This window comes from Pedobacter fastidiosus, from assembly GCF_014306625.1.
Lineage (GTDB): Bacteria > Bacteroidota > Bacteroidia > Sphingobacteriales > Sphingobacteriaceae > Pedobacter > Pedobacter fastidiosus.
The window spans coordinates 1-102,975 of the sequence record NZ_JACRYL010000008.1; the positions used below are offsets into that span (position 1 = coordinate 1).

90 protein-coding genes and 4 tRNA genes are annotated in these 102,975 nt (G+C 34.9%); 34 read left to right on the forward strand and 60 right to left on the reverse strand.

Translation table 11 applies throughout. The features are described from left to right. Positions 1 to 401 precede the first annotated feature (401 nt). The 6 genes from H7U22_RS10055 (at position 402) to H7U22_RS10080 (ending at position 2,259) form a co-directional block, all read left to right on the forward strand. Positions 402 to 477, forward strand: a tRNA-Gly gene (locus H7U22_RS10055). A 52-nt stretch (positions 478 to 529) separates the two neighbouring features. Next, positions 530 to 614, forward strand: a tRNA-Leu gene (locus tag H7U22_RS10060). A 74-nt stretch (positions 615 to 688) separates the two neighbouring features. Beyond that, positions 689 to 940 (forward strand): GIY-YIG nuclease family protein, encoded by a 252-nt coding sequence (locus tag H7U22_RS10065; protein ID WP_187071234.1) that lies wholly within the window; start codon positions 689 to 691, stop codon positions 938 to 940. A 142-nt stretch (positions 941 to 1,082) separates the two neighbouring features. Continuing rightward, a complete protein-coding gene (locus tag H7U22_RS10070; RefSeq protein ID WP_187071235.1) occupies positions 1,083 to 1,334 on the forward strand; it encodes a GIY-YIG nuclease family protein in 252 nt (83 codons plus the stop codon). Between the two features lie 270 nt (positions 1,335 to 1,604). Then, positions 1,605 to 1,994: a c-type cytochrome gene (locus H7U22_RS10075; protein WP_187071236.1), complete on the forward strand. Its 390-nt coding sequence runs from the start codon at positions 1,605 to 1,607 to the stop codon at positions 1,992 to 1,994. Between the two features lie 194 nt (positions 1,995 to 2,188). Next, positions 2,189 to 2,259, forward strand: a tRNA-Cys gene (locus H7U22_RS10080). 7 nt (positions 2,260 to 2,266) lie between these two features. Here H7U22_RS10080 and H7U22_RS10085 read toward each other — a convergent pair. The 3 genes from H7U22_RS10085 to H7U22_RS10095 all read right to left on the reverse strand — a co-directional run bounded on the left by H7U22_RS10085 (position 2,267) and on the right by H7U22_RS10095 (position 6,256). Next, positions 2,267 to 4,810 carry a glycoside hydrolase family 38 C-terminal domain-containing protein gene (locus H7U22_RS10085; protein WP_187071237.1) on the reverse strand — a complete coding sequence of 848 codons (2,544 nt, stop codon included), beginning with the start codon at positions 4,808 to 4,810 and terminating at the stop codon, positions 2,267 to 2,269. Between the two features lie 135 nt (positions 4,811 to 4,945). Beyond that, positions 4,946 to 5,140, reverse strand: coding sequence for a Sec-independent protein translocase subunit TatA/TatB (locus tag H7U22_RS10090; protein WP_187071238.1), 195 nt, complete (start codon positions 5,138 to 5,140; stop codon positions 4,946 to 4,948). A gap of 111 nt (positions 5,141 to 5,251) precedes the next feature. Next, positions 5,252 to 6,256 (reverse strand): LLM class flavin-dependent oxidoreductase, encoded by a 1,005-nt coding sequence (locus H7U22_RS10095; protein ID WP_187071239.1) that lies wholly within the window; start codon positions 6,254 to 6,256, stop codon positions 5,252 to 5,254. A gap of 260 nt (positions 6,257 to 6,516) precedes the next feature. On the opposite strand from H7U22_RS10095, the gene H7U22_RS10100 reads away from it, so the two are divergent. Next, complete coding sequence (locus tag H7U22_RS10100; RefSeq protein WP_187071240.1) at positions 6,517 to 7,035, forward strand: protease; 519 nt, start codon at positions 6,517 to 6,519, stop codon at positions 7,033 to 7,035. A 267-nt stretch (positions 7,036 to 7,302) separates the two neighbouring features. Here the strand turns inward: H7U22_RS10100 and H7U22_RS10105 are convergent, their stop codons facing one another. Further along, positions 7,303 to 9,324: a M3 family metallopeptidase gene (locus H7U22_RS10105; RefSeq protein WP_187071241.1), complete on the reverse strand. Its 2,022-nt coding sequence runs from the start codon at positions 9,322 to 9,324 to the stop codon at positions 7,303 to 7,305. Positions 9,325 to 9,536: 212 nt separating this feature from the next. On the opposite strand from H7U22_RS10105, the gene H7U22_RS10110 reads away from it, so the two are divergent. After that, a complete protein-coding gene (locus H7U22_RS10110) occupies positions 9,537 to 9,698 on the forward strand; it encodes a hypothetical protein (RefSeq protein ID WP_187071242.1) in 162 nt (53 codons plus the stop codon). Between the two features lie 565 nt (positions 9,699 to 10,263). On the opposite strand, the gene H7U22_RS10115 is transcribed toward H7U22_RS10110, so the two are convergent. Further along, the gene (locus tag H7U22_RS10115; protein ID WP_187071243.1) at positions 10,264 to 10,683 is read right to left on the reverse strand and encodes an SRPBCC family protein; all 420 of its coding nucleotides are present in this window, start codon (positions 10,681 to 10,683) and stop codon (positions 10,264 to 10,266) included. Positions 10,684 to 11,019: 336 nt separating this feature from the next. Between H7U22_RS10115 and H7U22_RS10120 the strand changes: the two genes are divergently transcribed. The 4 genes from H7U22_RS10120 to H7U22_RS10135 are packed head-to-tail and all read left to right on the forward strand — an operon-like array spanning position 11,020 to position 17,789. Further along, the gene (locus tag H7U22_RS10120; protein WP_187071244.1) at positions 11,020 to 12,411 is read left to right on the forward strand and encodes a TolC family protein; all 1,392 of its coding nucleotides are present in this window, start codon (positions 11,020 to 11,022) and stop codon (positions 12,409 to 12,411) included. A gap of 13 nt (positions 12,412 to 12,424) precedes the next feature. Beyond that, positions 12,425 to 15,709: an efflux RND transporter permease subunit gene (locus tag H7U22_RS10125; RefSeq protein ID WP_187071245.1), complete on the forward strand. Its 3,285-nt coding sequence runs from the start codon at positions 12,425 to 12,427 to the stop codon at positions 15,707 to 15,709. A 13-nt stretch (positions 15,710 to 15,722) separates the two neighbouring features. Beyond that, the gene (locus H7U22_RS10130; RefSeq protein ID WP_187071246.1) at positions 15,723 to 16,823 is read left to right on the forward strand and encodes an efflux RND transporter periplasmic adaptor subunit; all 1,101 of its coding nucleotides are present in this window, start codon (positions 15,723 to 15,725) and stop codon (positions 16,821 to 16,823) included. Positions 16,824 to 16,850: 27 nt separating this feature from the next. After that, complete coding sequence (locus H7U22_RS10135; protein ID WP_187071247.1) at positions 16,851 to 17,789, forward strand: helix-turn-helix domain-containing protein; 939 nt, start codon at positions 16,851 to 16,853, stop codon at positions 17,787 to 17,789. On the opposite strand, the gene H7U22_RS10140 is transcribed toward H7U22_RS10135, so the two are convergent. Then, entirely contained in the window at positions 17,786 to 18,379 is a 594-nt protein-coding gene (locus tag H7U22_RS10140; RefSeq protein ID WP_187071248.1) for a 2OG-Fe(II) oxygenase, read from the reverse strand. The two genes, H7U22_RS10135 and H7U22_RS10140, sit on opposite strands and share 4 nt — an antisense overlap. A gap of 132 nt (positions 18,380 to 18,511) precedes the next feature. On the opposite strand from H7U22_RS10140, the gene H7U22_RS10145 reads away from it, so the two are divergent. The 3 genes from H7U22_RS10145 to H7U22_RS10155 all read left to right on the forward strand — a co-directional run bounded on the left by H7U22_RS10145 (position 18,512) and on the right by H7U22_RS10155 (position 21,196). Beyond that, positions 18,512 to 19,258, forward strand: a complete 747-nt coding sequence (locus H7U22_RS10145; protein WP_187071249.1) for a TlpA family protein disulfide reductase — start codon at positions 18,512 to 18,514, stop codon at positions 19,256 to 19,258. A gap of 9 nt (positions 19,259 to 19,267) precedes the next feature. Then, positions 19,268 to 20,269 carry a phosphotransferase enzyme family protein gene (locus tag H7U22_RS10150; protein ID WP_187071250.1) on the forward strand — a complete coding sequence of 334 codons (1,002 nt, stop codon included), beginning with the start codon at positions 19,268 to 19,270 and terminating at the stop codon, positions 20,267 to 20,269. Between the two features lie 63 nt (positions 20,270 to 20,332). Further along, positions 20,333 to 21,196 (forward strand): dienelactone hydrolase family protein, encoded by an 864-nt coding sequence (locus tag H7U22_RS10155; RefSeq protein WP_187071251.1) that lies wholly within the window; start codon positions 20,333 to 20,335, stop codon positions 21,194 to 21,196. Positions 21,197 to 21,351: 155 nt separating this feature from the next. Here the strand turns inward: H7U22_RS10155 and H7U22_RS10160 are convergent, their stop codons facing one another. The 7 genes from H7U22_RS10160 to H7U22_RS10190 all read right to left on the reverse strand — a co-directional run bounded on the left by H7U22_RS10160 (position 21,352) and on the right by H7U22_RS10190 (position 27,077). Then, positions 21,352 to 22,314 carry a hypothetical protein gene (locus tag H7U22_RS10160; protein WP_187071252.1) on the reverse strand — a complete coding sequence of 321 codons (963 nt, stop codon included), beginning with the start codon at positions 22,312 to 22,314 and terminating at the stop codon, positions 21,352 to 21,354. 8 nt (positions 22,315 to 22,322) lie between these two features. Beyond that, complete coding sequence (locus H7U22_RS10165; RefSeq protein ID WP_187071253.1) at positions 22,323 to 23,420, reverse strand: toxic anion resistance protein; 1,098 nt, start codon at positions 23,418 to 23,420, stop codon at positions 22,323 to 22,325. A 24-nt stretch (positions 23,421 to 23,444) separates the two neighbouring features. Next, positions 23,445 to 24,059, reverse strand: a complete 615-nt coding sequence (locus H7U22_RS10170) for a TerD family protein (protein WP_187071254.1) — start codon at positions 24,057 to 24,059, stop codon at positions 23,445 to 23,447. A 4-nt stretch (positions 24,060 to 24,063) separates the two neighbouring features. Then, complete coding sequence (locus H7U22_RS10175; protein WP_187071255.1) at positions 24,064 to 24,618, reverse strand: TerD family protein; 555 nt, start codon at positions 24,616 to 24,618, stop codon at positions 24,064 to 24,066. Position 24,619: 1 nt separating this feature from the next. Then, a complete protein-coding gene (locus H7U22_RS10180) occupies positions 24,620 to 25,456 on the reverse strand; it encodes a phosphoribosyltransferase family protein (RefSeq protein WP_187071256.1) in 837 nt (278 codons plus the stop codon). Then, positions 25,453 to 26,151: an HAD family hydrolase gene (locus tag H7U22_RS10185; RefSeq protein WP_187071257.1), complete on the reverse strand. Its 699-nt coding sequence runs from the start codon at positions 26,149 to 26,151 to the stop codon at positions 25,453 to 25,455. The genes H7U22_RS10180 and H7U22_RS10185 overlap by 4 nt, the downstream gene beginning before the upstream one ends. Before the next feature lie 110 nt (positions 26,152 to 26,261). Further along, positions 26,262 to 27,077: a TerC family protein gene (locus H7U22_RS10190; RefSeq protein WP_187071258.1), complete on the reverse strand. Its 816-nt coding sequence runs from the start codon at positions 27,075 to 27,077 to the stop codon at positions 26,262 to 26,264. A gap of 316 nt (positions 27,078 to 27,393) precedes the next feature. On the opposite strand from H7U22_RS10190, the gene H7U22_RS10195 reads away from it, so the two are divergent. Next, on the forward strand, positions 27,394 to 28,992 hold the full coding sequence (locus H7U22_RS10195) for a hypothetical protein (RefSeq protein WP_187071259.1): 1,599 nt from the start codon (positions 27,394 to 27,396) through the stop codon (positions 28,990 to 28,992). 347 nt (positions 28,993 to 29,339) lie between these two features. Here H7U22_RS10195 and H7U22_RS10200 read toward each other — a convergent pair whose 3' ends face one another. The 6 genes from H7U22_RS10200 to H7U22_RS10225 form a co-directional block, all read right to left on the reverse strand. Further along, positions 29,340 to 30,356 carry a WD40/YVTN/BNR-like repeat-containing protein gene (locus tag H7U22_RS10200; RefSeq protein WP_187071260.1) on the reverse strand — a complete coding sequence of 339 codons (1,017 nt, stop codon included), beginning with the start codon at positions 30,354 to 30,356 and terminating at the stop codon, positions 29,340 to 29,342. A 9-nt stretch (positions 30,357 to 30,365) separates the two neighbouring features. Next, a complete protein-coding gene (locus H7U22_RS10205; protein ID WP_187071261.1) occupies positions 30,366 to 30,797 on the reverse strand; it encodes a DUF2147 domain-containing protein in 432 nt (143 codons plus the stop codon). A 95-nt stretch (positions 30,798 to 30,892) separates the two neighbouring features. Next, positions 30,893 to 31,273, reverse strand: a complete 381-nt coding sequence (locus H7U22_RS10210) for a DoxX family membrane protein (RefSeq protein WP_187071262.1) — start codon at positions 31,271 to 31,273, stop codon at positions 30,893 to 30,895. Between the two features lie 70 nt (positions 31,274 to 31,343). Further along, on the reverse strand, positions 31,344 to 31,766 hold the full coding sequence (locus H7U22_RS10215; RefSeq protein ID WP_187071263.1) for a VOC family protein: 423 nt from the start codon (positions 31,764 to 31,766) through the stop codon (positions 31,344 to 31,346). A 47-nt stretch (positions 31,767 to 31,813) separates the two neighbouring features. Next, positions 31,814 to 32,188 carry a DUF1801 domain-containing protein gene (locus H7U22_RS10220; protein ID WP_187071264.1) on the reverse strand — a complete coding sequence of 125 codons (375 nt, stop codon included), beginning with the start codon at positions 32,186 to 32,188 and terminating at the stop codon, positions 31,814 to 31,816. A gap of 47 nt (positions 32,189 to 32,235) precedes the next feature. After that, a complete protein-coding gene (locus H7U22_RS10225) occupies positions 32,236 to 32,730 on the reverse strand; it encodes a DinB family protein (RefSeq protein WP_187071265.1) in 495 nt (164 codons plus the stop codon). A 130-nt stretch (positions 32,731 to 32,860) separates the two neighbouring features. On the opposite strand from H7U22_RS10225, the gene H7U22_RS10230 reads away from it, so the two are divergent. Continuing rightward, complete coding sequence (locus tag H7U22_RS10230; RefSeq protein WP_187071266.1) at positions 32,861 to 33,823, forward strand: GlxA family transcriptional regulator; 963 nt, start codon at positions 32,861 to 32,863, stop codon at positions 33,821 to 33,823. Between the two features lie 417 nt (positions 33,824 to 34,240). On the opposite strand, the gene H7U22_RS10235 is transcribed toward H7U22_RS10230, so the two are convergent. Next, complete coding sequence (locus H7U22_RS10235; RefSeq protein WP_187071267.1) at positions 34,241 to 36,454, reverse strand: alpha-galactosidase; 2,214 nt, start codon at positions 36,452 to 36,454, stop codon at positions 34,241 to 34,243. 325 nt (positions 36,455 to 36,779) lie between these two features. Between H7U22_RS10235 and H7U22_RS10240 the strand changes: the two genes are divergently transcribed. Beyond that, complete coding sequence (locus H7U22_RS10240) at positions 36,780 to 37,334, forward strand: DNA-3-methyladenine glycosylase I (protein WP_187071268.1); 555 nt, start codon at positions 36,780 to 36,782, stop codon at positions 37,332 to 37,334. A 579-nt stretch (positions 37,335 to 37,913) separates the two neighbouring features. On the opposite strand, the gene H7U22_RS10245 is transcribed toward H7U22_RS10240, so the two are convergent. From H7U22_RS10245 to H7U22_RS10335, 19 genes are all read right to left on the reverse strand, one after another. Further along, positions 37,914 to 39,029, reverse strand: coding sequence for a hypothetical protein (locus tag H7U22_RS10245; RefSeq protein ID WP_187071269.1), 1,116 nt, complete (start codon positions 39,027 to 39,029; stop codon positions 37,914 to 37,916). Positions 39,030 to 39,035: 6 nt separating this feature from the next. Beyond that, positions 39,036 to 39,668: an ABC transporter ATP-binding protein gene (locus H7U22_RS10250; RefSeq protein ID WP_187071270.1), complete on the reverse strand. Its 633-nt coding sequence runs from the start codon at positions 39,666 to 39,668 to the stop codon at positions 39,036 to 39,038. Positions 39,669 to 39,807: 139 nt separating this feature from the next. After that, complete coding sequence (locus tag H7U22_RS10255; protein WP_187071271.1) at positions 39,808 to 40,794, reverse strand: 2-hydroxyacid dehydrogenase; 987 nt, start codon at positions 40,792 to 40,794, stop codon at positions 39,808 to 39,810. Between the two features lie 117 nt (positions 40,795 to 40,911). After that, the gene (locus H7U22_RS10260; RefSeq protein WP_187071272.1) at positions 40,912 to 44,100 is read right to left on the reverse strand and encodes a glycoside hydrolase family 2 TIM barrel-domain containing protein; all 3,189 of its coding nucleotides are present in this window, start codon (positions 44,098 to 44,100) and stop codon (positions 40,912 to 40,914) included. Positions 44,101 to 44,830: 730 nt separating this feature from the next. Further along, positions 44,831 to 46,156 (reverse strand): paraquat-inducible protein A, encoded by a 1,326-nt coding sequence (locus H7U22_RS10265; RefSeq protein WP_222621834.1) that lies wholly within the window; start codon positions 46,154 to 46,156, stop codon positions 44,831 to 44,833. A gap of 45 nt (positions 46,157 to 46,201) precedes the next feature. After that, positions 46,202 to 47,527 (reverse strand): paraquat-inducible protein A, encoded by a 1,326-nt coding sequence (locus tag H7U22_RS10270; protein ID WP_187071273.1) that lies wholly within the window; start codon positions 47,525 to 47,527, stop codon positions 46,202 to 46,204. A gap of 193 nt (positions 47,528 to 47,720) precedes the next feature. Then, the gene (locus H7U22_RS10275; protein WP_187071274.1) at positions 47,721 to 48,257 is read right to left on the reverse strand and encodes a DUF3347 domain-containing protein; all 537 of its coding nucleotides are present in this window, start codon (positions 48,255 to 48,257) and stop codon (positions 47,721 to 47,723) included. 2 nt (positions 48,258 to 48,259) lie between these two features. Continuing rightward, positions 48,260 to 50,707, reverse strand: coding sequence for a zinc-dependent metalloprotease (locus H7U22_RS10280; RefSeq protein WP_187071275.1), 2,448 nt, complete (start codon positions 50,705 to 50,707; stop codon positions 48,260 to 48,262). A gap of 1 nt (position 50,708) precedes the next feature. After that, the gene (locus H7U22_RS10285; RefSeq protein ID WP_187071276.1) at positions 50,709 to 52,139 is read right to left on the reverse strand and encodes a RagB/SusD family nutrient uptake outer membrane protein; all 1,431 of its coding nucleotides are present in this window, start codon (positions 52,137 to 52,139) and stop codon (positions 50,709 to 50,711) included. A 4-nt stretch (positions 52,140 to 52,143) separates the two neighbouring features. Further along, positions 52,144 to 55,755: a SusC/RagA family TonB-linked outer membrane protein gene (locus H7U22_RS10290; protein ID WP_187071277.1), complete on the reverse strand. Its 3,612-nt coding sequence runs from the start codon at positions 55,753 to 55,755 to the stop codon at positions 52,144 to 52,146. A gap of 45 nt (positions 55,756 to 55,800) precedes the next feature. Continuing rightward, complete coding sequence (locus H7U22_RS10295) at positions 55,801 to 56,946, reverse strand: FecR family protein (RefSeq protein ID WP_187071278.1); 1,146 nt, start codon at positions 56,944 to 56,946, stop codon at positions 55,801 to 55,803. 67 nt (positions 56,947 to 57,013) lie between these two features. Then, the gene (locus H7U22_RS10300; protein ID WP_187071279.1) at positions 57,014 to 57,616 is read right to left on the reverse strand and encodes an RNA polymerase sigma factor; all 603 of its coding nucleotides are present in this window, start codon (positions 57,614 to 57,616) and stop codon (positions 57,014 to 57,016) included. Between the two features lie 306 nt (positions 57,617 to 57,922). After that, positions 57,923 to 58,417, reverse strand: a complete 495-nt coding sequence (locus H7U22_RS10305) for a hypothetical protein (RefSeq protein ID WP_187071280.1) — start codon at positions 58,415 to 58,417, stop codon at positions 57,923 to 57,925. Positions 58,418 to 58,485: 68 nt separating this feature from the next. Beyond that, on the reverse strand, positions 58,486 to 60,051 hold the full coding sequence (locus H7U22_RS10310; RefSeq protein ID WP_248284717.1) for a GxGYxYP domain-containing protein: 1,566 nt from the start codon (positions 60,049 to 60,051) through the stop codon (positions 58,486 to 58,488). Positions 60,052 to 60,120: 69 nt separating this feature from the next. Next, positions 60,121 to 60,204: transfer RNA gene (locus tag H7U22_RS10315), tRNA-Leu, on the reverse strand. 56 nt (positions 60,205 to 60,260) lie between these two features. After that, complete coding sequence (locus tag H7U22_RS10320; protein ID WP_187071281.1) at positions 60,261 to 61,025, reverse strand: MBL fold metallo-hydrolase; 765 nt, start codon at positions 61,023 to 61,025, stop codon at positions 60,261 to 60,263. Positions 61,026 to 61,075: 50 nt separating this feature from the next. After that, entirely contained in the window at positions 61,076 to 61,348 is a 273-nt protein-coding gene (locus H7U22_RS10325; protein WP_187071282.1) for a hypothetical protein, read from the reverse strand. A gap of 355 nt (positions 61,349 to 61,703) precedes the next feature. After that, the gene (locus tag H7U22_RS10330) at positions 61,704 to 62,354 is read right to left on the reverse strand and encodes a LolA family protein (RefSeq protein ID WP_187071283.1); all 651 of its coding nucleotides are present in this window, start codon (positions 62,352 to 62,354) and stop codon (positions 61,704 to 61,706) included. Between the two features lie 60 nt (positions 62,355 to 62,414). Next, positions 62,415 to 65,009 (reverse strand): FtsK/SpoIIIE family DNA translocase, encoded by a 2,595-nt coding sequence (locus H7U22_RS10335; RefSeq protein ID WP_187071284.1) that lies wholly within the window; start codon positions 65,007 to 65,009, stop codon positions 62,415 to 62,417. A gap of 500 nt (positions 65,010 to 65,509) precedes the next feature. Here H7U22_RS10335 and H7U22_RS10340 point away from each other — a divergent pair, with 500 nt between their 5' ends. Continuing rightward, positions 65,510 to 66,163, forward strand: coding sequence for an ankyrin repeat domain-containing protein (locus H7U22_RS10340; protein WP_187071285.1), 654 nt, complete (start codon positions 65,510 to 65,512; stop codon positions 66,161 to 66,163). A gap of 150 nt (positions 66,164 to 66,313) precedes the next feature. Here the strand turns inward: H7U22_RS10340 and H7U22_RS23060 are convergent, their stop codons facing one another. The 6 genes from H7U22_RS23060 to pyrF all read right to left on the reverse strand — a co-directional run bounded on the left by H7U22_RS23060 (position 66,314) and on the right by pyrF (position 70,894). Continuing rightward, positions 66,314 to 66,532 (reverse strand): PspC domain-containing protein, encoded by a 219-nt coding sequence (locus H7U22_RS23060; protein WP_248284718.1) that lies wholly within the window; start codon positions 66,530 to 66,532, stop codon positions 66,314 to 66,316. 137 nt (positions 66,533 to 66,669) lie between these two features. Continuing rightward, positions 66,670 to 66,885 (reverse strand): hypothetical protein, encoded by a 216-nt coding sequence (locus H7U22_RS10345; protein ID WP_187071286.1) that lies wholly within the window; start codon positions 66,883 to 66,885, stop codon positions 66,670 to 66,672. 51 nt (positions 66,886 to 66,936) lie between these two features. After that, positions 66,937 to 68,220, reverse strand: a complete 1,284-nt coding sequence (locus H7U22_RS10350; protein WP_187071287.1) for a DUF2851 family protein — start codon at positions 68,218 to 68,220, stop codon at positions 66,937 to 66,939. Positions 68,221 to 68,582: 362 nt separating this feature from the next. Next, on the reverse strand, positions 68,583 to 69,485 hold the full coding sequence (locus H7U22_RS10355) for a DMT family transporter (protein ID WP_187071288.1): 903 nt from the start codon (positions 69,483 to 69,485) through the stop codon (positions 68,583 to 68,585). 98 nt (positions 69,486 to 69,583) lie between these two features. Next, a complete protein-coding gene (locus tag H7U22_RS10360) occupies positions 69,584 to 69,955 on the reverse strand; it encodes a GxxExxY protein (RefSeq protein ID WP_187071289.1) in 372 nt (123 codons plus the stop codon). A 108-nt stretch (positions 69,956 to 70,063) separates the two neighbouring features. Continuing rightward, entirely contained in the window at positions 70,064 to 70,894 is an 831-nt protein-coding gene (gene pyrF, locus H7U22_RS10365) for an orotidine-5'-phosphate decarboxylase (protein WP_187071290.1), read from the reverse strand. 422 nt (positions 70,895 to 71,316) lie between these two features. Here pyrF and rho point away from each other — a divergent pair, with 422 nt between their 5' ends. Together rho and pssA are read left to right on the forward strand one after the other, a co-directional pair. Next, on the forward strand, positions 71,317 to 73,035 hold the full coding sequence (gene rho / locus H7U22_RS10370; protein ID WP_187071291.1) for a transcription termination factor Rho: 1,719 nt from the start codon (positions 71,317 to 71,319) through the stop codon (positions 73,033 to 73,035). A 79-nt stretch (positions 73,036 to 73,114) separates the two neighbouring features. Next, positions 73,115 to 73,804 carry a CDP-diacylglycerol--serine O-phosphatidyltransferase gene (pssA, locus tag H7U22_RS10375; protein WP_187071292.1) on the forward strand — a complete coding sequence of 230 codons (690 nt, stop codon included), beginning with the start codon at positions 73,115 to 73,117 and terminating at the stop codon, positions 73,802 to 73,804. A gap of 7 nt (positions 73,805 to 73,811) precedes the next feature. On the opposite strand, the gene H7U22_RS10380 is transcribed toward pssA, so the two are convergent. Together H7U22_RS10380 and folK are read right to left on the reverse strand one after the other, a co-directional pair. Further along, positions 73,812 to 74,189 (reverse strand): Hpt domain-containing protein, encoded by a 378-nt coding sequence (locus H7U22_RS10380; protein WP_187071293.1) that lies wholly within the window; start codon positions 74,187 to 74,189, stop codon positions 73,812 to 73,814. 17 nt (positions 74,190 to 74,206) lie between these two features. Then, entirely contained in the window at positions 74,207 to 74,701 is a 495-nt protein-coding gene (gene folK, locus H7U22_RS10385) for a 2-amino-4-hydroxy-6-hydroxymethyldihydropteridine diphosphokinase (protein ID WP_187071294.1), read from the reverse strand. Positions 74,702 to 74,753: 52 nt separating this feature from the next. Here folK and sppA point away from each other — a divergent pair, with 52 nt between their 5' ends. Continuing rightward, the gene (gene sppA / locus H7U22_RS10390; protein ID WP_187071295.1) at positions 74,754 to 76,520 is read left to right on the forward strand and encodes a signal peptide peptidase SppA; all 1,767 of its coding nucleotides are present in this window, start codon (positions 74,754 to 74,756) and stop codon (positions 76,518 to 76,520) included. A 66-nt stretch (positions 76,521 to 76,586) separates the two neighbouring features. Here sppA and H7U22_RS10395 read toward each other — a convergent pair whose 3' ends face one another. Then, positions 76,587 to 77,216: a hypothetical protein gene (locus H7U22_RS10395; RefSeq protein WP_187071296.1), complete on the reverse strand. Its 630-nt coding sequence runs from the start codon at positions 77,214 to 77,216 to the stop codon at positions 76,587 to 76,589. 88 nt (positions 77,217 to 77,304) lie between these two features. Between H7U22_RS10395 and H7U22_RS10400 the strand changes: the two genes are divergently transcribed. From H7U22_RS10400 to murA, 6 genes are all read left to right on the forward strand, one after another. Then, on the forward strand, positions 77,305 to 78,981 hold the full coding sequence (locus tag H7U22_RS10400; RefSeq protein WP_187071297.1) for a helix-hairpin-helix domain-containing protein: 1,677 nt from the start codon (positions 77,305 to 77,307) through the stop codon (positions 78,979 to 78,981). Positions 78,982 to 79,160: 179 nt separating this feature from the next. Further along, the gene (locus H7U22_RS10405; RefSeq protein ID WP_187071298.1) at positions 79,161 to 79,763 is read left to right on the forward strand and encodes a DUF4254 domain-containing protein; all 603 of its coding nucleotides are present in this window, start codon (positions 79,161 to 79,163) and stop codon (positions 79,761 to 79,763) included. Between the two features lie 110 nt (positions 79,764 to 79,873). Continuing rightward, on the forward strand, positions 79,874 to 80,902 hold the full coding sequence (locus H7U22_RS10410; RefSeq protein ID WP_187071299.1) for a glycosyltransferase family 9 protein: 1,029 nt from the start codon (positions 79,874 to 79,876) through the stop codon (positions 80,900 to 80,902). Further along, positions 80,895 to 81,392, forward strand: a complete 498-nt coding sequence (locus H7U22_RS10415) for a SixA phosphatase family protein (protein ID WP_187071300.1) — start codon at positions 80,895 to 80,897, stop codon at positions 81,390 to 81,392. Before H7U22_RS10410 ends, H7U22_RS10415 begins: the two co-directional genes overlap by 8 nt. 632 nt (positions 81,393 to 82,024) lie before the next feature. Continuing rightward, the gene (locus H7U22_RS10420; protein ID WP_187071301.1) at positions 82,025 to 82,717 is read left to right on the forward strand and encodes a DUF4290 domain-containing protein; all 693 of its coding nucleotides are present in this window, start codon (positions 82,025 to 82,027) and stop codon (positions 82,715 to 82,717) included. Between the two features lie 93 nt (positions 82,718 to 82,810). Then, on the forward strand, positions 82,811 to 84,136 hold the full coding sequence (gene murA / locus H7U22_RS10425) for a UDP-N-acetylglucosamine 1-carboxyvinyltransferase (RefSeq protein WP_187071302.1): 1,326 nt from the start codon (positions 82,811 to 82,813) through the stop codon (positions 84,134 to 84,136). A 164-nt stretch (positions 84,137 to 84,300) separates the two neighbouring features. Here the strand turns inward: murA and H7U22_RS10430 are convergent, their stop codons facing one another. Both H7U22_RS10430 and H7U22_RS10435 read right to left on the reverse strand, forming a co-directional pair. Next, complete coding sequence (locus tag H7U22_RS10430) at positions 84,301 to 86,136, reverse strand: UbiD family decarboxylase (RefSeq protein WP_187071303.1); 1,836 nt, start codon at positions 86,134 to 86,136, stop codon at positions 84,301 to 84,303. A gap of 103 nt (positions 86,137 to 86,239) precedes the next feature. Continuing rightward, positions 86,240 to 86,719: a Dps family protein gene (locus H7U22_RS10435; protein ID WP_187071304.1), complete on the reverse strand. Its 480-nt coding sequence runs from the start codon at positions 86,717 to 86,719 to the stop codon at positions 86,240 to 86,242. Positions 86,720 to 87,001: 282 nt separating this feature from the next. Here H7U22_RS10435 and H7U22_RS10440 point away from each other — a divergent pair, with 282 nt between their 5' ends. Together H7U22_RS10440 and H7U22_RS10445 are read left to right on the forward strand one after the other, a co-directional pair. Next, positions 87,002 to 88,519 (forward strand): LysM peptidoglycan-binding domain-containing protein, encoded by a 1,518-nt coding sequence (locus tag H7U22_RS10440; RefSeq protein ID WP_187071305.1) that lies wholly within the window; start codon positions 87,002 to 87,004, stop codon positions 88,517 to 88,519. A 2-nt stretch (positions 88,520 to 88,521) separates the two neighbouring features. After that, positions 88,522 to 89,166 (forward strand): uridine kinase family protein, encoded by a 645-nt coding sequence (locus H7U22_RS10445; protein ID WP_187071441.1) that lies wholly within the window; start codon positions 88,522 to 88,524, stop codon positions 89,164 to 89,166. 164 nt (positions 89,167 to 89,330) lie between these two features. Here H7U22_RS10445 and H7U22_RS10450 read toward each other — a convergent pair whose 3' ends face one another. The 6 genes from H7U22_RS10450 to H7U22_RS10475 all read right to left on the reverse strand — a co-directional run bounded on the left by H7U22_RS10450 (position 89,331) and on the right by H7U22_RS10475 (position 95,783). Next, complete coding sequence (locus tag H7U22_RS10450; RefSeq protein WP_187071306.1) at positions 89,331 to 89,993, reverse strand: CoA transferase subunit B; 663 nt, start codon at positions 89,991 to 89,993, stop codon at positions 89,331 to 89,333. Positions 89,994 to 90,027: 34 nt separating this feature from the next. Beyond that, complete coding sequence (locus tag H7U22_RS10455) at positions 90,028 to 90,729, reverse strand: CoA transferase subunit A (RefSeq protein WP_187071307.1); 702 nt, start codon at positions 90,727 to 90,729, stop codon at positions 90,028 to 90,030. Between the two features lie 300 nt (positions 90,730 to 91,029). After that, positions 91,030 to 92,121, reverse strand: coding sequence for a PQQ-dependent sugar dehydrogenase (locus H7U22_RS10460; protein ID WP_187071308.1), 1,092 nt, complete (start codon positions 92,119 to 92,121; stop codon positions 91,030 to 91,032). Between the two features lie 196 nt (positions 92,122 to 92,317). Further along, positions 92,318 to 92,530: a hypothetical protein gene (locus H7U22_RS10465; protein WP_187071309.1), complete on the reverse strand. Its 213-nt coding sequence runs from the start codon at positions 92,528 to 92,530 to the stop codon at positions 92,318 to 92,320. 237 nt (positions 92,531 to 92,767) lie between these two features. Next, complete coding sequence (locus H7U22_RS10470) at positions 92,768 to 95,146, reverse strand: endonuclease MutS2 (RefSeq protein WP_187071310.1); 2,379 nt, start codon at positions 95,144 to 95,146, stop codon at positions 92,768 to 92,770. A gap of 1 nt (position 95,147) precedes the next feature. Then, positions 95,148 to 95,783: a DUF4296 domain-containing protein gene (locus H7U22_RS10475; RefSeq protein WP_187071311.1), complete on the reverse strand. Its 636-nt coding sequence runs from the start codon at positions 95,781 to 95,783 to the stop codon at positions 95,148 to 95,150. A gap of 71 nt (positions 95,784 to 95,854) precedes the next feature. Between H7U22_RS10475 and H7U22_RS10480 the strand changes: the two genes are divergently transcribed. From H7U22_RS10480 to H7U22_RS10495, 4 genes are all read left to right on the forward strand, one after another. Continuing rightward, complete coding sequence (locus tag H7U22_RS10480) at positions 95,855 to 96,553, forward strand: YggS family pyridoxal phosphate-dependent enzyme (protein WP_187071312.1); 699 nt, start codon at positions 95,855 to 95,857, stop codon at positions 96,551 to 96,553. Between the two features lie 7 nt (positions 96,554 to 96,560). Further along, entirely contained in the window at positions 96,561 to 97,028 is a 468-nt protein-coding gene (locus H7U22_RS10485) for a GNAT family N-acetyltransferase (protein WP_187071313.1), read from the forward strand. 2 nt (positions 97,029 to 97,030) lie between these two features. Beyond that, positions 97,031 to 98,299 (forward strand): aspartate kinase, encoded by a 1,269-nt coding sequence (locus tag H7U22_RS10490; protein WP_187071314.1) that lies wholly within the window; start codon positions 97,031 to 97,033, stop codon positions 98,297 to 98,299. Between the two features lie 275 nt (positions 98,300 to 98,574). Beyond that, the gene (locus tag H7U22_RS10495) at positions 98,575 to 99,759 is read left to right on the forward strand and encodes a THUMP-like domain-containing protein (protein WP_187071315.1); all 1,185 of its coding nucleotides are present in this window, start codon (positions 98,575 to 98,577) and stop codon (positions 99,757 to 99,759) included. A 63-nt stretch (positions 99,760 to 99,822) separates the two neighbouring features. Here H7U22_RS10495 and H7U22_RS10500 read toward each other — a convergent pair whose 3' ends face one another. The 4 genes from H7U22_RS10500 to H7U22_RS10515 all read right to left on the reverse strand — a co-directional run bounded on the left by H7U22_RS10500 (position 99,823) and on the right by H7U22_RS10515 (position 102,693). Continuing rightward, positions 99,823 to 100,020 carry a cold-shock protein gene (locus tag H7U22_RS10500; RefSeq protein ID WP_187071316.1) on the reverse strand — a complete coding sequence of 66 codons (198 nt, stop codon included), beginning with the start codon at positions 100,018 to 100,020 and terminating at the stop codon, positions 99,823 to 99,825. A gap of 209 nt (positions 100,021 to 100,229) precedes the next feature. Further along, complete coding sequence (locus H7U22_RS10505) at positions 100,230 to 100,865, reverse strand: peroxiredoxin (protein WP_187071317.1); 636 nt, start codon at positions 100,863 to 100,865, stop codon at positions 100,230 to 100,232. 155 nt (positions 100,866 to 101,020) lie between these two features. After that, positions 101,021 to 102,118, reverse strand: a complete 1,098-nt coding sequence (locus tag H7U22_RS10510) for a S1 family peptidase (protein ID WP_187071318.1) — start codon at positions 102,116 to 102,118, stop codon at positions 101,021 to 101,023. Positions 102,119 to 102,126: 8 nt separating this feature from the next. Continuing rightward, entirely contained in the window at positions 102,127 to 102,693 is a 567-nt protein-coding gene (locus H7U22_RS10515; RefSeq protein WP_187071319.1) for an RNA polymerase sigma factor, read from the reverse strand. Positions 102,694 to 102,975 lie beyond the last annotated feature (282 nt).

The window sequence follows — 102,975 nt, forward strand, 5'->3', positions numbered from 1 at the left end:
AACCTTATCAAATTAACTCGGCTAAGGGGAACTTTTTAGATTGGCGAAGAGGGGTCAATTTGAAGCGGTTTATCCAAGCTGAAATTAAATTTACGAATTAGTGTTCACAAACTTCCCAAACTATAGGACAAAAAGATTTTTAGAACACCATAATTTTACTCTTGTTTTGAATCATCTGTCTCTTGTTGCAACTTTTACTCAAAAATCCTTTCTAATACCTCCATGAAGTCAGACAGGTGTTCTAAAAATTCAACATTCTATGTAATTCAAAAAAATCGAAATGAAACCTTTCAGAAATAAAAGGTTTTTTGTTTATAATTTTTATTTAATTATTTTTGATTTAGAAAGTTAAATTTCTATATTTGCAACCCCAAAGGAATACAGCGAATGTAGACCTTTTTGCGAAAGTAGCTCAGTTGGTAGAGCACGACCTTGCCAAGGTCGGGGTCGCGAGTTCGAATCTCGTCTTTCGCTCCATAAATGCCTTCCTACCAGGAGGCATTTATTTTAAGAGCTTTAACTGCTCGATGCTCAGATGGTGGAACTGGTAGACACGCAGGACTTAAAATCCTGTGCCCTTAACAGGCGTGCGGGTTCGATTCCCGCTCTGAGTACTTCAAAAAAAAATCGAATAGAAACCTTTCAGAAATGAAAGGTTTTTTTGTTTGGAGCTTTTAATTGTCGTCGTATGTTTTTAGTCTATATCCTTCAATCCAGTAAAAATGGAAGATTTTATATCGGTCATACTGAAGATTTAATAAAAAGAATTCTGAGGCACAACAGCGGACAGGTTGTAGCCACCAAAAACAAGGGACCGTGGGAGGTTGTCTATAAAGAGATCTACTCAATAAGAAGCGAAGCAGTAAGAAGAGAATTGGAAATCAAATCCAAAAAGAGCAGGAAATATATCGAGACGCTGATTAACACACAGAAGTACTAGACACGTCCCGACCATAAAGTCGGGATGCCCTTAAAAGGCGTGCGGGTTCGATTCCCGCTCTGAGTACTTCAAAGAAAAATCGAAATGAAGACCTTTCAGAAATGAAAGGTTTTTTTGTTTGTGGCCTTTTAATTGTTCTCGAATGTTTTTAGTCTATATCCTACAATCCAGCAAAAGTGGAAGATTTTATATTGGTCATACTGAAGATTTAATAAAAAGAATTCTGAGGCACAACCATGGGCAGGTTGTAGCCACCAAAAATAAGGGGCCATGGGAGGTTGTCTATAAAGAAAGCTACTCAACAAGAAGCGAAGCAGTAAGAAGAGAATTGGAAATCAAATCCAAAAAGAGCAGGAAATATATCGAGGCACTGATTAACACACAGAACTACTAGACACGTCCCGACCATAAAGTCGGGATGCCCTTAACAGGCGTGCGGGTTCGATTCCCGCTCTGAGTACTTCAAAAAAATCGAATAGAAACCTTTCAGAAATGAAAGGTTTTTTTGTTTAAGAGAGAAAATAAATTCCGTCTATACCCTTCAATCCAGCAAAAGTTTGAGATTATTATCAACTATACCGAAAATTAAAATTTTTGCTGCAAGGAGATATTGAGAAGAAAATAGATCTCTTTTCTTATATTCGTTTATAACAACCAACGAAACATGTACTACAAAAAAACCATTGCAATTGCGTTAATCTCTGGATTGGCATTTTCGCTCAGCGCTTTTATGCCCCCACCAGAACAAAAAGCAAAAAACTTAAAAGTTCTACCTAAAAATATCAGTCATGAGGAGTTGGATAAAGTGATGGATAATTTTAAAATGGCGCTTGGGGTTCGATGTGGATTTTGTCATGTTCCAATGAAAGATAATCCTAAAAAAATGGATTTTGCAAGTGATGAAAAACCAGAAAAGGAAAGAGCAAGAGAAATGATGAGGATGACGGCGAAAATAAATAAAAAATATTTTCATAATGAAATGAAAGATGGTAAGCCATTTATGGCTGTTGCTTGCGTAACCTGCCATAACGGAAAATCGGAGCCTGCCAAGTAATTAATGGATAGAGAATTTTTCAAATTAAATAATCTCCTCCAATTCTTCAATTTATTATATCTCATTCCTATAAATCACATTAACGAATAGACCTAACAGGATAAACTACTTAAACTATAGATTTTATAGATTTAATTTGTATATTTGATTATTCTTTCCAAATAGCATTATATTATGCATTGAAATGAATGAATAGTCATGTGGCCGAGTGGTTAGGTAAAGGTCTGCAAAACCTACAACGGCGGTTCGATCCCGTCCATGACGTCGAAAATTTAGAAGTATAATTTAATTGTTCTAAACCCAAATTTAGGAATGGACAATAGAATTACTTTCTTGCCATTACGCTGACTAATTAAAGTTAAATCAGCTTTTTTCTTATGATTTAGTTCTACTAATTCAGCTTTATTTATCGGAACATTTAAATTTAAGGCAATCTTTCCTAGATCATCATTCGCATTGAAAATTCTAATCAACATAGTTTTCTTTTCTGTGGTGACAGATGATATTTCGTACCCAGTTCTGCTCAATTGAAATAAAGTTTCTTCAGTTTTTGATTTTGATGAAACTTGGAATACTTGTAAAGGCTCATTCCAATTTATGCTTTGAGTCCAAGTATTTGCCCCAGCCCAATTATTTCGATGCGGTATAAGTGCATAATTATACTTGGAAGCCCCTTCTATTTTATAATTTATCCCCCATAATCCCATTCCAGAATATTGCAAAGTTAAACCCAAAACACCTTTTTCATCATGAGTATAGCTTGTTGTGTGATCGTTTAATAAAGTTATCCCATATTTACCACTATTATCCACAACATCTACCCAATTCACAATTAAATTATTTTTTATGCTGTCCCAAGTATTAAAAAAAGTATTGCTTAATCCACTTTTCATTACATCAAAAGCAGAATTTTTAAAAACTTTTTGATTGCTTACAGCCAAAGGAAAAACCGCCAAAAACTTCAAGCTATCATTATAAAATGCTTTCTTATAATCATCAGCTTTCCATCCTTTTTCTTGCGCATAACCTTGCCCAATTCCTGGATTACCTACCCAATTCACATCAGTTTTAACATCTATAACCGCACTATTTTGCGTGAGTGTAATAAACTGCACAAAATTATGAATGGAGATTTTACCTTCTATTTTTAGTTTTACCTCAATGGGGCCATTTTCTATAATGGTAATCTTCGCAGGATTGTCTGCACTTGAAACATACATATTCTTTTTGTAAAAGAAACCTCGCATCTCATTAAAATAACGTTTGCCTTTTAAAGCAACGAAATCTTTTTGATCGATTTTTTTTGCGATAAGTTGTTCTATAATACCACCTTTAGATGCATTAAAAATAATTTTATACTGATTTGTATTTATTACACATTTATCATCAATTAACGTCGCCATTGATGAATAAGGCTGGTGGACCTTGATTTTTGCTTCTTTAATTTTGAACGTAGAAAACCCCATCGCAGGTGTACTAGCTAGAAAAAGTATTTTTCTCTCGGACGTATCGGTTTTGAATATAATTTGTGATTTTATGAATTCCCCACTCGAATTAAAAACCTGTGGATTTTCTAAATTATTTGGAAAGTTAATTCGAATTACCTCATTTCTTGGGTAAGCTTGGGTGTTATAAACTCTAAAATTTAACCCATTATCAGATTTTTGATCTATTGATTTCAATACTATGCTATCGCAAATCTGATTTGAATTCTTTGCCCAGTAACTTACTTGCTGAGCCCAATTCCAATTCTTTTCCTTATTAACGATGTTATATGGCACAATCCACGAATCGTGATGCTGTGCAAGCAATAAATTTTCCCAAGCCGAATCGAATTTCCCTACATTAAAAGTTGATGCATTTGAAATAGAATTTATTGCGTCAATTTTCTCAGACATAATAATTTTATTCTCTGCCCTCCTAGTTTCTTGCGCAAGTTTTTGCAAAATCTGAGCGCCCCAAACTAAGCTCACCTGAAGATCTTCTTGATTCAATTTCCAAGTTTTTATACTTTTCTTATCTGCAATGTTTTGGAAATAATTTCGCCAAGTTGTGTAGCTAAAGTTTTTTGGCTCACCAAGCCATGGGCCATTTTTCCAACCTGCATCTTGCAAGCACATCCCTATTGGGTTTAAAATTCCATATTTAAAAGCGCTTTCCTTATAGGCTTTAGAATTGTTCCAAGCCGTAGTTTGCCAAGTAGATTTTGGCTGTAAATCTTCTGTTGCATAACGAGGAACTGTTAATAAAGTAGAGCCATCAGAACCTATCCAGTTTATTAGTTCGCCTCCAAAAGCTCGAGTATATCCCCCCCAACAAGTATTTGGATTTTTTAACGATGCATAAGAATAACCAAATGAAGTTAATATTTGAGGTAGTGCGCTGGTAAAGCAAGGCTCTTCCGAACTGTAGGTATGAAATTCTGCTGTTGGAAAATGAGATTTAATTTTCTTAATCCCATATTCAAATTGCCTAATTACCGATTCTCCTTGAAGATTAAAAAGATAACTCTGTCCATAAGAGGGGTTAACGAATTCTACCTTCCCTGAAACGGATTGATTTTCAACTATTTGTTTAAAGTGAAGATAGTTTTGTGAATCGTTTTCCTGAACAAAATCCCAAGTAACAGGTTCTATTTCTAAATTAATTTTCCATAACGGGTTCTGATCTAATTTTTCTACTATAAAACCAGTGTATTGGTTGGGGTAATGTCCCCAAATCCCGCCATGATATCCATCAATAAAAAAGCTTCTTTGCGCCACAGATGGATGGAAAAGAAACAATGAAAGAATAGATAGTAAAAAACTTCGATTCATTAGGACAAATTTGGAAGGGATATTTAGCTTCTATCCTACTAATTAAGCAAAAATATCTGGTGATCAGAATTTCTACTCCAAACAAAAAGCCTCTGATTAAAATCAGAGGCTTAGAAATAAGGATATATTTTATTATTATATTTTTGCTTCTTTTTGTACAACTACGTGTTCATCAGTACCTTCTTGACCGTTTTTAAATTCTTTAATCCCTTTACCTAAACCTTTCATTAATTCAGGAATTTTCTTTCCGCCAAATAATAACAGAATTGCTACACCTACGATAATCAATTCCGGTCCGCCAAGAATGGCTGCTGTTGTTGCATTTAACATTGTTTTTTAGTTTAGAGGGTTTTAAAAAATGAGTCCCTTAATGGTGGGAACATACATAATATACGTGGAACTTGCCCTTATGGTTCTCGTTTCGGAAAATAAAATTAAAGTCTAAGCAAATATTGTCGAAAACAGTTTATTGGAATAAAGTTTTGCTTTAAAATCAAAAATATGAGAGGTAGCCATTACTTCGTTTACGCCATAAAAATCAACAAAACCACTAAGTTTTTCTTTAATTGTTTCAGGATCCCCAATGAAAGAATAGGCCAGCATTTGCTCCACTGCTTCTTTCTCATAAACACTCCAAACATCGTCAATATTATCTACAGGTGGTTTTAACAAACTTCTTTTTCCTGTTATTACGCCTAAAAACATTTGCTTAACAGAGCTCGATAATCTTTCGGCCTCTTGATCGGTATCTGCAACAACTACATTTACACAAGCAATTACATAAGGTTCCTTTAAATATTGGGAAGGTTTAAAATTAGCTTTATAAAGCGCTATTGCTTGTTCAAAATAGGCTGGTGCAAAGTGACTTGCAAATGCATAAGGCAAACCCTTTTCGGCTGCAAGTTTTGCGCTATCGGTACTCGAACCTAAAATCCATATTGGAATATCTAGTCCTTCTCCGGGAATAGCACGAACATTACTGTTGCTGTTTTCTTTTGAAAATAACCTTTGAAGCCTCTCCACATCTTTAGGGAAATTATGTGCAGCGTTAAAATTCTCTCCTCTTATCGCCATAGCAGTAACCTGATCGGTTCCAGGTGCCCTGCCTAATCCTAAATCTATTCGGTTTGGATAAAGAGATGCCAGTGTTCCAAACTGTTCTGCAACGATAAGTGGCGAATGGTTTGGAAGCATAATTCCGCCAGAACCTACACGAATGGTTTTGGTTCCGTTTGCAATATAACCGATTAAAACTGCGGTTGCAGAACTGGCTACACTCGCCATATTATGATGTTCTGCAAACCAATAGCGAGTGTAACCCAATTCTTCTGATTGCCGAGCGAGTTCAAGACTCTTTGGAAATGTATCTGCAGGAGTTTCTCCATCTAATACGGTTGCAAGATCAAGAATTGAGTATGGTATATTTTTTAAAACGTCTTCGTTCATATTATTACAGGGAATTAAACAAATAAGAAGCACAAAAATATTGGTAATTATGGCAAACTTTCAATTTCCGAATACTTATGACGGTAAGTATACATTTGGCTTAATCCTATAAATTTTTCCTTAGTTTAAAATTTACAAAATCGATTTATTAAGATAGAATGATGTTTTATCAAACAATATCGTCGTTCCTTTGCTTATATAAAAATAACCGTTTTTAAAAAAACTGATGTTAACTTCTCAATTAAAACAAATACTTACAAATGAAAAACATTAAATTAATTGTACCCGCTTTACTTTTATTATTCTCGGCCTGTAGTCAGGCAACCAGAAGTACGGGAAGTGATCTAAATGCTGGAGCAAAAACAGACTCAACAATGGCAAGTGATTCTCTTGTAGCAAAAATTGCTATAAATGGCAAAGTTATACAAGGCGATCCATTGGTAATGAGGTTTGTTGTTTACAACAATACCCAAGCTCTTAAAAGTTTCTGTATTTGGCACACACCATTTGAGCCATTAATGAGTAAATATTTAGACATTACTGATGAAAAAGGTGAACAAGTGGCTTATAAAGGCCCCATGGCTAAAAGAATTATGCCTCCACCTGCTGATAGTTACTCAAAAGTGGAACCTGGAGATAGTTTAGTTGGGAATGCAGATTTGCTTAAGGCGTATGATTTAAAAAAAGGATCAAGCTATAAAGTCGTTTACAATGGTGGCAATATGAGCGGTTTGGTATCGAAAGATACAGTGACTTTTGTTTACGAGGACATTCATTAGTTTTATTCTTATAAATATAAATGGATTATGCTTTGACAACTCTTTTAAAACGTTAGTAAAGTTGTCAAAGCAAAAATTCATCGATCAATGGCTATCGCCTAGAATTTGAGAAAAATCCATCCATCTTAAACCTGGTTGAAGCGGTATCCCCCGATTTTTCTATCGGGGATTTAGCGAAAAATAGGGCTACAATCGGCAAAGGATTACAGAACCATAAATTTCCAAATTATAAATTTGAAGTAAATAAAAAATCAAGGCTGCTATTTATTATAATAAGCCTCTTTTTCTAAGCATTGGCTTGATATCTGGATTGTGTCCTCTAAAATTAAAAAACATTTTACCCAAATCTTCCGTATTTCCTTTTGATAAAATTAAATCACGGAAACGTTGCCCATTTGCTCTAGATAAGCCACCATTTTCTTGAAACCAAGAGAATGCATCATTTTCGAGCATGGAAGTCCAGCTGTAAGCATAGTAACCCGCCGCATAACCATTGCTCCAAATATGCAAGAAATAGCTCGATCTATAACGAGGCGGAACATAAGATAAATTAAGATTTGTTTTCTTTAAAGCCTCAGTTTCGAATTTATCAACGTCTTGCAAAGGTGCTCCTGCAGGAATGGTATGCCATTGCATATCTAAATCTGCAGCTGCTAAAGCCTCAGTAAAAATATAACCCTGATTGAATGCACTTGCTTTTTTAATTTTATCTAACAGTGTCTGTGGCATTGGAGCACCCGTTTGATAATGAACTGCGTAGTTTTTTAATACTTTTGGATCAGATGCCCAATGCTCGTTAAATTGCGATGGAAATTCTACGTAATCGCGAGCCACGTTAGTACCCGAAAGACTCGGATATTGCTGATTTGCGAACAATCCGTGTAAGCCATGTCCAAATTCATGGAACATTGTAGTTACATCATCAAAACTGATTAATGCTGGCTTTCCAGCTTCTGGTTTGGCAAAATTACATACATTATAAATTACCGGTTTAGTGCCAAATAATTTAGATTGAGGCACAAGATTGTCCATCCAAGCGCCACCGTCTTTATTATCTCGCTTGTAATAATCGCAATAGAATAAACCCAACTGACTTCCATCTTTATCCAAAACATCAAAAACACGAACATCTTCCTGATAAACAGGCAAATCTTTACGCTCCTTAAAACTGATTCCATAAAGTTGGTTGGCCGCATAAAACACACCATTTTCTAAAACTTTATTCAATTCGAAATAAGGCTTAACTTCATTCTCATCCAAATCATATTTCGCCTTGCGAACCTGTTCTGCATAAAAATCCCAGTCCCACGGCTCAACTTTAAAGCCACCCTTTTGCTGATCGATTACAGCTTGAATATCCGCAGCTTCACCTTTTGCTTTCGCTGTTGCTGCAGGAATAACTTTGCTAAAAAATTCTTCGACTGCTTCTGGTGTTTTTGCCATTTGATTTTTGAGTTTCCACGATGCGTAGTTTTTAAAACCTAATAACTGTGCTTGAGAAGCTCGGATTTGGGCAATTCTTGAAATATTTTTTCGGGTATCATTTGCATCACCCTTCTCTGCACGATTCCAAGAATCATTAAATAACTTTTCGCGTTTAGATCGATCCGTCATCGATTGCAATTCTGGCTGTTGGGTGGTGTTTTTTAAGCCCTTGCCTGCAGCTTGTAATTGAGCAGTGAATTTTGCACTTAAAGATGATTCTTCTTTATTCAATTCTTTAAGCTTCTCTTTATCCGTTTCGGATAATTTGGCACCGGCCAGTTCAAATTTTTGATAATAATATTCCAATAAACGAAGTGATTCTGCATCTAATTTAAGTTTATCTTTTTGCTGAAAAACAGCTTCTACACGTTTAAATAACTTAGTATTTAAGTAAATCGCATCTGTATTGGCTGTTAATTTAGGGGCCTCTTCTTCTTTAACTTTTTGTAAATCTGGATTGGTATTTGCACCAGTAAGCAAAGTAAAAACCATATTTACACGCCCTAACAATTGCCCGCTTTTCTCAATCCCTAAAATTGTATTTTTAAATGTTGGGGCCTCCGCTTGGTTGGCTACTTTATTAATCTCAACCATTTGTTGCTTCATGCCTTCTTCTAATGCCGGCTTGAAATCTCCACTTTTTATTTTATCGAATGCAGGAGCTTGAAAGGCGAGTTCGCTCGCCTTAAAAAAAGGATTTGAAGAAGAGAATGTATCACTGCTTTCATCAGCAGTTTTTTTGTTGTTACAAGACCCCATAATAACCAATAAAGCCAGCATGGGCAAATAAGATATTTTTTTCATGAATTATATAAAGTTAAGCTTACGTTAAAAGTAAGAAATAAAGAGGAAAATTTCTTGCTGGCAACCAATTTAGAATGTAATGTGTATTATGCTTATTGTCAATTCATTATTATTAATGATCAAATAAAATTCGAGAAAATCAGTTAATTTAACCCAAGTAAAACATTTACAGCTTTTATCCGTTCTATAAATGTAACCAAGTAGAAATCATCATGAATGTAAACTATTATAAATCGCAACCAGCTCTCATAAAATTTGGTCATGATCATAAAGATTCTGATGAAAATTCGGTAACCATACAGAAACTTGTCGATAACGATAAATACTATGTAGTACTGGTAAATGGAAGAAGCATTTCAATTATAAAAAAGTAAAATTCTCGCAAATTATATTAACAAAGCCATTCATATTAAATATGAGTGGCTTTGTTGTTTGTTATCTCTTCATTAACGTATTTTTTTAATTTACAGGATATTCATTTGGAAAGCAAAACCTCCCCCTTGCCCCCTCCAGAGGGGGATACAAAGTGCAATAGCGATGTGGATAAAAAAGGAAACCCATTTTACTATATGCGATTCGCAGGTAGTGCGCCCATCTCCCCCGCTGGCGGGGGAATTAAAGGGGGTGGTATTTTTAGCCTCCTTACCAAGAGATAAAAGATCCTAGCAGATTGTCAAAATAACTTCATCAGCGTAAATCCTTTTTATCTGCGGGAGAATTATTTCGAAAACAAACCTCCCATTGCCAACCCCAGAGGGGGATACAAAGTGCCGATAGCGATGTGGATAAAAAAGGAAACCCATTTTACTATATGCGATTCGCAGGTAGTGCGCCCATCTCCCCCGGTGGCGGGGGAATTAAAGGGGGTGGTATTTTTAGCCTCCTGACCAAGAGATAAAAAATGCCGATTTTTCCGGCAAATCCCCCCAATCATATTATTTAATTTTCTTCAGCAAGTTTCTTGAAATTATTTAGAATGGCCTGCCAGCCAATTTGTTGCATCTCAACGGGATTGGTTTCCTCAGCATCGAAAGTTTCGGTAACCAGCGTTTTATCTCCATCTGCTTCGAAAACAATTTTTACTCTTCTATCATCGGCTAAAGTATACTCAATTAACTTATTTTCTTCAACTGCAGTATAAGTTCCGCCGAAATCAAAGCTCATTTTACCATCTTTAGCGGCCATTGTTGTCGAAAATTTACCACCTATATGCAAATCATTTTCTGCTTTTGGCGCATGCCAATCTGCAGATGCAAAAGCCCAATTTTTAATGTGTTCTGGATTGTTCCAAAATTCCCAAACCTTTTCAACGGTTGCATTAATACTTGCGCTAACTGTTATTGGTGTTCTATTCTCCATTTTTTATTCATTTAAATTGTTGCTATAAAGATAAGAGAACTTACAACATCCCGAATGGGGTAATCACGACAAATTAAGGTGGAATATTGTGCTACAAATGAATTGATAACAATTTGCCAATTTGCATTTTTAATTATTGGAGGAGGTTTGAGTTAAGCGATCTAATTTTCGGCTAGTTACAAATCAATTTTAGAATGCTAACTTCATTTACTGATTAGAATTCAAATTATTTTAACGTAACAATTCGAATATTATTTGATTCGCATAATTTTTGATTTGAAAGGAATACTTGGATATTGCAACCATAATATAAATTTGCGGTGTAATTTATACACTATGCCCCGAACACCCAAATCTTATCTTGCTATTTGTCTATTTTTTATCGGTTTTTTATCTGCAAATGCCCAAACCCTAACGCTTAAGCAGGCTGTAAATACAGCATTAAGTAATTATGGAACCATAAAAGCAAAGAATAATTATGCCAATGCTTCTAAGGCAATAATTCAACAGACCAAAAGAGAGTACCTTCCAAACTTTAATCTTAGTGCACAACAAGATTATGGAACCATTAATGGCCAAAATGGCCCACAATATGGTTTAGGTGGATTAGGAACTGCATCTTCTGGGCCTGCTTTGGATAAGCAAAATTGGAATGCAGCATTTGGTGCACTGTATTTGGCTAATGTTAACTGGGACTTTTTTACTTTCGGGAGAATTAAACAGCGCATAAAAATTGCCGATGCAGCTTACAAAAGAGATCAAAATGATTTAGAGCAAGAAAAATTCCAGCAAGAAATTAGAGTTTCTGCAGCTTATTTAAATTTGTTGGCAGCACAGCGATTAACTAAATCTCAGCAAAAGAATCTTAATAGAGCAATCACCTTTAAAAATACTGCAGTTATTAGAGCTAAAAACGGCCTAATTGCCGGTGTAGATTCGTCCTTCGCCAAAGCAGAAGTTTCAAGTGCGAAAATTGCCTTAACCAAGGCGAAGGATTTAGAGCAAGAACAAGCAAATAGATTAGGTGTATTGATGGGTTTAACTGCCACGGATTACGAGTTAGATACAGCCTCCATCAGTAGAATTCCAACTGATTTAATAAGTGATACGACTATCAAATCAACCCATCCTTTATTAAAATATTATCAAAATAGAATTGATGTTAGTAACGAGCAAACGAGTTATTTTAAACGGCTTTACTTTCCAACTTTCTCCTTGTTTGGCGTTATGCAAGGTCGTGGCTCTGGTTTCAGCACCGGTTATGCGCTAGATCAAACAGCATATTCTACAAGTTATACAGATGGAATAAACCCAACAAGAGGAAACTATTTGATTGGAATAGGAATGACTTGGAACTTAACCACAATTCTTCGAAATCATCCTCAGGTTCGTGCTCAACAATATATAAGCGAAGGTTTAAAAGATGAGTATGAACTAGTAGATCAGCAACTTAAAGCGCAGTTAGCGCTAGCAGATGCAAAACTTAAAAATGCGCTTGATAATTACAATGAAGCGCCAATTCAGGTTAAAGCCGCATCTGATGCTTACCTACAAAAAAGCACCTTATACAAAAACGGCCTAACTACACTTGTTGATCTTACCCAAACACTTTTCACACTAAACCGAGCCGAAACAGATAGAGATATTGCCTACACAAATGTTTGGCAAGCACTCCTTTTAAAATCTGCTGCTTTAGGAAATTACGACATATTTATCAACGAATTTTAATCTTGCTATATAAATGAACTTAATACGTTTCGCACTCCGAAAACCCATTTCTATCTTAGTTTTAGTTGCAGGATTATTCTTTTTTGGGATTGGCGCCATCAATCAAATCAAAGTGGATATTTTACCACAGATGAATCTCCCGGTGATTTATATAGCGCACCCTTTTGGTGGCTACACACCTAATCAAATGGAGGCTTATTTTGGAAAGCAATACGTTAACATCTTGCTTTTTGCAAATGGGATTAAAAGCATTGAAACCAAGAATACTCAAGGTTTGATGCTGATGAAATTAACGTATTACGAAGGCACAAATATGGCACAAGCGGCCGCAGAATTGAGTGCGCTATCTAATCGGGCACAGGCAATTTTCCCACCGGGTTCTCAGCCTCCCTTTGTAATTCGATTTGATGCTTCTTCCCTCCCAGTTGGCCAATTGGTACTGAGCAGCTCCATTAGAAATAATAATGAATTACAAGACTTAGCCAATACCTATGTGCGCCCAGGGTTTTCTTCAATTCCTGGTTTATTATCTCCAGCTCCATTTGGTGGAAGTCCGAGAACGATAGAAATTAATGTAAACCCCTCCCTACTTCGTTCGCATAATTTAACGGTCGATCAGGTTGTAGAAGCCATTAGATTAAATAATCAAACGGCTCCATCAGGAAACATTAGAATTGGAGATAAAAACTACATAACCCCAACAAATTACACCATTAAAAAAGTTAAGGATTTCGAGAATATTCCTTTATTTAAAGGTGGCGTTCAAAATTTACAGCTTCGCGATGTTGCAACAATTAAAGATGGGGCAGATTTAGTTGCTGGTTATGCCTTAATTAATGGCAAACGATCGGTGTATTTAAGTATTGCGAAATCTGGAGATGCTTCTACTTGGGATGTGGTTAAAAATTTAAAGAAAAATCTGCCCACCATTCAAAATTCCTTGCCCGAAGATGTTAAACTTTCTTATGAGTTTGATCAATCCGTTTATGTAATTAATGCAGTAAAAAGTCTGGTCAGCGAGGGTGCAATCGGCGCTATTTTAACAGGCTTAATGGTTTTGCTTTTCTTAGGCGATAAACGAGCTGCCTTAATTGTAATTTTAACCATTCCAACATCGATTATTGCAGGGGTGCTTTTCTTAAAGCTGTTCGGACAAACCATCAACATCATGACTTTGAGCGGTTTAGCCTTAGCCATTGGGATTTTAGTTGATGAATCTACCGTAACGATAGAAAATATTCACCAGCATTTTGATATGGGAAAACCGAAGGCGCTCGCCATTTGGGATGCTTGTAAAGAAATCGCTTTCCCAAAACTTTTAATTCTGTTCTGTATCCTTGCAGTTTTTGCTCCTGCATTTACCATGACAGGGATTCCTGGTGCGCTATTTTTACCCTTAGCATTGGCAATCGGCTTTTCAATGGTCGTTTCGTTTTTACTATCGCAAACCTTTGTGCCCATTATGGCAAATTGGTTAATGGTTGCGCATCCTAAAAAGGGAAGTGAAAATCATCCAGGAATTACTCAGGATGATGCTGATTTCCAAGCGACTGGAATCCCAATAGAATCGGAAAAAGATACCTTGAACCAGAAAAGAGTTCTCGTAGAAAGAGAAGATTTTAGTGGCAATGGTAAAATTGGCTTTTTTGATAAATTTAGAAACCGTTTTATGCGTTTTCTCGATCGAATTTTACCTTACCGAAAACCAGTTGTTTTAATTTATTTAGTCTCGATAATTGGCTTAGCCGCATTACTATTGTTAAATATCGGTCGAGATGTTTTACCTAGAGTTAATTCTAGCCAATTTCAATTGCGATTACGTGCGCCCGATGGAACACGTTTAGAACGAACGGAAGAAAAAGCAAATGTAGTTTTAGCCGAACTTAAAAAAATGGTTGGAGCTGAACACGTTGGCATTTCATCTGTTTATATTGGTCAGCATCCTGCGCAATATTCGGTAAATCCCATTTACCAATTTATGGCTGGCCCACATGAAGCAGTTTTTCAGGTTAGCTTGAAAGATTATGAAGCAGACATGGATGATTTCAAAGATAAATTCAGAGAAAAAATTAAAAGTGTTTTACCGGATGTTAAACTTTCTTTCGAACCAATAGAATTAACCGATAAAGTTTTAAGCCAAGGTTCCCCTACTCCTGTGGAAGTCAGAATTGCCGGAAAAAACAAGAAACTAAACGAAAAGTATGCGAATAAAATTCTATCCGAATTAAAGGAAATTCCTTACATGAGGGATGTTCAAATCGCTCAGCCAATTAAATATCCTTCACTAAACATTGATGTCGATAGAACCCGAGCTGCGCAAATTGGAATAGATATGGCCGATATTTCTAGATCTCTTATTGCCTCCACTTCTTCATCCCGTTATACGGATAAAAATATTTGGCTTGATGAAAAGAGTGCGCTTCCTTATAATGTGCAGGTTCAGGTTCCGCTTAATCAAATGACGACCAAAGATGATATTGGTGAAATACCGCTGTTAAAAAATGCTTCGAGACCTGTTTTAAGCGATGTAGCTAAAATTACGCCTGACACAACTTACGGCGAAAACGATAATATTGGAGCAATGCCATTCCTTTCTGTAACTGCAAATCTTTACCATAAAGATTTGGGAACAGCATCAAAAGACGTTGCAAAAGCGATAAAAGATGTTGGCGAATTGCCACGCGGTTTAAACGTTTCTGCAGTTGGCTTAAGCAAAGTTTTAACGGAGACTTTAGATAGTTTACAATCTGGTTTATTGGTTGCCATTGTGGTAATCTTTTTAATGCTAGCGGCAAACTTTCAATCTTTTAAAGTTCCATTGGTTATTTTGGCAACCGTTCCTGCTGTAATTTTAGGTTCTTTGTTACTTTTAACAATTACCGGATCAACGTTAAATCTTCAATCTTATATGGGTATAATCATGTCTGTTGGCGTTTCAATAGCCAATGCAGTTTTACTGATTACCAACGCAGAGCAATTAAGAAAACATAATGGCAACGCTTTACAATCTGCCAGGGAGGCCGCCGCTTTACGTTTGCGCCCAATTATAATGACGAGTATAGCCATGATTGCAGGTATGTTACCAATGGCAATTGGCCATGGCGAGGGTGGTGGCGCAGTTTCTCCACTGGGCAGATCAGTTATTGGTGGGTTATTGGCATCTACATTTGCCGTATTAATTATTTTGCCACTTGTGTTTGCTTGGGTTCAGGGTAAAGAAACTACTAATTCAATGTCGCTGGATCCAGAAGACGAAGAAAGCATTCACTACATTAAAGGTTTAGAAGAAAACGAATAAATTATCATCACAAATGAAAACGAAGATATTCTCAAAAGTATTATTAGGTACAAGTTTAGCATTTATAACGGCAATTTATGGCTGTGGCAATTCAGAAACCAAAGTCGACGCCAAAAAAGAAAAGGATGTAGCAATTGCAACGTTCGATTTGAAAAAAGATAAATTATCAACTTCATTAAGCTTACCCGGCGAATTAATTGCATTACAGCAAGTAGATTTATATGCAAAAGTGAGCAGTTTTGTTAAAACCTTAAAAGTTGATATTGGCTCAGAAGTAACGAGAGGCCAAATACTAATAACATTAGAAGCACCAGAAATGACTTCTCAGTTTGCTGCAGCACAATCAAAACTTAAAGCTCAAGAAGCAATTTACACCGCAAGCAAAGCAAATTATAATCGCTTATACGAAACTAGTAAAACCCCGGGAACCATTTCGACAAATGATTTAGACCAAGCCATGGCGAGAAGAAATTCTGATTTAGCTCAACTTGACGCGGCCAAAGCATCTGTTAGAGAAGTGGGCTCTGTTCAAGACTACCTAACAATTAGAGCACCATTTAGCGGAATTATTTCCGCAAGAAATGTAAATCTAGGTGCTTATGTTGGTCCGTCGGGTAAAGGTTCTGATTTGCCTTTATTTACTTTGCAAGATCAAAAGAATTTACGTTTAGCAGTTTCAATTCCTGAAGTTTATACCGGTTATTTAAAAGATGGTGATGAAGTAAGTTTTACTGTAAAATCGATTCCAAGTCAAACTTTTAAAGCCAAAGTAAAAAGAATGTCAGGCGCTTTAGATAGTCGTTTACGCTCTGAACGGGTAGAAATGGATGTTCCAAACGCGAGCAAAGCTCTTCTCCCGGGTATGGTTGCGGAGGTTAATATTCCATTACCTGCAAATGCAAGCACTTTTATTATTTCTAAAAAATCACTGCTGGATACCAGTGAAGGTTATTTTATACTGAAAGTAGTTGATGGTAAAGCGGTAAAAGTTTCAGTAAAAAAAGGAAGGGAAACGGATGATAAAGTTGAGGTTTTTGGAAATTTAACAGAAGGTGACAAATTAGTTGCAGAACCGACAGAGGAAATGCATGAAGGAATGGCGATTAAATCTTAAATTTGTTAGTAACAAGCATTTAGGATTATGTTAACTAAGCATCAGGAGCTTTCTACATTAAGTAAAAAGGAAACGCTAGAGGATTTTTATAATCGTTTAAAAATTACGCGTCCAGAAATCCCTACGCCAAGCTTGGGCATGATCAATGATATTGGGCACTTCAATGTTTTTAACCGAGCGGTTGTTTGTACCAATATGCCTTCGGCATTTAGCAGACGCGATTTTTATAAAATATCGCTAATTGTTGGCAATGGGATTTTGCATTATTCTGATGCTCAAATTGAAATAAACGGAAGGGCTTTATTATTTACCAATCCAAATATTCCATATTCATGGGAAAGCACATCTCCAAAACCAGCCGGATATTTCTGTCTCTTTACCGAAAACTTTATTCACAATAGAAACGAAAGCTTAAGAGATTCTCTTCTTTGGAAAATAAACGATAGTCCGGTTATTCATGTTGATGCCGAACAGGAAGAAACCTTAAAAGGGATTTTCTGCAAAATGATGAAAGAGATGGATGGTGACTATATCCATAAATATGATTTGTTGCGTAATTATGTGCAACTACTTGCACATGAAGCATTAAAAGTTCAGCCTTTGGGTATAACTTTTAAGCAAAATAATGCATCGGTAAGGCTTACTGCTCTGTTTATCGAACTTTTAGAAAGACAATTTCCTATTGGCTCAACAGAACACGTTTTAGAATTAAAAACCGCTCATGATTTTGCCGCAAGACTTTCAGTTCATGTTAATCATTTAAATCATGCGGTTAAAGAAGTTACTGGTAAAACAACTTCAGAACATATCTCTAAAAGAATAACGACCGAAGCAGTCGCTTTGTTAAAGCATACGGAATGGAATATTTCGCAAATTGCCTATTGCTTAGGTTTTGAATATCCGGCAAATTTTAATATTTTTTTCAAACGCCAAATGCAGTCTACGCCGAAATCTTTCAGGAGCTAATTAATTTTTAACCAGCCCGTTATACTCATTCTCTGCTTATTGGTTACCAAAACTTCATGTTCCAATTCAGCGCTTTTAAAAAACACGCTTTTTCCATTTTCTGGTGAGATATTTTGCAAAGAATTTTCATGATGAATACAGAGTTCACCCCCATCTTTAGCCAGCCAATCTTCGTTTAAATACATTACCATAGAGTATTGCCTGCTTCCATTGTTTTGAAACTGATCGATATGTTTTTTGTAGAACGCTCCTGATTCATACAGGGTATAATGGAACTCGTAACCCGTAATTCCCGTATAACAAGTACTGTTTAAATAAAGTATGAATTTATCCATCAGATCAAAAAAATCATTTTCGTGTTGATTTCCATGTTTTCTATCCAACCAATAAATTACATCACCTCTAATCAGTTTATTTTGATTAATTATCAAATTATTTCCAATCCCTGCGGTGAGTAGTTTTTTCTCGTTAAATAAATTTATTAGATTTTCTTTTAAATGGGAAGCTAAAGAAATACTTAGAAAGTTATCTGCAATACCAACTTCATCTTTAATAAAACTGTCTATAAGCGTGTCAAATATTTTCTCCAAACGAGATCGCGATTACCTTATTAAAGCCGTTGCCTGTAATCTCGCTTAAGGTAGTCTTATTATGGCGATATAAATTAACTATCAAATTTTATATGTTTCAAATTACTAAATTGCATGTTCAAACCAAATTATATGAAATATCTTATTACGCTCTCAATTCTTTGCGGTTTTCTAAATCTCCATGCTCAAGATAGTTCTAAAGTTAGAACAGTACAATCTATAGTAACTCTAAAAGGGAACATGATCCCCAAAACGGATACAACCTTAGTTTTTTACGATGAAAAAGGAAAGGCTTTGCACTATTACCAATACGACAAACTATTCCGTAGTGGATTATACTCACTGAAGTATAGCACGGAGAAAGCTACATATGGAAAACAAATTGTTACAAGATTATCTGATGAAGAAGTGAGCAAGTTCAGTTCGATTATTAGAGAACACACCGAGCTTAAAAATCCATTTATTTACAAAGGCAAAAAACTCGATATTGCGCCATTAACAGCTTTTTACGAACCTGAGCAACTGGCCAATAAAATTATTATTCAAGTTTATTGGTACGCAAGCTGTGGTACTTGCACCGAACATTTTACTGCTTTAAGTGCGTTTATAAAAGAATTAGGAGACCCAAAGGATGTAATAATTTTAGCCATCACGACAGATAATAACGATGTTGCGGTTAAGAAACTAAAAGAATTGCCGCTTAGAAATGCTCAATTAATCAGTTCTGGAAAAGCACTTTCTGATGCCTATCAAATTACTGCATTTCCTGCATATATCGTAACGGATAGAAATCATGTTATAACCCATGCGGCTGTAGGAAGTTCGAGGTTAACATTGCCAGATTTGAAAGAGGCAATCAAAGCCGTAGTAGCGAAATAATTGATTTTTATGCAGATCTTCCCAGCCCAATATTCAACATTATCTTCAGTTGCGCTGAAGAAATATTTAATTGAGATTTATCAATTAGATGCATCTACAGCATGTAGTTTATTGATAAGAAATGTAAGCGATACCTATATATTGGAAAATGAAAACGAGAAATTCATCTTCAAAATTTATCGTGATGCACATAGAAAATTCAGCGAAATTGAAGCGGAAGTAGAACTGTTAAATATTTTAAAAGAAAATAATCATCCAGTTTCCCATCCTATAAAAGATTTAAACGGTAAACAGATTCAACAATTTAATGCCGCTGAAGGGATTAGAAATGGTGTTTTATTTTCTTATGCGGAAGGAAAAGTTGTTCTTGATTTAAGCATCAAAGATTTAGAAAAATTTGGAATGGAACTGGCGCTCATCCACAATACTACCTCATCCATCAAACTTAAAAATACAAGACAGCCTTATAATTTCAATACCACGCTTTTCGAACCTATTAAAACGCTGAGACCTCATTTTGCTGAGATGCCAGATGAATATCAATACTTGGAAGAAATTTCAGAGAAAGTTATTACAAAGTTTAAACAATTCGATACTGATAATTTTAGCTTTGGGTATTGCCATTACGATTTTTTTCCTAAAAACTTCCATTTTGATGAGGCAGGAAACATCACCTTTTTTGATTTTGATTTTGCTGGAGAAGGTTATTTAATTAATGATTTAATGTCCTTTCTCAATCATTACTTTTTCCATAGACTAAACAATCTAATTTCAGAAGAACAAGCTATTAAAGATTTTGAAACTTTTTTAAAAGCTTATCAAATTAACAGAAATCTTACTGCGGATGAGATAAAAGCCATTCCCTATTTGGGTATAACCTTTCATATTTTCTTTTTAAAATTCTTTTACGATAACTACGATGATTGGTCTAACGCATTTTTGACGCCACGATATGTTAAACATAGAGTAGAGTTGATTAAAAAGTGGGTAGAAATGTATTGTAACTTTTAAGCAATGCGTTTTCAAATCTCCTCCAGCTTAGTTATATTGGTTAAATAATTCAGAATCAACCCTATGGACCAGAAAATAATCACCCTTTACGATCAGTACACGCACAGCCAGTTAAACAGAAAAGATTTCATGAAAAAGCTGGCAATACTTGCAGGTAGTACAGCTTTGGCTATGACAATTTTGCCCATGCTGGAAAATAATTATGCAGCTGCTGCAGAATTTATCAGTGATGAAATAGAGATTGAGAACATCACTTATGCTGGCGCTGATGGCGAAATTAAAGCTGTTTTAGCCAAACCAAAAGGCAAAAAGAATTTAGGCTCTGTATTGGTTATTCACGAGAATAGAGGTTTAAATCCGCATATTATCGACGTAACCAAACGCGTAGCCGCAGAAGGTTTTATTGCCCTTGGAGTTGATGCCTTGTCACCTCTTGGTGGTACTCCAGCTGATGAAGATAAAGGAAGAGAACTGATTGGAAAACTAGATCCTGAAAAAAATCTGCAGAACTATTTAAAAGGACTTGACTATTTACGCAAAAGAAAGGATGGAAATGGAAAAGTGGGTTGCGTAGGATTTTGTTGGGGCGGTGGAATGGCTAACAAACTTGCTGTGAATGACCCCAAACTTAATGCTGCAGTAGCTTATTACGGCGCACAACCCGCTACAGCCGATGTTGCTAAAATAAAAGCAAGTGTAATGTTGCATTATGGTGGTTTAGACGAGCGTATTAATGCCGGTATTCCAGCTTACGAACAAGCTTTAAAAGACAATAAAATTGATTACAAACTTTATATTTACGAAGGTGTAAACCATGCTTTTAATAACAACACGTCGCCAACAAGATATAATGAAGCCGCCGCAAAGTTAGCTTGGCAGAGAACGATTGATTTGTTTAAAAACAAGTTAGCGCTTCTAACCCGATAAAACTAAACGATCATCAGCCTAAATTCATTTCAGGGTCTATCGTACAAAAAAAGTTGCTGAAATGAATTCAGCATAACGACAGGATTAGGACTCGGCTTGATGTAAATATCGATTTTTAGTTTGCTATCCTACCCTTGAATGGTGAAGTTTAAATTTTAAAAAAGATCAGTCTTTAGCATGGCTTTCAAAATATTCGACTGAACATCGAAATTATTAAGATGGTTCAAGAAATTAATGTCTGAAATTTTATGATAGCTATCTTCTAACAAAGCAATAATCTCATCAGGAATTGCCGTTTTTAAAACCGCGGCATTACTGGCGAGTTTATCATTTTTGTACTGCAATTCTTGAACAATTTTTTCTCTTTCAGATAAGTTATTAGATTGATCTAATCCGTTTAAGATTTCTAGATCACAGAAAAGGAAAAGATTCCGACTCGGAAAAAATAAGAAGTAGTTGTCGAGATCTAAAAATTTATAAACTTCGATAACGAGTTCGCCAGATTTTAAACCAATAAAAAACGCTGTTTTAAAATCGTATTTACACAATTTCCCCATCAATTTTTTCTCAATCGTGGCGAAAACATTGGTGTAAACCTGCTTTGTTTGATAATCTATCAGCTTCGAAAATTGATCTGTTTTTAAATCGAAATAAAAATCGTTGGCATATTTAGAACTAAAAACATTAATATTTTTAGCAAAAGGAAAATCGGATGTTAAATCGGAAAGTACTTCGAAGAGTTTTCTTAGCGTTTGATTAATTTTTAAAGATTGCCTTTGCTTATCGATATTGAAATTCTTTTGACTCACGACTGCTCCTGACATTCGATCGATCAACTCTTCATTTAAGTTGATTTCATCGTAAATTAAAACAACATTTTTTTCGTTGCTCTTCTTTATTTTTTTAAGAAGATCGATAACACTAGCGGTAAACTGAAGATGAAAAAGCTCTAATTTTTCAATTTCTAGATCTTCATTTCCAGCAAATAATTGATGAATAACCTGGCTTCGGAGGTAAATTTTATAAATAATTTCTTCATCAAAAAACACAGAGAGCAACTGTAAACGGTTAATCTCTGTGTTTGATTGTTTTAGAATATTTAAACGGTATTCATCCATGGTTTAATTTAACTCACCCTCGTCACGTTCTTTTTCAACTCTGCTTCCAAAGTTTTCAATTCGCCATCGAGTACTCTTCTACTTTGCGCACCCGCCTCATGAATTTGTTTCACCTCGTTTAGCGTTTCAATTAAAGAAGAAGTCGTCATTTTTAATGTCTCCAACGAAACTACAGTTTTTTCGTTTTCTTTTGCAACATCAATACTATTCTGTTTCAACATTTCTGCATTTTTCTGCAAAATGGTATTTGTTGTGTCCGAAATCTTTTTCTGCATTTCTACATTGGCCTTTTGCCTTTGTAATGCAACCGCAATGGTTAATTGATTTTTCCAAACTGGAATAGTTGTGGAAACAATAGATTGAGCCTTTTCTGCGATAGATGTGTTATTGTTTTGAACCACTCTAATTTGAGCCAAAGATTGTAGCATAATAAAACGTACAATTTTCATATCGGCCAATCTTTTATCCAATCTACTGATGAAATCTCTTAAATCGGCAATTTCATAATCTTCGTAATCAGCTGGTCTACCTTCCATTTCTGCAAGTTTTATGTTCAGCTCATTATACTTCAATTGACCAGAAATTATAAGGTCTTCCATCTGGTGGATATAGCTAACATTGCTATCAAACATGGTTTGCAACGAACTATTATCCTTGATGGAATTTAATCTACCAGCTTTAATTTTATTGGTTATTTTATCGATATTGTTAACCACTACATCATATTTTTGAAATAGCTTTTTAACATCAACAACCAAGTTCTTTAAAAAAGGAATTCTGGAAATGAATGATTTAAAACCACTTTGCTCAAGCTCAGAAACATCAATATAATTCAGTTCTGTTAGCAGTTCGTTTATCAATCCACCTACTTCGCCACTATTGTACGTTCTTACAGATGAAAGAAATTCATTACTGTATTTTTCCATTGAGTTCTGTGCATCACTTCCATAGTTTAAAATAGAATTGACATCAGAAGGTTCCAAAGATTTACCAAGCTCTTTATACTTTGCAGTTTCTTCGGTTGTTATATTTTCGAGGTTTACATTCCCATCTTTATCCAGTTTAACCGGTGTAAGACTTTGAGTAACGTTAGGGTTGGTTTCCATAGTTTTTAATTTATAAGCTTAGGGCTATAAATATGCTTGAGCTACTGTTTTAACGGTATCTTCTAATTTTTTATCTTTTGTAGGCTCGCCAATTGCGTTGAATTTCCATTCTCCATTTTTCTTGTAGAAAACGCCCATCACCATAGAAACATGTCCAGCAAAGTTTGATCCATGCGCAATATCGTAAGTTGCAAATACTTCATTTACTCTTTTAGTGGTTCCTTCGTAAATACGGATAGATGCAAATGGAATGGTTCCAAAATCATGACCTCTAAAACTGTTTAAAACAAATGCAACATAAGTTACGCTTGCATCTAATCCAGAAAAATCTAATGTAATAATTTCATTATCCAAACCATCATCACCACCCATATCTCCAGTTAAATCATCGCCACTATGCTTAACAGAGCCATTTTTAGATTTTAAATTACCAAAATAAACTACTTCTGTAAGTTGCTTATTTTCGTTAAACAAGGCACAACTCGCATCTAAATCAACCGCTTCTTTTGATGATCCGAAACCGAATAATCCTTTTTTCTCTATAGCGCCCCAATTAATACCTACGCAAACGTTCTGTAACTTACTTCCGTTGCTTTTTTCTAGACTTATACGTTGTCCTTTTTGAAGATTGATTGCCATAATTTTATTGATATTTATTGATATAATCCTGTAAACCACCTTTCATTCCAACGCCTACTGCCTCGAATTTCCATTTGCCTTCACGCTTGTAAATTCTTCCAAACTCAACAGCCGTTTCAATGGAGAAATCTTCTTCAAGCTCATATTTTAATACAACTTCGTTTGTTACTGCATCAAAAATACGTACAAAAGAATTTCTTACCTGACCGAAATTTTGTCTTCTATTTTCTGCATCGTGAATGGTTACAACAATACAAATTTCACTAACTTTTGAATCAGCCTTAGTTAAATCAACCTTGATTTGTTCATCATCACCATCGCCATCGCCCGTTAAATTATCGCCAGTATGTTCAACAGATCCATCTGGAGAAACTAAATTGTTATAGAACACAAAGTTTTCATCCGAAATTAATTTTTTCTGATCGCTTAATAAGAAAACGGAAGCATCTAAATCAAAGGCAGAACCTGTGGATGAGCTATTGGTATCCCAACCTAAACCTATAGTAAATTTCGGAGCATCGATATTTTCTCTCTGCCCCTTTTGCAAATTAATAGCCATATTAAATTAATTTATAATTATTGTTTTTTATGTAATTCTTAATTAGATGTAAGTTTTGTGCATACGCTTCAATTGTATGGTAATTGTTGCCTAAGGAAAGATCGTAAAGCTGATTTATAAAATTGTTATCTCTTTGTTCCAAAAAGATTGAAAAGCTATCTGAACTTGTATTTAAAATATATTTCACAATCCTGGTGTTGAAGCAAAAATTTCCACTTTCAATAATTTCTTCCAGATCAAAAATAGATTTTATTTGATGATAGTTTAGGAAATTTTCTACGTTGGGATGAATATTTTTATTTATCAATTCGGCAAAATAAAGCATGTGAATTTCATTCTTAAGTCCATATTCCTTTGCCATTTTAAGAATCATCCTTTCATGGCTTCCAGTGATCTTAATATCATCCAAAAACAAAAGCGTTTTCCCTTCTAAAAAATCTTTATCGATGTGGAAAGAATCATTGCCGATCAACATCATTCGCTCCTCTGCGCTCAGTTCACCATAATCTTCCTTGTAGGTAATGGTTCGATGTACCTTAGCTTCTTGAATTGATAAACCGCCATTTTCGACCAGCCAACGGTTTAGCTGACTTACGAAATAGTTTTTCATGGCAAAAGTTGCCGTTGGAATAAAACTGTATGGACTAGAAATAACTACAATCTGATCTGTAATTAAATTATCAGCCAGATAATATTTAATGAAACCATCGGCCAAGTCTTTTCCGAAAGATCTGGCTACTAAGTTATCACCAAACTTAAAACGACTATAATCATTGGCATCAAAGCCAAAATCGACGGTATTATCTATTTTATGGAGTGAGTAACTATACGGTATCATGAGAGTAAGTGTAAAATAGATAAATTATTTGAATTGATAAGCAAACCATTAATGCCGACCGCGTGTGCGCCATTAACATCGGCAACAGGATTATCACCAACATGAATTACTTCTGTAAGTGCAAGTTCGGGATGTTTCCGTTTATCGATCGTATTCAGCATAAGTTGAAAAAAATCAGGATTGGGCTTAGACATACGCACTTCATCAGAATAAAGCTGAAAATCTATAAACTGATCGATTTGTAAATGGCTTAATACTTTTCGCAATGTTTTACCTTTTATAAAGCCTGTATTACTCAAAATATTTGTTGAGCTTTTATTATCGGCCTCTTTAATTTTAGATAGAACGGGAATGCAATTGTTACAGTACAACAAAGGCATGTGATTAAGCAAAAGACTTTCCATTTCCAAATAAAGTGCTTCTAAATCCACTTCATCATAATTGAAAGAAAAATCATTTATCATAGTGATTACCATGAGATACATTTCATCGGCATCAACATTTTTACCCGTTTTTTCGTTAATGGCATTTACCATTAAATCTACCTGACGAAAAATTACCGCAATCTCTTCTATGCTTTTTTGCTTAGCATTGTATTTCTCAAAAAAGTATCTTGTTCTTTCTTGTTTAAACGTAGGATTAGATTTAATTAGCGTTAGCCACAAATCGAACGAATAGTGTTTGTAAAATGCCATTAATGGTATATTTTCCTTATTTAGTGTAAAATGAAACACTAATATTACAAATTTGAGTTACAAATTGTAATATGTGTATATAGAATTTACAATAAAAGATTTATCCAGATTTAAGATTTCTCTAAAACCTCTTCAGCTTTATCGGCAACCTGAATATCGCTTTTATGTTTTTTGGGATAGTTAAATAATAAGGAGGAAAGTACGGGTAAAATGAATATGGCAACAGTAAAAATCGAAACAAAAAGATCAGTCTTTTCGCCTTCTATTAAATGAGAAATTGGAGAATTTGGCTGAAAGTGAGTAAACAATGATGAGGTTAATTTTAAGCCTAAAACGCCAATAACAATAAAGGCAACGGTTTCTAAGAAAGTAAATTTTTCCATTAATTTAACAAAGGCTTGCGCAACAAATCGCATGGCCAAAATACCAATAAAAACCCCGATATAGATTAGCCAAATGTGATCGGTAAAAGCCACCGCAGCGAAAACATTATCAATTGAAAATGCAAGATCCATAACCTCTACCAAAGCAACTGTTGCCCAAAATGTACCAATTAAGCCCACTGTAGATTTATAAATCCAGCTTTTGCTTTTATCTACTTCTTCTTCCTCTGTATTATTTTTAGAATTTTTCTTTCTAAAATAATCAAAAGCAAGGTATAATAAATACAATCCACCTAATGGTTTAAGCCACCAAATCTTAACCAACCACGCTGCCAGAAATAAACAAATTCCACGAAAAACATAAGCACCAATAATACCATATTTAAGTGCTTTATCTCTTTGATTTTTAGGTAAATCCATTACCATTGTAGCCAAAACAGCAGCATTATCGACAGAAAGAAGACTTTCAATAACGATTAAGTTTAAAATAATAAGTAGTCCGGCTTGAATATCGTCGCCTAAAATTGTGTGTAAGAAATCCATAGATCTAATAGTAAGTTCGTCAAATTAAATTTAGTATAGCAAAGAAACAAATTATTCCCGTTCCTAAAAGTTTTGACACATATATTTTGCATAAGGAGTATCTTTTATTAGAATGGCCGATTAAAGTTCTGTTACAGATTAATATTTTTTTATTAATCGAAATGTTTAATAAATCCTAATGCAGACGTTCAACACAGCTGACCATCAATCACTTAAAGATAAACGTAAAAATCAAACATTTGAGAATCAGTTAATTATTCTATATTTGATTGTCTCATCCACTATTCACATAAGTTAAAAATATTCTAAATTAATCATGAAATATTTCGCCATCCCACTTCTATTTTTTTTCATTTTTACGGCTTGTAGAAAGAAAAATAACGATTCGAGCACGGACAATTCAAGTAACTCGACAACTGTAACGCCAACCGGAAACGGAATTGTATCATCTTCAACTCCATTTAAAGATTTTATTGCAGTAAATGCATTTGAATGGGATGTTACGCAAGAAAGCAACCATGAAGTAATAGATGAAGCCAAAATAAACCTGTTAAAATCCTTTTCTGGAATTAGGCATTATCTTGATTGGATGAGAATTGAGCCAGCGCAAGGAAAATACACATTTAGTCCGGGGCACAATGGGGGTTGGGATTACGATTTAATTTACCAGAAGCTGAAAGATGTGAATATAGATGTGCTTCTCGATATGAAAAATTGCCCAGATTGGTTGGCTAATACCTATCCGGTAGGTGAACGTGATGGCGACAACGTACCTGCACCTTATGGTTTAGATCGAAGCGATCCGGCGTCATACATTATTCAGGCTAAAGCAGGTTTCCAAGTTGCAGCTAGATATGGAACCAATAAAAGTATCGACCCAACTCTTGTAACTGTAGATGCCTCTCTTCGCTGGACAGGAGATAGAGCTAATACTGTAAAAATAGGTTTGGGCTTAATTAAATATATCGAATGTGATAATGAAAGAGATAAGTGGTGGAAAGGTAAAAAAGCAGAACAAACACCAGAAGAATATGCAGCCAATATGTCGGCATTTTACGATGGCAATAAAGGCAAATTAGGCAAGAATGTGGGCGTAAAAACAGCAGATCCAAATATGGTTGTAGTCATGGGCGGGCTTGCTACTGCTGATCCTAATTTTGTTGTTAAAATGATTGACTGGTGCAAGAAAAATAGAGGTACAAAAGCAGATGGAACAGTTGATTTATGCTTTGATGTAATTAACTATCATTTATATCCAAACAATGCATTTACGAATGGCGGAAACGCAACTGTTGGCGTATCACCAGAGCTTTCGAATATTGGAAGTGTTGCTGATAAATTTATTGCAATGGCAAAAGATAATGCTAATAATGTGCCTGTTTGGATTACGGAGACGGGTTATGATGTTGGTACACAAACACCACAGAGAGCCATTGCTATCGGAACCAAGACATCCTCAATAACTCAGGCAGATTGGAATTTGCGAACTTCTCTTTTGTATGCAAGAAAAGGCTTAAAAAGATGTATGTTTTATATGCTGGATGATGTTGATATTAACAGCACAATCCAATACTCATCATCAGGATTTGTAAATAGTGCTGGTAGAAGACCATCTGCAGATTATATGTTACAAACAAAAAATCTTTTAGGTAATTATTTTTATAATTCAACTTTAAGTGCTGATCCGATTGTGGATTTATATAAGCTTGATAAGAAAGAAATGTATGTATTAACAATTCCTGACCAAAAAGGTAGAACCGGAACTTACGAACTTAACTTAGGTGATTCTAAACAAGCCATTATCCATACTTTGCAACCAGGTAAAGATGTTACGTTAGACAAAACAGTTAACACAGTAAATGGCAAATTGACTGTTGAGGTATCTGAAACACCAGTATTTGTTGAGAAGCTCTAGCTGAAAAAACATAAGAAGAGGCTGTCTCAAAAAGAAAAATCATTCTGTCAAAACAGAATAAAAATATTGTTTTGAAACCTGCTTTTTAACCTCTCCCTATGAAAGTTTGTGGTTTTTGGGTTGGCATTGCATCCCTCTCCTTGAGGAGAGGGAAACGAAAGACTATTTTTTGAACCATCGGAACTCTCTCTCACAGGTCATTAAATCTCTATTTTCAAGGAGAGTGACAGCAAAACACTAGCCAAAGCAAAAAATCTTAACAGGGTGAGGTAAAAATCACTCGAAAAATTTAATTTGGCAACTATTCTTGGATTTAGACTTTTGTTACATCCTGTTTTTTGGAATTTTTATTTCATTTCCAATTGATAAACAGATCCCTTCTCCCCAGCTAAAATTATAGAATTGCCTTTTGGAGACTTCTGAACAGCATTAAAACTTTTATCAGAGATGTGTTTCCAATTCTTGCCACCGTCAATAGAAATATCAGAACCTGAAGTTCCGATTGCTACCAAAGTTTTTCCGTTGATATAAGTTATTCCCGAACGATAGCCCAAAACCGGGGTTGTTGGTTTCTGCCAAGTTTTACCTCCATCATTGGTCAACAATATATTATTACTGTTTTCCTTGTCTTTTACATAATTGCCACCAACAACAACTCCGTTTTTAGCATTATAAAAATCCATTGAAAAAGGCCCCGTACTATTCTCTCCTTGCCAAATTGGACATTTAAAAATCTGCCATGTTTCTCCATAATCAGGAGAATAATAAATATTAGAAACCATCCCTCCGCTGGCTATCCAAACTTTGCCACCAGGTAAGGTTTTAATTGTTGTTCCGCTTGCAGCAAAACCTGCTTCGCCATTTGCTACTGGGAATTTAAGATTACTCGAAATATCTACCCAAGTTTTGCCTGCATCAATGGTTTTTAGCAGTTGCATTTTATTGTTGATTGGATCACCAAAGATTATGCCTCTGTTTTTATCCCAAAAACTTATTCCATCTAAAAATATAGCGCTATCCAAATTTTTATAGGTTTCTGTCCATGTTTCTCCCCCATCAATAGTTTTTAAAATGTAACCAGGAGAACCAGCATTAACAATAATGGCTTGCTTATCATCAAAAGCTTCTAGATCTCTGAAATCTAATTTCTCATATCCCTTAGGCTTTACCCACTGCCAATTTACACCACCATTAGTTGTTTTGCCCACAGTTCCATTGCTACCACTTACCCAGATTACCTGATCAGAAACGATGTTTAAGCCACGAATACTGGTTTTGGTATTCTCATTGAGAGCCTTAAACGAATACGTTTGGGCAGTACAAAAAAAAGGTGCTATTAATAAGCACCAGATTAATTTTTTCATCTAAATTGTTTATTTAACTCTTCTAAATGTTTCCGATCGGCCAAGAAGCGAAATTCCAACATAACCTCGAACATTTAAAACGTCGTTACCTTTTAAGGTCATGTTACAGCTATAAGTTTTACCACTTTTTGGATCATAAATAGTTCCATCAGTCCACTTACCATCCTCATAAACAAAATCTTTTAAAATTTCTAAGTTTAACAATGGTCTTTTTTGAAGATTTTCGGCAGGATTGTTAGCATCCATTTTAGGTTTTCCGTTAAGATTTGGTTCTTTTAACCAAGCCAGTTTGCCATAGTATTTATCGCCTTTTTTATAAATTTCTATTTGTCCTTCTCCTGAAGGATTTAACCATTTACCTACAATGGCATCTTTACTTTGGGCAATTGCGTTGTAGGATATCGCAATAAATAATAGCATTAGAAATGGGAGCTTTCTCATAATTAATTTTTAGTTAGTGTTTAAAGATAGTAATTTGACCTTTATAACAGTAAAAAACATCAAAAATTATGAGAAAGCAAAAAAACAGCAAAAAATTACTTAGCAACCAGCAATGTGGTATAATTTTTACGGTAGGCATAAGCCAAAAACAAATTTGCAAGAAGTAAAATAACCGCCATAGGCAAGTCTTTCGGACCTAAAAAAGCATGATAAAGAAAAATGTTTAGGGTAACTGGGAAAATAACCACAACTGCCAGCGGAACAAAACGACCAATTACCAGCGCAAGGCCACAAATAAGCTCGGTAGCTTTAATTAACGGAAACAAATAAACAGATGCCATTACGCCCGACATGAATGTTTTTTGATCGACCGACATTGCTGGCTCTTCCATTGGAATATGAAAGAAATAAACTACAGCTCCAAATACAAACAGAGCACCAAGAAGTAATCTAACAATAATAATTGCAATTTTCATAAAATCTAGTTTTGGTTAATTGGTTAGTTTAAATTTACTAAAAGCAAGGTCTATTAATAACCTTTATAAATTATTTTGTTTTATAATCGTGATTTACCATCCAATGGATCCCAAATTTATCGGTAAGCATTCCAAAAAGCGCTCCCCAAAACATTTTATCAAGAGGCATTGTAGCCGTTCCACCAGCAGATAAACCATTAAAAATTTTGTGGGCTTCTTCTTCGCTCTCCGCATCTACCGAGAGCGAAATACCTGTTCCATAAGTGGCCATTGGCATTGGTGCTATAACATCCGTACCCATTAAAACATTGCCACCAATGGGTAAAGCAATGTGCATGATCTTATCTTGTTCGTCAGCCATCATTCCATCACAAGCAGGGGTATCCTTATAACGCTGTACTGTAATAAATTCGCCCCCAAATACCGATTTGTAAAAATTAAATGCTTCCTCTGTGTTGCCATTAAAATTTAAATACGAGTTAACTGTTGCCATGTTTTTGTTTTTTGTGCCCTAGAGCAATTAATTATTATTTGTTTTGTTTATAGTTTAATCCAATCATTTACAAAATCTTTGAGCTGGCTGGTTTTATTATGAATATCTATTAAACTGTAAAACCTAGCTTCTCTCCTATCTTTCCATTTACCTTGTAACAATCCTTCGCTTTCGATTATATTTCCATCATAAAAAATAAAAATGATTTGTACGTATCCCTTTGCACGAAGATTAAATGCTGCAAAATCTTTTACAAAATAAAAGCTTGGCGAATTCCACTTTATTCTTTCTTCGAGCTGATCATTAGCACTCAGAATTATAGACCTTAATAATTCCACTTCGGCTTTAAAAGGATGATCTAGATTTTCTAAATAAACATCTACCTCTTCTTTTCCTAATAATTGAGTTTGCTTGAATTTCATTTTTACAATTAGGCTAACTCTAACTTACTATAAATATTTATGAATAGTTACATATAATTCATACCTGAATAACCCAATAGTCTCCTCCATAATGCAATTTGGCCAATACAGTTTGCATCCCGATAGGTGCTGAAAGATATCATTTCGAATAAAGTAATCTCCATTCCCGGCACTTTATAAGCTTCATCTAATTTCTCTTCTGTAGCATTAATTAAAACTTCGTGTAGCATTGGCGAAATTTTATTCCAATCTTTTTTTAACCTATTAAGAGTTGGGTAATTTGCATCATCAATGATTCCTCTATTATCTTTAAAAAGTTCATCAGTTACAGAATTAAGTTCAATTCCAAAAGATTTGGCTAAATAGTATCGCCCATAAACCATACTTCCAGTAATCCAAGCGATATGATTAGCTTTGGTATCGAGTCTTTTTTGTGCATCTTCCTCATTTATGCCATTTAACGCTCTAATTAAAAAATCTGTGTGCATTTCGAATAAAATCAAAATGCCATATAGTCGACTACTTACTGGATTCGTTTTCATATCTAAGAATTAAGATTAACATCAGTAAAGTTAAATCATCTGGATGCTAACTATCCTTGCCTTAAAAGTCAATATTGGGGGGGCATTTAAGACAATTTTTATATATTTAGAATAATAAAAAATCTAGCCAATGATCAAAGTAGGTATTTTACTCACTCAACATTATAAATTATTAAGCGTTGCAGCCATCCTGGATGTTTTTGGAACTGCAAACAAATTCCATCAAGAAATGGGAAAGGAACCACCCTATGAAATTAATCTCTTAAATAATGATGATCAAACAGATGGTTTTTTCGATGCTTATAAAGCTGAGTCTATTGCCAAAAATGAAAAATACAACTTAATTGTAATTCCTGCTTTTACAACTGAAAACATACAACATTCGATTAAAATTAATGCTGCGTTTATTCCTTGGCTTTGTAAGCAATATCAAGCAGATGCAGAAATAGCAACAGTTTGTACGGGCGCATTTTTACTCGGCGCAACGGGCTTGCTAGATGGTAAGGTAGCAACAACCCATGTAGATGCTTGTTCTGCCTTTTCGAAAGCTTTTCCGGCAGTAAAACTTAAGGGCGATAAAACGGTTACGCAAGATGGAAGATTATATACAAGTGGAGGGGCAACTTCTTCATTCCACTTGTTGCTACATTTACTACAAAATCATTGCGGAAAAGAAATTGCAATAAAGACTGCTAAAATATTTGCCATTGATATGGACAGACAAAATCAATCTTATTTCAGTTCTTTCCAACCATCCAGGCATCATAATGATAATTTAGTAGCGTCCGCTCAAGAAAAAATTGAAAGTAATTATCAAGATGTTTCCACAATTGAAGAAATGATTAAGGACATTCCATCAAGTAGGCGAAATATTGTTAGGAGATTTAAACAAGTGATTGGAATAACACCGATAGAGTACCTACAGCAAACACGGATTGAAGCCGCTAAAAAACTACTGGAAGAAACTGCGCAACAAATGACAGAAGTAATCTATAACTCTGGCTACAACGACCCAAAAGCATTTAGAAAGGTTTTCCGTAAAGCTGTGGGAATGACACCATCAGAATACCGAGATAAATTCCAGGCGAGATAGTAATTTATGTTGTATTAGAACATATTTAAAAGCAGTAAACGTACTACTAACTCACTCTATATGAATGAACTTCAACCCTGTCTTTGTTAAAATACTTTAAATTTAAATATCCAAAGACTTAGTAAAAAGGAATTTTATTTTATCAAAAACTTATCCATTAATGTTAGTAACATTTTGGAAATAAATGCGTTATTCCTTTAAATTTATGATAACTTAACGTTAAAATAACACTAACCAAATCACGTTTCATATGAGCACATTCCTATTAGCCGTTCTAATATTTTACGCATTCTCATTTGCCATCATTACTTATTGCTATTATTCTGCTGAGCAGATTCCTAGGTACTACGACGAATTTTAATTCAATTGATCTTTTATGAATAGATTTCTGCTGCTATTCCTGAATCTTTCTTATTGTTACTGAGCCTCTGTTAACTTTATAACAACACTGGTTCTACCCGAATTTACATCCGGGTTAAATCCTATCTTCATTAAGAAATCTCCACTGTAGATCTTACTTTCATCAATCGATGATTTTGTTCCCGGATATAGATTTATCTCTTTAAGCTTATATTTCTTTGCTGAATCAAGACCTTGCAGTTTAATTGGAAACTTACTGTTTTCGCCATATCTGTTATTTACTAAGTAATTAAAAATTATACCAGATGATTTAGCTAAATCTAGATAGAACATGGATGCAACGCTAGATTCTCTAGGATTGGATAAACGATATTGATCGCCTTGCCAAATGATGGTTTTATTTTCATTATAGCTTTTTATTGCTTCCTGGCAATATCGAAGATCATTTTCTGGAAGTTTGCTCACCACAATATCAAAACCTAGTTTTCCCATCATGGCCACATCGGTTCTAAATTTTATAGGTTGTTTGCCCCAATCGGTAACATGGTTCGAGCTAGAAATTGCAGGATAGAAATAGGAATATTCCCATTGAATGAAAATACGCTCCATAGGATCAGTGTTATCACTTGGCCAAAATTCCGTAAAGTACTTAAGCGCAGCGTAATCTACCCGGCCACCACCACCAGAACAAAGCATCATTGGTACTTTTGGATATTTAGCTCTGATTCTTTCCAAAACCGAATATAATCCTTTAACATAGTCGATGTAAAAACTCGATTGATCTTTTAAATGTGATGAGTAAGCATTGTAAATTACCGCATTACAATCCCATTTAATGTACGCCAAAGTGGGATTATCAGTAAAAAGTTTATCTACAATTCCGTATACAAAGTTTTGAACTTCAGGATTGCTTAAATCTAGAACCAATTGATTTCTAAAATAATATTCGTCACGTTTCGGTTGTTTTACAACCCAATCCGGATGTTTTTCATAAAGCTCACTTTTCGGATTTACCATTTCCGGTTCAATCCAGATCCCGAATTTTACATTGTTATTCTGTGCTTCTTTAACCAAAGAAGAAATACCATTTGGCAACTTACTTTTATTTTCCTGCCAATCGCCCAAGCCAGCATGATCATCATTTCGGGGATATTTGTTTCCGAACCAGCCATCATCCAATAAAAACATATCGACACCAAGCTTTTTTGTATCCTTTAATAAATCAGCAAGTTTTTGTTCGTTAAAATCGAAATATGTTGCTTCCCAATTATTTAGAAGCGTTAATCGATCTCCCTTTCCATTTAACATCTGATAATTACGGGCCCAGTTTTGAAGCTTACGACTTGCGCCTCCCTTTCCCTGATCAGAAAAAGTATAAAGAAACTTTGGTGTAACAAAGGTTTCGTTCGGTTTTAGCTTATATGGAGATACATAATTATTCATTCCTGCAATAATGCGGAGGTTATCCTGATAATCTAATTCCAGATCAACCCGAAAATTACCACTCCATTCCATGGCTCCGTACAAAACATTTCCCTGATTTTCTGTTGCAGGTTGATCCAAAGAAACCATAAATACCGAAGGCTGAAATAGATTTGCCCTGGTTCCCAATTTGCTATCAAGCGTTTTAATACCGTGTGTTATTTTGCTTTCTTCTGGTTGCATTTCCTTTGCCCAATCGCCATGATATTGACGCAACCAAAAATTTTCCGCCTTTAAATGAAGATTAGCTGAGGCAAATTTTTGCAACACTACATCTCCCTTTTCATGGTGATCAATTTCTGTCCATTGTTCTACCACATCCTCTTTAAAGTATAATTTATAATTTAGTTTAACATAAAAATCGTAAACCGGATCTTTAAGTACAACAGAAATAATAGATACATTATCGTCTATTTTTTGAGTGCCATGAGAACGATATTCCAAATTGAGACTATTATTTCCATCACTATGAATAACGGAGATTGCGGGCTCTACTAAATTTCTAGATCCCGATGGAGTGTAAGCGGAATTTAATTGCCCAGTGTAATCACTGGTTTGCTTGTATGTTTTGCTTATTTCTTTATATTCTTTTGCCGAATTAAGCTTTTTACCGAAGTATATCGTATTTACATCCTTACCTGCTTCAATTTGAAGTACAAGGGCATTATGTTCGGTTTCTATTGGAATGATTACTTGAGCGATTGTGATATTCGAAAACATCAAACTCACGATTGCAGTGCTAAAAGCGAACTTTAAAGATTTTATTACTTTATGGGATTGTTTATTCATTTGGTTAGGTTTTGGAGCACTGCCACTTTATTCATGTTAAAACAGCGTAGAGAACAAATATAAAATTTATAGCTTAACAGCTATTATTTCTTTCGATTTACATTTTATAAATTAATTATCTTGCAGGAAATATTTATATATCGCCACCATATTGAAGTCATTTATTGTGTGCTCCTACCGTAAAATCTTAAGTAACCTATCTTCGGAGATTATTGAAACGCAAAACTTATTTATGCACTAATAATTTAACGGTAAAAGCAAAATTTCAAACTATGCGGCGATTAACACCAGTAGAATTTAAACAGTCCTTTTACAAAAATTAATTATGGCTTATTGCGATCATATAGAAACCATGCAACCCGAAGAGCGGAAAGCATTACACAAAAACTATCACGACAACCATTATGGATTTCCTATTCATGATGATAATGAGTTATTTGGGAGATTGATACTTGAAATTAATCAGGCCGGTTTAAGTTGGGAAACGATTTTAAAAAAGGAAATTTCCTTTAGAAAAGCGTATAGTAATTTTGAGATTCAAAAGGTTGCCAATTATACTGAACAAGATCGAGAACGTTTATTAAATGACGCCGGAATTATCCGCAACAAGTTGAAAGTAAATGCTGCTATCGAGAATGCGAAAAGCATTATGTCACTTCAGAAAGAATTTGGTTCTTTTGAAAAATGGTTAGAAAATCATCATCCTAAAACTAAAGAAGAATGGGTTAAGCTCTTTAAAAAAACATTTAAATTTACAGGTGGAGAAATTGTTAACGAATTTTTAATGAGCATTGGTTACCTGCGTGGAGCTCATTCGCCTAACTGCGCTATTAATAAGAAAATCGAAAAACTACAGCCAATGTGGCTAAATAAAAAATAATTGGATGAAAAATTTAGATTTTAAAACGATTAAAGAGCGATTAATAAACCTTTGAGAAATTTACCACCGGTTGGAGAAACAACATCATGGAAGGGGAGAAAAAATACCTTTGCTAATTAAATGATTAAGTCAAAATTTTTTATCCCCAACTGGTTTAAGAGTTCGCTAATTCAGCGGTCTCTTAAATCTATAATAAAAACGAAGACTTTGTCTTAAGATAAAACACTTACAAAGCAATAAAAAACAGAACCGCAAGCGGTGGGCTTTCTTTGAAATGTTTAATACAGAAAGCTAATTTCGGTCTGGAGACCTTGGTTTTCAAAAGGGATTTAAGTCGCCCTGCGGAAGACTTAAACCAGAACGGACTTAAACCAGAACTGGAAGGGGAGAAAAAATACTTTTCATTATTAAAGGATTAAGCTAAAAATTATTTTTCGAAAATTGAAGATAGAAAATTTAATTTCTTGAAGATGCAACCTTTATACTATTGCTACTGTCTTATGTACAGTTTAGTTTAGTTAATAATATGACTATGAGGGGCCACAATGGATGTTGTGGCCCTTTTAAATTTACTGTATATTAATCGGATAAGTGCTCGTTTGAGTAATTTCTGCTGAATATTAGATAGGATATAATCAGGATTATCGGAACAGAATACCAAGTCAGTGCATAAAGGAAGCCTAAAAACAGAACATTAAAAATTAGAAATATCCAAAACAAAAAGCGTTTCATGTTATTGCCAATCGCATACATTATACTTCTATATAGGAGTAAAATTGATAACCCTAATAAGATGATGCGACTAGAATGATCAAAACGTTGAGTAGTAACTAGCCATAAAATTTCTGGAAACAGTAATACTAAATAATTTAAACATGGGCCAAGAAACATTTTAATTTTACTATAAGGAAAGTTATGCGAGAAATATAAAAAGCGCTCGTTAAAACCATATTCCTTATAAATAATTATTGCATGCGCTGTAATTAAGATAATTATCGTTAAAGTGCCGATAGAAAATTCTTTCGCAGTTTCAGTGAAAAATAACGAAATACAAATTATAAATAGATATGAAACAATCTTGGTGATTAAGAAAGTTAGTTTCATTTTATCCAACACTAGATAAGTAAAAAGAATAAAAAAAGGTTTTGCCCATTTTTTAGTAAGCGAGCCAGCTACTGTTGTTGCTCTTTTGTGGACAAGACTGTTTATTCTTTGAATATAACTATATGCAATGAAGGCATTAAGAAAAGCTAAAAACAACACAATACAAATTGGAAGTAAATAATAACCATAAATTAAGCCAATAACAGTTGCAAATATGGTGTAGATCCATAAGGGAAGAAAAATTTTGAACTGAACCAGAAACCAGCTTTTAAACTGGATGTATTTTCTAAAAGATGTTGTGCTGTAAAATAAAAATTCATTATTAGCAATAGATAGTTGCTTTACAACGTACTGCCAACTTTTAAAGCCATAACCTAAACAAACTATAAAATAAATAATTAAAACCAGCGGACTACTTACTAGAGCCAAAGTTATGGCCAGATTCCATTCTGTTACTGCCCACATTGGCACAGTACCAAAGGTATTTATAAAAAAGAAATAAATTATTAGAGTAGAAAATAAAAAAAGTAGTGCACCGGCATGCATTTTAAAAAAACCATTCGCAAATATCTTTTTGAGGATCTCCGTCATAATTACTTATGATGAAGGGTATAATTTCCCGTTTTCTAAAGAAAGCGTAATGACATTATTTAAGATCGAAAGATCAAATGGTTGATGAGAAGAAAGTATAAATCCCGTATTTTCCTTTTCATGTTTATCCTTAATCCATTGATAAAGCACTGAAAGAGAATCGATATCAATTGTTATTAAAGGCTCATCTAAACAAATTAAAGTGGGATTTCCTAGAAATGCCAAAACCAAAGAAAGCTTTTTTAGCATTCCGCTAGAGTATGTACCGAGTGGATTGTTGAGATAATTGCCCATATCCATACTGTTTATATAATATTCGGCTTTAGTAATGCTTCCAGATTTGGCTTTTAGAAATAGCTTGATCATCTCATTACCCGTTAAAAACTCTGGATAAATGGGTTCGGCATCCGCAAAATTTATTTTTTTACGATAGTCGACTCCATCCCTTTTTAAGTTTACTTCATTCAGAAAAATTTCACCATCAAAATGAAGAAAGCCACAAATTGATTTGAGCAAGGTACTTTTGCCAGATCCATTAATGCCTTTTAACCAATAAATCCCATTAGAAAGTTCCAACTCTCCTATTTCAACTATTTTTCTGGAATTGTAAGATTTTATAAAATTATGGAAACGGAGCATAAGCCATCAAAATGAAATAAGATTTGTGTTCCCGTTGAGATTGTTTTCAACAATGATTTGTTACAATCTAGGTCGTTTTTACCTATTTCTGTGATCTAAAACAGTAAATTTTAATCCATATTGAAATTTACGCTTAGACTTAAATAACTAATTCATTTTCAAGATTTTTGCCAGATATAAATGCATCAGCATTGGCAAATGTTATACTTGCAATTTGTTCCATGGCCTCACGGGTAAAAAATCCCTGATGAGAAGTAATGAGCACGTTTGGAAAAGAAATCAATCTTGAAATAAGGTCATCCTGAATAACATCTTCTGATAAATCGTGAAAGAAAAGCTTTCCTTCCTGTTCGTAAACATCCAAGCCTAAATAACCCAACTGACCACTTTTAAGCGCCTCAATTACATCAGCTGTAGAAACAAGTCCGCCTCTACTGGTATTAATGAGCATGGCTCCTTTTTTAAAAAGCTTTAGTGTAATTGAGTTGATCATGTGATGGGTAGCATCCGTTAATGGACAATGCATGGAAACAATTTCAGCATCGCAGAGTGCTTCTTCGAGTGTTCCATATTGTAAGCCTTCACTTTCTAATTCTGCATCGGGAAATGGATCGAATGCAATTATTTTACAACCAAATCCTTTAAGAATTTTATAAAAAGCTTTGCCAATTTTCCCCGTTCCAATAAGCGCCACCTTGCAACCATGCAAGTTAAAGCCCATCAGTTTTTCTAAGGAAAAGTTTCCTTCACGTATCCGGTTGTAAGCTTTGTGTGTTTTCCGATTTAAGGTAAGGATCATCGCCATAGCGTGTTCTGCCACAGCTTCTGGAGAATAAGCAGGAACCCTAAAAACTTTTATTCCAAGTTCTGTCGCAGTTTCCAAATCGACATGATTAAAGCCTGCACACCTCAGTAGAATAAGTTTCACGCCGTTATCATGAAGCAAAGAAATCAATTCTCGGTCTGCCCTATCATTTACAAAAATACAAGTGGCGTCAAATCCCTTAGTAAGCGACGCATTCTGTAAACTGAGCGCAGGTTCAAAAAAAACAAGATCATGCCTTGTATTAAAACGCTCAAGAAATTCCTGATCGTAATGGCAGGTACTGAATACGGCAATTTTCATAAAGATGGGGTTTGGTGTAAGGTAGAGATATTAAATTGGATATTCCGAAAGGCCAATAAAACAGCAGGCCTGTAATTTTCATTACAGGCCTGCTCCAATATCTTAATAAAATAAAAATTATTTTTTATCGGTTAGTAAAATCTGGTAACTGAAAGAGGTTGGCTTTGCATAAACCAAATAAGGTTCTAATGGTTTCGGACCACAGCCCCAGGAACCTACACCCAAGGTTTTGTGGCTAATGCATAAAACTGTGCCTTTACTTTTAGGTAGATCAATTTTATATTCTACATTTTCCATTTCCTCATCACTGTAAGGTAATGCCGCAACTTGAAATAAGTCTTTTCCGTGTTTAACGCTTACGCTCAATCCACTTGTTGCCGTTACATTTGCCCAACGTACATCTTCATGGTTTCCGCTTTCCATTGGTTTCTCATAAGGAGTCATTTGTTTAATTACGCTACTAGAATAATGACCAATGTCGAATCCACTTTTTCTATCCGCATAGTTTTCCATTGGTCCTCGACCTAAATAATCAAAGTTGTTCAAATCTTTATCAAGGAAAAGGCGAACGCCAATTCTGGCGAGAATGAGTTTTGGATCGCTAAAATCTACATCATTTTCGGCATTTATCAATCCATTGCCATTGATGGTGTAAACCACATTGTGATGAATGGTAAAATCGTCTTTGCCGGTTCCGGTTAAGCTTACTTTAATTTCTACAACACCTGTACTTAATTGAGTTGCCTTAACATCATTAGTTACCCATTTTATAGATTTTAAACCCTTTTTCATCCAATCGTCGTAAGCCCACATATCATCTTTACGGTGCGGTGCACGCCACAAATGAAGCATTGGGCCACCTTTATCCTGAAGAACATTTTTTCCATTTTTCTCCATTTTAGAGAAAGTTCCGTTAGTCTTATCAAATTCAAGGGCAAAATCAATTCCTTTTACACGAATAAAATCTTTCGAATCGTCTAATCCTAAATTGCCAGAAACTGCAACCGCTGTAGCCGGAATAGAAATTGGAAGTTCGAACTGTTGAGAAGCAACTTCATAACCTTTTTTAGCCCAATTTTTATCGCTAGATAAATCAAATGAAACTCTCAAGAAGTACTCTGCCCCTACTTTCGGACTAACTTTATAAGGGATTTTTAAATCTTTTTCTTCTCCTGGATTAATGGAACCTGTAGCAAATAAACCAGAAGCAAGCCTTTTACCATCTTCAGTTAGTTCCCATTTTGCTGTGAAAGTGTTGGTATTTGTAAACTGATAACGATTTTTGATGGTTACGATTCCATTTTTTAGATCTTTAGCTCTAATACTGATCCATTGATAAGCGTGTTTAAGTTCTGGATAATGCGGTTTTAAAGATCTATCAGAAAACACAACTCCTTTGTGGATAAAATATTGATCGTTAGGATACTCGCCAAAACCACCACCAAAAGCAGTAATTGGATGTTTAGGATCTCTATTATTGTAAATTCCCTGATCTTGCCATTCCCAAATGGCGCCACCTAATAAAGCAGGATATTTATCAAAAAGATCGTTATAAATATCAACCGAACCCATAGAATTGAACATCGCGTGTGCGTATTCGCATAAGTAAAACGGTTTGTTTAAACTCTGATCATTGGCGTGTCTTTCCAAGCTTGCAACATCAGTGTACATTTGGCTATCAATATCTGCCGGATTTCCTTTTCCAATTCCAAAACCTTCGTAATGCGTTGGGCGTGTAGAATCTATTTCTTTTATTGCCTTTAATGCAGCTCTAAAATTTACGCCACCACTCCCATTTTCATTCCCTAAAGACCAAATAACAACCGATGGATGATTTTTGAAATTTTCTGTATTGGCCACATTTCGATCTATAATGGCAGCCTTTATTCTTGGTTCATCATTAAATTCGTTCATTGCACCGTGACATTCTACATTTGCTTCGGCTACCAGATAAAGACCGTATTCGTCACACAGTTCGTACCAACGTGGGTCATCAGAGTAATGGCAAGTACGAACATGGTTGCAGTTTGCCTGCTTAATTAACAAAATATCCTGAATCATTTGAGCCTCAGTAACAGCATGACCAACATCTGGCCAGTTTTCGTGGCGATTTACACCTTTAAGTTTAATTGCAACACCATTCACCAAAAACTGTCTACCTTTAATTTCAACGCTGCGGAAACCTGTTTTTGAGCTAAGAATCTCAACATCTTTAATTCCTTCTTTAAGCTTGATTACCGTTGTGTAAAGTTTTGGAGTTTCAGCAGTCCATTTTTCTGGATTGGTCACTTTCAATTTCAAATCGACAATTACTTCTTCGCCAGGCTTTAAAGCACGTACAGTTTTTTTATTTGATGAACCAGCAACCAAAACATCACCATTATACAATGAAGCTTCAACAATTCTAGGCTTGGTTATAGATGTACCGTAATTTTTTATTTTGGTGGTTACGGCAACTTCGGCATTTTTAAACTGTTCATCTAGATTGGTTTTCACAAAGAAATCTCGAACATGCTCTTGTGGTGTACTCCAAAGCGTTACGTTCCTAAAAATACCACTCAAACGCCACATATCTTGATCTTCAAGATAACTTCCCGTGGTGAAGCGGTAAACCTCTACGGCCAGCATATTTTTTCCAGGTTGTAGATATTTTGTTAAATCGAATTCCGCAGCATTACGGCTATTTACACTATAACCAACCTTACGGCCATTTACCCAGATAAAAAATCCTGCATCAACACCATCGAATGTGATAAAAATTTTACGCCCTTTCCAATTTGCTGGAATGGTAAAATCACGACGATAACTTCCAACAGGGTTTCTTTCTTTATAAGCCGTAAACTTTTCTGGAGGTGTACTCATTACCCTCGGGAAATCTTTTTGAAAGATGTAATTATAATTACTGTAATAAGGCGTACCGTATCCTTCTATCTGAAAGTTTGAGGGCACTTTAATTTCTTTCCACTCAGAAACGTCATAATTTGGTTTGTAAAAATTTACAGGGCGTTTTTGAGGCCAATCTACCCAATTAAATTTCCACATGCCATTTAAGCTTGTACTGAAGGTAGATGCGTGTCTATTAGCTACAAGTGCCTGCTTTAAACTTGCATAGGGCATTAAAGTGGCGTGTGAGGCTTCTTTATTAATGCCAATATTTTCTGGATCTTCTATTTCTTTTGGAACTGAAGCCGTATCCTGTTTAGAAAGAAAGTTGCCTTCCTTATGTTGTGCTCTTGCAACACTAATGTTGATTAAGGCGAGAACAACGAAAGCCTTTAAAATACTGTTAAAGTAAAATTTGCTCATAATGTGTGTTAGTGGTTTGGTTATAATCTGTTAAAACAAAATATTAATTAAAGTAAAATCTAATGGCATAGACGGTTTAAATCATGTTTATCTGCCTACCAAATAAACAGATTAAATTTTTCTTAGTAAATCGTTTTAATAGATTTACTAAAGTACATTTTTTGTTAATATTTTACACATATTGTTCAAATTCCATTGAGAAATTTACAGAGTCTGTTTAAAAATGAAGGTGAAGATTTAAATCTTAAATCACCAAACATCGATTTTGAAAAGATTTAGCACTATTTAGCGTACTCTATTTAGTACTAAATCTATTCCTGCCCCCACCGTAAATTTAAATTAACACCTCTACTCTCTTTAACCTGCACTTATATATTTGTGGCTTGCCATTTGCAATAGGTTAAATAGAAGAGGCTTATTTTAAGCTAATTACTATTGATAAGGAGGAATAGATATGAAAGACAAAAAAAAATATGGGATAATCTGAAGACGGAAATCCACAAGTATCAAGAGTTTGGTGGATTAGTAACCGAGAAGAAAAAACTCTTCTCAAATCTGATTAATTCTTTTATCACAGGATATAAAAAAAAGATAAAATCTGCAGTTTCCATTCCGGAGAAATAATTTCAGTTATCCTCTCACATCCAAAACCTATTTTTAAGAAAATTGTCTAATCATATTTTCTTTTGAGATCAAGAAAAACTCAAGTTAGGTAATCGTGCTTTTAGGTTTATAAAATGGTATCGTTTGGCGTAATGCGCTTCAATATAACGGATAGTATTATTGCGAATACCACATAACCTACAAAAATAAAGTAGCCAGGTTGGAGTGATGTGTTATTTTCAGTAATAGTATTGAGTACATCGTTATGAATTTCCAAATTGGAGAGCTGGCTTTTTAAAATACCATTTAAACCTATGTAGGTCATTAAAATTCCAACAACCATTACATCAGCCATATCCCATTTACCAGATTCGAAAGATAGGTATCTTAATGCCTTATTTTGGCGAAGCTGATCGTTACTCAAAATATGAATTCCTTTTGCAATCAGTCTTAAAATTGGCAAAACAATAACAAACAATAAAATAAGTGACCCTATAACAACGGAGTCTGGCTTTGGTTGTTGGATTAATACTTGGATAATACCCAAGATACTTTTGCTCTGAAAAAACAATACCTGGTTTTCAAATGCAATTTTTTCGCCAAGAAGTGTAAAGTTCAAAGCTTGAATCCGGGCATCAACTTCAATTATTGGCGCAGTTGTTCCTACTGCCAAAAGTACAAACGCAAAAAGTAACGACATTACAAAGAGCGTACTTTGAAGGTGCACTTTTTTACGCATAATTAGCCAAAGGCCAAGTGCAATAGCTACACATCCAAGCATTGCAAATGATGAATTATAGGTAGCATTATTGATCAGGGCCAATTGGGTATTAATTCTATCATTAAATTCGACTGGATCAGAAACATGGTATTTTTTTGCGATATATTTTGTAACCGCATTATTGGCAATTTCTGTGCTATCATAAGTTTCCTTTTCAAGCTGATCTAGCTTACTAGTCGCAATACTTTTAAGTCTTTTGGTGCTTGCCGGACTATTAATCTTGGTAATAATTGTTTTAGCGAAAGATGGTACCTGAGCTTGGATCTTATCAGGATTAACAAACTGTTTAACTGCAAACTTTGTTAATTTACCTTTAAGGGTTTTTTGCGGCTTATTAATTTCTGCAAATGTTTTCGATACTAAGCCATGAAGCTGCAGTTCAACCTCTTTTTGAAGTTCCTTTTTCTGTTTACTCGTCATGCTAAAATCAGTTACCTGATGATTTACAACTTCAGAAATCTTATCTCGCCATTGGTTTACCGAAAAAAGACCAAAGGTTATATTATTTACCATGCTATAATCTTCCTTAATCTGTTCTCTCTCTATGGAATTTTGACGCAGGCGATAGCCATAATAAGCTTCACCACAAAGCAAAATACTTAATCCAAGAATGAGTATAATATTAAACAGCGTGTTTTTTTTAGCTGGCTTATCTTTTATATGAGTTGTCAATGTTATTGCAGATTAGATTATAAATCAATGAGTTCGAATCACATTTTAATGCGAATCGTGTGGTGTAATAAACTTTAATATGGTAGATAAAATAAGTCCATACAGTACAAAACTTATAAATATGATGTATCCGGGCTGTAAAGCGGTATTGTTGGTGGTAATGATGGTTAGAAAATCGCTTTTAATGTTCAAGTTGGTTAATTGACTTTCTAGCAAACCATTTAAACCAATATAAACCATGAGTATTGCGATAACAATTACATCTGCCATGCTCCACTTACCAGATTGAAAAGCGAAATATTTAATAACCTTATTTTCGGCTAATTTCTTTTTACTTAAAAGGTGAATTCCGGTAGAACTTAACTTCATCACTGGAAAAAGAATACTAAAAACCAGAATTAAAATACCCACTAAAATTGAATCGATAGCAGGCTGTTTGACCAGCACTTCAACAACATCCAAAATGCTCTTACTTTGGAAAAACAGAACCTGATTTTTAAAGACAACGTGTTCTCCCAACAGAACAAAATCTAAAGATTTGATTCGAGCATCTACCTCGATCATCGATGCCGTTAGGCCAATCGCAAGCAGAATAAAAGCAAACATTAACGACATGATAAATAAGGTGGCATGCAGGTCTACACGTTTCCTTAAAATCCACCATAAGGTAAGTACAACTAATATGCAAATCAGCATAACGAAAGAATAATAGTAAGTGGTTGTCCGGATACGATCAAGAGATGCAGTAAGCTTACTGTTAAATTGATCAGATGAAGAAACATGATATTTCTTATACATCTGATGAACCATCGTATTTTTCACCGTTAAAGTGCTATCAATATCTTTAGTTTGTTGCAGTGCATTAAACTGACCCAAAGCCATTTTACTCAGTTGCTTTTTATTCTTTGGGTTATCTACTTGAGCAATAATTGTTTTTGCAAAACCAGGAACTTGAGCTTTAATATCATCAGTATCAACAAAATTTCTTACTGCAAATTTTGTTAATTTTCCACCAACAGATTTTTGAGGCTTGTTAACAATAGCTTCTGCTTTGTTAATTAATGCAAGAATGATCTGTTCAACCTCAACCTGAAGATTTTTCTTCTGTTTTGGTGTCATTTTAAAATCTCGTACCTGATGCTTCACTATTCCTGCAACTTCATCACGCCATTGATCTACAGAGAATAGCCCGAAAGTAATATTATTCATCTCGGAGTAATCGTGCTTAAGTACTTCCTGCTGTTTGGAAAGCGTGTGAAGCTGATAACCGTAATAGCCTTCTACGCCCAATAACAGCGTTAAACCTAATATTAAAAAGATTTTTGATAAAATCGATTTATGTTTTGTTTCAGTATTTTCTGTTGCTGTCAAGGTTAATCTAGATTACGAAGGATGTAATTAATTGTTAATCAATTTCATTAAACCAAGATTTGTGAAAATAGTTTTAATAAGAATGAAAATTTTCTAAGCTTCTTAATTCAAAAATGAAATTATAAAAGCTTTAAAAACAAAAAATGCAGTAGACATCCGTCATACTGCATTAATCATTAACTAATTATAAAATCTATTTCACTGCAACTACCTCCCCACAAGTGAGCATATTTTTGGGATAATATGGGTTTTCAATCTTCTTTTCATCGCTTACCCAAGTTGTTCCCATCATTGGGCATTTTTGTCGGTAAAGAATGGTTTTTTCTGGTTTTACCTTATCAATAATAACCCAAAACTGTTCAGATAATTTCTCCATATCTTTTCTTTGCTCGTTTATTGAGGCACTTTCGGCAATGTGCTTTGCCAAGGCTGTAATGCTTTCTCTTGCAGAAGTTGATGCATTCATTTCTTCTAAGCTCAACTTTTTAAATTTAAACTGCCCTAATGTATTTGCAAATTCTGTAGCGAAACTCGATGTTTTTTTAACATCAGAAATAACTAGACTATTTTTCATCCCCAAGTAATTTGCAATGATGAGCTTTTTAAGTCCCTCTCTTTTTTGTGCCAATTCTGGCGTAGCTACTTCTTGAACCGATGTTTTAATTTGGGCAGTTGCAGTAAATGTTGCTATACCAAAGACCATAAAAATGGCCAATACATAATTTTTCATTTCTATGGATTTAGGGTTGTTTTCTTTAAAATTTTATCAATTTCTGTACGAATATCTTTCAAATGTAATTCATTAATACCTGTGGTTTGAGGTAAAATTTCTTCTACTTTTGTTCTGATGGCTTGAAGGTGATTAATAGCTTCTAGCCTAACATCACTTCGTTGAGCGCTATTCATCGCTTTTCCATCTGCAATATCTTTAGGATTGATTAATATCCCTACTTTTTCAAGATATGATCGTTGAAGACTTCTTAAATAAGCATCTCGCTTGGGGTCCATTGATGGTTTCTTCCAAACCGTTGGCAAAATATCATTTAAAAACTCACTTACAGGATAAGGATTAGTAGAATTTAAAGCTTTTTGACTAAGATTAAATAATAAACCAGGACTTAAGAACATATTCAAAATCTGTGTTTGCTGATCTGAAATTTCTTCCATTGGTTTCACGTCAATTAATTGCGAAATCTCAGTAGGATAAATCCAAAGTGGTGCATCAAAAAGCTGGCGACCAACGTAGCCTACAACACGCTTAACCTTTTCTTTTGGAATTTCAGTATAAACCACTCCCTTTTCATCAACGCTTCTTTTAGTAACATAACGATTGCCCACATTTTTCATAACGTGATATAGATATCGGCCATATTGCTTAACAACTTCCTTATGCAATTCGGCTAAATTATCATACTGATCACCAGGTTCTTTGGTCCATTTTACTAAATTTGCAACTACCCTTTTTAAATTTTTGATCCCATAATCGCTCGCCACAATTGCATCATCGCCTAAATCTTCAGATTGGCTTCTTGGATCTTCATCTTTGCCTTCACCACCGAACCATAATTTTGGATTTTTGGTTAAGATATCGGTTGTCATTTTGGATAACAATTTTGCTTCATCATACTCATCTTTTTCCTGATCAAAATATCGATAGCCCCAATTAATTGCCCATTTATCATAAGCGCCAATTCTCGCATAAATCCCCTTCGGAGAAATATGATCTTCTGGTTGTGCAACATAATTAAAACGAGCATAATCCATAATGGAAACCGTATGACCATTTTTTTCTACCCAAGCTTTATCTCGTAGTTTCTCTACAGGAGTTTGACTGCTTGCACCCATATTATGCTTTAAACCAAGCGTATGTCCAATCTCATGCGAAGAAACAAAGCGTATTAATTGCCCCATCAATTCATCATCAAATTGCATTTTCTGAGCTCTTATATCCGATGGCCCAGCTTGGATCATGTACCAGTTATGAACGAGCTTCATCACATTGTGATACCAACCGACATGGCTTTCCATAATCTCTCCACTCCGTGGATCACTAATTCTTGGTCCGTAAGCATTGGGCGTTTCTGAGGCATAATATCTAATTACCGAAAATCTGGCATCCTCCAAACTCATGGTTGTATCCGCCTCTGGCCATTCTTTGCCAATAATAGCATTCTTAAAACCAGCTTCTTCAAAAGCCTTCTGCCAATCATTTATCCCTTGAATAAGATAAGGTCTCCATTTCTTTGGTGTGGATGGATCGATATAGTAAATAATTTGCTTTTGAGGTTCTACTAAAATTCCTTTTTTGTACTTATCAAGATCTTCTTTTTTGGGTTCTAAACGATAACGTTGAACCAAGTATTTAGTTTGCGTACGCTGATAGGCTTCATCAAAAAGAATGTATTTGTTATTGAAATAGCCTACCCTTTCGTCTGAAATCCGTTTTCGCATTGGCACTTTTGGCAACAATATGAAAGATGTATTAAGACGAATGGTAACTGCACCAGTTAATGCCCCAGCAGGAATCCCAAGTCCGGCGCTTGCATAAGTTTTGGTAGTTCTAATTTCTGCATTGATTGGGTAACAAGAAATGCGCTCAATAAAAGAACGATCATCAGCCAATCCATTCAGTTTTTTTGAATTTTTTTCTTCAGCAGGAATTGAAACAACCGGAACATCTTTTTTAAAGAAATCCGTTACGTCGATCACATAATTGCCTGATATCGGGTTTTTGGCCTTAATATCAAAACTTGCAATAATTGGACTTTCCTGCGATTGCATTACGGCTTGATAAAGTGGATCAGCAGAGTTTTTAGTTTCTTGGCGATAAACAACCCCTTTTAAAAAGAGGTTGTTATTGTTTCCTTTTTGAAAATATAACGTTTGCTCGTTTACTTTTTCACCTCCAAAGTTACCAAACCCTTGTGGAGTGGCCACATATCTAGTTACAGCAAGTAAGTAACGCCCCAATAAACTATCTGGCACTTCAAAAAACCACTTTTGATCTACTTGCCTAACATTAAAAAGTCCATCCTGTCCAATTGCACTTGCAGGAATTACTTTGGTATAATCCAATGGCACCTTTTTAGCCGAACTATCTGGCTTAACAATTGGCTTTTGAGCAAGTGTACTTAAAGAGAAAACACATACAATCGGTAGTATAATTTGTTTAATATTCATCTTAAAACGGAAGTTTTTCGTCGGTATTTAAAGTAAGATTTGGATTTTTCTTGAGTACGTTAAGTGGAAACGGAATTACATATAACCTCGATGTTGGCAAAAGCGTATAGGTTTGCTGAGGCACGGTTTTATTAACCAAAGGATAAACTCTGGTTACGGTTTTTGCATATTCTGGTTCAGTATTTAACCTTTTCAAATCGAAAAACCGATTAAAACCAAGAAACATTTCTTTTCTGCGCTCGTTAATGATGATGTCCATCGTTTCCTTTCTAGTTGCAGGAACAGATAAAATGATGCTACCAGATAAAATCCGCTTTTCTCGAAGTTTGTTCACTACGGCCATTGCACCAGCTAAATCATTTTCTCTGGCCAAGCATTCCGCCTGCATCAAGTAAACTTCTGTCGTTTTTAGTCCTGCTGTTGGATAAAAGAATCTGGTATAAGCGATGCTGTAATAAGCAGCACCAGAACCAATATCTAAAAAGCTTGCACTCGTTGTATTGAAAAACATATTAAAACGAGCATCATTTGTTCCGAATAAATTTCTTAATTCAGGACTGATTGGCCAACTGTAACCAAAGTTTGTTTCATTATAACCTTGAATGTACATATAACTTAATACCTCTGGATTATTCGGAGCAACAATCGGTGTTACCGTTGGTCCACCCAATTTTGTGGTATAATTAACCAGATCAAATATCTGATTGTTGTAAGAAAGCGACATTTCGCAGGCTTGTTTCGCCTGAGCAATTTCTCTCTTAAACAAATGAACCTTTGCTTTTAATGCCCACGCAAAGGCTAAAGATGGATGGTAAGGATCTGCAGGTTGCGCTTGCAAATAAGGAATTGCTTCGTCTAAATCCTTTTGAATAAAAGCATAAACTTCTGCAACGGTAGATTTTACAGGTTGAGCTTCTAAATCATATTTGTCCATAATGCAAATTCCGCCATCGGTGGCAGCAGTTGTAGGATTATAGCCTTTTGCATACACATTAACCAACAAAAAGTGATCAAATGCTCTTAACGCTTTAGCTTCAGCTTTGGCTAAAGCTTTTACATTGGCATCGCCCTTACTTTCATCAACCGAAGAAATAATGGTATTCCAGCGGTTAATATATAGATAACAACGTTCGTAAAAATTAGAAGAATTGATCAATGATACGCGATCAATATTTTCGTTAAAAAGAAAATGAACAGTATTAATGTTAGGCGTAATACCGATAACATTCGATTCCTTAAACCACATATCATCAACCAAGTATTGAAAATTGGTAATGGTGTATGCTCGGTTTGGAAAGGAAACCAGTTCATAATAATCTTGTGCAGTTTCTACAACTAAAGATCCTTTTGGGGTTAAATCGGTATATTTCTTACACCCGGCAAGCGTAAAAAAGGTGGCTATTAGTGCTATAAAAGCTATATTTTTTTTCATTTTGTTAAAAGGTTAGATTTAAGCCGAATACAAAGGATTTAGGATTTTGAAGTGTTCTTATTCCTGTGTTAAGCGAATAAGATTCTGGATCTATATCATCACCAGCAGCGCTTGCATACCACAAATTATTTACCTGGGCTGTAAATTTTGCAGATGGAATATTAAGTTTTTTTGTTAACTGTTTTGGTAAATTATAGGCAAGTGAAATCGTTCTCAACTTAATATAATCAGCCTTAATAACATTTACATCTGCGCTTTGCCACATGGAAGAAATAGAAGATGCTCTACCTATCATAGCTTCCGAATAATCAACCAGTAATCTTGGCAATTCTGGCGTTATGCCGTTTTTATACCTTTGAGTAATGTCTACATCAGTAATTTCATTAGAGCTTAAACTGGTTACATCTTTTCTCATCACATTACCTCCAGAAAAAATAAGCAATGCACTTAGCTCAAAATTCTTGTAAGAAACTCGCTGAGAAAATGATCCATTATAAGTAGGTATCAAAGTACCCATTTTAACTAAGGCACTAAGATTATTTATATCTCTACTGCTCGCTACAATTGGATTTCCACTTGCATCAAAATCTAGAGTCGATTTACCATTTTCATCTAAGAAGTAGGGATAACCGTTAACCATTCCTCCGTATCGGTAAGCATAAACGGTGTTGTAATCCGTTCCTTCTTCATAATAATCAGATGGCGAGCCGATATAACTTGAAGCCATAGTAGCAGTTCTGTTAACTTGCCCAATTTTACTTCTGTTAAAGCCAATAACGAATTGCGAGCTCAAGATTAAATCGCCCGATTTTAGCCAATCTCCACCTAAAGTAAATTCAATACCCTTATTTCTTAAAACACCATTGTTAATTATTCTAGAAGCTACTCCAACCGTTGGATCTAGCTCTGCCGTAACCAAGAGATCGGTGCTTTTTCTATCATAGGCATCAATACTACCTCTTAATCGATTGCCTAAAAATGCATAATCAATCCCAACATTGTAAGTCTCTGTCTTTTCCCACCTTAGTTTTGGATTCGGTAAACCCAAAACATTTAAATATTGCAGTGAAGGAAAAAGATTATCATTTACTCTTCTTGCAGTTAAAAATTTAGTGGATGTAGTCGTATTTTGATTGCCATTAACTCCATAAGTTGCCCGCAACTTTAATAAGTTAATCCATTTTAATGAGGCTAAAAAGGCTTCATTACTGGCATTCCATCCTAAACCAACTGACCATAACGGTCTGTTTTTATATTCCGGATCGGCACCAAAAAAATCAGCACGATCTATCCGGAAACTCCCTGTTGCATTATATCTGTTTAAATAAGTATACCCCGCATTAGCAAAACTAGAGATATTTCTATGTTTCTCTTCTTGAAAAGAGCGACCAGCAACCCCAAGAGTTTTGTTACCTCCAAAAATATAGCTTGGTAAACCTGTTTGAGAAACACTTGCGTTATTAATCAATGTAGAAGTTAGCGTAACCGGATCATAACCATATCTAATATCCGTGATCCCGATAGGTGTGAAAGTTTGTCTCATTTCCATCCCTGCAACGGCTGCAATGGAATGTTTCCCTCCGCCAAATGATCGATCAAAACTTAATTGATTTCTGAAGGTGTAAGAATTATTCTGTAGCATCCCCTGACTTAATCTTCCGCCCGTGGGAAGCCCATACGTGTAAGCGTTTGTAGATGGAGTAAAACCTACTAAAGCATTATATGCAGCTCTCATTTTATATGAGTTTACATCGTAATATTGCTCTGTTTTGGTGGTGCCAGTTTCATATTGAAATTGACTGGAGAAGCTTAGCCCATCCATTATTCTAGCTTGTATGTTAGCAAAAGCTCTTAAAGAAACTGTATTTGCCTTGGTTTGTCCTTCATTTAAAGATTCCAAAATATTAAAGCGATAAGATCGATATTGCGAAGTATTCTTTAAGGTTGATGAAACAGCTGCATTGATAACAGAACCTGCAATACCATCTGCAAGATTAACATAATCAGCATACAAAAGGCTTCCATCAGGGTTAACAATAGAAGCATACCTAGGTTGAATGCCGGTATATGAATTGTAAGAGTCATCTGTTGTTACCGAAGTTGAATAAGCACCATTAAAGCCTAATGTAGTGGTAAGCCACTTTTTAATATTATAGGTATTTTTAAAGTAAAGACTGATCTTTTGATCATCGTTGTTTATAACGCGTTCTGCAGAATTATCGTAATTTATTGAAGCAAAAGTATTTGATTTTGCACTTGCCGAACTCATCGATAAGTTATAACGCTGACGAAAAGCATTTTGCCAAACATTATCCCTGTACTGCTCATAATAGTCGGCATTTTTAAATGATGCTAATTGTTGGTTTACTTGATCTGTATTTAATTTTCCAGCATCTCTATCTCTATATAATTGATATAGAGGAGTATAATATTTTATAGAACCGTTTGCTACTGTACCATATGCTGCAAACATAGATTCGGTAGTCGTGTAGCGAGCACGTTCCTTGTTATAAACGTCGGTTTCAAAATCTACAATATCAGCTGTTGATGCATAATGCATACTGCTAAAATCAGGTTTGGTATCAATAAAAAAATCTGAATTAAGTGAAATCTTTAATGGATTGTTTCCTTTTTTGGTGGTTAAAATAATTACACCATTTGTTGATCTTGACCCATAAATTGATGCCGCTGCCCCATCTTTTAGTACCGTAACAGATTCAATATCGTAAGGATTTATATCTTCCAGAGCAGTTTCAGATGGAAGTCCGTCAATAACAACTAAAGGCTCCCTAGTAGTTCCAGTTAGTGAAAAAGTAGCCTGCCCCCTTAATACAGGTCTATCCGCCCCAATTCCATTTGGATTTTTAACATAAACTAAACCTGCAACACGTCCTTCCAAAGCACTTAAAATATCTACAGGAATGTTCTGATTAAGTATATTTTCACCAATTGTTACTGATGCGCCTGTAGAACGCTCTTTACTTAATGTTTGATAACCATTTACCACCACTTCTGCCAATAAAGAAGCATTGGCCATTAATTTAACAGTTACCACTTTTAAGGCAGAATTTCTATCAAATTTTTGAGTGCTCGATAAATAACCAATATAACTGATCTCCAAAGTGTTAAAACGGCTGGTTAAATTTAGGTTGAAGTGCCCGTTTCCATCGGTTATAACATACTTATTGGTTCCTTTTATTTTTACCGAAGCACCAGGCAATGGCGAACTTAAGCTATCGGTAACCATGCCGTGAAGAATGTATTCCTCTTCAATAGCATCCGGACTTTTTAATACAATTGTTCTGTTGTTACTAATTTCGTAAGTAAAAGCCTGCCCCTTAATTACAGCATCCATCAACTCTTTAACGTCGGATGTATATAGGCTAAAACTAATTGGCTTTGCCTTTTTTACAAGTTCTGCATCATAAACAAACTCATAAGAAGTTTTAGAAGATATCTGCGAAATAACTGTATTTAACGGAGCCTGATGAAAGTTATACTGAATATTTTGTGCCTCTGCCACCGAAGTACACAATAGGACTAAGCACAGCACAGTGAGCCAGTTCAATAAATATCCGCATCCAAATCGGACGTGGCGAAAGTAATGGTTTGTCATAAAATTTAGTTTGGTTGGTTGTTAATTGACGACGACGGGAAGGTTTTACTCTTTAATTACAATCTTATTCCCACTTAGATCAAACTCATAACTTGTCGCTTTTGAAATCACTTTTAAAACCTCATCAATATCCGCCTTACGGGATATTCTGATATAAAGGTTCTTTTTCGGCATGTGTTCTGCATCTACTTCTACATTGTACCATCTAGCTATCTTTTGCATTACAGTAGCTAGCGAAACATCGTTAAATAGAAACTCACCTTTTGTCCATGCGTTAAAATCATCTGCAGAAACATTACGTAAATCCAATTTTCCGTAGTGCGCATAAACTTGCTGGTTTGGCTTTAAAATCACTTGGGCACCATCCGAATTGGAGAATTTAACACTACCTTCTAATAAAGTGGTTTCTGTACCTTCATCTTCCGGATAACTACTTACGTTAAATTGTGTTCCAAGCACTTTGATTTCATTACCAGCAACACTAACAATAAATGGCTTTAATGGGTTTTTAGCAACATTAAAGAAAGCCTCACCCTCTACATATACTTTTCTTTCAGCCCCGCGGAAGCCTGTAGGAAAAGTAAGTTTAGAACCAGCATTTAGCATTACAATAGAGCCGTCGCTCAAAGCAATTCTATATTCGCCTCCTATTGGTGTTGTTAAAGTGTTCAGCTTTGATGCAGTTACAGAATCTGCATTTACAGCCATAAAAACAATTGTACCATCGGCCTTAGTGCTTACCGTAACCCCTTTTGCACGCAAGAGAATTTTTGGTTTTCCAATCCCAAGTCGAATTTGTTTTCCGTTTAGACTAAGGCTTGCCTTTGCCGAACCAGAAACAACTTTAGAAGATTTAAAAGAAAATTTTAAAGCAAAAAACGCAACAAAACTAAAGAGCAATACAGCTGCCGCAATCCGAAAAAAGTTGATCGATTTTACTAATCTCAAAGCCTTGTTTTCAGGTTTTGCAAAAAGTTTTAATGATAGTTCAGCACGAATATCGTTTAGTCTTTCTTCCCCAGCAACATCTAATGGTTTTTCTGTGTTTTCAAATTCAGATTTTATCAGATTCTCTAATTCTTGCCGGTCTGCATTTCCAAAATAGCTAAAAAGTTGCTCAAGCTCGCCTGCATTGCTCTTTTCTGCAATAAATTTCTTGAATAATTCTGGTTTTAAAGAGTTTTTTTCCATCGTTGTCATTATATAATATGCACGAGATGGATGAACACACTATTCGCACTTAATTTTTTTTTAAATTTTAACCTTTTAGATAGGCTGCTACGCAAAAGATAATAAATTCTTGAGAATGGAAAAAGACATAACGTTTTATATACTTGGTTGCGCTAACCAATTGATTACTTACTGTTGATGGACTTAATGATAGAATTTCAGCGGCTTCCTGATAAGTCTTACCTTCCATTTTGCAAAGTTTAAAAATTTCTTTACGTTGAGCTGGAAGCTTTTCGATAGCATTATTAAGGAGTGCAATTCGCTCTTTATTGAAAATATAGTCTTCAGTTTGATCGTAAAATTCAGCGAATGTTTCTAACAGATGTCGTTGCATTTTTACGTCAAGCGCTAGTTTTCTGTAATATGCATATATTGTATTTTGAGCAATGGTGAATATCCAACCCTTAAATGATTTGCTCAAATCGATTTCTGATTTATGTAACCAGACTTTTAAAAAAACATCTTGCATCAACTCATCTACAATTTCGTTGATTTTTATCATCCGTTGCATCTTTGGAAGAAGCATCTTGCTATATCTTGAATAAATAAAGTCAAAGGATTCCCTTCGTCCACTTTTAAGGCCTTCAAGGTATCCTAATTCTTCGCTATCGTTCAGATTATCAGTCGACATTTTGTCAAATCTACAAATTAAGGCTCTTAAAACTTAATAAATTGTATAACAAGAGTTATAGATTATATATTAAACACAATTTTCAAAAAATATCAAATCAAAATCGATCGATTGACCTACTTTTTATTGTTAGAGAGAAAATTATGCACTGATATTAATTAGAACAATCATCTTTTAAATGGGTTAAACCATCCGGAAACTTAACATTAAGGATAAAACAAGGTCAATACATTTTAGATTACCAAATCAATAACAATTCCTTATGCGTTTTTAAACCAAATCCAGACTTATTTTTAAAGCTACAAATTATAGTTTCTTAAACTCAAACCGTAGTGAACCCTCTTCAGTTTGATCATAGCCATAAATGTACAGATTGCCATCATAGTCCTTTCTAAGACTAAAACTGACGCCTACTTTTCCCTCGCCCAACCTCTCTAAATCTATTTCGTTGCTGAACTGCCCATTAGCTTCTTTTAGGCTGGAAAAAGTCCATCTCCCTTTAAATGTATTTGTGTCAGATAAAGGTTCTAATTGCTTAACTGTAATAAAGTAATTTCCTTTCCAATATCGCCCTGTCTGTTTTAAATCATCCGCTGCAATCTTTAATAGAATTATTGATCCATTTGGAACCTTTAATATACTTGCTTGATATTTGTTTACTTTAAAAGAATACGCCCCAGTAAATTGCTGAATAGATACAGAATCTCTAACCTCATCATGATCATCGATACCAATAGGTACGGTACACCCCTTTAAAAAGATGGTGCCAAATAGTAGAACAACCAAAAGATATTTAATCATAACTGTAGAAACTTTTCTTGAAACTACACTATTTATCTCAATTGCAAGCAACTCCTATTTTGGATTAATCACCATGCCATTTTCTTCCCGAATAAGCTGAAAAGGTGATCAGGCCGAACAATTATATAATCATCATTAAGTGAGTTGGCAACATTTTTAAAACTTGTTGGCGATATATTTGTCCAAGGTTGAGCCTGAATAATCAGGAAACGTGGCGAAGTTCTATTCCAACCAGCAGACGCAGAGGCGATATGATTTTTCATCGCCTGTTCATTTGTACAGTAATTACAGGTAAGTGCCATTCCCGGCAAGCTATTATTGTAGATTGTAAGTCCACCTCCTGTATTTTGAGCCGTTACACCTAGTAATGATTTCGCCTGACTGGCATAAACCTTCCCAACATTTGGGTTTATGCCACCAACAATTGTGTTCCAAATCGTGATTACCCTTAAACCAGCACGATTATTATAATCCTCAGTTTTAGAAACAAACTGTTTTAGTAAATTTTCATCAGACCAAGTATTGGGATAAGTATAGCCATAGCCAGAAGGCCCGGAAATTAGATTATCATTGATGGTTGAAGTTTGCCAGTAGTAATTAAGTGCTCCAGGCATAGCATCAAGCATAGCAGGAGAAACCGTCCACCCCATTGGAACAGCACCACGATCTGGATTATTCCAAAGCTTGCGCATTAAGTGCTCCGTAAATTGTAAATTATCGCCATCACTCAATATAAATGCAACATAGATTTTGTTTTTGAGTTCTGGTTTTGGAGGGATAGGTTTTATATTTACGATTCTGGATGTACCGCTATGTACCGTTAAATTAGAGCACCAATCACTTGCAATAGTTGCAACACCATATTTTGAAGCCCGCTCTACCCCCGGTCCTTCTTGTGGCCACCAGCCCATAAAGCTCGAGCCAGGCGACATAGAAGAAAGAAATTTGTTGAGCAACTCACTCTCATCAGCTATTTTCGGATCAAGCCATATTACGCCAACACCTAAAGCCACTGCATATTCACGAAGAGCCGCTTTATGCGCATTGGGGTTTAGTCCAATTAATAAGCGGTGATCAAGATGAGGCCAATATTCATTGTAAAGCGATTGATAAACTTCCAATTTACTGTTATATTTCCCCTGCAAATCAAGTAAAACAGGTAAATTATAAGGGGGAGAAGTTAATTTGGCCAACAATAGTGGCGAGGCAATCAGTGCATTTTTGCTTTTTGCAAGTACTGTGGCTAGGTTAACTGTATGTGTTTGGGCAGGATCATAAACGATCAAACCTGAAATTTCACTTCGATATTTCTTAATTAAATCCCATTTATCTATAGGTTCAGACCATTTCAAACCCAAAGATTGCAACCAGGTATGTGGCCCTTCGCCAAAGGCATCACCCTCATAAGAAAAAATACGTGGCTTAGTTTTATTTACAATGCCTTTTAGCGAAGCAAATAAGTACATTTCTGCTGAGGTATATGGAGAATTTTGACGCAGCGTAATTAAATCCTGAACCTGCGCAGGTGCGGAGAAAGATGGAAGTAACTGACCATTTGGCCATTTAATCTGACCCAGAGATGGTGAGAGAAATGAAAAGAACAAAATAAAGAATATACCTATGATTTTAAGCATTTTAGATAGTTTTATCATCTGTTAAATATAAGGCAAAAAAAAAGAGCTCGACGAATGCCGAGCTCAAAGTACTCAAGAGGAGATTCGAACTCCCACACCCATACAGGCGCCAGCCCCTCAAGCTGGTGCGTCTACCAATTTCGCCACCTGAGTTTGTGTTGCAAATATAATTTAATTTTAGATTTAAGGAATACCCATTTTTTAGTTTGCTAAATTTCTATGTTCAAACCATCGTATGCAAGCCTGATATGGCTTGGAAGTTCGCTTTCTACAACATCATGCAAACCTAAATTGTGGCTTATGTGCGTTAAGTAAGTTACCTCTGCCCCTACCTTATTTGCAAAATTTATGGCTTCGTTTAAAGTAAAGTGAGAAATATGAGGTTCTCTCTGCAAGGCGTTTATAACCAACACTTTTGTGCCTTTAATCTTATTAAAAGTTACATCAGATATCGTTTTTGCATCCGTAATGTAAGTAAAATCGTTAATTCTGTATCCTGTAATTGGCAAAAGATGATGCATAATTTCTATCGGGGTTATGGTACGCTCCCCTATTTTAAAATCTTCGCCGTTATTTACCGTATGTAAATTAATTTGTGGTAAACCATGATATTTGGTCTCAGCAAAAATATAATAGAATTCTCTTTTCAACGCCGTTTGAACCCGCTCTGTTGCATAAACATCAATAACCTTGTGCAACAGGTAATTAAATGGGCGAATATCATCCAAACCCGCAATATGATCTTTGTGTTCGTGGGTAAACAGAACGGCATCCAAATCTTTAACCTCCTCACGCAAAAGCTGATATCTAAAATCAGGACCACTATCTACAACAATAGTTTTATCATCTGTTTCGATTAGAATTGAAGTTCTTAAGCGTTTATCTTTCTTATTTGTAGATCTACAAACTTCACAATTACAAGCAATTACCGGAACACCTTGTGATGTACCAGTGCCTAAAAAAGTAATTTTCATCGTAAAAAACTTTCCTTTCTAAATATGTAATCAACGATTTGCATCTGCATTTAAAATAATTCGGTTTGTTGTAAAGAATGAAAAAATTGTCGTTGCTTTTCATCAAGCATGTTTTCATCGGCAGTAGTCTGCTTTACCAATGTAACCAAAGCGGCAATTTTTCCCTCTAAATTAGAAAATTTATTAACCACCACGATTTTGTTATGCTCAAGCAGGCACGAACCTGTTTTAAAGTTTCCTTTCTCGTAACGAACCTTAAAACCCATTGCCAAAAGCAATTGCTCTAATTTCTCTAAAGTGTGGTTTGTTAGTGGCAAAGACATTGGAACAAACTTAGAGAAATCTAAGCAGCAATCATAAAAGATGGGATGATTTTTTTAAAGGCTTCGACAGCTGAGATATTTTGTTTTTTCTACCTTAGTAACTATAGCTATTAGCCCAACTAAGCCTAAGTAGTGCATCTTCGTTCCGCTTAAAACCGGCCTAACAAATTTTTGGGGATGAAGTGACCAAGCCAGAGCATAAACTTTAATACAAAAATTTTCAGCCGGCAATTTTGTTTCTTTTGTTGTCAAAAGAAAAAAGCCTGTCTGGCCAAGACAAAATACTATACATTTAAAACAAAAAAGGTTCAGCTGTTTCCAACTGAACCTTTAAACTTCCATGTACGGAAATTAATTATCTTAAATCTACCACTTCAACACCTGGATATTTCTTAGCATCGAAAGCGAAAGTAGTTTCTGGAACATTTACATTTGGTGAAAATGTTTTCACGTTGTAAGTGTATTTGTTTCCATTTTTATCAAATAAAACTACATTGGCAATTTGCTTAGCAGCTTTATCAATACTTAAACGTACTTTAAAAATTGATTTTTTTGCATCTATCGGAGTCAAATCAATCATTTGGTAAGTTTTGGCGCCAACTTTCTCTTCGCCAGTATAAATGTATTTAAAGCCTTTTTCGTAAACTGTAAATATTTTAGCAGGATTTATAGCATCACCACTGTTATCTACATTGCTTACCTGAACTTCTTTATCCTTTTTTAAGTAAGTCCACTGGCTTTTACCATCGCTAAACAACTCTTGATTAGTCATTGCTACTTTGTACTTGTTGGAGTTTGCTTTAACATACAAAGTACCTTGTTGTGTTTCTTTTACCTTAGCTTTAGGGTTATCCAAAGTGAAAGTAAAATCAGTTTTTACAATATTGTACGATTTGTATTTTTTACTCACATCTGCTAAAATTGCTTTAGCTTTCGCATCAGTTTGAGCATAGGTTGATGTTGTAAAAGCAACTACAACCATTAATGCTGAAATTAATTTCTTCATCTTTTCTTTTTTAAATTTTCTTTTGAAACGTTAGAGTAGATTATTTCGTATAGGTTTAATCTAATCCTTGTTATTCATACTATTCAAGAATTGTTCCAAAGAATATTCATCAGGATATAAAACCTCACGTGCTTTACTGCCCTCAAACGGACCAACAATTCCCGCAGCTTCCAATTGATCAATTATTCTACCCGCTCTGTTATAACCAAGCTTAAGTTTACGTTGAATGAGAGATGTAGAGCCTTGTTGATGCAATACAATCAGCCTTGCAGCATCCTCAAAGAACTTATCTCGCTCGTTAGGATCAAAATCTGCCTTAGTACCCTCTCCTGCTTCATCAACATATTCTGGAAGTTGATAAGCATCAGAATAACCTCTTTGATTGCCAATATATTCCGAAATTCTATCCACCTCAGGTGTATCAACAAAAGCACACTGTAGCCTGATTAAGTCGCTTCCAGTGGATAGAAGCATATCTCCACGACCAATTAACTGATCTGCGCCACCACTATCTAAAATAGTTCTTGAATCAATTTTTGATAAAACCCTAAACGCGAGTCTTGCTGGGAAGTTGGCCTTAATTGTACCCGTAATAATATTAACCGATGGGCGCTGAGTAGCCAAAACCAAGTGAATTCCAATTGCCCTTGCCAACTGTGCCAATCGTGCAATTGGTGCTTCAACTTCCTTCCCTGCAGTCATCATTAAATCGGCAAACTCATCAACAACCAATACAATGAAAGGTAAAAAGCGGTGGCCGTTATTCGGATTAAGCTTGCGCTTGATAAATTTATCGTTATACTCTTTTAAATTTCTTACCTGCGCATCTTTCAACAAATCATAGCGCTGATCCATTTCTATACAAAGTGAATTCAAGGTATTTACAACCTTTTTGGTATCGGTAATAATTGCATCTGCTTCTCCAGGAAGTTTCGCTAAAAAGTGTCGTTCAATTCTATTAAATAAAGTTAACTCTACTTTTTTAGGATCGACCAATACAAATTTTAACTGCGCAGGATGTTTCTTAAACAAAAGAGAAACGAGAATTGCGTTAATACCAACAGACTTACCCTGACCAGTTGCCCCAGCCACCAATAAGTGAGGCATTTTAGCTAAATCCGCAATAAAAACCTCATTACTAATGGTTTTACCTAACGCAATTGGCAAATCCATGGTATTTTGTGTCCACTTTTCAGTATTTAAAATACTACGCATAGGCACCATTTCTGGGTGTTGATTTGGAACCTCAATCCCTATAGTTCCTTTACCCGGCATTGGTGCAATGATACGAATCCCCAAAGCGGCCAATGAAAGTGCAATATCATCTTCTAAGTTTTTAATCTTCGAAATCCGAACACCAGGTGCTGGTATAATTTCATAAAGCGTAACCGTTGGGCCAATTGTCGCCTTAATCTTATCAATTTCTATATTATAATGATTAAGCGTTTCTACAATTTTATTTTTATTGGCTTCTAATTCTTCGGCGTTTACCGAAATTTTATTGGTACCATAATTCTCTAACAAATCTATTGTTGGATATTTATAGCCCGCCAAATCCAATTTTTCGTCGTAGTTGCCAAATTGCTCAACTAAATCTTCTGATTTTTTATCTTCTTCCGTTTTTTGGATGGTAAAAGTAGGTTCTTTTTCTTCTTCAATAACAGGCTCAACAACTAAAGGCATTGATGATGCTGCAGTTGCTAAAGGTAAATTAGTGGCCAAAGGCGATAAAATTACTGGAGGAACAATTTCATTTTTTTCCTCCTTTTCTTCGTATCGATTTGGCTGTAAAACTACATTCTGCTGTTTCCGCTCATTATTTAAAGATGGCTTTTCCCGAGCAGGAAACTCGATTGGTGAAGATGGCTCATCAAAATCTTGGTTTTTAGAATTTTGCGCCCTTACTTCATTTACATAATCTGGAGTTTCATTATCTAGATAAACTTCTTTTTCTTTACGTTCAGGAAATTTAAAATCGATGTTATATGCGATGATTAAAATCGTTAAACCCGCAAAGGCGATTAAACCGGCAACACCTGCGGCACCAATTTGTGCACCCAATAATTTATTGCTCCAATAACCAAACTCACCTTCTAAATAATGTGGCGATTCTGCCCAGAAGCTATGTGCGAAACCTAAAGTTAAAGAGATGAAAAGCAGAAAGAAAAAGCTATATCCTAAAGTTTTAGAAATCGAAAGAATTTTTACTTTAAATAACAATCTATAACCGATAATGAAAAAAGCCAGCACAAATAAGAAGGAGGCAATTCCAAACCATTCATAAATAAACTGATGGGAAAGTAATGCCCCAAATTTACCGAGCCAGTTTTGTACCACTGGGGTAGTTACTCCGGCTTCCTTTAACTCATCGGCAGTTTTGAATAAATTTCCCCATCCCCCATTCGCATCAATTACATAACTCTGATCATCTTGCCAAGTAAACAAATACGAGGTAAAGGCAATTAAAAAGTATAATGAAAGGATTACGAAAAACAATCCTATAATTTTTATAGCACGGCCATCCTGCAAATCAAAATTTGGTAAATATTCTCTTTTTTCTCTCGGCTGGCGGCTAGACGCTGTTTTGCCTGATGCATTTTCTGCACCTTTATCTCTGAATGTATTGGTTTTAAACTGGTTACCCCTTACCGACATTTTCTATCCTAGTATTTTAATATTGAACAAATATAAAATATATAGTTATATCTGTTACGAGTTTTACAATCTGTTTTAATTAAAAAATAATTGCCACTTATTAAACCTTAAACAGAATTTTTAGTCTATTATTTCAACAGCACAAAAAGTTGTTACGTTTTATTCAAATGAAACGGATTTTGTTTTAGGTTTTATCCCGTTTGACCTGGAGAGGTGAAACGGGATTTTTATTTTAAGGTGATAGACGATTTAGCAAATAATACTTAGCGCTATTCCTAACCCATCACGCAGAGGTTTTAAAATGTATAAATTACTGTAATAGGTAAACCTTGTAGGTTTTCAAAACCTACGAGGTTTGAATGCACCAAGGCCAACCATTACATTAATTTCACTTTACAAACTCATCTAGCAAACTTCACTTCTATATATTTAAGCACTTAATTTTACACTCTATTAATTTTTTGTTAATTTAAATCGATTTTTGAAATAAGATTCACAACATGGATATAGCGCAACTCGAAGAACAAATTGAGAACGGCAATTTACAAGCAGTTAAAGAAATTTTGATTAGTAACCCCAAGTTGGCAAATACAGACACCTCTCATCGTATTTCGCCATTATTACTGGCTTGTTACTATAAAAAACAAGATATCGCTAACCTAATAGCAGAATTTGTTGATGATTTAACCTTGTTTGAAGCCTGTGCAGTTGGAAAATTTGATACAGCGACATTATTGATTTTTCAAAACCCTGACCATATAAATGATTTTTCTGAAGACGGATTTACGCCTTTAGGTTTGGCATGTTATTTCGGTCATGAAGATTTGGCGAGATTTTTAGTTTTGAAAGGCGCTGATGTTAATTTGGCCTCGAAAAATGGATTTAACGTTTTCCCAATTCATTCTGCAGTTGCTGCAAATAATTTCAATATTACTAAAATGTTGCTCGAAAATGGCGCTTATCCAAACGTTTGCCAAAAAGCGGGTTTAGCACCGCTACATACTGCAGCACAGTTGGGTGATATCGAATTAATTATTCTATTGTTAGAACATGGCGCAGAAGTTTCTTTAAGAATGGAAGGCGGAAAACTACCTGCAGACTTAGCATCCGAAAAAGGGTTTCATGAAATCGCAGAGATTTTAAGAGAAGATTAATCCTCTAGCCCCCTAAAGGTGGAACAAAAGCATGGAGTAAAATTAAGGCACAAATAATGCTGTAAAAATTTCATGGAAACGTAACGGAAAGATTTTAGAACTTTCTATGAACAATAGAAAGGAAAAGCCCCTTTAGGGGCGGAGGGGTTTTTACTCCCAAATCCTAGATCTCATCCTTTTCATATAGGTTCTGATATCCAGAACCACCGCAGCCAGAATATAAAATAAGATGGGAAATCCAACAGCCAAAAACGATGAATAGATAAAAAACAAGCGAACCTTCGCTGTGCTCATGTTAAGTTTATTGGCTAAATAAGTGGATACGCCAAAACTTTGCTGTTCAAAATAGGTTATGATTCTCTGAAACATTTTAAGCTTATTTTAAATTTCAATCAAAGATAAAATTAAAGAAAGCGAAAATAATAAATCGTTTTTCAAAACTAATTTAACAATAATATTTGGCAAATAATCTTTAATTTAAAGACTCCGTCAAATTTTAAAGCACATTAATCTAGTATCAATTTCTCAAAATCTTGTTTATCCTCATGTTTAATAAACAATATTTGCTGATCTTCTAAATTTGAAAACTTTTTCTTTAATTCATTTTTAAATGCTTCAATATCAACATCTGCACTCAAAATCACTGTTAAAGCATCGGCATTACCTCTAACTTCAATAATTTGACCTGGATAAAGTTCTTTAAGTTCGTGTGGGAATTCCATAATTATCAAAACCGATTAAAGGATAGAAAGTTTGTTAAATTTTAAAAGCATTTACATCTGCCTCAAAATTTTAATACCAATACCACAAGATAGACATTTTTTCTTGTCGCAATATTGTTTTTTCAATTGCAAAATCCCTTGTGATGCAAAAGCATTCTCCATCTCCACGCCAGCCTGATAAAACTTATCGGTAATCGCATTTTGCTCTGCCGGCAGACTTTCCAATAACTTTATTGCTCTGCTAATATAATGTTGAGTTGCAGTGTGCTTTCCATATGCAAATAAAAACAAGGCAACTGCATTCAACAATATATTAGCAATTGAGGTTTTTCCGATTTGGATACTTACTCCAGAAACTTCTTTCTTGAAATGATAATGGGTTTTCCAAAATTCGTTAATCGGTAAATTTTCAAATAAATTTCTGAGATTGCTAACCTCCTTAATCTCCAAAATTTTAGAAAAAAGATGATTTGAATTAACAATTAATCCTGCAAACTGTGCTAACCGAATGGTTGGAAAATTTTGTGGTCGCATGCGCATAAACTTCCAAACCGAAACTTCAACAGATTTAATTTTATATTTCTTTTGAAGAAACTCAAATTCCTTCTTCAATTTTGCTGGATATTCCTCTTGAAATTTGTTGTTTAAAAAACCTGCGCTGCCAAAAACCAAAGCTTCAATTTGTAATGGATTATCTTTATGTTTTGAGTATATATTCTGCGGAATTGCCTTTGCGAAAAGTTCGAATGGTAAAGCATTTACTTTGAATCCAAAATTTTTGGCCATAAAACGATAAAACGTTTCATCCCAATTTCCGTTGAGTTCGCTTAAAGTTTCAAAAACAGCAATTGTTTTTTCTTCATAACGTTCAATTAATGTTCTCGACAGAAAAGAATCGACGATCAATCTATCTACGCTTCGAATTTGAGCGATGCATGGAAAATCGGTTAGGGTTAGAAATAGGGTTTCATATTTATTAATCAGTTCGTTTGAAATTCTATCTTTTAATTCCAAAACGGGAAGAACAGAACCATCAATTCTCTTAATTTCTACATCGTGATCATAAACTACATGAAGAACTACATTTTCATAGCTTGTATCTAATTGATGATTATGCTTTAACCAATCAGATGATTTAATATGAATCTCTACATTGCCAGCCCATACAGTTTCACCAATCTGAATTTTGGCGTTACTAAAGTCGGGACCTGAATTTTTATTAAGAAAACCCTGATGAATAATTTTAAGTGGCGCTCCATCGGATGTTTGCAATTCGTTAAAATCAAACGACTTAAATTGCCATACATAATGGAGAAAATCTTCAGGAAAGTTCATTCTTGAAGGTAGTAATTATTCCTAAAAGTTTTAAAATAAATATTTTGCCTCTTTGGAATAATTATTAATTTGAGTTTTATTAACAAATAGCGCACTGTTAAGAACGGTCGTCATTGCGAGGCACGAAGCAATCCTACAACGCCTGTTCGTATCAAAAAAACCTATAATATTAAGATTGCTTCGTACCTCGCAATGACGAGGTGGCTTTTCTAAAGCCACAAAAGCATATTCATTTTTAAATATAAATCAATTTCAGTTTATTATTTCCAAAGTAAGCAAGTGATATGGTTAATGAGTAGATATCTAAATTCGCCAAAGGATAATTTTCAGCACATTTTAATCAATAGCTAATGATATGAATTTTAAACAACTTCAGCTTTCTTCTTATAATTAGTAATAAAAACGCCTGCAATAATTAATACTGTAGCTACAACCAAATCAATATTTACTTCTTCACTTAAAATTAACCAGCCCAAAAATATGGCTATAATTGTATTAAAATAGGTTAAGATTGAAACTTCGGATGCCGAAACTTTTTTTAAGGCATAATGATAACAGAAATATCCAAGCACTGAGCCAAAAATAGCTAAGTAGCAGGTTGCAAAAATACTTTCTGTTTTCCATGTTGCAACATCAGCTTTGCCCGAAAATATTAAGGCTAGAAAAAATTGAACAATTGCCGAGAACACGAATTGATAAAATAAATTCAGGAAAATATATTGAGGCTTACCGCTATGTTTTTTGGAGTAAATGGTTCCAATCGTCCAGCCTGAAACCGCGATTATCAAAGATAAAATTCCATTTCGATAACCGGGTTCTAAAAGGTCGCTTATTCCATCTCTAAAAATAAACACGATTCCTAAAAAGCCAATAAAAACTCCAATAAAGCCTTTCAGAGTTGGTTTTTGAATCCCAAGAAAAACACAGCCTATAAAAACCAATAGTGGAGATGTAGCATTAATCAAAGAAGTTAATCCGCTGGGAATGGTCTTCTCTGCTACGGTTGTCATGCCATTGGCGATAACCACCATTAGTATAGATAATAGAATTTGTCTTTTAAAACTTGCCCAACCAATCCATTTTAATTCTTTCTGCTTAATTAAAATAATTAGGATAATTATTGAGGCAATTGTTTGGCGCATGGCCGTTACATACCACGCGGGAATACTTTCTACAGCAATACGAATTCCCAAGTAAGTTGTACCCCAAATTAGGGCAACGCCAGTTAAGGCAAGGATAAGTTTTAAATCTATTTTGGATTTCATAGTTAGATTTATATGTTTAACCACAGATGAGCACAGATAAACACAGATATTTGATGATGAATGGTCTTTGACCATTTTTTATGAGCACAAATTCAAGATTAGTAACCGTTGACCATTCTTTTTATTTCAATACGCGGTTTGCTGAAATTAATAATTAAGCCGCAACGTTTATTACAGGCAATTAAATAATTCATTAATTGAGCTTGATGTACATCAGTTATCATAGTAACAGTTTTTAGTTCTATCACAACTTCATTTTCAACAAATAGGTCAGCAAAGTAATCGCCTACGATTTCATCATCGTAGAATACTTGTAATGCATGTTGTTTGATGACACTTAACCCAGCCTTTCTAATCTCTATAAATAATGCGTTCTCGTAAACTTTTTCTAAAAAACCACAGCCCAAAGTGTTTGAAACCTTATAAGCGGCTCCAATAATTTTTTCTGTGATTTCATTTTGGCTCAACATATATGCAATTTATAAATTTCAGCAACAGTTTTTATAAAACGCATTATTATCGTTGATATAAAGACCCAAATCTGTGTTTATCCTGTCTATCTGTGGTTAAATATTTAGCTAAACCAAATTAGCTCCAACCAAAATTCCCTCCATTTCTTTCTGCAATTTCAAAGCCTCGTCCCTAGCCTTTCCCGCGAAATCTTCGCCTTGGCTAGCATAAATAATTCCTCTTGATGAGTTAATTAACAATCCGCATTGCGAATTCAAGCCGTATTTACAAACCTCTTGTAAATCTCCTCCTTGTGCACCAACACCTGGAACCAAAAGAAAGTGATCTGGAGCTAATTTACGAACATCGGCAAAAGCAGAACCTCGCGTTGCGCCAACTACATACATTATTTGTTCATTTGTTGCCCAATTTTGAGAGGTTCTTAAAACTTTTTCGAAAAGTCGTTCTTCCCCTATTTCTTGTAATTGGAAATCGGCATGACCAGAATTTGAAGTTAAAGCCAAAAGAATTACCCATTTATCCTGAAAAGTAAGAAATGGAGTAACCGAATCGCTGCCCATATAAGGCGCTACAGTAACCGAATCGAAACTCATTTCTGATGATGCTTCATTAAAAAATGTTTCGGCATACATGGCAGAAGTATTTCCAATATCGCCACGTTTTGCATCGGCAATAGAAAAAATATCCTTTGGAATATATTTCCAGGTTTCAATTAAAGTCTCCCATCCTTTTTTACCATAACACTCGTAAAATGCAGTATTAGGTTTGTACGCTACGCATAAATCTTTCGTGGCGTCAATAATCTGTTTATTAAATTCTAAAATTGGATTTTCGTATTTTAATAGGTGTTTAGGAATTTTATCAAGAGAAGAATCCAATCCAACACATAAAAATGAACGTTTTTTTTGGATCTGCTCGAAAAGTTGTTGCTTAGTCATATAAGGGCTTATCTGCTGCAAATATGAAGATTTTTAAGTTTTAAGAGCGACAAAATAATGCCAAGATTAATTATTTTTATAAACAATTTAAACTTTTCCTTGCAGATTACGTTTCAAATACATACAATTGCAACATAATTTCTCAATCGTTTATCTGAATATCCCAGAAAAATTTATCAAGACTTGTTTTTTGTTACCATTTTCTAAAGGCGATTTATCGTTTTTTATTCAGCTTATAAACACTTTATGAAACCATTTGAGTAATTCCATAATCAACTCATTTAAGTTTTATATCCTAAGAATTTATACACAATGAAACCGCAGGACCAACGCTAACACAAATATTTTGGCCCTTGCAGATTTATAGCAGAAAGCATCCGTTATAAACAAAATGAAAATTTCTTGAAACATATATATTTAGAATGTTCAGTAAAACAGAATTAAATGATAAGCTCACATCAGAATTACGTGAGCTTGCAAAAACTTATGGCATTGAAGCTGCCGATTCCCTTAGAAAAATTGATCTTGTTGAAGTGCTTTTACACCAGCAAGAAATTATAAATGCAGCCAAATCTGGCGCAGATCCATATAGCGAACCTGAAGCAGAGGCAGTAGCAGTTGCTCCGGCCTCGAAAACAAAAGCGCCAAAAGCAGAGAAAGCACCGAAGGTTGCTGCCGAAGCTGTTACTACAGAGAAACCTGTTAAAAAGAGAGCTCGCTTAAGTAAAGATGAACCGGCCGCTCCAATCGAAAGAAGAAGAGATTCAGTTACCTTATTTGATGAGCCTCAACACCAACAGCAACCCGAAAGACAGCCTGACAGGATTGTTGAATCAGAAGAAGGCAGTAGTAAACCAATTTCTGCTCTAATAGAAGAAAGTGCTGAACCGGTAACAATTGCTCCGAAACAAAGACTGGAACAACGAGAAAAACAAGAAAAATCTCAACGTGAGGATAATCGTCAGCCAAAACAACCAGGTGGCGGAAATCACCATAAAAACGAAAACAGTTATTCTAACTTAGATTTCGATAACGTTATTACAAACGAAGGTGTTCTAGAAATTATGCCAGATGGCTACGGTTTTTTACGTTCGGCAGATTATAACTATTTAACCTCTCCTGATGATATTTACGTATCTCAATCTCAAATAAAACTTTTCGGTTTAAAAACTGGAGATACCGTAAAAGGTAGTATCCGTCCACCGAAAGAGGGTGAAAAATATTTTCCATTGGTTCGCGTAGAAACGATTAATGGTAGAATCCCTGCAGAAGTTCGTGATCGTGTTCCTTTTGATTATTTAACACCGCTTTTCCCAACTGAAAAATTAAATTTATTTACGGATAATAACAATTATTCTACCCGTATTATGGATTTATTTACGCCAATTGGTAAAGGACAGCGTGGTTTAATTGTGGCGCAACCAAAAACGGGTAAAACCAATTTACTTAAAGAAGTTGCCAACGCAATTGCTAAAAACCATCCAGAAGTTTATTTAATCATTCTTTTAATTGATGAGCGTCCGGAAGAGGTTACTGATATGGCTCGTAGTGTAAGAGCTGAAGTTATTGCTTCTACTTTTGATGAACCGGCTGAGCGCCATGTAAAAATTGCCAACATTGTTTTAGAAAAAGCAAAACGTTTGGTAGAAAGTGGGCATGATGTGGTGATTCTTTTAGATTCGATTACACGTTTAGCAAGAGCCTACAATACCACGGCGCCTGCATCGGGTAAAATTTTATCGGGTGGTGTTGATGCGAATGCATTGCACAAACCAAAACGTTTCTTTGGTGCGGCTCGTAACATCGAAAACGGCGGCTCATTAACTATTTTGGCTACTGCATTAACCGATACAGGTTCTAAAATGGATGAGGTTATTTTCGAAGAATTTAAAGGTACGGGTAACATGGAGTTACAATTAGACCGTAAATTATCTAACAAAAGAATTTTCCCTGCAATCGATATTACAGCTTCGAGTACTCGTAGAGATGATCTATTATTGGATAGAGATACTTTACAACGCGTTTGGATTTTACGCAACCACCTTGCAGACATGAACAGTCAAGAAGCAATGGAATTTGTACAAGCTCAAATAAAAGGTACAAAAAGCAACGAAGAATTCTTAATTTCGATGAACAGCTAAAAATAAGTAAAATGGAAGATGGTAAATGGATCAGGTATTCTTTTCCATCTCTCATCTTCCATCTCCGATCTTACATCATATGAAAAGGCATATTCCTAATGCGATTACCTGTGCAAACCTTTTTTCTGGCTGTATAGGAATCGTTTTTGCATTTAAAGGCGATTTACAAACCGCAGCATATTTTGTAATTCTATCTGGAGTTTTCGATTTTTTTGATGGAATGGTTGCTCGTTTACTAAATGTAAAATCGGCTATTGGGAAGGATTTAGATTCTTTGGCAGATATGGTTAGCTTTGGGTTTCTGCCCGGTGTAATGATGTTTCAGCTTTTAAAAGGGAGCGATTACACTTCAGAATACCTACCCTATTTAGGGTTTTTCATCACAGTTTTTTCTGCTTTGCGTTTAGCCAAATTCAACAATGATTCTAGGCAAGCAGAAGATTTCATCGGTTTAAACACTCCAATGAATACTTTATTTATCTGCTCTCTACCTTTTATAGCAGAAGATTATCCCGAAGTAATTGGTTCGAGTATTCTATTAATTGCCATAATAGCCATAACAAGTTATCTGTTGATTAGTGAGATTAAGATATTTTCTTTGAAGTTTAGCAATTTAAGTTGGTCAAAAAATAAGATTAAGTTTATTTTCCTGATTTTATCTGCCTCATTAATTGGTTTTTTACAATTCGCCGCAATCCCCTTTGTCTTGGTATTGTACATAGCACTTTCCATGCTACACTTTAAAAGTGCAGGCAAAGAAATTCAATAAGAATTTATTAATCTAAATTAGGTAATACATCCTTTTTAGCATCCTCAAGCTGTTGGTAAATGATTATCAACAAATCTTTAAGCCGTTCAATATTATCAGGAATCAGTTCTACATCAATTTGCTTTCGGGCGTTTTCCTCAATGGATTGAACAAAATCCTTCACATCACCTCTTCCAACATAACTGAATGTAGGCTTTATTTTATGCGCACAGTTAGCTACCTTATCCCAGTTTTTAACGGATAAAGCATCTTCTAGCTCAGCTAAATAAAAAGGTGTCTGTTCAATAAACGTATCAAAAACTTCGATCATAAATTCTGGATTATGACCAACCATTTCTGTAAGATATGATAAATCTAAGGGATGATTATCATTGTTATCTTGCATAAAACAAATTTAGTTATTTACAACTTCTTTACCTCTAAATTATCGGTAATATTTTTAGTAATTTCTGAAATAGTGATATTTAGAATTGGATGAACGACTTCTGAAGCAATTTCATTTAAGGGCTCCATAACAAATTTTCTAAATTGCATCTGTGGATGTGGAACCTGCAATTTATCTTCAATATTAATTACTTCGTTTCCATATAAAATCAAATCGATATCGATTAGTCTTTCGCCCCACTTTTCTTTACGAATTCTACCCAATTTTTGCTCGATTTCTAAAGCTCTATCCAAAACTTCAACAGCAGTTAAAGTGGTGTTTACAGCAATTGCTTGATTTAAAAATACAGGCTGATCTGTTTTTCCCCAAGCATCGGTTTCGTAAAGGGACGATTTTTCCGAAACATTACCTATATTTTTGCCAACAAGTTGGATGGCCTGATCCAGAATTTCTGCCCTATTTCCCAAATTACTTCCTAGTAACAAATAAGCAATTGTACGCTCTAATGCCATATTAAGCCTCGTGTATTTTTATATCTTTACAAATCAAAATTAAAACATTTAAATGAGAGAATTTTTTAAATATCTATTTGCCTCAATGCTAGGCTTTTTCCTTTCTATAATCATTGTAATTGTCATTTTTGTTGCTTTTATAACGATAGCTATTTCATCCATAGATAGCGACAAAACTACTGTTGTAAGTAATAATTCCGTTCTATTTTTAAACTTGGATCAGGCCATTACAGAACGTACTCCTAAAAATCCATTTGGTAATTTACCAATTGTTGGTGGCGAGGAAAAAGATGGAATAGGCCTAAACGATTTGCTTAAAGCAATTGCAAGAGCCAAAACTGATGACAATATAAAATGCATCTATTTAAACGTTAGCAGTCCGAATGCAGGTTTTGCAACCATGCGTGAGGTTAGAAATGCATTAATTGATTTCAAAAAATCTGGCAAACAAATCATTTCTTATAGTGAAGTTTATACTCAGGGCGCTTATTATCTGGCCTCTGCCTCAAATAAAGTTTACTTAAATCCTGAGGGTTCCTTAGAATTTAAAGGCTTTAGTTCTGAGCTCACTTTCTTTAAAGGAACTCTGGAAAAAATTGGAGTCGAAATGCAGGTAATCCGCGTCGGAAATTACAAAAGTGCCGTAGAACCATTCATTCTTGATAAAATGAGCGATTACAATCGTAAACAGGTTACGGCGTATGTTGGTGGTTTATACAATACCTTTTTAACAGACATTGCTGATACAAGAAAACTGCAAAAAGATAGTTTGTATGCTGTGGCCGATAATTATAAAATAAGAGAACCTCAAGATGCAGTTAATTTTAAAATGATTGATGGTTTAAAATATAAAGATCAAATATTAGAAGAATTAAAAGGTTTATCTGGAAGATCGAAAAAGGAAAATATCATCTCTGTTTCTATTAACGATTATGTTAAAAACAACACTTCAACAGGTTCTGGAAAAGATAAAGTTGCCATTATTTATGCCAACGGCGAAATTACTGGTGGCGAAGGTTCTGATAATGCAATAGGGTCTGAAAGAATTTCAAGAGCGATTCGTAAAGCTCGTTTAGATGATGACATTAAAGCAATCGTTTTACGCGTTAATTCTCCAGGTGGAAGTGCATTAGCTTCAGATGTGATTTGGAGAGAGGTTGTGTTAACCAAAAAAGTAAAACCGGTAATTGCTTCGTTTGGAGATGTTGCGGCATCTGGCGGTTATTATATTGGTTGCGCTGCAGATAGTATTTTTGTACAACCAAATACGATTACAGGCTCTATTGGTGTTTTCGGGATTATTCCAAACTTCCAAAACTTAATGACAAATAAATTGGGAATTACTTTCGATGGCGTAAAAACAGGGAAGTATGCTGATATTATGGCAACCAATAGACCAATGACCCCGGGAGAAAGATTTATTATTCAAAGCGAATTAAATAGAATTTACAGTGGCTTTGTTAGCCGCGTGGCGGATGGAAGAAAGAAAAGTAAAGCTTATATTGATAGCATTGGCGGTGGCCACGTATGGATTGGAACTGATGCCGTTCAAATTGGTTTAGCCGATAGAATTGGGAGTTTTAGTGATGCGATTAAAGCAGCAGCAAAAAAAGCAAAACTTAAAGATTACAAAGTTGTAGAATATCCAGATGTGATTGATCCTTTGAAATCTTTGTTGGAAGAAAGTACCGATAAAATTAAAACTTATTACACTAAACAGGAACTTGGCGAAAATTATATGCTTTATCAACAAATGAAAAAAGTAGTTGCAAGTTCAGGTATCCAAGCAAGAATGCCATTTGAGGCAGTTATAAAATAGGGTTTGATGGATGATGTAGATGTGTGCTGGAATAAACCATCTCCATCTTACATCATCCATTTCACATTATTCAACTTGTTTCCATTCTGGATGGAGCGTTAAATAAGTTCCATTAACAGATACATTTTTTGGATGAACGGTTAGCGAAATACTTTTCCCTTTGAGAAATTCAAATCCAATTCCTTCAGCCTTCGAATCATAAACCATAATACTGTCTTTTGTCTCATTAAGATAAGTTGCGATACGAATCATACCTGGAAATTTCATTTTTGTATCATCCAAACTTCTACCTGTCCCAAAGTTATCTTGTGTTTTAAACTGATTTGATGTAATTCTAATCTGCTTAACATCTTTGCTTATTAAGGTTGTATCTTTATATGAAGAATAAATGGCGAGCTCATTTTTTTCATTTTCAGTAGAATCTTTACTATACCAAATCCCCCAAGCCTTTCCCATGGCTGCATCTCCAGCATCTGGCCTACCCAACTTTTCGCCAACAAGTTCCATATTTTCACCAAGAGAAATTTCTCCTACTGATCTTCCCGGAACGATTAAATACCTTTCATCAACAATTTTCCCTGGTCCAGATTCAATACTTGCAATCGAATCCACTTTAGTAGTATCGTTCGTTTTTGATGATTGGCAAGCAACTAAACTTAGGCTTAATCCTAAAAGAATAATTTTTATAGATTTCATATTTAGAGAACAATGTTTTGCAAAAATTGTGTGCAGAATCTAATCACTAAATGAAGTTTTAATGCATTATTTTCTAATTTTACAGCTTATGGAAAATAAAACCATCGCCCGTACTTTACGCCTACTTTCGCAGTTAATGGAACTGCACGATGAAAATCCTTTTAAAATTAAATCTATTGCCAATGCTTATTTTAAGGTTGATAAATTACCTTTTGCATTAAAGGATAAACCTGTTGATGAGATTGATAAAATTGAAGGGATTGGCAAAGGCTTAGCATCTAAAATTATAGAGTTGCTTCAAACAGGCGAACTTAAAGAATTGAATGATATTATTGAGCAAACTCCTGAAGGGGTAATAGAAATGCTTGCCATTAAAGGCATCGGACCGAAAAAAATCTACATAATCTGGCGTACGCTTGGTATTGAAAGTATAGGCGAACTTTATTATGCCTGTAATGAAAATAGATTAATTGAAGCTAAAGGGTTTGGTTTAAAAACCCAGGAGGAAATTAAAAATGCGATTGAATTTAAACTCGCCGCGAACGGAAGATTTCTATATGCGCAAGTAGAAGGATTTGCAAGTACGTTGTTTACGCAACTTTCTGCATGGCTGGTAAAAATAGATAATGATTCTTTACTTGGATTTGCTGGCCAATATCGCCGTTATTGCGAAATTATTGATGAACTGGAAATCGTTATCGGCGCAGAAAATTTAGAAGCTGTAATCGAAAATATACTTTCATTTGAGCCTCTATCCTTAATCCAAGCTGAAGATTCATTTATTGCAACAACCGAAGCTGGCTTTAGAGTAAAAATATATGTTGTCGAAAAATCGGCTTTTTATTTAGAGTGGTTTAAGCTAACCGGAAATCCTGATCATGTTGAAAAGGTTTTGAAATTAGCCGGAAATGGGCCTTTTTTAAATGAAATTGAGATATACAGAAAAGCAGGATTAGCATTTATTGAACCAGAACTTCGAGAAGATTTTGATGAAATTGAGTTGGCAAAGGCAAATAAGCTTCCAAACCTAATTAAGTATGAAGATTTAAAAGGCAGTTTACACAATCACTCTACTTGGTCTGATGGGGTTCATACTTTAGAACAAATGGCGGTTTATTGCAAAGAGAACTTAAATTTACAATACCTCGGAATTTGCGATCACTCTAAAACAGCCGTTTATGCCAAAGGCTTAAACGAGCAACGTGTTTTCGGCCAGCATCAAGAAATTGAGGCTTTAAATGAAAAACTCGCTCCTTTCAAAATTTTTAAAGGGATAGAAAGCGATATTTTAAGCGATGGATCTTTAGATTATTCGGATGATATTCTAAAAACCTTCGATTTCGTTGTGGCATCGGTTCACAGTAATTTAAGAATGGACGAAGCCAAAGCAACAGCCCGTTTATTAAAAGCCATAGAAAATCCTTATACAACAATTCTTGGTCACCCGACTGGAAGATTATTATTGAGTCGTGCAGGTTATCCAATAGATTATAAAAAAATTATCGATGCTTGTGCTGAAAATAAGGTAGTTATAGAAATTAATGCAAATCCATTACGGTTGGATTTAGATTGGCGTTGGCATCGTTACGCTTTGGAAAAAGGCGTATTGCTTTCTGTAAATCCAGATGCACATAGAACGGAAGGATTTCATGATATGCATTATGGCATTTTAGTTGCCCGAAAAGGCGGATTGAGTGCAGATAAATGTTTAAATGCATTTTCTTTGGAGGAAATAACGAATTACTTCAACTCTAAAAAAAGGTAGTCTTTTATTATTCTTAACTAGCCACGGAAATACAGAGAACACGGAATCAAATGCTTTTAACATTAATTAACCACAGATAGAAGGGATAAACATAGACATGCTTTTGATAATATAATTCAACAGCCTAAATCTGTGTTTATCTGTGAAAAATCTGTGGTAAAAAACTATAACTTTGTGCCATGATAAGTGAAATTGCCAACCGCATATTTAATCAAGCCATTACCGATTACCATAAGTTTGATGATATTGATCAACCTATAGAAAACCCATATGATGCTGAAAGTTTAGAGCATTTATTTTATGTAAAAAACTGGATTGATACTGCACAATGGCATATGGAAGATGTGGTGCGAAATCCGCAAATTGATCCAGTTGAAGGTTTAAGCTGGAAAAGAAGAATTGATGCTCAAAATCAGGTTCGTACTGATATGGTAGAATTTATTGATGGATATTTCTTAAATCTTTATCAAGGAATTTCTCCTTTGCCTGATGCTAAAATAAATACTGAAAGCCCGGCATGGGCAATTGATAGGCTTTCTATTTTAGCCTTGAAAATTTATCACATGAATGAGGAAGCCGAAAGACCAACCGCATCTGTTGAGCATCGCGAACAATGCCAAACTAAGCTTAACATTCTTTTATCGCAACGCGATGATTTATCAAACAGTATAAATGAGTTATTGGCCGATATTGAAGCTGGAAAAAAATTCATGAAAGTGTACAAACAAATGAAAATGTATAACGATCCGAGTTTAAACCCGGTTTTGTATAATAAAGTGTAAATCTGCAAATCGTCATTGCGAGGTACGAAGCAATCTTAAAGCTATAGGTTTAAGATCGAGAGTAGTAGGGATTGCTTCGTTCCTCGCAATGACGGACCTTTCAAAATACCATGACATCAACAGAAAAAATTATCGTTTTACGTTTTTCAGCCATGGGCGATGTTGCTATGGTGGCATCTGTTTTACGAGAATTTTCTGTTCAAAATCCTGCTGTTGAAATTTTCATGGTTAGTCGCGAGGCGTTTAAACCATTTTTTGATGGCATAAAAAATCTTACTTTCCATTCCATTCAACCAAAAACTATCCATAAAGGCATTTTTGGATTATTTAAACTATATAAGGAGTTAAAAAAATACAAGCCTAATGCCATTGCAGATTTACATGATAACTTAAGAAGCAGAGTACTTTCCTCCTTTTTCCGTTTATCTGGGATTAAAATTAAACGCATTGATAAAGGCAGAGCAGAGAAAAAAGCTTTAACACGAGAAACTAACAAAATATTTAAACCACTCCGCCAAACTGTAGAACGTTATGCCGATGTTTTTAAAGCATTGGGACTAAATATTAAACTCAATCATAAATTAATTAAATCAACAAAGGATCTTCCTCAAAAAGCCGAATTACTTTTTAGCAATAAATCAAAAAAAATAGGGATCTCTCCTTTTGCTCAACATATTTACAAAGTTTATCCTTTAGATAAAATGGAACAGGTGATTTCGGATTTAACTAAACTCGGATACCTAATTTTTATATTTGGAGGTGGAAAATCAGAGCAAGCAATAGCCGAAACTTGGGAAAAAAGGTACCCAAATACACATAATTTAATTGGCAATTTTAATTTATCGGAAGAATTAGCGATTATTTCAAACCTCGATTTAATGTTGAGCATGGATTCATCGGGAATGCACATGGCATCTTTAGAAGGCGTTCCAGTAGTTTCGATTTGGGGCCCGACACATCCATATGCAGGCTTTTTGGGTTATGGGCAATTAGAAAGTGATTGCATTCAGATCGACAGCCCCAATCGCCCAAATTCTATTTATGGAAACAAACCCTGCATGTGTGGTGTTGATAGCTGTATGGACTTAATTAAGCCCGAAACTATAGTAAATAAGATTAACGAAAAATTAAATGGCTAAGAATTTATTGCTGGTACGTCATGCAAAATCGGATTGGGGAAATTTAAATTTAAAGGATTTCGACAGACCGCTTAACAAACGAGGAAAAGAAAATGCACCAGAAATGGCTCAACGTTTGGTAAAGCGTGGATTCAAATTTGATTTGATGGTGAGTAGCCCTGCAAAAAGAGCATTAACAACTGCTAAATATTTTGCTGAGGCCTATCAGGTTGGAGAAATTCAATTGGAGCCAAATATTTACGAGGCCAACACAACTACGCTTCTAAAAATTGTGAATGGATTAAGTAATGAAGCAGAAACCGTAATTTTATTTGGGCATAATGGAGGCTTAACTGATTTTGCCAACGAATTGTGCGATGGCGATATCTATAATATTCCAACTGCTGGAATGACGTTAATCTCTTTCCCTTTCGATTCTTGGGAAATGGTAAGCAGAGGAACTGGTGAACTTATTTTCTTTGATTTCCCTAAGAATAATGATGAGGTTTAGGATTTTTGCTACGGAAACATGGAACGCACGGAAACTTGTTTTAAAATGAGCGAGAATTTAATTGATTCGATTGGTAACACATTTTGGTATCTAATGTTCTTAACACCTCTTTTAACAGTTCCGCTTACTTTTAGGTTGAGTACAGGTAGCAAGACATATAAAATCATCATTGCAATTATATTAGCAGTAATTCTATCAACTGCATTCTATTTTATCAGCATGTCTATAATTTTAAGAGATGGTCTAGGACCGAGTTGATTTATAAGTCGAATTATATTTCCTTTGTTAATAAACCATGTTAGGTTTGCGCCCAGTCTCCCCCGCTGGCGGGGGAATAAAAGGGGTGGATTTTACCTAAGCAACTACTGTGTTAAATAAACCTGATTGAAATGCAAAGCCCCAATGTTTTATTGGGCTTGGAATGTAAAGCAGGACTGAAAAATAAAAAGAACTACGAACGCATGTTTCCAAATAAAAATTAAATCGTACCTCCAAAATCGTTATTTTAACTATCTTTGAAAATATAACAACGAAATCTGGCAATAGACATTTCGGTGAATTCATAACCTAAACTCCTCTGGTTATTTCATAATTCGTATCGCCAGATAATTTATCCATTAATTTATCTGTACATGAATTTTGATTATAATACTACACGTAGCCATTTAATTTTATCGGAATATGGCCGTAACGTACAAAACATGGTGAAGTATATTTGCGAATTGCCCACCATTGAAGAACGTAATAAATATGCCCAAGCGGTTATTGACCTAATGGGATTTTTGCAACCACATTTACGTGATGTTGCTGATTTTAAGCATAAACTTTGGGATCATTTGCACATTATTTCTGGTTATCAGATTGATGTGGACAGTCCATATCCTAAGCCTTTAATTGAAAATGCTTATGTTAAACCTGAGCCTCTTTCCTATCCTCAGCAAAGAATTACCTATAAACATTACGGTAAAACTGTGGAAGTTTTGATTGAAAAAGCTATGCGAGAGGAAAATCCAGAGCAGAAAAAAGCAATGGTACAGGGAATTGCAAACTTTATGAAGATGGCTTATGTTACTTGGAATAAGGATAATGTAAGTGATGACACCATTATAAAAGATTTAAAATATCTTTCTGGCGGATTGTTATCTCTTGATGAAGGTGTAAATTTGGCTAAGGTTGAATTTAGAGCGCCAAATCCGCGTCAGAATAACAACAACAACCGCGGCGGAAGAACCAACAACAATAATAATAACGGCAAAAGCCGTCAGAATAATAGTAATAACAATAATAACCGAAGACCAAATAACAATAATAAACCTAAATATTAATAATCATAAGTCTTTCTGAACTTGATTCAGAATCTTTAAGATAGATACTGAAATAAATTCAGCACGACGAACTGGTTAGCAAAAGAAAAATATATGAACGCATTTGAAATAACAGGCGGAATTAAATTAAAGGGCGAAATTACTCCTCAAGGCGCCAAAAATGAAGCATTACAGATTTTATCAGCAGTGTTACTTACCGAACAGAAAATAACTGTTAGTAACATTCCAGACATTAAAGATGTAAACAAACTGATTGAATTATTAGGCGATTTAGGTGTAACTGTTGAAAGAATTGACAAGGATACTTACAGCTTTGAGGCTAAAAATATTGATTTGAACTTCTTCGAATCGGAGACATTTAAAGCTAAAGGTGGTGGTTTAAGAGGTTCGATTATGATTGTTGGACCACTTTTAGCACGTTTCGGTAGAGCGGCAATTCCAAAACCTGGTGGTGATAAAATTGGTCGTAGAAGATTGGATACGCATTTTATTGGTTTCGAAAAGTTAGGTGCTAAATTTGTTTATGACAGCAAAAAAGCTTTCTTTAATGTTGATGCTACCGATTTAAAAGGTGCATATATTCTATTGGATGAGGCATCGGTAACTGGAACGGCGAACATTGTAATGGCAGCAGTTTTGGCGAAAGGTATTACTACAATTTACAACGCTGCCTGTGAACCATATTTACAACAACTTTGCAAAATGCTTAACCGCATGGGCGCAAAAATTACGGGAATTGGTTCTAACTTGTTAACCATAGAAGGGGTTAAAGTTTTAGGCGGTACAGAACACAGAATGTTGCCTGATATGATTGAGATTGGCTCTTTCATTGGAATGGCAGCAATGACAGAATCTGAAATAACAATTAAAAATGTTTGTTATGATGAGCTTGGCGTAATTCCAGAGGTGTTTAAAAAACTTGGAATTAAATTAGAACGCAGAGGCGATGATATTTATGTTCCTTCTCAAAAGCATTACGAAATTGATACTTTTATTGATGGTTCAATTTTAACCATTGCCGATTCTCCTTGGCCGGGCTTTACGCCCGATTTATTAAGTATTGTTTTGGTTGTGGCTACACAGGCAAAAGGAAACGTTTTAATTCACCAGAAGATGTTTGAGAGCCGTTTATTCTTTGTGGATAAATTGATTGATATGGGTGCCCAAATTATTCTCTGCGATCCACACCGTGCCACGGTTAATGGTATTGATAAAAAATATAAACTTCGTGGTATCAGCATGACTTCTCCAGATATTAGAGCGGGTGTTTCTTTGTTAATTGCGGCTTTATCTGCTGAGGGAAAATCGACCATTTACAATATCGAACAAATAGAACGTGGTTACCAAGATATTGATACCCGTTTACGTGCTTTAGGTGCTCAAATTAAACGTGTTAACGCTGATGCGCCAAGCCATTAATTTGAGTGAAAAGCTTAAAGATTGAAGCTTAAAGCGAAAATAGCATATTGCAAAATCGCCCAAGTGAGAAATTGCTTGGGCGATTTTGCTTTGTATAATTACTGACGCGTTGGTTGCGGTAAAGGTATCTAGACGTTAAATATGATTATTAATCTAAAAAATTATCAAATTATTCCTTCCAGAGATCCACCCTTCTCCCCCATTTTATCTATAAGCAATTCAGTTTTTACATCTTTTATCAACTCCGGTGCGTGGTGAGGCTTTTTTCTTGCATCAATAATTAAAGACCCTTTACAGCCCCAATGTTTGTTGATTATAAAATCGTTAACTCCATAAATATCGGCAGCGGGATTACTTCTCGTAAAAGTTACCCAAACTAAATTATCTATATTTTTTGCCGTAAAGTCAGAATCATCTGCCAGCACAATAAGCGGAAATCCATCAAGATCTTTTCCCATTAACTCGATATTTAACAAGGCTATTTCTGCAGCTGTTTTTTCGGAATTCAGATATTTATCTGCTTCAAAAACCAGAATACCTGGCATGGCAACTTTAGGATTGTTAAATTTCTTAGGAAGAGCCAATTCATCTGGCAAGTGATTCCCTAATTCACGCTTCTTATTTCCTGCAGCTGCAATTACCACTTTCGATCCACTATTTAATCCATCGCCACTATAATCTAAAGTATCAATAGTTGTATTGGTATAAAAATGTAAATCCTTAGTTAAGTCTATTCGCTCTAAAATATGAGTTAGAAAAGATTCAACATCATGGGTGCTCAAATCTTCATTATCCTCTCTGGCGGAGATAAAAACATATTTTGCTAAACTCAGTTGATTCTTGCCCAGAATATGATTGGCAATGGTTAAAATTTCTTGTGGTTTTCTATCCTTTAAATAAGGTGTGTAACGTTCACTCCCAATAGCGAAAAGCAATGGATGAACACCAGCTGTATCAACCGCATGAACTTCTTTTAATCCATGAATTTCTTGTGGTATCGCGCTTCCAGTAATTTCGTGAATTAAAGCTCCAAAACTAGTATCTTCTTGTGGTGGGCGACCAACAACGGTAAACGACCAAATTGCATCTTTTTTGTGATAGACGTTATGAACTTTCATCAATGGAAAAGGATGGGTTAAACTGTAGTAACCCAAATGATCACCAAATGGTCCTTCTGGTTTATTTTCATTTGGATGTACCGTCCCCGTAATTACGAAATCTGCATCAGCAGAAATACAGAAACCCTCATCATCATAAAAATATCTAAATCTTCTATCGCCTAGCGCTCCGGCAAAAGTCATTTCCGACAAACCTTCTGGCAAGGGCATTACCGCTGCTAAAGGGTGCGACGGTGGACCGCCAACAAAAATACTCACTTTAAGTGGCAAACCCAATGCATTTGCTTTAGACTGGTGGACGCCAATTCCTCTATGAATTTGATAGTGAAGTCCGATTTCTTTATCTTGAATATAATCATTTCCACCCAACTGAATTCGGTACATCCCTAAGTTGGCATTTAAAACGCCGGGCTTTTCTACATCTTCGGTGTAAACCTGTGGCATAGTTACAAACGGACCTCCATCCATTGGCCAATTCACAATTTGCGGTAAAGCGCTAATCGTTGTTTTTTGAAATTTGTTTTTAGCTGAAGGTGTTTTTAGTGGCAAAGCCGATAATGCAGACATTGCAGAACCTGCATATTTAAAAGGATTTTTTAAAGCTTTCATTGGGTCGTTCCTCAACGATACCAATTGTTGTACTTTAGGCAAAGTGTCTCTAAATATAAATTTCGAGCGTTCTAAAGTTCCAAAAAGATTAGAAATCGCTGGGAATGGGCTTCCTTTAATTTTTTCGAATAGAATAGCTGGACCATTATTTTCATAAACCCTTAAATGGATGGCAGCCATTTCTAAATACGGATCAACTTCTTCTTTAATTCTAATTAAATGACCATGTTTTTCAAGGTCGGTGACGCAGTCAGCTAAACTTTTATATGCCATGAGTCAAAGATAAATAATTAGGTTCTTTGTAAAACGAAAAAAGCCACAGATCGGCAGATTATTATATTAATCTGTCAATCTGTGGCTAAATAATTCTTAATCTTTATTTCTTGCCTGCGAAAGAACGCAACATCCAAGTATTTTTTTCTTTAAACTGCATAAAGCGATTAACCATATCGTTAGATCCATCATCTCCTGCTTGGTCTGTAGCTTCTAAAAGATCTCTCTCAATCTCGATCAATGTAGACATATCATCCAAAATAGCATCAACCATATCTAAATCTTTCATTCCGATAGTATCGATTTCCTTGATTCTAGATTCTTTAATATAATCTGCAAAACGGCTATGTGGTGGTTTTCCCAAAGTTAAAACACGTTCTGCAATTTCATCAATAGTTAATTGTGCATTGGTGTAAAGTTCTTCAAATTTTACATGCAAGGTGAAAAAATTCTGTCCTTTGATGTTCCAATGACAGCCTCTCAATTTTTGATAATGAATATGATAATTAGCCAAATAATCATTTAAAAGGTCAACTACCGGTTTCACTTCCTTTTCGTTTAAGCTTATTTCTTTAGCGTCCATTTTTATTTTATTTATTGTTTTAATGCCTACCTAACAAAGTTGTTAAATAAAAGTTTGAGGCTAAAATTGTATTTTAAACAATACCTTATTTAGATGTTAGTTTATTAAGCATGATTATATGTAAGCGCAATATTGCAAGTGTTTGTTTATGAACTCAGTACGGATTTTACACTAAAAAGATCAGTTACTTTTTACTAAAAATCCAAAATGAAACAGCTACTTGTTTAATATTATTATTCGTATAATTGCTCCCTTTGACTATAAAATTTACATAAAAAATAAATGCATAAAATATACTTAACTGCTGTACTTCTACTTGCTTTAAATGTAGCTAAGGCAAAGTCGACCGCAGTAATAGACTCTATTGGTGTCGAAAACAATAACGGAAAGAAACTAATCGTTCATCAGGCAGTAGCAAAAGACACCTACTACTCCATTGCAAGAAGATACAATGTTTCGCCTAAAGATATTATGGCCTACAACGATAACAAATATCTTAAAGTAGGTGTAATCATTAAGGTTCCAACAAACATTCCATTTACTTCAACTGGTAGCAATAATATGTCTTCCACTGCTCAATCGACAGATATTATCGAGCATACGGTAAAAGCTAAGGAGAATTTAAACATGCTGGCCGAAAAATATGGCACAACTATAAATGAAATCAAAGCTTTAAACAATTTAACCAGTAGCAATTTAAGTATCGGTCAGGTAATAAAAATCCCTGCAAAGAATAATTCAGCATCAACTCAAGCTAAGGAACGTGTTGAACCTCCTGTAAATAAAATACCAGAAACGGTTTCAACTCCTGAAACAAATGGTGATCAAACTATGATTGAACACGCTGTACAGCCAAAAGAATTTTTGGGAAAAATTGCAGAGAAGTACGGAACAACGGTTGAAGAGATCAAAAAAGCAAATAACCTTACTGGAAACAACTTACGGATTGGGCAGAAGTTAAAGATTCCCGCAACAAAAAATATAGAAGATGGTAAAGTTGTAAGTGCAACAGAAGAACAACCAATTCAAACTAATAAATCTAAAGATCCAGTAGGTTCTCACACCGTTTTAAAAGGCGAAAGTATTTTCACCATTGCTAAACAATACGGAATAACAGCTTATCAGATTAGAAAACTCAACAATCTTGATGACAATACATTATCTACTGGGCAGGTTTTAAAAATTCCTTCGGATATTGTAGTTGATGTTCCTAAACAAACAGAAAAACCAGCTGAAGTTGTTAAAGAGGTTCCAGTTTCGAGAGAAGAAAGCTTTATCCATACGGTTGTAGATGGAGAGAATATTTTCAGTATTGCAAAAAAATATAGCTTAACAGCTTATCAAATTAGAACCGCAAACAAGCTAAAGGATAATATTCTTACAATTGGCCAAAAATTGGTGATTCCAAAACCACCACAACCAAAGTCAGTAAATGACGCTTCAAAAGAGGATCAAGAAGGAAATCCGGACAGTACAATGGTTAAAGACCCAAAACTTCGTCGCGATCCAAGCGTTTATGGTTTAAGCCAAATTGAAGAAAAAGGAACAGCTGTTTGGATTCAAGATCAGGATCTGGATTCTTCTAAAATGTTGGTTTTACACAGAACCGCTCCAATTGGAAGAGTAATTAAGATTACCAATCCGATGACCAATCGCACAACATTCGCAAAAGTTGTTGGTAAATTTACCGAGAACGAATCCACAAAAGATGTTATAATTGTAATGACTAAAGCAGTAGCCGATTCATTAGGTGCCTTAGACAAAAGATTTTTTTGCAATTTAACGTATAGTGCTCAATGAGTTTGAATAAAAAGCCATTTATAATTGGTATTGCCGGCGGAAGTGGATCGGGCAAAACGTTTTTTCTAAACTGCTTTCTTCATCATTTTAAGCAAGATGAAGTAACCTTAGTTTCACAAGATGATTATTACATTCCTGCCGGAGAAATGACGCAGGAAGAAAACAAACTGTATAATTTCGATTTACCTTCTACGATTGATAGTGAACAGTTTTTAAGAGATATTAAACAGCTGTTGAGTGGTGAAGTGGTTTACAAAAAAGAATACAACTTCAATAACCCCTTAGCTGTTGTTAAAATTTTGGAAATTAAATCTGCCCCGATTATTATTGTTGAGGGTTTATTTATTCTTCATTTTAAAGAAATTGCAGCGCTTTTGGATCATCAGATTTTTGTAGATGCAGATGAACAAGTTGCCTTAGATAGACGCATTAAACGCGATGGTTTAGAGCGTGGCTATCCTGAAGAGGATGTGCTTTACAAATGGCACAACCACGTATTACCAGCCTATAAAGAATATCTTTTACCATATAAAAAAGATTGCCACAAGGTGGTGATGAACAATACTAACGAACCAGACGAGATTATTGCAATAACTGAAGAAATATCGGTCGATTTGAGAAATAGCATTCTTACCGGATTAGAATAATGATCACTTAAAGCATTAACCACAGATAAAAAAAATGCACACAGATATTAAAGATCTGTGTGCATTTTTGGTTAAATAAAAAAACATAACCTGTGGTTTGTATTATCACTGTCTTACTTAAATCCGTGTTTATCTGTGTGCATCTGTGGTTAATTAAATGCAACTTAATCCAACCTCATTTCTGGAATATCGCCTTCAACAATCAGTTTTCCTGCGGTAGATTGTCGTATAAATTCCACGCTTACACCTGGCGCACGTTCTAAAAGTTTAAATCCACCTTCTGGCAAAACATCTAAAACCGCAAGTTCAGTTACGATTTTTTTAATACATTTTACGCCAGTTAGCGGTAAAGTACATTTAGGCAGAAGCTTACTTTCACCAGCTTTATTTATGTGTTGCATGGCTACAATAATATTTTTGGCTGATGCCACCAAATCCATCGCTCCACCCATTCCTTTGACCATTTTTCCAGGAATTTTCCAGTTGGCTATGTCTCCATTTTCAGAAACTTCCATGGCTCCCAAAATGGTTAAATCTACTTTTTGAGCTCTAATCATCCCAAAACTCATGGCAGAATCAAAAATGGAGGATCCCAGCAAAGTTGTAATCGTTTGTTTCCCCGCGTTAATTAAATCGGCATCTTCTTCCCCTTCAAATGGAAAAGGCCCCATGCCCAATAATCCATTTTCTGATTGGAGTACAACATTAATTCCCTTCGGAATATAATTTGCAACCAATGTTGGGATGCCGATACCGAGGTTAACGTAGTAACCGTCTTTTATTTCTTTAGCGATACGCTGTGCTATTTCCTCTTTTGTAAAAGCCATGTTTTAAAAATTGAATTTTGAATGAACCAATGAACTAATTTACTTTTCGAACAGTGCGCTGCTCAATTCGTTTCTCATAATCCTTACCCTGAAAAATTCTGTGCACATAAATCCCTGGGGTATGAATATAATCAGGATCGAGTTCGCCGGCTTCAACTAATTCTTCAACTTCGGCAATGGTTATTTTTCCAGCCATCGCCATAACCGGATTAAAATTTCGACTAGTTGAACGGAAGATTAAATTACCAGCTGTATCGCCTTTCCAAGCTTTAACAATAGCAAAATCTGCATCAAAAGCATATTCCATTAAATAATCTTTTCCATCAAAATTTCTTATTTCTTTGCCTTCAGCTACTTCTGTACCTACACCTGCGGGCGTAAAAATAGCTGGCATTCCATAACCGGCCGCTAAACACCGTGTGGCCAATGTTCCTTGTGGAATTAAATCTACTTCTAATTCTCCGCTTAGCAATTGCCTTTCAAATTCTGCATTCTCACCAACATAAGACGAAATCATTTTTTTTACCTGACGCTTTTTTAGCATTAAACCAATCCCAAAATCATCAACCCCAGCATTATTAGAAATACAGATTAAATTTTTTACATTTTTTTCTACCAAAGCGTTTATGCAATTTTCTGGAATCCCGCAAAGTCCGAAACCACCGAGCATAATTGTAGCACCATCTGATATATCTTTGATTGCCTCTTCAGCATCTGATACAACTTTATTTATCATTTTATGAAATTTTGGTTAGTTCGCTAAATTACAAAAGTGGCATTACAAATCGGTCGCTTTGCAAAAGAATTTAAACAGTCACGGAATATTATTTGATTGGAATTAATCTAAATAACGCTTACCTTTGCGTTGCAATGATTTACGAGAGAGACGATAACACATTTATACTGCCTACCGATCCTGAGTTTCAAAAGGGAATGGGATTTATTTTTAGTTGCACAGCTGAACACAAAAAATGTTGTGAAAAGTTTAAAAAAGGCAAACGCTGTAAAAAATGCCCTGGAAATAAGAAAAAATAATCTATTTCGAGAGTTCTACAATTTTATCATCACTGCCATTACTGGTACAGAAATAAATTTTTCCTTCTGGAGATTGACAAATTGCTCTTAACCTTCCATAAGTATTCACATAAAAATCTTTAGTTCCTGTAATTTTTGTTTGGGCATCATCCAATTTAAGTTGCATCAACTTTGTTCCCTTAAGCACGGCCAACAACAAGGAGTTTTTAAACTGAGGAATATAATCCGAATTATAGTAAGATAAGCCACTTGGTGCAATTGTTGGTGTCCAATTAATTAATGGAGGAGCAACATTATTGGCAGAACAAAAAGCTTGTTCTCCAGCCTCATCGCAAAAACCCTTAATATTTGGCCAGCCATAATTTCTACCTTTTTCTATAATGTTAATCTCATCATCAGAATCTGGCCCATGCTCTGATGAAAAGATCTTATTTCCGACTTGAACTAAGCCCTGTGCATTTCTGTGCCCTAAAGACCACAGTGGATTATTGGCAACTGGGTTATCTGCAGGGATGGAACCATCTAAATTAATTCGTAAAATTTTACCAGAAACTGAAGCTGTATTTTGAGGCTGATTGGTATCTGAAGCGTCGCCAGTTGTAATGAAAAGTTTTCCACCACTGATTAATAACCTTGATCCATTATGAATCGATGAAGCTGGAATTTGATCAATTAAAATCAGCGGACTACTTAAACTTCCGCCAGAATAAGTATAACGAACTACCTTTGCTTTGTATGGATTGCCGTAATCGTAAACAACATAAACGTATGGATTTGTGGTAAACTCTGGATGAAGCACCATACCAAGTAATCCGCCTTCACCATTTACCCTTACTTCAGAAATGGTTAATAAGGGAGTAACCTGCCCAGTTGCAGGATTTAATCGGCTAATTTTGCCTGATTTTTCTGTAAACCAAATGAAATTATCTGGTCCATAAACCATTTCCCAAGGAAGATTTAAACCCGATACAACTACTTTTGATTTTAACTCAACATCTGGAAGAGGTTCAGTTTCTTCATTACTATCATCACTATTCTTTTTGCAACTTGTAGCGAAAACCACCACAAATAAGCAGAGTAATATTGCTTTCATAATCGTAACGTTTTAAAAATAACAACGTTACGGTTATTTAGTTTGGTGATAACAAGACAAATAACCATTGAATCTTTAAAAACTATTAATTTGTGTTACAACACAACATTAAAATGAGCTCTAATATGGCTCCACTATTTTATAGAGATACGCTTTGTAGTGCGCAGTTTAGAAATTAAAGTTGAGAAAATTGAAGCTAGACTCCTATTCTTTCCATTTGTAAATAATCTTCATCTATAAATAATTCTACCTCATGCAGAAATAGATCTAGCGTTTCTATCTTTCCTCCCTGTACTACGTACCTTACTAAAACCTTCTCATCATTCATATTTGCTACACAAAATTGATGTCTCCCAGATAGGTGGCAATGTCTGACAATGCTACCTATTTCTATCTTTTGTTTATCCATAATCAAATATAATGTTTTGTAACCAAATTATTACATTTAATCAAATTAATTTTTCGTATAAAAAAATTAATCACAGGAACACTTATTCAAATAAGACATCTATTTTGTATGACTTCATAAGAATTCTCTTTGATCCAAAATATGTAACTTATGCAGATTTCTTTTGAGAGTAATTTGCTATATTAATGTGCTTTAGTCTTAAGAAAAATATTTGACAATCAATAATCCGAAAAGTCATCAATTCAAATAAACGTACGTAATTCCATCTCCACCTCTATCCGCATGTTCATCTTCCATCCTATTTACCTGGCTATATTTTCTCAAATATTCCCTAATCATTTTCCTCAGGATTCCATCTCCTTTTCCATGCACCAATTTAATTGAGGGAAAACCAAGCATAATCGCCTTATCTAAATATTTTTCAACTTCGAAAAGCGCATCTTCCGTTCTCATTCCACGTAAATCAAGCTCTGCCTTGAAATTAGAAACTGCATCATTCATCCTCCCTGCAAACGAGTTTGCGCTACTTTGAATCACTTTTTTAGCTTCTTTGTTGCTTATTTTCTGAACACGGTTTTTCTTCACATTAGAGCGTAAATCGCCAATCGCCAAAACAAGTTCATTTCTATTAATTTCCAACACTTGGCCGGTCGTTTCACTATCGGTAAACTTTACCCAATCGCCAATGACCACATCTCCACCAATCACAATCTGAACAGGCTTTAGCTTCTCTTTCGGTACAGTATTTTTAACCAATTCACGTTGCAAATTCTGTCGAAGTTCTTTTGTTACGATTTTATCGGCTTGTTTTTCCTTGATTTCTGCAATGGTATTTTCAACAAGTTTATTGGCACTCTTAATAATATTTTGTGCTTCTTGTTTTGCTTCCTTAATCAGAACTTTCTTATTCTCCTCTAAAAACGTTTTCAATTTTTCGTTCTCTGCAACTAAGTTCTTTGCCTTATTTTGTTGATTGGCCAAACTCACTTTAGCATCATAAACGTTCTTTTTTTCACGTTCTAAATCAACCAGCATGGTATCTACTCTATTTTGGTTCGATCCTGTTTTCTGTCTTGCCAACTGGATTACCTCTTTAGGCAAACCTATATTTTGAGCAATCTCAAAAGCATAAGAACTTCCGGGTTTCCCCATTTCCAAAATGTAGAGCGGTTTCATTTTAGCGTTGTCGAAAAGCATTGAAGCATTTTCCAAACCTTCTGTATTGCCTGCAAAAAGTTTTAAATTAGAATAGTGAGTGGTTATTACCCCACGAACTTTTTTATTGTTCATCACTTCCAAAACGGCCTCAGCCATTGGCCCACCAAATTGCGGATCAGTTCCTGTTCCAAACTCATCAATCAAAACCATCGTTTTTGGCGAAGCGTGTTCAACAAAATAACGCATCTTTTTTAGATGTGCGCTATAGGTACTCAAATCACTTTCTATAGATTGATCATCACCGATATCGGCAAAAATATTTTCGAAAATCCCAACTTCACTATTAGCGTCCACAGGAATTAACAAACCGGTTTGCAACATAATTTGCAGTAAACCAACCGTTTTCATACAAACTGATTTACCCCCTGCATTCGGTCCAGAAACTAAAACAACTCTAGTTTGCGCATCAATATGAATATTTAGTGGCGTTACGGTTTTCTTTTCTAAGGCAAAAGAAAGTGTTAATAATGGATGCCTTGCATTAATTAATTTCGTTTTGGGCTCTTTCAACAAGCCCGGCATTTCAGCATCAATTTCTATGGCAAATAATGCTTTTGCACGAACAAAATCGAGTTTGGTTAGGAAACCATGATAAGACAAAAGTAGAGGCGAATAAGGACGCAGATCATCCGTAAGGGCAATTAAAATCTTGATGATCTCCCGGCGTTTATCAAATTCTAAATCTCTTAATTTATTGTTCAGCGTAAATACTTCTTCCGGCTCAATATAAACCGTTTGGCCCGTTGCAGATTCATCGTGAATAAAGCCCTTTAGTTTCCGTTTATTTTCTGCTAAAACAGGAATACACATTCTACCATCGCGAATGGTTAAACTTCCATCAGCCACCCAATTATTGGCAATTGCCTGCTTGTAAATGGAATCCATGCGCTTCCGAACATCTTGCTCTGCCTTAGAAATAGCCGAAGTAATTTCCTGTAAATCCTTGGAAGCATTAGGTTTGATCTTTCCTTTAGGATCGATAACGGTTTCTATTTTTCTGAGGATATTTTTTTCAATCGGCAAATGCTCAAACAAAGCTTCGAGTGTGGGATAAACTTCTGCTCTTTCTTCGAAAAACCGCAAAACAGAAAAAACGGTTTGTAAAGAAGTGTAAACCTGGAACCACTCATCTTCCAAAAGATACGTGCCCTCAACCCTAATCTTTTCGACTAGAGATTTAATATCAAAAAAGGTATTTATTTGTAAGGGCTCCTGATTTTGCAGGATACTTTTGAATTCGTTCGTCTGTTTTAAAAACTTATCAATCTGATCAAAACGATTCATCACCTGCATCTTTTGCACCATTGCCTGCCCCATCGGGCTCATACAATGCTTGCTAATCAGTTGCCTTATCTCAACAAAACCTAAACGTTCTAAACAATTTTCGGGATATAACATATTATTGTGCAACTACCGGAGCAGTCTGTAATTTTAATTTTTTTAAATTTTGTTCCTTTAACAACCTTACTTTTCTTCTATTAATTCTGCGTAAAGAATCAGCCTTTTTAGCTTTCAATTTAGATTTTGATAAAACTTTGGTCGGCTTAAGCTTTTGAAGAACAGGTTTAGCCATTTCTATCTTCTTAGCTTCGATTTTTTTTAATGAATCTGCCTTTTTTAAAGAATCAACTTTCAATTTTTTAGGATCTTTAGCCAACTTCAGTGAATCTGCTTTCCTTATTTTAGCCGTCGCCAATGAATCTGCCTTTTCAATCTTAGATTTCTCTTGAGTAACCTTTTTTGAGATATTTTTATAAATTTTCTCCAATTCTTCTGGCTCTTTATAATAATATGCTAAGCTTCTGGTGTACTGAGCAGAATCGGTATTAAATTTTTTATAAATGCCATTGTAATAAGCAGAGCCTATTTTCCGAGCAGAATCTGGAATATAAACAGTAGAAAGATAGCCATCAACAACATGAATATCGTATAATATTTTTTCCATTTCTTCTGGCTCTAGTATGTCTTTCGGTCGACCGGGTCTACACCCAAAAGCCAAAACCACTAATGCTAAAACCCACAATAATCTTCTCATGCTTAATTTAAAATATTATTTTTTGCCCAAATTGCGACAAGGTTATTAATTTTACCCAAAAATAGTTATAAATGAGCATAGCTGATAATCTTAAAAAATATAAAAGCGAAGTAGAATCTGATGGCGTGAAGTTGATTGCCGTTTCTAAAACCCAAACCGTTGATGCGATATTGGAAGCATATAATGCGGGGCAAAGAATTTTTGGCGAAAACCACGTTCAGGAAATGGTTGATAAACAAGCTGAGCTTCCTGCTGATATTGAATGGCATTTAATTGGCCATTTACAAAGCAACAAAGTAAAATATATTGCTCCATTTGTAAAGCTTATTCATGGCGTTGATAGCATAAAGTTATTACAGGAAATTAATAAGCAAGCACTAAAAAACAATAGAGTAATAGACTGTTTATTACAAGTTTACATAGCCGATGAGGACACCAAATTCGGACTCGGGTTTGATGAAGTGATCGAACTTTTACGTTCAGAAGAATATGCTGAGCTTAAAAACATCCGCATTGTGGGCTTAATGGGAATTGCAACCAACACTAAAAACGAAAAACAGATTACTGTTGAATTCCATGAATTGAAAGTGTTTTTTGACGGTGTTAAAGTAAGTTTCTTTAGAAAAGAAGATTCATTTAAAGAAATTTCTACTGGAATGAGTGCCGATTATAAAATTGCAATTGAAGAAGGCAGTACAATGGTGCGCATTGGAAGTGCTATTTTCGGAAAGAGAATTATTAAACATTTTAAAACTGATTCAGCAAACTAAAACTTACATGAACTTAAATATAAGAACAGCAGGAGCTGAAGATTGCACCAGAATATTAGAACTGATTAACGAATTGGCCCTTTACGAACGTGCTCCAGAGGAAGTTACCGTAGATCTTGATCATTTTATCAATGCAGGATTCGGAGAAAATCCTGTTTGGAAAGCTTATGTTGCGGAAAATGATGGAACAATCATAGGCTTTGCGCTATTTTACACTCGTTATTCTACTTGGAAAGGATGCAGACTTTATCTTGAAGATTTCATTGTTACGGAAGATTTTAGAGGAAAAGGTGTTGGTAAATTGCTTTTCGAAAAGGTAATAGAAGAATCAAAAAGTGGAAATTACAACGGCATGGTTTGGCAAGTTTTAGACTGGAACGAGCCTGCAATTAATTTTTACAACAAATACAATGCACATTTAGAAGCAGGATGGTTAAACGCATCATTTTCTGAAGCACAAGTTAAGGCATTTTAAGCATGGATATTTTTAAGTTTGGTGGCGCGTCGGTAAAGGATGCCAATGGAGTAAAAAATTTAGCCAATATTGTTCGCGATTATAAAAAAGGAAAACTCCTGATTGTAATCTCCGCAATGGGTAAAATCACCAATAAATTAGAGGAACTTACACAGGCTTTTTTAGCACAAAGTGAAAATACACATTCAATTTTTGATGAAATAAAACACTTTCACTTCAACATTATCGAAGAACTTTTTGAGGGGAAGTCTAATCCTGTTTACGATGATGTTGCCAATACTTTTGTAGAAATTGATTGGCTAATTGAAGATGAGGCAGATAGTAATCCAGATTATATTTACGATCAAATTGTATCGATTGGAGAAGTAGTTTCGACTAAAATTGTTACAGCTTGGTTAAATGAAACCGGTTTAAAGGCACTTTGGGCTGATGCGAGAAATTTCATTCAAACGGATAATACCTATCGGGAAGGCAAGGTTGATTGGGACAAAACCAATCAAATTATTCAACGAGATTTGATTCCGCTTTTGGAAGAAAACATCATAGTTACGCAAGGTTTTATTGGCGGAACAAGTGAAAACTACACTACAACGCTTGGTCGTGAGGGTTCAGATTATTCTGCTGCAATTTTTGCTTCTTGCGTAAATGCAGATGCCTTAACCATTTGGAAAGATGTACCTGGGGTTTTAAATGCCGATCCGAAATGGTTCGATGAAACAGAAAAAATTCCACAACTTTCTTATCATGACGCCATTGAATTAACGTATTACGGTGCAACAGTAATTCACCCAAAAACGATAAAACCGCTTCAAAATAAGGGTATTCCACTGTTTGTTCGCTCTTTTATTCAGCCAGAAGGCATTGGAACCGCAATAACAAAGGAAAATAATCCATTGCCTGTTCCATCTTTTATCTTTAAAATAGATCAGGCTTTGATTTCCATTTTTCCGAAAGATTATTCTTTTATAATTGAAGAAAATCTGAGCAATATTTTTGAGCTTTTCCATAAGCATAAAATCAAAATCAATACCATGCTAAATTCTGCCATCAGTTTTTCTGTTAGTGTGGATGATAATGCTGATAAAATCGAAAAATTGATTCAAGATTTAGCTTCAGAATTTACAGTTAAGTACAACAAAGGGCTGGAACTTGTAACCATCAGATATTACAATCAACAAACTATAGACCGGGTAACGGTTAATAAAGAGCTGTTGTTAGAGGTTAAAAGCAGACATACCTGCCAAATGGTAATGAAGAATAAAAGCAATTAGTGCTAGAAGCTGTTTAAGGAATGTTAGTATAATTTTTCGGTTCGTGTAGACACGAACCGAGGCATTGAAGACACAAACCCAGGCATAAACGAATGCCATTGTAAAACAAAAGCAACTAAAAGTTATTTAACGGTTTTAAAAATGCGAATTGTTCGGTTCGCGGAGACACGAACCGAGGCACTGGAGACACGACCTCATGATGAAACTTATAAGAACAATTAATTGCCCACACAGTTCTATACTCACGACTTGATACTCAATACCTAATACTACCCATGAACAAACACATTTTAGATGAAGCTGTACAAGATTACATTAACGCAAATTTAACTGCCGATGTAAATCAAATTGCTTTAGCTAAAAGTCCGTTCGAAAATATTTCATCTGCAGAACTTGCGGGGCAAATCACTGCTAAAAAAAAATCGGAAAAGAAGCTTCCAACTTGGTTTAAAAGCAAAGGTATTTATTATCCAATGGCCTTATCTATCGAACAAACCTCGTCTGAAATTACTGCAAAATATAAATCTAAATTGGCTATAGGTGATCAATTAATCGACTTAACTGGCGGTTTTGGAGTTGATTCCTATTATTTTTCTAAATCACTTAAGGAAGTTACGCATTGCGAAATTAATGCCGACCTTTCTGAAATTGCCGAACACAATGCAAAAGCTTTAAATGCAAACAACATTAAATTTAAAGCCCTGGACGGAATTGAACTTTTGAAACTTATGGATTCAGTTTTCCATACTATCTATGTTGATCCTGCAAGAAGAGCCGAAAAGGGAAAAGTTTTTATGCTTAAAGATTGTACACCCGATGTGGTAAGCAATCTTGATCTTTTACTTTCTAAAGCAAAAAGAATCATCATAAAAACTGCTCCTCTATTAGATTTAACTGCAGGTTTAAATGAGTTAAAAAGCGTGAGCGAAATTCATATTGTAAGTGTAAAAAATGAATGCAAGGAAATTTTGTGGATTCTAGAACAGGATGCAGAATCTGAAACCAAAATTTTCGCAGTTACTTTAAATGATAGCGAAAAGTGTTTTACTTTTTTAAAGTCAGAGACTGAAGTTTCTGCAGAATTTACAGATGAAATTAACGAAGCACAATATTTATATGAACCAGATGCCGCACTTTTAAAATCTGGCGCTTTTAACTTAATCGGTCAGCGTTACAAGTTAAAGAAACTTCATTCACAAACTCAATTATTTACATCGTCTAGTCTAAACAAAGAATTCCCTGGTCGCATTTTTAAAATTAACAAGGTCTATTCTACTGGAGATTTAAAAAAGCTAAAAAATTTAACGGGTAATGTGATCGTTCGAAATTATCCGGCAAAGCCTGAGGAGTTGGTTAAGAAATATAAGATAAAACCAGACCAAGAAAAATTCCTTATTTTCAGTAAAATTGGAAACAATGAAAACATTATCATTAATGCTGAGATTGTACAGTACTATTAAACAAAAAGCCTCTCCATGGAAAGGCTCTTGTTAGGGATGATGTAAATTAAGTATAGATATCGCTTAAACTTTTTTAACGTTTACAGCTTGTAAACCTTTTCTGCCATCAGCTACTTCAAATTCAACTTCATCGTTTTCTTTTAAGCTTTCAATTCCGCCTAAAACATCTTTAAAATGCACAAAAATGTCTTTGTTGTCTTCTTGTACAATAAATCCAAAGCCTTTCTGAGTGTTAAACCATTTAACTTTTCCGGTTGCCATAAAAAATAAAAAATTGTATAAAATAAATAAACCCTTTTACGCTTTGATCAGCACTTCTTTAAACCAATTGAAATTTAAATCAAAAAAAACATCAGAATAAGCATTAATATTGAAACAAAACTATCAAATATAACAAATTACCTACAAAATTCAATCGAATTACCGAAATTAAATACTAAAGTTTAATCTTTTTATAAATTTATCAACAATTATTTGTTCGGTTGTGGCGTTGTACGCAAATATGGCTTAATAACTTTATGTCCTTTAGGAAATTTAGCGGCGATGTCTTCAGTTTTAATGCTATTTACAACGATAACGTCTTCGCCATCTTTCCAATCTGCAGGGGTAGCTACACTATATTTTGCGGTAAGCTGTAAAGAATCGATTACCCTCAAAACTTCATTGAAATTTCTCCCTGTTGAAGCTGGATAAGTAATGGTTAATTTTACTTTTTTATCCGGACTGATCACAAACAAAGATCTAACCGTTAAAGTTTCTGATGCATTTGGATGAATCATATCATAAAGATTTACAACCGTTTTATCGGGATCTGCAATAATTGGAAACTCCACTGAAGTATTTTGAGTTTCATTAATGTCGCTAATCCAACCTTTATGCGATTCTGCTGAATCAACACTCAAAGCCAAAACCTTAACATTGCGTTTTTCAAATTCATCTTTTAAGGCAGCAGTTCTACCTAATTCAGTTGTACAAACCGGTGTGTAATCTGCCGGGTGCGAAAATAAAACGCCCCAGCTATCTCCCAAATAATCATAAAAATCTATTTCTCCTATTGATGTGTTTGCTTGGAAATTTGGTGCGGTATCGCCTAGTCTTATACTCATAATATTAATATTTAAAGATTATTAAACAAATCTAATCAATACTATACTAAATACATAGACTTAATATTAATTTAAGACGTACAGATTATAATTGCATAAAAAAACCCTGAAGGTTTAATCCGACAGGGTTCAAGCATATTAATTTGTTTGGGTTATTAGTAAACTTTAATCATAAACACATAGTCTTGCAGTTTCTCTATCTGCTTGGTACGTTTTAATCCAGATAATAAACTCTTTCTATTCGAAACTAGCTTTTTACCTAAAGAATCTTGAGGGATAGCCCTCATCGCTTCTAAAATATATTTTGATTTAATTGCAAATGCTGCACCTTCTGTTTGATCTGGCTTGCCGCTAATTACACCAACAAGATTACCATTATTATCTAAAAGTGGACCACCGCTATTTCCTGGGTTAACAGAAATTGCAACTTGATATTGAGTAGTATCGCCAACAAATCCATTCTTCGAACTTACATAACCTTCACCCAAAACAGCATCATCTTTAGGGTAACCCAATGTATAAACGTTTTCGCCTATGCTACTGCTATTTCTCTTAATAGTATAGGGTAATGAAGAAAGATTAGAAAAGTTTTTATCGCTAATTTTCAAAATCGCCATATCGTATTGGCTATCGGTGTAAACTGCTTTAACCTTAAAAGATTCTCCCTTACTATTTTGAACATATAATGAATCTGCACCATTAATAACATGAAGGTTAGTAAGAATGTAACCATTTGTAGAAATGGCAAAGCCCGTACCACCATAACGCCCTTGATTTGCATTTTTACTTGGAGCTGAAGTATTTGCTGTTTTACGAATATCTCTAATTAAAGTATTTTGAGTTTTTATTGCATTGGTAAGCTGATTGCTTAACAAAACAACTTTCTCGGCCTGTTGACTATTGTGCTGTATAGAATAAATAGAAACCAATGAAAGCACTATAAAAGAAGCCGCCACTGCGATTGCCGATTTATGTTTGCGCCAAAGCTGAACTACTTTTGATGGATGAGGTTTTAATGTTGCAGCCATTTCTTCTACATCGATCTCAGCATGGATTTTATCCATCTGTTCCCTTAAATGTAATTGCTCAGCATACTGCTCCATCTTGTGTAAAAACACCTTGTGAGAAACTACTTTATGATCAACCGTGGCATCATTGCTCCGCAATTGTTCAAAAGCCTCAGTTTCCTGTGGGGTAAGTTTACCTAATAGATAATCTTCAATAATTGCATCTAACTCTAAATCGTTCCTCATTTCAATTATTATGGTTGAAAAAATATTTTCTTTAAGCGTTGCAGGCATTTATATTTCTGCGTTTTTGCATTATCCGTGTTGGTATAACCAAACTTTTCGCAAATATCCTGCATGGATAAATTATGGATATAAAAATCCTGAATAATGGTTTTACAAGGTTCGCCTAAATGTTCGAGCGCATGCTGCATTTTAACAAACTGCAAATCTTTTTCCTCATGATGCTCTACATCCTCCTCAACGGCAAGCACATCTTCATAATCGGTAATATTGCCAGCCTTTCTACTGTTCTGGGTTAATTTTTTAAGCCAGATGCGACGGCATACCGAGTATATATATGTTTTTAACTTACTGCTGAGTTCAAAATTTCCTTCCTTAATTTTATTATATAAAATAATTATGGCTTCCTGATAAACATCTTTCGCATCATCTTCATCGCCGTTATTATTCAGGATAAATTGCAAAACCATTGCAAAATAGCCCTTATATAACTTGTTAAGGGTATCTTCTGAGTTATTTAGAATACCTAAAATAACCTCTCTATCTGTTGGAACTGAACTCTTTAAACTGTTATTCACTAGTTAATACATTTTTCGATAAATAGTAACCCAATATTAGACAAAAATATTTAGAGCTGCTATAATTGCTTAATACCATCGGTTACAAAACGGTAACCCAAAAAGAAAATTAAAAAATTTTATTTTTTTTTCTGAATATGCGGGTTACCTTTTTACCTTTGCGGCATTAATCAAAGAAATTAATTACTAAATAAAAAAATCAAACATGAAAAATGCATTCAAATTAGGCTTTTTAGCTTTAGCTTTATCTTTATCAGTTGTTGCTTGTAACTCAGAAAAAAA

Excerpts from the sequence above, each read along its gene's own strand:
- rho (WP_187071291.1), top strand. The coding sequence starts at position 71,317 with ATGTTCAGTAAAACAGAATTAAATGATAAGCTCACATCAGAATTACGT.
- H7U22_RS10500 (WP_187071316.1), bottom strand. The coding sequence starts at position 100,020 with ATGGCAACCGGAAAAGTTAAATGGTTTAACACTCAGAAAGGCTTTGGA.
- H7U22_RS10455 (WP_187071307.1), bottom strand. The coding sequence starts at position 90,729 with ATGATAAATAAAGTTGTATCAGATGCTGAAGAGGCAATCAAAGATATA.
- H7U22_RS10175 (WP_187071255.1), bottom strand. The coding sequence starts at position 24,618 with ATGGCTATTAATTTGCAAAAGGGGCAGAGAGAAAATATCGATGCTCCG.
- H7U22_RS10240 (WP_187071268.1), top strand. The coding sequence starts at position 36,780 with ATGGCTTATTGCGATCATATAGAAACCATGCAACCCGAAGAGCGGAAA.
- H7U22_RS10210 (WP_187071262.1), bottom strand. The coding sequence starts at position 31,273 with ATGAAAATTGCAATTATTATTGTTAGATTACTTCTTGGTGCTCTGTTT.
- H7U22_RS10095 (WP_187071239.1), bottom strand. The coding sequence starts at position 6,256 with ATGAACGAAGACGTTTTAAAAAATATACCATACTCAATTCTTGATCTT.
- H7U22_RS10135 (WP_187071247.1), top strand. The coding sequence starts at position 16,851 with ATGTTAACTAAGCATCAGGAGCTTTCTACATTAAGTAAAAAGGAAACG.
- H7U22_RS10065 (WP_187071234.1), top strand. The coding sequence starts at position 689 with ATGTTTTTAGTCTATATCCTTCAATCCAGTAAAAATGGAAGATTTTAT.
- H7U22_RS10105 (WP_187071241.1), bottom strand. The coding sequence starts at position 9,324 with ATGAAAAAAATATCTTATTTGCCCATGCTGGCTTTATTGGTTATTATG.
- H7U22_RS10215 (WP_187071263.1), bottom strand. The coding sequence starts at position 31,766 with ATGGCAACAGTTAACTCGTATTTAAATTTTAATGGCAACACAGAGGAA.
- H7U22_RS10245 (WP_187071269.1), bottom strand. The coding sequence starts at position 39,029 with ATGACGGAGATCCTCAAAAAGATATTTGCGAATGGTTTTTTTAAAATG.
- H7U22_RS10200 (WP_187071260.1), bottom strand. The coding sequence starts at position 30,356 with ATGAAAAAATTAATCTGGTGCTTATTAATAGCACCTTTTTTTTGTACT.
- H7U22_RS10490 (WP_187071314.1), top strand. The coding sequence starts at position 97,031 with ATGGATATTTTTAAGTTTGGTGGCGCGTCGGTAAAGGATGCCAATGGA.
- H7U22_RS10410 (WP_187071299.1), top strand. The coding sequence starts at position 79,874 with ATGACATCAACAGAAAAAATTATCGTTTTACGTTTTTCAGCCATGGGC.
- sppA (WP_187071295.1), top strand. The coding sequence starts at position 74,754 with ATGAGAGAATTTTTTAAATATCTATTTGCCTCAATGCTAGGCTTTTTC.
- H7U22_RS10510 (WP_187071318.1), bottom strand. The coding sequence starts at position 102,118 with ATGAGGAACGATTTAGAGTTAGATGCAATTATTGAAGATTATCTATTA.
- H7U22_RS10190 (WP_187071258.1), bottom strand. The coding sequence starts at position 27,077 with ATGGATTTCTTACACACAATTTTAGGCGACGATATTCAAGCCGGACTA.
- H7U22_RS10090 (WP_187071238.1), bottom strand. The coding sequence starts at position 5,140 with ATGTTAAATGCAACAACAGCAGCCATTCTTGGCGGACCGGAATTGATT.
- H7U22_RS10340 (WP_187071285.1), top strand. The coding sequence starts at position 65,510 with ATGGATATAGCGCAACTCGAAGAACAAATTGAGAACGGCAATTTACAA.
- folK (WP_187071294.1), bottom strand. The coding sequence starts at position 74,701 with ATGGCATTAGAGCGTACAATTGCTTATTTGTTACTAGGAAGTAATTTG.
- H7U22_RS10165 (WP_187071253.1), bottom strand. The coding sequence starts at position 23,420 with ATGGAAACCAACCCTAACGTTACTCAAAGTCTTACACCGGTTAAACTG.
- H7U22_RS10345 (WP_187071286.1), bottom strand. The coding sequence starts at position 66,885 with ATGGAATTCCCACACGAACTTAAAGAACTTTATCCAGGTCAAATTATT.
- H7U22_RS10120 (WP_187071244.1), top strand. The coding sequence starts at position 11,020 with ATGCCCCGAACACCCAAATCTTATCTTGCTATTTGTCTATTTTTTATC.
- H7U22_RS10290 (WP_187071277.1), bottom strand. The coding sequence starts at position 55,755 with ATGACAAACCATTACTTTCGCCACGTCCGATTTGGATGCGGATATTTA.
- H7U22_RS10110 (WP_187071242.1), top strand. The coding sequence starts at position 9,537 with ATGAATGTAAACTATTATAAATCGCAACCAGCTCTCATAAAATTTGGT.
- H7U22_RS10380 (WP_187071293.1), bottom strand. The coding sequence starts at position 74,189 with ATGCAAGATAACAATGATAATCATCCCTTAGATTTATCATATCTTACA.
- H7U22_RS10350 (WP_187071287.1), bottom strand. The coding sequence starts at position 68,220 with ATGAACTTTCCTGAAGATTTTCTCCATTATGTATGGCAATTTAAGTCG.
- H7U22_RS10195 (WP_187071259.1), top strand. The coding sequence starts at position 27,394 with ATGAAATATTTCGCCATCCCACTTCTATTTTTTTTCATTTTTACGGCT.
- H7U22_RS10415 (WP_187071300.1), top strand. The coding sequence starts at position 80,895 with ATGGCTAAGAATTTATTGCTGGTACGTCATGCAAAATCGGATTGGGGA.
- H7U22_RS10395 (WP_187071296.1), bottom strand. The coding sequence starts at position 77,216 with ATGAAATCTATAAAAATTATTCTTTTAGGATTAAGCCTAAGTTTAGTT.
- H7U22_RS10325 (WP_187071282.1), bottom strand. The coding sequence starts at position 61,348 with ATGTCTTTGCCACTAACAAACCACACTTTAGAGAAATTAGAGCAATTG.
- H7U22_RS10260 (WP_187071272.1), bottom strand. The coding sequence starts at position 44,100 with ATGAGCAAATTTTACTTTAACAGTATTTTAAAGGCTTTCGTTGTTCTC.
- H7U22_RS10220 (WP_187071264.1), bottom strand. The coding sequence starts at position 32,188 with ATGAAATTCAAGCAAACTCAATTATTAGGAAAAGAAGAGGTAGATGTT.
- pyrF (WP_187071290.1), bottom strand. The coding sequence starts at position 70,894 with ATGACTAAGCAACAACTTTTCGAGCAGATCCAAAAAAAACGTTCATTT.
- H7U22_RS10150 (WP_187071250.1), top strand. The coding sequence starts at position 19,268 with ATGCAGATCTTCCCAGCCCAATATTCAACATTATCTTCAGTTGCGCTG.
- H7U22_RS10225 (WP_187071265.1), bottom strand. The coding sequence starts at position 32,730 with ATGAAAACGAATCCAGTAAGTAGTCGACTATATGGCATTTTGATTTTA.
- H7U22_RS10430 (WP_187071303.1), bottom strand. The coding sequence starts at position 86,136 with ATGGCATATAAAAGTTTAGCTGACTGCGTCACCGACCTTGAAAAACAT.
- H7U22_RS10070 (WP_187071235.1), top strand. The coding sequence starts at position 1,083 with ATGTTTTTAGTCTATATCCTACAATCCAGCAAAAGTGGAAGATTTTAT.
- H7U22_RS10230 (WP_187071266.1), top strand. The coding sequence starts at position 32,861 with ATGATCAAAGTAGGTATTTTACTCACTCAACATTATAAATTATTAAGC.
- H7U22_RS10400 (WP_187071297.1), top strand. The coding sequence starts at position 77,305 with ATGGAAAATAAAACCATCGCCCGTACTTTACGCCTACTTTCGCAGTTA.
- H7U22_RS10100 (WP_187071240.1), top strand. The coding sequence starts at position 6,517 with ATGAAAAACATTAAATTAATTGTACCCGCTTTACTTTTATTATTCTCG.
- murA (WP_187071302.1), top strand. The coding sequence starts at position 82,811 with ATGAACGCATTTGAAATAACAGGCGGAATTAAATTAAAGGGCGAAATT.
- H7U22_RS10435 (WP_187071304.1), bottom strand. The coding sequence starts at position 86,719 with ATGGACGCTAAAGAAATAAGCTTAAACGAAAAGGAAGTGAAACCGGTA.
- H7U22_RS10235 (WP_187071267.1), bottom strand. The coding sequence starts at position 36,454 with ATGAATAAACAATCCCATAAAGTAATAAAATCTTTAAAGTTCGCTTTT.
- H7U22_RS10170 (WP_187071254.1), bottom strand. The coding sequence starts at position 24,059 with ATGGCAATCAATCTTCAAAAAGGACAACGTATAAGTCTAGAAAAAAGC.
- H7U22_RS10295 (WP_187071278.1), bottom strand. The coding sequence starts at position 56,946 with ATGGAAAAAAACTCTTTAAAACCAGAATTATTCAAGAAATTTATTGCA.
- H7U22_RS10250 (WP_187071270.1), bottom strand. The coding sequence starts at position 39,668 with ATGCTCCGTTTCCATAATTTTATAAAATCTTACAATTCCAGAAAAATA.
- H7U22_RS10465 (WP_187071309.1), bottom strand. The coding sequence starts at position 92,530 with ATGGATAAACAAAAGATAGAAATAGGTAGCATTGTCAGACATTGCCAC.
- H7U22_RS10280 (WP_187071275.1), bottom strand. The coding sequence starts at position 50,707 with ATGAATATTAAACAAATTATACTACCGATTGTATGTGTTTTCTCTTTA.
- H7U22_RS10075 (WP_187071236.1), top strand. The coding sequence starts at position 1,605 with ATGTACTACAAAAAAACCATTGCAATTGCGTTAATCTCTGGATTGGCA.
- H7U22_RS10440 (WP_187071305.1), top strand. The coding sequence starts at position 87,002 with ATGCATAAAATATACTTAACTGCTGTACTTCTACTTGCTTTAAATGTA.
- H7U22_RS10160 (WP_187071252.1), bottom strand. The coding sequence starts at position 22,314 with ATGGATGAATACCGTTTAAATATTCTAAAACAATCAAACACAGAGATT.
- H7U22_RS10310 (WP_248284717.1), bottom strand. The coding sequence starts at position 60,051 with ATGCTTAAAATCATAGGTATATTCTTTATTTTGTTCTTTTCATTTCTC.
- H7U22_RS10185 (WP_187071257.1), bottom strand. The coding sequence starts at position 26,151 with ATGGCATTTTACAAACACTATTCGTTCGATTTGTGGCTAACGCTAATT.
- pssA (WP_187071292.1), top strand. The coding sequence starts at position 73,115 with ATGAAAAGGCATATTCCTAATGCGATTACCTGTGCAAACCTTTTTTCT.
- H7U22_RS10130 (WP_187071246.1), top strand. The coding sequence starts at position 15,723 with ATGAAAACGAAGATATTCTCAAAAGTATTATTAGGTACAAGTTTAGCA.
- H7U22_RS10255 (WP_187071271.1), bottom strand. The coding sequence starts at position 40,794 with ATGAAAATTGCCGTATTCAGTACCTGCCATTACGATCAGGAATTTCTT.
- H7U22_RS10505 (WP_187071317.1), bottom strand. The coding sequence starts at position 100,865 with ATGAGTATAAGACTAGGCGATACCGCACCAAATTTCCAAGCAAACACA.
- H7U22_RS10460 (WP_187071308.1), bottom strand. The coding sequence starts at position 92,121 with ATGAAAGCAATATTACTCTGCTTATTTGTGGTGGTTTTCGCTACAAGT.
- H7U22_RS10180 (WP_187071256.1), bottom strand. The coding sequence starts at position 25,456 with ATGATACCGTATAGTTACTCACTCCATAAAATAGATAATACCGTCGAT.
- H7U22_RS10485 (WP_187071313.1), top strand. The coding sequence starts at position 96,561 with ATGAACTTAAATATAAGAACAGCAGGAGCTGAAGATTGCACCAGAATA.
- H7U22_RS10480 (WP_187071312.1), top strand. The coding sequence starts at position 95,855 with ATGAGCATAGCTGATAATCTTAAAAAATATAAAAGCGAAGTAGAATCT.
- H7U22_RS10275 (WP_187071274.1), bottom strand. The coding sequence starts at position 48,257 with ATGAAAAATTATGTATTGGCCATTTTTATGGTCTTTGGTATAGCAACA.
- H7U22_RS10360 (WP_187071289.1), bottom strand. The coding sequence starts at position 69,955 with ATGTTGAGCCAAAATGAAATCACAGAAAAAATTATTGGAGCCGCTTAT.
- H7U22_RS10205 (WP_187071261.1), bottom strand. The coding sequence starts at position 30,797 with ATGAGAAAGCTCCCATTTCTAATGCTATTATTTATTGCGATATCCTAC.
- H7U22_RS10335 (WP_187071284.1), bottom strand. The coding sequence starts at position 65,009 with ATGTCGGTAAGGGGTAACCAGTTTAAAACCAATACATTCAGAGATAAA.
- H7U22_RS10300 (WP_187071279.1), bottom strand. The coding sequence starts at position 57,616 with ATGTCGACTGATAATCTGAACGATAGCGAAGAATTAGGATACCTTGAA.
- H7U22_RS23060 (WP_248284718.1), bottom strand. The coding sequence starts at position 66,532 with ATGTTTCAGAGAATCATAACCTATTTTGAACAGCAAAGTTTTGGCGTA.
- H7U22_RS10420 (WP_187071301.1), top strand. The coding sequence starts at position 82,025 with ATGAATTTTGATTATAATACTACACGTAGCCATTTAATTTTATCGGAA.
- H7U22_RS10405 (WP_187071298.1), top strand. The coding sequence starts at position 79,161 with ATGATAAGTGAAATTGCCAACCGCATATTTAATCAAGCCATTACCGAT.
- H7U22_RS10115 (WP_187071243.1), bottom strand. The coding sequence starts at position 10,683 with ATGGAGAATAGAACACCAATAACAGTTAGCGCAAGTATTAATGCAACC.
- H7U22_RS10475 (WP_187071311.1), bottom strand. The coding sequence starts at position 95,783 with ATGAGAAGATTATTGTGGGTTTTAGCATTAGTGGTTTTGGCTTTTGGG.
- H7U22_RS10320 (WP_187071281.1), bottom strand. The coding sequence starts at position 61,025 with ATGAAAATTACTTTTTTAGGCACTGGTACATCACAAGGTGTTCCGGTA.
- H7U22_RS10330 (WP_187071283.1), bottom strand. The coding sequence starts at position 62,354 with ATGAAGAAATTAATTTCAGCATTAATGGTTGTAGTTGCTTTTACAACA.
- H7U22_RS10495 (WP_187071315.1), top strand. The coding sequence starts at position 98,575 with ATGAACAAACACATTTTAGATGAAGCTGTACAAGATTACATTAACGCA.
- H7U22_RS10125 (WP_187071245.1), top strand. The coding sequence starts at position 12,425 with ATGAACTTAATACGTTTCGCACTCCGAAAACCCATTTCTATCTTAGTT.
- H7U22_RS10085 (WP_187071237.1), bottom strand. The coding sequence starts at position 4,810 with ATGAATCGAAGTTTTTTACTATCTATTCTTTCATTGTTTCTTTTCCAT.
- H7U22_RS10155 (WP_187071251.1), top strand. The coding sequence starts at position 20,333 with ATGGACCAGAAAATAATCACCCTTTACGATCAGTACACGCACAGCCAG.
- H7U22_RS10285 (WP_187071276.1), bottom strand. The coding sequence starts at position 52,139 with ATGAAAAAAAATATAGCTTTTATAGCACTAATAGCCACCTTTTTTACG.
- H7U22_RS10305 (WP_187071280.1), bottom strand. The coding sequence starts at position 58,417 with ATGATTAAATATCTTTTGGTTGTTCTACTATTTGGCACCATCTTTTTA.
- H7U22_RS10145 (WP_187071249.1), top strand. The coding sequence starts at position 18,512 with ATGAAATATCTTATTACGCTCTCAATTCTTTGCGGTTTTCTAAATCTC.
- H7U22_RS10470 (WP_187071310.1), bottom strand. The coding sequence starts at position 95,146 with ATGTTATATCCCGAAAATTGTTTAGAACGTTTAGGTTTTGTTGAGATA.
- H7U22_RS10450 (WP_187071306.1), bottom strand. The coding sequence starts at position 89,993 with ATGGCTTTTACAAAAGAGGAAATAGCACAGCGTATCGCTAAAGAAATA.
- H7U22_RS10355 (WP_187071288.1), bottom strand. The coding sequence starts at position 69,485 with ATGAAATCCAAAATAGATTTAAAACTTATCCTTGCCTTAACTGGCGTT.